Source organism: Flavobacterium tiangeerense (assembly GCF_007830355.1).
GTDB lineage: Bacteria > Bacteroidota > Bacteroidia > Flavobacteriales > Flavobacteriaceae > Flavobacterium > Flavobacterium tiangeerense.
Window position 1 is genome coordinate 1 of the sequence record NZ_VLKO01000005.1, and the last position, 115343, is coordinate 115343.

Consider the following 115343-nt stretch of genomic DNA (forward strand, 5'->3'; position numbering starts at 1 on the left):
TGCATTGAGTGCCATGGTAGGCTTTCAGGTATCAGATTCTTGGTTTATTGGGTATGCATACGATATGGAAACCACACGATTGGCTAATTACAATTCTGGATCACATGAAATATTTCTTCGTTACGAAATATTCAAAACATACAACAAAATTACATCACCTAGATTCTTTTAATTTAATATAACGTTATGAAATTAAGCGCCAAACATTTCGGATGCTGTGTAGTTTTTTTAGTATCAACAGTAATGGGGTATACACAAAAAAAAGGAGTGGCAACCGCAGATAAAAACTTCGAAAATTATTCTTACGTTGATGCTATAGCTACTTATGAGAAAGTAGCAGAGAAAGGCTACAAAGACGAGAAAATGTTTCAAAAGCTAGGAGACTCCTATTTCTTCATAGCCGATTTGATCAAGGCAGAGAAGTGGTACACTGCACTTTTTGAGATGAATCCCACTCAAGAGCCAGAGTACTATTACAGATATTCTCAATCATTAAAAGCCGTAGGGAATTATGCTAAGGCCGATAAAATGTTAGAGCAATTTATAGCAAAATCAGCCACAGACCAGCGAGGGAAACTATTTGCAAGTCAGCGCGATTACTTAAAAGACATCAAGGAAAATTCAGGAAAATATGAAATTTTTGATGCAGGAATCAACTCCCCGTACTCAGATTACGGTAGTGCTTACTACAACAACACCTTACTTTTTGCCTCAGCACGAGATACAGGCGGAGTAGCAAAAAAAGTGTTCAAGTGGAACAATGAATCTTTCACTAACTTGTACAGCTCCCAGATCAGTACAGATGGTAGTGCGGGCAAACCAGAGGTATTCAATAAAAACATCAACAGTAGATTTCATGAGTCAACACCCGTTTTTACCAAAGATGGCCAAACCATGTACTTCACGCGTAATAATTACCTAAACGGGAAAAAGCAAAAAGACAGCAGACGAATTATATTATTAAAACTCTACAAGGCCACAAACGAAAACGGAAAATGGGTCAATGTACAAGAGCTACCTTTTAACAGTAACGAATACAGTGTAGCGCATCCAGCGCTGAGTGTAGACGAGAAAACCTTGTATTTTGCATCAGACATGCCAGGTACCAAGGGATTATCAGATCTTTTTAAAGTAAGCATCAATGCTAATGACACCTACGGGACACCAGAGAATCTAGGATTGCCTATCAACACAGAGGCAAGAGAAACCTTTCCGTATATCTCACCAGATAACAAAATGTACTTTGCCAGTGATGGACACCCAGGACTAGGAGGGTTAGATGTGTTTGTGATGGATTTGTCCTCAAAAACTCCCGGCAGTACCATAAAAAACATAGGAACACCTATAAACAGTACCCAAGACGATTTTTCATTTGTGATAGATGCAGAGAATAAAAAAGGATTTGTAACCTCCAATAGAGAGGGAGGATTAGGATCGGACGACATCTATAGATTCAATAAATTTCCTGTTCCTGTTTGTAATCAAGCACTTCAAGGAGTCATCAAGGATCAAGATACAGGTTTAGTCTTGTCCAATGCTAAGGTAAGTTTGTTTGACGCGAATTTTAATTTGATCCAAGAAATTACCACTCCATTATCAGGAGCCTACAGCTTTGAGGTAGAATGTGGTAAGGCGTATTATTTACGTGGAGAAAAGCCAGAGTATGAAACCAAAGAGAATAAAATTGTAATAGCAAAAGTATCTGGAGTAACGCAAGGCCCATTAGCCTTAGAGCCAAGAAAAAAAGCTGTTAATGTAGGTACAGATTTAGCTAAAACCTTGGATATTCCAATGCTTTATTTTGATTTAGACAAGTCATTTATTCGTAAGGATGCGGCATTTGAGCTAGAAAAAGTATTAGCAGTGATGCAACAATACCCAAAGATGACCATCGACATTAGATCCCATACAGATTGCAGACAAACTGTTGCTTACAACCAGGCGCTATCTGATAGAAGAGCTAAATCAACTAAGGCATGGTTGGTAAAAAACGGTATAGCTGCTAGTAGATTAACCGCTAAAGGATACGGCGAATCACAACTTGTAAACGATTGTGGATGTGAACCTACAAACAAATCAAACTGTACAGAGACACAACATCAAGCCAATAGAAGAAGTGAGTTTATTATTGTATCTATGCAATAAATCTTCTCAAAATAATAAAAATCTAAAAAGGCTATCCAAGTTATATATGGATAGCCTTTTTTGTTACTTGATAAAATTATAAAAAACCATAGGATAATTTTTCCTATGGTTTTAGTTTATACAGTTTTAATTCTTTCTGTTGATTATTATAGGGGTATTATTTGATTTTTGATCTTCAATTTTGTTTTTTGGATTAGTAGATCTGTAATAATAAGAATCCTCATCAGAAGAGTCTTGATTGTTGCCATAGCCTACAGAGTTTGAATTTTGACCATAGTAGTATGCTTTTCCGCCTTTTACAGTACCTATCATGTCTATAATTTGTCCTCTACGGTTGTAGATGATTTCTAATCCGCCCACACGCTCTAGAGCAAATCTATTGTAAGTCATGTAAACAGATCCTATTCGCTTCACTCGGTCGTTAGCATCGTAATTGATAAATACATTACCTACTTGTCTCACGCGACCTAGATTATCATGCTCAATTCTCACTCCATAATTGATAAGACGATTTCTATTAGGTGTTCCATACGTTCTATTGACTCTACTGTTTGAGTTTGCTTTGTAATACATCTCACCGCGAGTTGTTGGCCTGGTATTAAAATCCAGTTGACCATCAGGAAATACATAAAAGGCAATGCCTCTTTCTATGAATTCTACAGGTTCGTCATTGTCATAAAGAGAAGACGATTTTATAATTACAGAGAAATCTTTTTTCTCTGTTGCGTTGGCAACACTACCTCCAAATACGAAGATACTAGCAACTAAAAGGGTAATTTTTTTCATGATACTTCTATTTTGAATTTTGCCTACTCTTGAGCTTTTCGGCTTTCGCTTTAACTGTTTAGTTGAATAGGGGTATTCAAGTAGTGTGCCAAAAAAAAGTAGCTGTGATCTAGAACTAGTATTTAAACTGCTGCTGTTGTAGTTTTTATATCGTTTAAAATGCAGTATATCAATGATGTATAGAATTAATTTTAAACCAAAAATATTTTCAAAAGAGTGGTTATTTTTAATTTTTTAAGCAAATAGAATCAAACTACTTATCAACACTGCTTAAAATTAACTTCTGTTACGAACACGCTTCAACTGATATTGAGTAATTTTGTAGCATGTATGCACTAGTAGATTGTAACAATTTTTATGCCTCATGCGAACGTGTTTTTCAGCCGAAATTCAACGGGAAACCTGTTGCAATTTTGTCTAATAATGACGGTTGTGTCATTTCACGTAGTAATGAGGCGAAAGCGGTAGGAATAGGAATGGGAGCGCCCGCTTTTCAAATAAAAGAAATTGTAAAACAGCATGATGTGCAATTATTTTCTTCAAATTATGCCTTGTATGGTGATTTGAGCAATCGAGTAATGAAGATTTTAGAGCAGTTTACACCAAATGTAGAGATTTATAGTATTGATGAAGCTTTTTTAAACTTTGATGGATTATCAATTGAGGACTATCACCAGTATGGAATTCAAATGAAGAGCCGAGTGCACAAATGGGTTGGTATTCCGGTTTGTATTGGCTTTGCCGAAACCAAAGCATTATCAAAAGTAGCTAATAAGATTGCTAAAAAATTCCAAGATAGAACGCAAGGTGTTTATGTTATAGATAGTGATGAAAAGCGAGTAAAAGCACTTAAATGGACTAAGATTGAAGATGTTTGGGGGATAGGACATCGACTGAATAAGAAAATGAAAACTAGAAATATAGCAACCGCTCTTGACTTTACCGCACCACAACATGAGGCTTGGATAAAAAAAGAAATGGGTGTACTGGGAATGCGTTTAAAGTATGAACTAGAAGGTAAATCTGTCTTAGACCTAGAGCCTATTGCTACCCAAAAAAAGAGTATTGCTACTACCAGAAGTTTTCCTAAACAAATTGCGGAGTTTGATTTATTACGAGAGCGTGTAGCTACTTTTGCTGCGCAATGTGCCGAGAAATTACGCAAGCAAAAATCTTGTTGCCACACCATAATAGTCATGCTAGTTGTAGACAAACACAGCATACAAACATCTAAATATTATTTTAATTGCGCCGTAACATTGCCTTATGGGTCTAATTCTACATTGACTATTGCCAATGCCGCGATTACCTTACTTAAAAAACTTCATGCAGGCAATGACCACTTAAAATTTAAAAAAGCAGGTGTAATTGTTACTGAACTTATTGATGAAAATAAAAAACAGTTTGATCTTTTTGAGGAAGAAAACCCCAAACATTTACAACTAATGAAAGTAATTGATGGGTTGAATGCTAAAATAGGCGACAAAAAAATAAAACTAGCATCGCAGAATTTAAGTTTGACCTGGAATATGAAACAAAACCATTTGTCACCTAGATACACCACCAGTTTTAAAGATATACTTGAAATAAAATGCCAGTAAATAAAACATCCAAACTTACTTTTTACTTTCCTGATTTTGAAAGTGAATTGCGCATTCCTTTTATAAACGAAGGAGTTTCAGCAGGATTTCCATCGCCAGCTGCTGATTTTATGGAAATGAGTATCGATTTGAACAAACAATTGAGTGAAAACCCGCTGGCTACTTTTTATATTAAGGTCAAAGGAAACTCTATGATTGATGCAGGTATTGATGACAAGGATGTTCTTGTTGTTGACCGAAGCCTAGAGCCACAAAATAATAAAATAGCCATTTGTTTTATTGATGGAGAGTTTACCGTAAAGCGAATGAAGGTAGAAAAAGATTGTTTGTATCTCATGCCAGAAAATCCAGATTATCCACCCATAAAAGTCACTGAGGAAAACGAACTCATCATTTGGGGGATTGTAACTTATGTAATTAAAAAGCTGTAAGCCATTTAATTTAAACTTAATTATAAAAAAAAAACGACCTGCATCTATTAAGAGCAGGTCGTTTGTTATGATGTGAGAAGGTGTTAGTGTTTTGGAGTAACTCCGTCCTCATTTAATTCTCTGTGTTCGTAATCAGCAATCATCTCAGCTTCATAATTTACTTTTTGACCTTTAGAGAATTTAGCAATTAGTTTCTCCATGATTTCATAAATCACCGGAACAATAATCAAGGTTAGGAATAATGATGAAATTAAACCACCAATAATTACCCAAGCCAAACCGTTTTTCCATTCGGCACCAGCACCAGATGCTAATGCAATTGGGAACATACCAAATACCATCGCAATGGTTGTCATCAAAATAGGACGAAGACGTGCGTGATTCGCTTGAATTAATGCGGTTCTGATGCTCTCACCCGCAGCTCTTCGCTGATTGGTGTAATCCACAAGCATAATCGCATTTTTACAAACTAGACCAATTAACATAATCACCCCAAGAATAGTAAAAATATTCAACGTATTATTGGTCAAAGCCAAGGCTAATAATGCTCCAATAAACGAAAGCGGAATAGCAAACAATACCACAAATGGGTGTGCAAAACTGTCGTATAACGAAACCATTACTAGGTAAACCAGGATAATAGCAGCCAATAAAGCAATTCCTAAGGTTCCAAAACCTTCTGTTTCATTCTCTTTTTGTCCACCCCAAATATAGTCTACACCAACTGGTTTCTTCAATTTGTCAATTTTCTCTTCCCATTGTGATACAATAGTTCCAGAAGAGATACCAACATTTTGGCCTTTAACAGTTACAGACGCTGTTTTGTCTCTACGCTCTAATTGGCTTGGACCAGAACCTTCCGTAACGGTTGCAAATTGATTTAACTTAATTTGTTGACCCATATCATTGATGAATATCAAGTTGCTTACATCGGCAATACTTTTTCTATCGAAAGCATTATACTTAATATTGATGTCGTATTCGTATTCTCCAGCTCTAAAACGTCCGTCTGTGTTTCCACTAAAAGCAGTTTGCATAGTCATACCTACGGTTTGTAAACTCAAACCAAGTGCGGCCATTTTATCTCTGTCTACTTTTACGCTTACTTCAGGATTTCCGTCCTCTACTGATAATTCAATTTCTGTTGCACCTGGAATAGAACGCAATTCTTTTTCGGCAGCAATAGCAAATTTCATAGCACTTGCTACATCTGGACCTGTTACAATAAGTCCTAAAGTAGCATCTTCAGCTGTTCCTAAAATACCTACGGGAACCGTTTTTACTTTGGCACCCACTAGTAATTTTTCTAATTTACGTTTGGTTTTTGCAGCGTAAACATTTGCAGGTTCATTACGTTGGTCTAATTCAACCATTTTCACGTTAATTTCTGCTTTATAAGCAGTTGATTGTGAAGCCCCCATACCACCACTAGTTTGACCCACAATAGTAAATTGACTGTGAACAAAATCTTCTTTGTCTAAAAAGGCTTCTGCTTTTTGTGTCATAAAGTTGGTTTGTTCTAGCGAGGCATCTTTTGGCATTTCGATTTGAACTAAAAACTCACCACTATCCGATGCTGCAAAGAATTCACCACCAATAAATCCTGCTGGTACTAATGCAATTGAGCTGAAGAATAAAACTAAAACAATGGCAAGTGTTGTTTTATAATGATCCAAAGACCATGTCAGTAATCCTGAGATCCAGTTGATGAAACGGGTTAAATAACTTTCAAAACCAAGAATGATTCGTCCAAAAAGGTTTTTACCTGTAATATGTTCTAATTTTCCGTATCTAGATGATAACCAAGGAATAATAGTAAACGAAGCAACTAATGACAACAAAGTGGATATAATTACCGTGACACAAAATTGCGTAATAATATTAGAAACCAGACCAGAACTCAATGCAATTGGTAAAAACACAACCACAATTACAAGCGTAATCGATACTACAGTTCCACCAATTTCGGCTGTACCATCATAGGCAGCTCGAACTTTGTTTTTGCCCATTTCCATGTGCCTGTAAATATTCTCCAAAACCACAATGGCGTCATCCACAAGAATACCTACAACGAGAGACAATCCTAACAAACTCATTAAGTTCAAGGTGTAGCCCATTAAGTAAATCCCAATAAAAGTGGCAATTAACGAAGCAGGAATAGATACCATTACAATCAAGGAGTTTCGAATACTGTGCAAGAAAAATAGCATTACAAAAGCCACTAAAAGAACGGCAATAAGCAAATCGTGCACAACGGCATCAGCAGCTTCAAGGGTAAAAATTGTACTGTCTTTGGCAATTTCTAGTTTTAAATCGGCAGCTTTATATTCGCCTTCCAGTTTCGCAATGGTTTTCACCAATTCTTCACTTACAGCAACTGCGTTGGCATCAGATTGCTTAATAATTTGTAAAATAATCGCACTTTTCTGATTCACACGAGCTACTTTCTCTGTAATTTTTTGGGTATCCTGGACATCAGCAATATCGCCTAAACGCACTTGGATTCCACCTCTTGAGGAAACAATTAAGTTTCTTAATTCTTCGACATTTTTATATTTTCCGGCTAAACGAATTAATATTTTTTGTTCTCTAGTTTGAATATTTCCTGTTGGAAAATCTAAGTTCGAAGATAAAATATTCTGTTGTACCTGTGGAATAGAAAGTCCGTAGGCTTGCATTTTTACGGCATCAAGGTTTACTTGAATTTCTCTTTCTTGTCCACCGGTAATATTTACTTGAGCTACTCCTGGCACACGAGAAAGTACCGGTGCAAGTTTCTTGTCTATTAAGTCGTAAAAAGCTACTTCGTCCATTTTTCCGTTGGCACCAATGGTCATAATTGGTAAATCGCTTAACGAAAACTTGTTTAATGAAGGCGCCTGAGCGTCATCTGGTAAGTCATTGATGATGGCATTTATTTTACGCTGTGCATCATTCATAGAAATATTTACATCAGCATTAGATGTTAATGTTATCGAAACCGAAGATAAACTTTCAAAAGACTTAGAATCAATTTTTTTGATGTTTTCCAGAGATGAAATTGCGTCTTCAATTTTCTTGGTAACGGTATTTTCGACCTCACTAGGTGATGCTCCGGGATAAACCGTTGCAATCGAAATCACGTTGGTTTCAAATTTCGGGATCAACTCATAGCCTAATTGGCTGTAACTGAACAGTCCTCCTAATGTTAGAATCGTAAATAATACGATAACTAATGAAGGACGTTTTATGGATATTTCTGCTAATTTCATACGTTTTTTTTCTTTATGGCTTTAAGACTTTCGGCTTCAAGACTTATTTAATAACCTCCACTTTGCTTCCGTCTTGCAAATTGATTTGTCCGGTTACAATTACTTGCTCACCATCTTCAAGGCCGTTTAAGATCTCTACTTTATCGCCTAGAATTCTACCAGCAGTTACTTTTTTTAACTTGGCAATTCCATTCTCAATTACAAATATTTGGTTACTACTCACACTACCTACAAAAGCATTTCGTGGAACAATTTTCAAAGCTTGTTTTTGTTGGTTTGATGCAAAAGCAGCGGTACCGTACATTCCTGCTTTTAGGTCTTTATTAGCGTTGTTTGTAATTTCTATTTCAACAGGGAAGTTTAAAGTTTCATCCGCTTTTGCAGCAATGAAAGTTATTTTTCCTGAAAAAGTTTTGTCTGGATATACACTTGCAACTACAGTAGTAGCAGTTCCTACTCTTAATCCAGCTACTTGACTTTCGTTTACGTTAACTTTCAATTTTAACTTCGATACGTTTACAATATCAAATAATTGTGTTGCAGGCATTCCAGTAATGATAGATCCTACTTCAATGTGTTTTTTATTGATAAACCCACTTATTGGCGCTTTAATTCTAGTATCACCCACGTTAATGTTAGCTTGAGTCAATTGTGACTTAGCATTTACCATTTGTAATTTGGCTTGGTCTAGTTGTTGCTTGGTTACACCTCCGGTTTTAAATGCATTTTCAAATCGGTTGTAATCAGCAACAGCGTTTTGATAAATGGCATTTGCGTTTTGAGCATTTACATTCACCACATCACTACGCACAATAGCAAGAGTTTGTCCTACGCTTACGTAGTCACCTTCTTTGGCCAATATTTTGGTTATTTTACCTGACTTTTCTGCTGAAAATTTTAATTCTTGAACTGGTTCAAAATTTCCGTTAGAAACAAAGTCAAGAGAAACTTCTTCTGTTTTTACCACATCAGTTCTTACGGATATCGTTGCATTTTTCTCAGCTACAATCGCAGTTTTAGCTTCGTTCTCTTTTTTGTTATTGGTAAGTACGTAAGCAATAATTCCTAGAGAGGCAGCAATTACAACTACGGTTATGATAATTTTTTTCATTTTGATTATTTATTGGTTAATGTTTTTAGTTCTCCTTTTGCTTTAATTAATTGTATTTCGGCTAATTTATATTCTAATAGCGCTGTAGTGTAATTGTTTTGGGCAACAACAAGTTCACTTTCTGCTTCAAGTAGATCCGTTAAGGATGCTAGGCCTTGAGTATAGTTGTTGTTAGTATTGGTCAAGACTTCTTGCGCTAGTTTCGCGTTTTCTTTTTGATTGTTGATCGATACGATGCTATTCTCGATTTGTGTTCTAGCGTTGGTATATTGTAAATCCAATGCTAGTTTCGTTTCTTCTAAATCAACTTTTATAGAAGCAAGTTTGTTATCAGCTTGGCTTACTCTTGATTTTGTTCCAAATCCCGAAAAGATTGGGATGCGTAAATTTAAGCCTACCGAAGCAAAATCAGACCAGTACACTCCATCTGATGGTTTCTTGAACCAAGGCATCTCTGGACCTTGACCGATGAAGTTATATCCTCCGGTAAGTGATAAACTTGGGTAGTAGGCAGCCTCTATAGATTTTTTTTGGTACTCCAATAATTGTTCGTTCTTTTTAAGCAATAAATATTCGGTTCTTGTTTTTGTATCTGGAGTCAGTGAAAGAACATTTGGAGTAATTTCGAATTCCGTTTCAGGAATAGAAATGCGAGTATCCATTGGTAAACCCATAAAAAATTTCAGTGCATTTTCTTGCAGTGTAACGGCATTTATGGTTTGCTGACGTAGTGTATTGATGTTTGAGATACGAACTAAAGTTCTGTCTAAGTCAATTTTTTTGGCCAATCCGTTATCGTATTGTCCTTTTATGATGTCCTTAACTTTTGTGGTGTTTTTAAGGTTATTGTCTAGTACAGTTAAGTTTTGGCGTGTTACGTAAACTTGGTAGTACGCATTGGCTACACGCTCTATAACTTGCTCTTCAGTTAATTGTGCGTTTATTTGGTAAAACTCACGAGTTGATTTTGCCGCCTTCAAACCTATAAATACAGCTTGGTCGTATAAGGCTTGATTAAGGGAAATTCCTGCGGTTGAGCTCCATTTTTGACCAAAAGCAGCTTGAATTGTAGTTCCAGGTTGACCGAATCCAGCTCCGTCAATTACGGTAGTTTGTAAAATTGGGTTGTAATTTAAGCTACCATTTGCGGCAATTTGCGGCAAAGCCCTTGAACGAACTTCTTGAATTTCGTATTCTCCTTTTTCTACTTGTAATCTTGCCTTTTTTGCATCGGCTTTATTCTCCAATGCGTATACGATTGCGTCTTGTAAAGTAAGGCTTTTTATTTCTTGTGCATTGATGCTTAAAGAAAGCAGCACGGTCATTAGTATAATTGTTTTTCTCATTTTATAAGCTTGATTTGATTAAATTTTTTTCTAATTCTAGTATGCCCTTGTCTGTTGCCATTGCTCTAGTATGGTATTGTAGTGCTTCCATTTCAAGCGCAAAGGCTTCTCGTTCTGACCTAATATTTTCGTTGATCGAAAAAATTAACATGTAATAAAACTTGACATATGCATCTACATTTAGGTCTTTGCGATATAAACCTTGGGCTATCCCTTTTTCGATATTTTTCCTAAAACAGGACTCGCACATTTCTACTTGATCAGATAACACTTTTTGGTACACCTCAGGGTAGTGCTTCTTTAATTGGTACACCGGTGAAGTATCAGTAGACTTAAACATGTTTTCAAACATCCGTCTGATTTCAAAATTCTCTTCAATGGCATTAAAATCTTGAGAGGTTATCGTGTTTATGATCGTGTTTACTTCAGTATGAATCACTTGAACACTTTCTTCTATGAGTAACTCTTTATTAGCAAAATACTTGTAAATTGTTTTTTTTGAAATACACATTTCGCCTGCAATATCATCCATAGTGATACTCTTGAAACCCAGTTTCAAAAACATTTCCTTAGCTTTAGATATGATTTTCTCTTTCATTTTAATTGTGCAATTATAGTTGGTTTTTTTTTTGGAGCTAATAGACGCTCAACGTCTGTTTAAATTCTATGCAAAGATACAGCGGAAACTTTAGAAACTAAATAAGTTTCCGTTTTATTAGTAATTATTTAACGTTAGCTTTTCATTATTGATTATACTGTAAATTCTAGATTGGCAATTAACTTAATATCCTGACCTAGAGCAAGTCCGCTTGCTTGTTGAAAGGAATTTTGCGTCAAGCCAAAATCTTTTCGATTGATATTGGCTGTGATCTCAAAAGCAGCTTTTTTGTTGCCATTGTAAGCGTTAATTCCAATAAATTCTGCGTCAAGTTCTACTGATTTGGTGATATTTTTAATGGTGAGATTTCCTTTTAAGAAATTGATATTAGGAGTAACTTTTTCAAATGAAGTAGATTTAAAACTAATTAATGGATATTCCTTCACATTAAAGAAATCATTCATCTTTAAGTGATTGTCTATTTGTTCTAATGTAGCGTCTCTGCTATTTACATCAAGTGAAAAAGCGATTGATGCATCGGCTATTTCATTATTATCTATGTCAATATGACCGTCAAATTCATTGATGCTGCCCGCTAAATACGCAATGATAGAGTGTCTCATTTTAATAAGAACATCAGATTGATTCGAGTCAATGGTCCAAGTGGTTTTCATAAGGATTTGAATATTTTAAATTAGAAAAGAAAGCAACAATGTTTTCAATTGGGAAAGTAGATAACTGAAGCAGTCAATTTCGAGTGCAAATGTAAGACGGAAACTTTAAATACCAAATAAGTTTCCTGAGTATTTAGATTTATTTAACGTTTGAGTAACTTTAACATTTTAGCTAGTTTGAAGTTTTTTGAGTTTCTTTGCGAATATAAAGTTCAAAAGTTGGGATATTTTGTATTCCTTTTTTAATTTTAAACGCTAAACAAAACAACAATGCACAATATCGTTCAATATCAAGAGTTCCTTTCTGCTTATTTGCAATCTCAATATGAAACCAAAGAACCAAGGAATTTGTATGAGCCTATTCATTATATTTTAGATTTAGGTGGTAAAAGAATGCGCCCAGTATTGACTTTAATGAGTGCTGAGGTTTTTGATGCCGATTATAAAAAAGCACTTCCAGCAGCCTTAGCGGTTGAGGTTTTTCATAATTTCTCTCTGGTGCATGATGATATTATGGATGATGCTCCTTTGCGTAGAGGTCATGAAACGGTGCATGAAAAATGGAATATTAATACTGGTATCTTGTCTGGTGATGCAATGTTAATTCTTGCCTATCAGTATTTTGAGCAATACGAGCCGTTGATTTTTAGAGATTTAGCCAAGTTATTTAGCAAAACAGCTCTTGAAGTTTGCGAAGGGCAACAATGGGATGTTGATTTTGAAGATCGTACAGATGTTACCATTCCTGAATATTTAAAAATGATTCAGTATAAAACAGCTGTTTTAGTGGCAGCAGCCATGAAAATGGGAGCAATTATTGCCGAAACTTCAGTTGAAAATGCAAATTTAATTTATGATTTTGGTCTTAATTTAGGATTGGCTTTCCAATTGCAAGATGACTTTTTAGACGCTTTTGGAAACCCAGAAACTTTTGGAAAACAAGTTGGCGGAGATATCATTGAAAACAAAAAAACCTATTTATACCTTAAAGCAGTTGCTTTTTCAAATGAAAAAGAAGCTGAGGAGCTGAAAAGCTTGTTTTCTATTCAACCGGAAGATAATACCGATAAGATAGAACGCGTTAAGGCACTTTTTAATAGTTCAGGTGCGTCCAAAGCTACTCAGGATGCGATACAAGAATTTACGTTTAAGGCGTTCCAAACTCTTGATAAAATGAACATCAATATTGAGAAAAAGGAAATGCTGAAAGCTTTTGGTGAAAACCTGATGGGTAGAAAGGTTTAAAAAACCAACGACAATAGCGAATCAAAATTTAAAAAATACTTTTGAAAAATTGACTTTAAGTTTGGTTGACTAGGATTAATACTGATTTTAAAATTGACATTGAAATTTTTAAATATATGTTTGTAGCCCCTAAAAACACCGATTTACTACTTTCTGAAGCAGAAGGAGATAACTTGTATTTAAAGTTAATTGAACAAATGAATAAGGATTTCAATTTAGCAAATGAAGCGGTTGATTTTCCTTTGAGTATTTCTCCTAATGAATTAAAGCTGGAATTGCATGAAAAAATCTACCGACTCATTCAATACAAGTTTGCTGAATACCTCAATTTACTTTATATAATTGATGTTTCTGAAGAAGAAATAAAAAAATTAGATGGATCTGATTTGGTAATCCTAGCAGAACAAGTTGCTTTCTTAATTCTAAAAAGAGAATGGCAAAAAGTATGGTTTAAAAACAAATACAAATAAAGCTTTTACAGCAACTGTTTAAGCAAAACTAAAAATACAACCTTACAAAAGGCATAAAACGGCTTCCGTAAATATTGTTTTCATCATCTATCACATTATACCGAACTCCAATAGTTGCAAATCCAGAGCGATAACCCGCTCCCAAGAATAGACCCGTGTTCCAGAAACTTTGAGAATTACTGTTAGATCCGTCTAAATTAACGTTTACTCTGAGTTGTTCTAATTCTGCTGATAATTGAATTTCCGGTAAAGGATTTAAAAGCCCAATAACACTCCCGCCATACAAGTGTGAGGCAAAGCTATTTTGTTGTTTTAAGTATTTATACTGCAAGCCAACTCCTATAGAACCATATTCATTTACATTGTAAATGGCACTTGGAGCTAAAGAGATATCAGTATACCCTGACCCAAAGCCAAGACCTATGCCGCCGCCAAATTGTACTTTATCCCAAAATTGTTGCTCTTTTGGAGTAGATGTATTGTCTTGCTGTGCCTTCACTTCATTAAAAAAAAACAAGACAAACAAGACAAAAAGGGTTCTAAAACGATTGAAAAAACATTTCATAGCTATAAGTTTTTAGTTTTTTAACAATATTCAACGTAAAAGTATCTTAAAATAAATTATAAATTTATTGTATTATCGTACTTTTGCCAAACTATTTTAACAAAAAAGTATATTCACTACATATTATGGATAGGTTTTCATTTTTAAACGCAGCACACACCGAATTTTTTGCACAGTTATACGATCAATATTTAGAGAATCCAGATAGCGTTGAGCCAAGTTGGAGAAGTTTTTTTCAAGGTTTTGACTTTGGGATGACGACTTACAATGAGGAAAATCCAGTAGCACAATTGGCAAATTTTGCCTCTACCAATACTGATGTAAGTCTGGTTTCTGATAAACTCCAAAAAGAATTTAATGTTCTTAAGCTAATCGATGGGTATCGTACACGAGGACATTTGTTTACAAAAACAAATCCTGTTAGAGCAAGACGTACCGTATCTCCTACACTTGATATTGTTAATTTTGGTTTGTCATCATCAGATTTGAATACTGTTTTTGATGCTGCAAAAGCGATAAATATCCAACCGTGTACACTTCAAGAAATTATTACACATTTAGATACAATATATTGTCAGCACATCGGTATTGAGTATATGTATATTCGTAAACCTGAAGTGGTAGAGTGGATCCAGAAAAAACTTGGGGTAAATGACAATCAACCTAAGTTTTCTAACGATGAGAAAAAAGCAATTTTAAATAAACTGAATCAAGCAGTGTCTTTTGAAAACTTTTTGCATACCAAATATGTGGGTCAAAAACGTTTTTCATTAGAAGGTGGTGAGTCAATCATACCAGCACTTGATGCGCTTATTGAGAAAGCAGCAGAGAAAGGTGTAGAGCAATTTGTAATGGGGATGGCCCACCGTGGTCGTCTTAATGTTTTGGCTAATATTTTTGGTAAATCAACCCAAGATATTTTTGGTGAATTTGATGGTAAAGATTATGATCAGGAGTACTTTGATGGAGATGTAAAATACCATTTAGGTTTAACGGCTGATAAAGTAACAAGTACTGGCAAAAAAATAAATATTAATTTGGCGCCAAATCCTTCGCATCTTGAGACGGTAGGAGCAGTTATTGAAGGTATTACACGTGCCAAACAAGATAAATATTTTCCAGACGATTTCTCTAAAGTTTTACCTATTGCAGTTCATGGTGATGCTGCCATTGCAGGACAAGGAATTTTGTATGAAATTGTTCAAATGGCGCAGCTTGATGGGTATAAAACAGGCGGTACCATTCACATTGTGATCAACAATCAAGTAGGTTTTACAACAAACTATCTTGATGCCCGTTCTTCTACGTATTGTACCGATGTTGCAAAGGTTACACTCTCGCCAGTATTGCATGTAAACGCTGATGATGCAGAGTCTGTAGTACACGCTATGCAGTTTGCATTAGATTTCCGTATGCAATTTGGGTGTGATGTATTTATTGATTTATTAGGATATAGAAAATACGGTCATAATGAAGGTGACGAACCTCGTTTTACACAACCCGTTTTATATAAAATTATTGCAAAGCACAAAAACCCAAGAGATTTGTATACTGAAAAGTTACTTTCTGAAGGGGTTATAAACGCTGATTTAGTTAAAACTTTAGAGAAAGAATACAAAGACGATCTGGATCAAAACTTAGAGGCTTCCCGTAAAAAAGATTTAACAATCATCACTCCGTTCATGCAAAACGAATGGGATGGATTCAAGCAAGTGTCAAATGATGTGATGCTTCAAAAAGTAGATACCAAGGTTGATAAAGCAACTTTAGATTCTATTATTTCAACCGTATCAAGTTTACCAACAGACAAGAAATTCCTTAATAAAATCACAAAAATTGTTACCGATAGAAAAACAGTCTATGATAACAATACTATTGACTGGGGAACTGCAGAAACACTTGCTTATGGATCATTATTGACAGAAGGTTATGATGTTCGAATTTCAGGACAAGATGTTGAGCGTGGTACTTTTTCACACCGTCACGCAGTAGTAAAAGTTGAGGACTCAGAGGAAGAAGTAGTATTATTGGATCACATCCAAAACAAAAAAGGAAAATTCCGTATTTTCAATTCATTACTTTCAGAGTACGGCGTACTTGGTTTTGATTACGGGTATGCACTAGCAAATCCAAATGCACTTACCATTTGGGAAGCACAATTTGGGGATTTCTCCAATGGAGCTCAAATCATGATTGACCAATACATTTCATGTGGCGAAGACAAATGGAACAACCAGAACGGTATTGTTTTATTGTTGCCTCATGGGTATGAAGGACAAGGAGCAGAGCACTCATCGGCAAGAATGGAACGATATTTACAACTTTGTGCACGTCACAACATGTACGTTGCCGATTGTACTACGCCAGCCAACTTTTTTCACTTGTTGAGAAGACAAATGAAAACCAATTTCCGTAAGCCGCTAGTTGTGTTTTCACCAAAAAGTTTATTGCGTGATCCAAGATGTGTTTCTACAGTTGAGGAATTAGCCAATGGAGAATTTCAAGAAACTATAGATGACGCTACAGTAAACAAAGCAGAGGTAAAAACCCTAGTATTCTGTACGGGTAAATTTTACTATGATATTGTAGCCGAAAGAACCAACAACGGTCGTAATGACGTTGCAGTAGTTCGTGTGGAGCAATTGTTTCCACTACCGGTTGAACAACTTAAAGCGATAATTGCACAGTATCCAAATGCAGATGATTATGTTTGGGCGCAAGAAGAGCCAAAAAACATGGGAGCTTATAGTTATATGTTGATGAATTTTGATTTGGTAAAATGGAGATTAGCATCTCTAAAAGCCTATGCAGCACCAGCAGCAGGAAGTTACACTAGAGCAAAAAGACGTCACGCTGATGCAATTAGAATGGTATTTGACAAAAATTTATTTAGATAAAAAATAGTTTAAAGTTTAAGGTTTAAAGCTACTTTTGGGTGACTTTGAACTTTAAACAATTCACACCTTAAACAATAACAAAGATGATTTTAGAAATGAAAGTCCCTTCGCCAGGGGAATCTATAAAAGAAGTTGAAATTGCAACTTGGTTAGTAAAAGATGGAGATTATGTAGAAAAAGATCAAGCAATTGCTGAAGTTGATTCAGACAAAGCAACACTTGAATTGCCAGCTGAAGCTAGCGGAATCATTACATTAAAAGCAGAAGAAGGTGATGCTGTAGCAGTAGGAGCAGTAGTTTGTTTGATTGATACAAGTGCTGCAAAACCATCAGGCGATGCACCAGCGGCAGCAGTTGATCCCGAGACTTCGGGACCAAAAGCAGTTGTAGAAACTGTAGCTCCAAAAGCGGCACCAGTGGCACAAACACCACCATCAGCAGCTGAAGGACATGCATCTCCAGCAGCAAGAAAAATATTAGACGAAAAAAATATAGCGCCAACCACTGTCTCTGGTACAGGTAAAGGCGGAAGAATTACAAAAGAAGATGCTGTAAATGCAGTGCCATCAATGGGAACTCCTACTGGAGGATCTAGAGGTACAGAGCGTACAAAGTTGTCTATGTTGCGTCGTAAAGTGGCTGAAAGATTAGTTGCCGCTAAAAACGAAACAGCCATGTTAACTACTTTTAATGAAGTAAACATGACACCGATCAACTTGATTCGTAATGAATATAAAGACGCTTTCAAAGCTAAACATGGTGGGGTAGGATTAGGTTACATGTCATTTTTTACAAAAGCAGTAACAAGAGCATTACAATTATATCCAGACGTTAACTCTATGATGGATGGCGATCATAAAATAGCTTTTGATTTTTGCGATATTTCAATTGCAGTTTCTGGACCAAAAGGATTAATGGTTCCTGTGGTTCGTAATGCAGAGAACTTGACTTTCCGTGGAGTTGAAGCTGATATTAAAAGATTAGCAATCAAAGCGCGTGATGGTCAAATTACAGTAGATGATATGACTGGTGGAACATTTACAATCACTAATGGTGGTGTATTTGGTTCTATGTTGTCAACTCCAATTATCAACCCACCACAATCAGGGATTCTAGGAATGCACAACATTATTGAGCGTCCAATTGCTGTAAATGGTAAAGTTGAAATTCACCCAATGATGTATGTGGCACTTTCTTATGACCACAGAATTATTGATGGTCGTGAGTCTGTTGGTTTCTTAGTAGCAGTAAAAGAAGCTTTAGAAAACCCAATGGAATTATTGATGGATAACAATCCTAAAAAAGCATTGGAATTGTAATTACAAAGAATACAATTTTTCGAAATAAAAGAAAAACCCGACTTGTACTCAAGTCGGGTTTTTTGATGGGGTATATTATTTACTTAGTTTTTATAATTTTTACTGTTTTTTTAACTCCATCTGATGTTACTTTTAAAAAATAAATACCTGCAGATAAATTAGATAAATCAATTTCAGCACTCAGACTATTAGGCTTCTGGGTTAAAATTGTTTCTCCTTTGATAGAAATAAATGTTATTTCATCAATAATGGAATCATTTGAAATTGAAATAACGTTTTTCACGGGATTTGGATAAAAAGAAAAGTTTTTGAATGCCAATTCATCTATACCCAACGTGCTAGATTTTACAGTTACCGCTAGTCTTTGCACGCTTTCAATTCCGTTTATCGTTTGTGATGCATAATAGGTGGTTCCATCCACAATAACAGTGGTTAATGGCAAAGGAACTTGGCTTGTTTTATTTGTTTTTCCAGCCAATGGATTCTGATTTAAATACCATTTAATATTTTGACCTTCAACTACAAGATCGGCCAATGTTTGACCGGCCTTGAATTCTATGGTCAATTTGGGTTGTCCATTTATCAGCGGAGATGGCGTATTTATAACAATTGGATTTTGGGTTGTACAGCCATTATTATCTCTCGTGAGAAATACGTAATTTCCTGGAACTAGATTATTAAAAGTGTTATTAACTTGGAAAACCTGTCCATTATCTAATGAATATGAATAAGGAGATACCCCGCCTGATGCATTTACTATTACAGATTGATTGCTGCTCACAGTTGTGGTTGTTAAAGCAAGAGGTTCGGTTATGGTTGCTGTTGCAGTAGCCATGCAATTACTAGAATCTGTTACGGTGATTACGTGGGTTCCAGCTGATAAGCCTGTAAATACAGTACTGGCCTGGCTAGGTCCGTTATTTAATGAATACTTGTAAGGTAAAGTACCTCCGCTAGTAAATACCGTCATAGAGCCATCTGCATTACCACTACAATTTATGTATGTACTAGCAGCAGTAATTACAATAGGAGTTGGTTGAGCAATTGTTACTACAGTATTAACTATATTTAAGCAACCAATGGCATCTTTTACGTCGAAAGAGTAGCTGCCTGGAATTAAGTTATTAAAAACATTATTTGGTGTAAATACACTTCCATTTTTAGAATACGTGTATGGAGGCGTGCCTCCTGTTGCACTAACGGTCACAGAGCCATTGTTTATGCAATCTATTTGTTTAATGATCGCAGTAGGAATAAGAGCGGTGTTTACTATCAAATTAAAATAATTTGTGGTAATGTTGCCAAGGTTATTAATTCTTGCATAAATAGTTTGTGATGTTATGCCGTTACTAGGAGCAGCTGCAATGGTAAAACTGGTAGGGTTAGAGATTGTATTGGTGCCACTTAATGCATCTGCGGCTGCAAGATGATACGTTACTGTAGTTTGAGTAGGGTTTAAATTCCCAATCAGTAAAGAGTAGTTTTGTGTTAAATTAAAAATTTTAGTGCCTGCACAATTAGTCAAATTAGCAACTTGAGCGTAAAAACTCAACGACGTGAATAAAAAAAAGGAAAGTAAAATTTTCTTCATAATTGAGTAGGTATTAGAAGTATTATAAAAAAGTAGTTATCCAATTTTTTAAACACATTATTTTAACAAATATAAGCAATTGTTAAAGTAGTCAATGATTCCTTTTCCTTTCATCAAGATATCAGCACCTATTATTCCGTGAACGGGTTTGGCTTTGTGGGCCAATAAAGCCGTATTTACGTGTGATAAATCAAAAATTACGAGGTTGAAATGGTTGTCTTTCCATGTACCTAATTGGAGTTTGTTTTTCAAAGCCAATTGGGTTTCCATTCCTGTGGCACCAGCTCCGGAGGCCTTGGTGTCTGAGTTTTTGGGTTGTAATTGAAATACTTCTATACTTTCAAAACCAATGCAGCTGTTTGAGGCGCCAGTATCTAAAATAAAATTCCCTTTTATCCCGTTGATTTTTGCTTTTATCAACAAGTGCTGCGTTTTCATAATCTTGAATGGGATTTTCTTGTAGCTTACTTTCTTGAGAATTTTATCTAAATTTTTCATAGTTTCTGTTGGGATTTTGAATCTCTATTTTGCGATATTAAAGTCATTAAAATTAACATCTTGATTGTTTATAGGTATGGGAAACTACGTCTAATAATCGTAATTTTGCATCTCAAAACTGAAAAGATACACTTGGAAACAAATATAGTCATCACTGACACACATACACACCTTTATGCCGAAGATTTTGATCAAGATAGAGACCAAATGATTCAACGAGCCATTGATGCTGGTGTTTCGCGTTTCTTTATTCCTGCGATAGATTCTACTTGTACGCAATCTATGTATGATTTAGAACAGAATTACCCAGGTCATATCTTTTTAATGATGGGATTGCATCCTACTTATGTTAATGAAAATTATGAGCAAGAGTTACAACATGTTGCAGACGAGCTTTCAAAACGAAAGTTCTATGCTATTGGTGAAATAGGGATTGATTTGTATTGGGATAAAACTCATTTGCCACAGCAACAAATTGCTTTTAGAAAACAAATACAACTTGCAAAAGAGTACAAACTCCCTATTGTGATTCATTGTCGTGAAGCTTTTGACGAAATATTCGAAATTTTAGAACAAGAGAAATCTCCAGAATTATTTGGTATTTTTCATTGTTTTTCAGGAACCTATGAGCAAGCGTTACAGGCTATCTCGTATAACATGAAACTAGGAATTGGCGGTGTAGCTACTTTCAAGAATGGTAAAATAGATCAGTTTTTAAATCAAATAAACCTCAAACATATTGTTCTAGAAACCGATTCCCCTTATTTAGCACCCGTGCCGTATAGAGGAAAAAGGAATGAGAGCAGTTATATTGTAAACGTTGTAGAAAAGTTGTCTCAACTTTATGGCCTTTCGGCAAATGAAATAGCGGCGGTAACTACGGCAAATTCTAAAGCTATTTTTGGGATTTAAACTAGATTTTAACTTATTTTAATATTTTTTTTGTTCATTTGCCCACACAAAAATTGAGAACCAAAATGCAGAAATTTGACGCTATTAGGCCCTTTTATGATTCGGAAATAAATGAAGCACTTCATGATGTGGTAAATCATCCTATGATGAAGGCATTGATGAATTTTACATTTCCAGATGTGGCAGATGAGGTATGGAAAGAGCAACTGAAAAAAACGCATTCTATTCGTGATTTTCAATGTAATTTTATATATCAATCTGTACAAAGAGTATTAGAAAAAAGTTCTGACGGTATTACTACATCAGGATTTGAAAACTTAGAGGCTAATACTTCTTACATGTTCATTTCAAACCATAGGGATATATTATTAGATACTACCTTATTGAATACGGCTTTGTTTGAACATGGTTTAGTAATGACAGCATCAGCAATAGGTGATAATTTAGTTAAAAAATCATTTTTAAAAACATTAGCAAAACTCAACAGGAATTTCTTAGTTCAAAGAGGATTAACACCAAGAGAAATGTTGCAAAGCTCTAAATTATTATCTGAGTTTATGGGTAATTTGCTTTTGCATGAAAATCGTTCGGTGTGGATTGCTCAGCGCGAAGGAAGAACAAAAGATGGTAATGACGAGACAAATCCAGGTGTTTTAAAAATGATTGGAATGGCATCTGATGAGAAAAATGTGATGGACTATTTTAAGAAAATAAAAATAGTTCCTGTTTCTATTTCTTATGAATATGATCCTACTGATGCCTTAAAAATGCCTCAACTAATGGCCGAAGCTAATAATGAAGTGTACGTTAAGGAGAAAAATGAAGATTTCATGACTATTCTAAGCGGAGCTTTAGGCCAAAAGAAACGAATTCATATTCATGTAGGCACTGTTTTGGATGCCGAGATTGATCGGGTAAAAGCGGATAACGACAATTCAAATAAACAAGTCGCAGCACTGGCGCAAGAAATAGACGATACGATTTTGAGTAATTACAAATTGTGGCCTACTAATTTTATAGCGTATGATATTGTTCATAAAACAGAACGATACGCCCATTTGTATAGTGAAAACGAAAAATCATTGTTTGAACGCCGATTAGAAATGCGTATAGATCATGATAATCCTGTGGCACTAGATGGATTTTTAGCCATGTATGCTAATCCTGTTGTCAATAAATTAAAATACCATGACATTGTATAAAGCTAAAATACTTTTAATTTATACCGGCGGAACCATTGGTATGCGCAAAGATTTTGAGACTGGAGCACTCAAGGCCTTTAATTTTAGTAAGTTATTGCAAAATATCCCAGAGCTAAAACAATTAGATTGTGATATTGAAACAGTTTCATTTGAGGTACCCATAGACTCCTCTAATATGAATCCCGCTGAATGGTCAAAAATGGCAACCCTAATGGAGCAAAATTACAGCACCTATGACGGTTTTGTAGTACTTCATGGATCAGATACCATGTCATACTCTGCATCGGCGTTGAGTTTTATGCTCGAAAATTTAGACAAACCAGTGATTTTTACAGGCTCTCAATTGCCAATAGGTGATTTACGAACTGATGCCAAAGAGAATTTAATTACTGCCATACAAATAGCTTCGTTACGAGATCAAAACGGGCCTTTGATACAAGAAGTCTGCCTTTATTTTGAATACAAGTTGTACAGAGGAAACCGCACCACAAAGATAAATGCCGAACATTTTAAAGCATTTACCTCTCCTAATTATCCTGAGCTGGTGGAGTCTGGTGTACATTTGAAAATTAATCCAGAAATGTTTTTGCCTAAAAGCACTACTAAATCATTTCAAGTACATAAGAAGTTAGATAATAATGTTGCCATCATAAAAATGTTTCCGGGTATTAGTGAAGCTGTTTTAGCGGCTATTTTTAATATCCCTAACTTAAAAGGAATTGTTCTAGAAACGTATGGATCTGGAAACGCACCTACAGAAGACTGGTTTCTTCATTTATTACACAATGCTATCAAAGCAGGATTGCATATTGTAAATGTAACACAATGTTCAGGTGGTAGTGTAAGTATGGGGCATTACGAAACCAGTACCGAATTGAAAGAATTAGGATTAATATCTGGAAAAGACATCACCACCGAGGCTGCAATTACAAAACTAATGTATGTATTAGGCCAAGATATTGCTGCCAAGGATTTTAAAGCTTTTTTTGAAAAGCCATTGCGTGGCGAAATGATTTAAAGTTAGATTTTGCTTTTCAAAGTCAGTTTTTTTTAAGTTATTTGCAAACCTAATTAGAGAGGTGTCCGAGTGGTTGAAGGAGCTAGCCTGGAAAGCTAGTATATGGGTAACTGTATCGAGGGTTCGAATCCCTTCCTCTCTGCAAAAAAATAATGCTTTCCGAAAGGGGAGCATTTTTTGTTTTATAGCGTGGCAAGCTTTTTAGTTTGTCTAAGCTATAAAACAAAAAAGGATCAGGCATGAAATGCCGAGCATTAATTTTATTGTGAGACGCCCTTCTTGGGATCAACGGAGTTAATCTCTAGCTTTGGCGTGGCAAACTTTTTAGTTTGTCTAAGCAAAAAAATTAAAAGGAGTAAATTTGTTTTGCAGGCGTCTGTCTAAGTAATCCGCGTTGCAAACGCTTTGCTTTCGTTAATTAAGTAAGTAGGTTGTCATTCCGACAAAGGATGAATGGCAACAAACGCGAGCAACAAACAGAGATTCCTCCTTCGTCGGAAGGACAAATGAACTCTTAACTTAATGACATTCAACGAGCACCAGTGGTTTTTAAGAAAAATCAATAGGATGAAACAAATTATTTCCTAAACCGAAAGGAACTAGTTTCAAATGTTGCAATCTTCCAATTATAATAGCAGGATGTGTTTGGAATTTTTTTGCATAATTAATAATATCACTTTCGGTTAATGATTGATTGCTAATAATTTCTTTTTCTTGTTGTTTATTCAAAAGAAAATCAGCAGAAAAAGCATCCGCTTCATTTTCATAAATTTGATTTTCTCCATCATATTCAATGTTCTCGATTGAAATATATTTTTTACCATGAAGTAAAATGTGTCCTATCTCATGGAAGAAAGTAAACCAAAATATATCATTTCTTCTATAACGTCCACTCAATTGTATCAAAGGAACATCATTTAGCCATCTTGTAGAGCCATGAATTGGTGCTTTAGGCAAACAGGGTGTATGCACAACTTTAACTCCCGCATAACTGCATAAATCTTGTATTTTAGTAAAAAAGTCTGCAGGTTGCGAAACCATTATCGTTTTTAACTTTGGCAAAATTTCGGTCAATTTCGTTTTATTAAATTCAGGGATGTTCAAAGCTGCAGCTTGAATTTCCCCCTGTCTTAACCATGCTGCTATTGCTCCTGCATTTTCATTTTCTTTCAATGAAATTCTGAAATTCACTAGTAGTTTTTGATTGTGGTAAAAATCATAGTACCCTTTAGTGTTAGATACTTCAAAATACTCAAATAAGTGTATTACCTTTTCTTCTTTTTTTATAGTTGGTTTAACCCAGCCTAGTGCAGCCATTTTAGCATAAGGAAATGTTTTAGACCATGCTACACCTTCTTCTATTGTTTTTTGATATGCTACTCTAGCTAAGTATTCATCGTAGGTTCTTTGTCTGTTAATCCAGAAATGGGAGGGAATTTTTAATACTTGTTCAAATAAAATTCCCATTTCGGGAGTGATACTACTTTTTCCATTCAAAACATCTGAGATTGTTTTTTCAGGTTTACCAGTTCTTACCGCAAATTCTTTTGCTCCCATTTCTTTTTCAGCTAAAATTTCAGCTAAAGTAGTTCCCGGATGTGAAACTGATTGAGGGTAATATTGGGTAATTGTTGCCATTTGTGCTTTTGTTAATGATAATCTTCAATTTCAATTATTTCAACTCCTTTTATCGCTATCCAGAGATATTGACCGTTTTCGTTAGTAGGGATAGGGTCTTCGTGAGGTTCAAAAATTAATCGATAGGGATGAACTAAATTACAAGCCCATTGTCCTTTTCTATTTCCAACTAATTCATGGTAATTACCAGGTAAATATCTAACATCTTCTAACGTTTGTGCTGCTGCTAAATCATCAAGGCGCTGTTTGTATAAATCAGCTTCTCGTTTGCCAAGTTTTTTTTCGGCTAATCGATCATCGTTAGCATACTTTCTTAATTTGTTATCATCAAACGTAATTGTCATGCAAAGGTAAATTATTTTATTAACAGTAAGTGTTAATTAAAATTTATTTTTTTAAATCTCAATTTTATCTATTTCCTTCATAATCCTATCGGTCTCACTTAGCGCTACAATAATCTTTTGGTAATGCAGAATGTCTTCAAAGGATAATTCTCGTTCCTTTCGGTCTTTGAGCCATTTTTGAGCGGGTTGGTAGCCGCCTATGTAAAAGTTCCAAGCTACTTCGGGAACGTTGTCAAAATATTGTGTGTCGTTGATGTACACGCGACCTAAGTGCTTCTCGACTGCGCTCGAAGGGACAAATTTTGGTTTACCTACAATATTGTCGCCATCTTCGGGATATTCTGTGATATAATTTTCTACTGTTTCACTTTCTAGTAAATGGATTTGACGTAACTCGCCACCTAATGCTACTAGCTCATAAAACTTTTTAATATCAGTAGGATAAGGAACTCTTGGAAAATCAATTTTTAAAAACTCTTTGTATTTCTCTCTGTACGTTGGACTGTGTAATACCGCATAGATGTAATCAAGTAGGTCAATTGGCGTTAAAAGATCTGATTGTATACTTTCAATCTTTTCAGGTGAAAATTTCATCAACAGATCATTGCATATTTTATAAACAATATCCATGTTAAGATTAGGCGTGCGAACCACTTCATCTAATAAACTTGGCTGATTAGTTTTTTCTGGGTATAAATAGAGAGGGAAGACACTATCAATTCCAACGCTATCTGATCTTATACATCCTGTAGAGAAAATGTTTTTTGTTAAGAAATAATAACTTGTTGGATTGTTTTGAGGTTGTCTATTTACAGATAATATTCCTAGATTGTCTCTATCAATAAAATGTTTCATTATTTCATTTCTCGGATAACAATGAAACCCTTTTGTTTTTCCTGTGTAAAAAGTATATCTATCGTCAAAGAGGCGATATGATATTTTTGTTATTTTTCCTTTATAAGGATAGTTTTCTTGTAAATCTTTCTTTGCAAAATTCACTTGCCAATCTCTTACATCTTTTCCTAATTGATATTTTGTTCTAGCCGTTTCATCATCTAATAATAAAAAATCTTCAATCGTTTTGGTTAAATCGTTTTCAGTCTTATGTATTGTGAAATTATCTCTTGCAGTAACAATTCCAACATTATTTAAAGTAAATAGTTCATTTAATTTAAATCCTTCATCATAATTTTCTTGAATGTCAAAATCTTTACTTACAAAAAAATAATTTGGAGCAACATTTGGCAACTTTTTATAATCAATAGTTTTTATAGAATTATTTGATAGAAAATCATATTTCAATTCCCTTTTACCAAATAAATCATAATGAAAAACATCTGCCAATTCATCAACTTTTTTCTTACCTGTTTTTACAAATAAGTTAATGGAAACACCCTGCATGATGTCAAAGACATTTTGGTCAACAGAACCATCAGGTGAAACTTCTTTTTTCTTACTATTTCCGTGTAAATCTATGGTGTAAATTTTATCGTAGGTTTTCAGTAAATTCCATCGCATTCCTCTGAAAGTAGGATTATCTAAAAAGCCATGAGGATTAATAAATGCTAAAATTCCACTACCGTTTTTGTCAATAAAATGTTGCCCAAAACGCATAAATTTTACGTAATCGTCATTTATCCATTTAGGATTTCTTTCTTTTAATTTTTCTTTACCTCCTGGTTCTTTTTTATAATCTTCCATCAGGTTCATAATCCATTCGCCTTTGTTGGCACTTTCGCCACTATACGGCGGATTCCCTATCACCACCATAACGGGTGCATCACGTTTTATGGCGTTGGCTTGATCGGCTTCGTCACTCAACCAGCTGCTAAATAAGGTTTGAGAGTCGGGGTGGGCTTCTTCTAAACTATTGGTTAGGAAAATTCTAAAACGTTGGTCATCGGTGGGTTTGTAACCTGTTTCGGTTAGTAACATGTCCATCTTCAGGTGTGCCATAGCGTAAGAGGCCATTAGCAACTCAAAACCATTTAAACGTGGTATTAAATCGTTAGTAACGTACTTGCTCCAAATGCCTTGTTGTCCCTTGAATTTCTTGTGAATGTGTTTTACCACCTCGGCAAGAAAGGTTCCCGTTCCAGTGGCGGGATCTAAGATTTGTACTTTGTGAACTTCGACTTCGGTTTCTACTTCTACAATTTTAGATTTAGCACCTACACCAGTTTGCGTAACGGCTTTTTTCTTGATTTTAATTTTGCTGGTATCAGCTAAACCTTGTGGCAAGTTGAACTCAGTTTTTAAAATATCATCTACCGCACGCACTATAAAATTTACTACAGGTTGTGGTGTGTACCAAACTCCGCGAGCTTTACGTAAGGCTGGATTGTATTCACCAAGAAAGGTTTCGTAAAAATGCACCACAGGATCTTCTTGCTTGGTGCTTTTCCCGAAGTTTTTCATAATATCCTCGACATCACTGGCCAAGAAAATAGAAATTAATTCATCTACTATCCAAACCAAGCGCGTATCTAAGTCGTAACCTGCAATGTCTTGAAATAATTTTCGTAAAAAAGGATTGCTTTTAGGTATAAGTGTGGCAGCTTCTTCCCGTGAAAAATTTTCTAATGTTGGGTCGTGATAACGAGCGGCAAACATTCCGTAAGCAATGGTTTGCGCATAAATATCGGCGAAAGCCTTATTGTCGATATCATGAATTAGCATTTGCTGAAACGATAACATTTGCGATTTTAGTTGCGAACGGTTGTTGTGTTCATCATCACTGATTAAAGATTTTTCAATAACATCGGCCATTAATTTTGCTTTACCGGCCATCATTTGCGCCAGCTTTGTGGGGCTTTTAATGGTTTGCGATATGGTTTCGGCAAAGTTTTTAATCAAGTTTTTAAACTGGTCGAAGTTTTCGGGTTTAGCAATGATGCTTCCATTTTCTAGAGAAGCAATTTCAATTTTAGTAACAAATTCACCATCTTTATAAAAATGGAAATCCATATAATCTGTAAATATCAAATTACTTAAACCCGCTTTGTATCGATCAAACTGTTCTTTGAGTTTTTTATCTTTTAGATCTACGCCAATATCTTTAGCTTCTACATACCCAACAGGAATGTCCTTACGTGTCAATACATAATCAGGTGCGCCACAAGCCACTCTAGCGGGCTCATTTGTAACTAAAACGTCTGGCAAAATAGCCATTAAAAGATTCTGCAAATCCCCACGGTAGGAGTGTTCTCGTGCGTTACCTGTTTGAAATAAAGTATTTATTTTAGTAATGTATTGTTCAATGGTCATGTAGCGAATTTTTCTTGTTTGATTTTTTACATGCAGTGATCCCTTTAAAAACAGTTTTAAAATCGTGGTATTTTAAATGCTGTTATCATTTTTTTTAGGTACTGATATGTAATGATGCTTTATTATAGCGTTTGAAGGCTAAATGTAAGAAATTCGGAGTTGAATTTCATAATATCTTATCAACAAAAGAGAAATTGTGGTACAAATACAAAACGGGAGCTGGTTTTAATCCTGTCCTGTTCTCGTTTTCAACTAATCCTACATATCTATAAAAAAGCCATAACGTTTGCAACGCGACTCACTAAATTTGCGATCAGTCATTTACCAATCAACATTTTAGATTTACAATATTTAATTTCACAGTATCAAATGTAAACTTAGGTGTTTATTTACAAGCAGTAGAGTTGCAGCGAGAATGTGTTGCAAATTATTTTAAACAGCAACAATTGTGTCCTTCATACCTAGGAAATACTATCTTTGTTAATAAGGTTCTAGTGCAATCTAAAATGTATAATCCATTAAATTAAGTAGGATAGAATGATAAAAGTTCTAAAAAAATATAGAAACAGCTTTCTTGTGGGATGTATTTTTATTAGTATGTCTGCTTTTGGTCAAGAGAATCAAGCTATTGAGGAAAAGGCAATTGTTAAGGTAGATTCATTATACAGAGAAGATCAGTTTTATTTTGCTTTATCATACAACTCATTGGTAAACAGACCTGCGGGAGTGTCTCAAAATAAATTTTCTTCGGGTGTGTCGTTGGGTTTTTTAAGAGACATGCCTATTAATGCTAATAGAACTTGGGCCGTAGCCACAGGACTTGGATTTACATATAACAATTTCAATCAAAATCTTATAGTGAATGAGCAAAATAGTGTTGTGAATTACCAACTCATTCCAGCCGATGTCCGTGTAGATAAAAACAAGTTTTCTCAACTCTCAGTGGATGTGCCCATAGAATTAAGATGGCGTACATCAACTTATGAGAGTCATAAATTTTGGCGCATTTATACGGGTTTAAAATTTAGTTATTTGTTGTATGATCGTTCCCTTTTTAACGGAAGTCCAGAGCGTATTATAGTTCAAAACAATTCTGATTTTAATGCACTTCAATACGGAGTGTATCTTGCTACGGGCTACAACACTGTAAATTTGTATATGTATTATGGTTTAAATCCTTTGTTTCAAAAAGCAACATTAAATGGAGCTTCTGTAAACATGAGAGCATTTAATTTGGGAATTATTTTTTATATCTTATAACCATAAGAACAATAAAAACAATTGTGGAACGGCACCTAATGCAAAACCAATAACGAGTTCTTTATAAGTGTGCGCGTTCATTACCAGTCGGGACGATGCTATAAGTCCGTTCAATAAAATGAGTAATGCAACGGTAATTGTATTTTCCAATTGCAAATGCATGCTTAAACCTATAATAAAAACGGTCAAAGAGCTTATGCTTAGTAAGTGTAAGCTTGCTTTAATGTTCATAAAAAGCAAGAGTAATGCCATTAAACTACTAAAAAGTCCCCCAATTAAAAAGAAATGCAATTCAGGATAACGATTAATCACGATTGTGTTTTTGACTAGCAAAATAATTAAAAAACAATGCAATAATAACGGAATCTTTCGTTGTGCAATTTTATAAACCATCACAGAATCAATTTGTCCTGAAACCTTTAGGATAAAAAATCCTAAAATAGGAATGCACACGGTTAATAAAACCACTTGAAAGAGCACAAATAATTTTTCTTGAAACTGAAACGTGTTTCCACTATACCACATATATAGTAAAGCTGCTATAGTTGGTATAAAAACAGGGTGAAAGACATAAGAGAAAACAGGAAGGATTTTTTTCAAGACAATTTTTTTTGAAAACAAATATAATGAATCTTATAAGTGTAAAAAACACCCTTTTTCTTTTGCTACTTGTTTTTTGAATTCTAGAAGCTTTATCCTAGAAAGAGCGTGTAATTTTTGTGTATTTTTGATAAAAATTAAAGCTTAATTGCAATTTTAAGTAAGATAATAAGGAGAACTATGAGTCAAAAAATTCTAGCAAGTTTGCAAACAATTCAATCCGTGCGTCATGGCGATTTTGATAATGATGACTTAGATGCAGTTTCTATTGATAGCCGTTCGTTGCAAAACGGAGTTCAAACGCTTTTTTTTGCTTTGGTTGGCGTGCAGCATGACGCGCATGACTATATAGATGATCTTATTGTATCGGGTGTTCAAAACTTTGTAGTCACTTTTATCCCAAAAGAGTGCGAAGGGAAAGCTAATTTTTATGTCGTTTCGAATACGATGACGGCCTTGCAAGAATTTGCAGCATATTACAGAGCGCTTTTTCAAATTCCAGTTATTGGGTTAACCGGTAGCAACGGAAAGACCATTGTTAAGGAGTGGCTCAATTTTTTATTGGCTCCAGATTATAATATTATTCGCAGTCCAAAGAGTTATAATTCTCAGGTAGGTGTTCCATTATCTGTTGTTGGCATAAATGAAAAACACAACTTAGGTATTTTTGAAGCAGGTATTTCAACTCGTGGCGAAATGCAAAACTTAGAAAAAATCATCAAGCCTACCATAGGAGTGCTAACCAATATAGGTACTGCTCATGACGAAGGATTTACCAATACAACTGAAAAAATTAAAGAGAAATTATTATTATTTCAAAATGCTGAAGTACTAATTTATTATAAAAATCAAACCGTTGAAGCATACTTGCCGTCGGACATACAAAAATTCTCTTGGAGTTTTTTAAATCCCTTAGCAACTGTACTTGTTACTAAAGAAGTGAAGGATTCCAATACTATTTTGCACATTCATTGCGGAGAAGTGGTTTTTGATGTTAAAATTCCTTTTTTTGATGAAGCTTCAATAGAAAATGCCATTTCTTGTATTTTAGTTTTGTTGTTTTTACATGTTGAGGTCAGTACTATTCAGGAGCGTATATCGCAATTGTATCCGGTTGAAATGCGCCTGAAATTAAAAAATGGCATCAACAATTGCAATATTATTGATGATAGTTATAGTAGTGATTTCCAGTCGTTAAAAATTGCATTGGACTTTCTTGAAAATCAAAAACAGTCTAAGAAAAAGACATTAATTTTATCAGATATTTTTCAAAGCGGATTATCCCTTGAGGAGTTGTATGATAAAGTTTCGCATCTCATCAAGGTCAATAATATTGATCGAGTAATCGCTATTGGTGAAACTATTAGTAAATTTCAAGATAAGTTTACCAATGCTCTTTTTTTCAAAACGACAGCCGAGTTTATTGCCGATATAGCACAACTAGATTTTTTTAATGAAACCATTTTAATAAAAGGAGCAAGAGCATTTCAATTTGAAGAAATAGTGTATTTACTCGAAGAGAAAACACATGAAACTGTTTTAGAAATCAATTTGAATGCCATATCGCACAACCTAAATTTTTTCAAAGCTAAACTTAAGCCAAATGTAAAAATTATGGTAATGGTCAAGGCTTTTGGATATGGTAATGGCGGTCTTGAAATTGCAAAATTGTTAGAGTTTAATAAGGTGAATTATCTAGGTGTGGCCTTTGCAGATGAGGGAATAGCATTAAAAAAAGGTGGGATTAAAGTTCCTATTATGGTTCTCAATCCAGAAAGTACCAGTTTTTCAGCAATTATCAAACATAAATTAGAACCAGAGATTTACAGTTTAAAAGGACTTTACGCCTTTTTAAAAATTGCCAGCCAAAAAGGATTAGAGAATTTTCCCATTCATATTAAGATGGATACTGGAATGCATCGATTGGGTTTTGAAGCGGCTACAATAGACGAATTGATTTTGGCTTTGCAAGGAAACAAAACAGTGCAAGTCAAAAGTATTTTATCACATTTAGCAACTAGTGATGATCCTTCTCAACATGATTTTGCTCGATCACAAATAGCGCTTTTTGAGCAACTATCCTCAAAACTGATGGCTCAATTACCGAATGTTCCATTGCGACACATCTTGAACACATCTGGAATTAGTAATTTTATGGATTCTCAATATGACATGGTTCGGTTGGGGATTGGTTTGTATGGAGTTTCAAATGATAGTGACGAACAACATAAACTTGAAAATGTTGGGACACTTAAATCCATAATTTCACAATTACGCACTATTAAAGCGGGAGAAAGTGTAGGATATGGCAGGCGATTTGTTGCTTCAAAAGACACGGTAATTGCCACTATACCTATTGGTTATGCTGATGGAATTTCACGAGGTTTGGGCAATGGTGTAGGTCATGTGCTAGTGCGAAATACTAAAGCGGCCATTGTGGGTAGTGTCTGTATGGACATGTTGATGGTTGATGTGACTGGAATTGATTGTAAAGAAGGAGATGTAGTGGTGCTTTTTGGAGAGCAGCTCCGAGTGAATGAAATTGCTGAGAAATTAAATACAATTCCTTATGAAATATTAACGAATGTATCTCAACGGGTAAAACGTGTCTTTTATAGAGAATAGTTATAATTTTGTTAATTTTTTGCTTATTCGCATTAAAAATTTATTTAAGTTCGTACTCACAAACAAATATTAACTTAAATTTAAATTATTATGGGATTTTTTAGTGATTTCAAAGCTTCTTTGATGAAGGGCGATGTGATAAGTTTAGCTACTGCTGTTGTAATGGGTGGTGCTTTTGGTAAAATTATTGGTTCAGCAGTAGATGATGTCATTATGCCAATAGTTGGTTTAGTAACAGGCGGAATAGATTTTACTCAGAAATTTGTAGCTTTAAACGGGAATTCATATCCGGATTTAGCTGCTGCAAAAGCTGCTGGTGCTGCCGTAATTACGTATGGTAATTTAGTACAAGCAATCATCAATTTTGTAATTATTGCTTTCTTTATTTTTGTAGTGTTAAGAGCTGCTGAAAAAGCTAAAAAGAAAGAAGAAGTTGCAGCTGCTCCTGCTGGTCCTACTCAAGAAGAGTTGTTAACTCAAATTAGAGATTTATTAAAAAAGTAATTTCCGCTACATTATATATTCTAACTAAACCGCTACGTAATTGTGGCGGTTTTTCTTTGTGTATATTTCATTCTGTATCTAAGTTTTGGCATAAACCAAATGGAGCTCGTTTAATAAAAAGTTTGTTTTGTAACATTTTGTTATTTTTTGTGAACGCTATTGAAATGTTTTTAATATTAATTACTTTTGTTCTTCAAATGTAAACCTAGAAAAAACACATACGATGAAAATAGCAGTTGTAGGAGCCACAGGAATGGTAGGCGAGATCATGTTGAAAGTTTTAGCCGAAAGAAACTTCCCAGTAACAGAATTAATTCCAGTAGCATCAGAACGTTCTGTAGGGAAAGAGATTGATTTTAAAGGTCAAAAATATACTGTTGTGGGCTTGCAAACTGCTGTTGATATGAAAGCGGATATTGCTTTATTTTCAGCTGGTGGTGAAACTTCTCTGGAGTGGGCTCCAAAATTTGCTGCTGCGGGAACTACGGTTATTGATAACTCATCGGCTTGGAGAATGGATCCTACCAAAAAACTTATTGTTCCAGAGATTAATGCTGATGCGCTAACTGCTGCTGATAAAATTATCGCCAATCCAAACTGTTCGACTATTCAAATGGTCTTGGTATTAGCGCCATTGCACCGTAAATACAATATCAAACGTGTGATTGTTTCTACTTACCAATCCATCACCGGAACGGGAGTTAAGGCAGTGCAACAATTAGAAAACGAATATGCAGGCGTACAAGGTGAAATGGCCTATAAGTATCCTATTCACCGCAATGCGATTCCACAATGTGACTCTTTTGAAGAAAATGGATATACCAAAGAAGAGATGAAATTGGTTCGTGAAACACAAAAAATATTAGATGACAGAACCATTGCTGTAACGGCTACTGCAGTGCGTGTTCCTGTTGTAGGAGGACACAGTGAGGCTGTGAATGTGGAGTTCACAAACGACTTTGATGTGAGTGAGGTAAGAGCCATTTTACACCACACTGATGGAGTTGTTCTTCAAGATAACATTGATGCTTTTACTTATCCAATGCCACTTTATGCCGAAGGGAAAGACGCTGTTTTTGTAGGTAGAATTCGTCGTGATGAAAGTCAAGAAAATACTTTGAATATGTGGATTGTTGCTGATAACTTGCGTAAAGGAGCTGCTACAAATACAGTTCAAATTGCTGAATATTTGGTAGCTAACAAATTGGTGTAAACCAGTTTTTTGTACTTTAACAAAACCATTTGCTTCACGAAAAAATATTTTTGTGAAACAAATGGTTTTCTTTTTTCTTGTTTTTGCTATCTTTGGCGCTAATGAAAATAAACAAACTCATAGTTAGTTTTTCTCTGGTTGTTACGGTATTGTGCTCAATGCTGTTTCAGTCCTTGCATACCTATGAGCACTGGTCTAAACAGCTTTCCCAAAAGCAGTGCCACCATAAATACAATGTCACCGGTAAGGAGATAACACACCAACACAAAAAAGTTGATCACTGTTATGTATGCGAATTTGCACTAGGAAGTTACATACCTCCAGCAAATTTGTCGTATCAATTGTATGCAACTTTTGATAAAATCCCATATTTTTTTACTGCGTCGCAAACGGTTATTTCGTTTTCTGGCAGTTTGTATTCCCTTCGAGGTCCCCCAGTAACTAGTTTAAGCTAAATTTATTTCAGCTTCTGTAATTTTTATTCCAGGCAAGTTCATTCATTTGATTTTTCTGGATGCAGTACTATTTACTAAATAATTCCGCTAGCACAAGCCTCCTTGTTTTAAAAGGCTTACTGACTAGACGGATACTACACTAATTTTCAATGAAAAAAATGATCATATCCCTATTATTGGGATTTACGGCAATGCTTCAAGCGCAAAATACCCTTTCGGGAACAGTAACAGATTTAAAAAACCAACCCATAAAAGGCGTTTCAGTCTATGCATCAGAATTGCATAAAGGGACTACAACAGATGAAAACGGAAAATACACTCTTTCCAACCTGCCCAATAAAAACTTAAAAATCAGTTTTACATTCATAGGATTTGCAACCCAAAACAAAACCATAAACAGTCTTCAAAAAGAAAATACACTTGATGTTATGCTCGAAGAAGCAATTTTCGAAATGGATGAAGTGATTGTTTCAACGGCTTTCAATAAAATGCAATCGCAAAATGTCATGAAAGTGGAGCACGAAAGCATCAAAAATTTACAACGAAAAGGAACAGCCACTTTGATCGAAGGATTGGCAACCATTCCTGGAGTTTCTCAAGTTTCTACAGGAACTTCTATTGGGAAACCGGTAATTCGTGGTTTAAGCGGCAACCGTGTTTTGGTGTACTCGCAAGGCGTTCGAATTGAAAATCAACAATTTGGCGACGAACATGGTTTGGGATTGAACGATTCTGGAGTTGAAAGTGTTGAGGTTATAAAAGGGCCAGCTTCATTGTTATATGGTTCCGATGCTTTGGGTGGTGTTTTGTATTTTAACCCAGAAAAATTTGCTGATGCAAATACCTTTAAAACAAACTTCAGTCAAAGATATTTCTCGAATACCGCTGGTAGCAGTTCTTCATTAGGTTTGAAAACGTCGACTGATAACTGGAAATTTATGGCTCGTGGAAGTTACAATACTCATTCTGATTATAAAGTTGCCGATGGTGACCGAGTGACAAATACCCGTTACAATGAAACCGATTTCAAAACTGGAATAGGATACAGCAATGCTAAGTTTTCAAGTGTGTTGCGTTACAATTACAATGAATTGGATTTGGGAATTCCAGAAGATGGGATTGGAGAACAAACAACAAGCAAGAAAACTGGATTTCCAAAACAAGGAGTTTTCAATCATTTATGGAGTTTAAACAATGTTTTCTTTTTTGAACAATCAAAACTGGATGTTGATTTAGGCTATGTTGCCAATGATCGAAGTGAGTTTGAAGACAGCAATGTGGCGGTTTTACAAATGAAACTAAAGACATTTAATTACAACGCAAAATACCATTTGCCAAAAATGGGAAGAATAGAAACCATTGTAGGTGTACAAGGAATGCATCAAACCAATGTGAATTCTGGAGAAGAATATTTGATTCCCGATGCCGTTACAAATGATTTTGGTGTTTTTGGAACCGCAAATTATGAGTGGAAATCTAATGTGTTGCAAGCCGGGTTGCGTTTTGATAATAGAAATGTTACTACAGAGACACAAGGAATTGCAGGCGAAGAAGGTTCCTTTGAAGCGATCGATAAATCATACGACAGTTTCAATGCCTCGTTGGGTTATAAAACCAATCTGGCCGATGATGTAACGTTGCGTTTGAATGTGGCATCGGGATTTAGAGCGCCAAATCTGGCTGAATTAACTTCAAATGGTGTGCATGAAGGAACGAATCGCTATGAAATAGGAAACAGCAATTTAAAAACAGAGCAAAACGTACAAACAGATTTAAATTTAGAATACAAAGTGGATCATGTTGAGTTTTTTGTCAACGGATTTTACAATCACATCAACAATTACATTTACACCTCTCCAACTGGAGAGATAATTGATGAAAATGCCGTGTTCGATTATATTCAAGATAATGCAAAGTTGTACGGAGGCGAAATAGGATTGCATTTTCATCCGCATCCATTGGATTGGTTGCATTTTGAAACGAGTTTTGAAACCGTAACAGGCAAAAAACAAAATGGAGACTACTTGCCGTTAATTCCAGCTAACAATTGGAACAACACTATTAGAACCGAATTCAAAATCAAAAATTGGTTGGAAGATGGTTTTGCAACTTTAAATGTTGCTAGTACATTCAGCCAAAAAAATGTAAGTGGATTTGAAACCGAATCGAAAGGGTATAACCTAGTAAATTTAGGCTTTGGCGGCACAGTAAAACTGGGCAAAACTGTATTTGATGTCAACATCAACGGGAATAATTTATTCGATAAAGGATACATTGCGCATCTTTCTCGCTTAAAAACGGATGGCATTCCAAACATTGGAAGAAACATCGTTTTTGGGCTGAATTTTAACTTGTAAATCAATTGCTTCATCCACATATCAAAAAAACGCTATTCGAAAGAGTAGCGTTTTTTTTGGGTTTAAGTGCAAAAAGTACGGGTTACTATTTCAGTTCTTTTTTTCGTATTATTGTATGTGTAATCGAGTTAAATTTTTATAATCCAAAATAACGATGCTACAAAACCAATCTGTAATTCCTGATATTAAAGCCATTATAGCAGCTTCAAAAGACAAAGCAATTAGAGCGGTAGACAATGAAAGAACCTTGATGTACTGGCATATTGGGCAACGTATTTTCGAGGAAGAACAAAACGGAAAGGACCGTGCTGATTATGGGACTTATTTAATTAAATTTCTTTCTCAACAATTACAGCCAGAATATGGGAGTGGTTTTTCAGTTAGGCAATTAGAGAGATACCGACAGTTTTACCGAATGTTTCCAATTGCGTCCGCACTGCGGACGCAATTGAGTTGGACACAATATAAATTCCTTTTGGTAATTGACAATCAGTATAAAAGAGAATTTTACATTGCAGAAAGCGTAAAAAATAATTGGAACACAAGACAATTAGAGCGTCAGATTTATAGTAGTCTTTGGGAACGTCTTTTAATGAGCAATGATAAAGAAAGCGTACTCGCTGTTGCCAAAAATGAAAAACTGCCTTCGGATGCTAAAGAGATTATAAAAGACCCGATGTATCTTGAATTTCTGGGCTTAAAACGAGAAGCGGCTTACTATGAAAAAGATTTAGAAAGTGCTATAATTACTCATTTGCAAGATTTTTTATTGGAACTAGGAAATGGTTTTTCATTTGTAGCAAGACAAAAAAGAATACACATTGATGGCGATGAATTTTTTACAGACTTAGTTTTTTATAATCGGATATTACAATGCTTTGTTATTATCGAAATCAAAACAGATAAACTTACGCATCAGGATATAGGACAACTACAGATGTATGTCAATTATTACGATCGGGTAGAAAAACTGCCCCGTGAAAATCCAACTATTGGTATTTTGCTTTGTGCAAATAAAAATGACGGCGTTGTAAAATTTATGTTGCCGGAAAACGAGAAAAATATTGTAGCTAGTCAATATAAACTATACCTACCTACTGAGCAACAGTTGCTGGAAGCTGTGAATATAGAATTGCAAAATTTTGAGGAAGCCAAAGAAAATAATTAAGGAAACGATAGAACTGTAGAAAATACTTTACCCCAAATAGCAGCGTTTTTTTTAACTTTATTTAAGACTTGGTCAAGTCTAGAACACTAACTATTTCCTTATTTTTGTAACAACCTAAAAAAATAACTAATGAAGAAATCCTTTTTAATAATGGCTGTAACCTCTGCAATGGCAACTTTTGGCCAAAATAAAAACGAAAAAATAACATACCCAACGACCAACAAAGGAACTACGGTAGATGCTTATTTTGATGCAAAAGTCCCAGATCCCTACCGTTGGCTAGAAGATGATAAATCAGCTGAGACCGGTGCTTGGGTCAAAGCTCAAAACGAAGTAACCTACGGGTATCTCAATCAAATTCCGTTTCGTGATGCGTTAAAAGCAAGAATGGAAAAGCTTTGGAATTACGAAAAAATAGGAGCGCCTTTCAAAGAAGGGAATTTCACATATTACTATAAAAACAACGGTTTGCAAAACCAGTCGGTGTTGTATAGAAAAGATGCCAAAGGAACCGAAACGGTTTTCTTAGATCCCAACACCTTCTCTAAAGACGGAACCACGTCACTTGGCGGATTAGATTTTTCCAAAGACGGTTCAAAAGTAGCCTATGCCATTTCAGAAGGTGGAAGCGACTGGCGCAAAGTAATCATCATGGATGCCATTACCAATACAATTATTGAAGACACCATTGTCGATGTGAAATTCAGCGGCGTGTCCTGGAGAGGGAATGAAGGTTTCTACTATTCCAGTTATGACAAACCAAAAGGAAGTGAATTATCAGCAAAAACAGATGAGCACAAACTCTATTTTCATAAATTAGGCACAGCTCAAAAAGACGATCAAATCATTTTTGGTGCCGATCAAAAACGCCGTTATGTAGGCGGTGGCGTGACTGAGGACGACCGCTACCTTGTGATATCAGCCGCAAACTCCACCTATGGGAACGAGTTGTACATCAAAGATTTAACAAAACCCAACAGTCCTATTGTGACTATTGTAGATAATTTCAAGAGTGACAACAGTATTATTGAAAATGAAGGCGGAAAATTATTCATAGAAACTGATTTGAATGCGCCCAACAAACGCATCGTTACTGTGGATATCAAGAATCCAAAACCAGAAAACTGGAAAGACTTCATTCCAGAAACAGAGAATGTTTTATCACCATCAACAGGTGGCGGTTATTTCTTTGCAAATTACATGAAAGATGCCGTTTCATTGGTAAAACAATATGATTACACAGGAAAATTGATACGCGAAATCAAACTTCCTGGAGTAGGAACAGCGGGCGGTTTTGGCGGAAAGAAAAAAGAGAAAAACCTTTATTTCTCCTTTACAAATTATATCACACCCGGTTCTATTTTTAGTTTAGATACGCAAACAGGAACCTCTGTTGTGTATGAAAAACCAAAAGTAGATTTCAATACGGATCTGTATGAGTCTAAACAAGTGTTTTATACCTCAAAAGACGGTACCAAAATCCCAATGATCATCACCCACAAAAAAGGATTAAAACTTGATGGGACAAATCCAACCATGCTTTACGGATATGGCGGATTCAACGTGAGTTTAACACCAAGTTTTAGCATAGCCAATGCCATCTGGATGGAAAACGGAGGCGTGTATGCCGTACCCAACTTGCGTGGTGGAGGTGAATACGGAAAAAAATGGCATGATGCAGGAACCAAAATGCAAAAACAAAACGTATTTGATGATTTCATTGCAGCAGCCGAATATTTAATTGCACAAAAATACACCTCTTCACAATACCTAGCCATTCGTGGTGGGTCAAACGGAGGTTTGTTAGTAGGCGCTACCATGACACAACGCCCAGAATTAATGAAGGTAGCCTTGCCAGCAGTAGGTGTGATGGACATGTTGCGCTACCATACCTTTACCGCAGGAGCAGGTTGGGCGTATGATTACGGAACAGCTCAGGACAGCAAAGAAATGTTCAGCTACATTCAACGATATTCACCGGTACACAACGTAAAAACAGGAACCCAGTACCCAGCCACTATGGTCACAACAGGAGATCATGATGATAGAGTAGTGCCGGCACACAGCTTTAAATTTGCTGCTGAGTTGCAAGAAAAACAAGCAGGAACAAACCCAACCCTTATTCGCATAGACATCAATGCAGGACACGGCGCCGGAAAATCAGTAGCAGCAACCATACAAGAAAACGTAGACATACAAGCCTTTACACTCTACAACATGGGGATTATGACCATCCCTGCCAGTAAATAAAAGCAACAGAGGTACGGTGTGGTTACTCTTTTTTTTTAGGAGCTTAATCCTGCTATCCGTTTCAATCTTTATATCCGCCGAAAAGGCGGAAATAAAGGATTTTCACTTCAAATGGAATTCACTGAACTCCTATGGAAATAAAAGTATAGTGAAGTAATCAGGGCTAGGGCATTCAACTCCTCAGATGATTGTCTTCACGAGGAAAAAAGCCATCACCACACAAATTTCAAAAAACGCTATTCGAAAGAGTAGCGTTTTTTTTGTTTAAGATTATTTCTGTTTTAAAAAATCAAGTTGAAAACTAAAAATTAATGAGGTCAATTGTAGGCGGGTCAATTGTAGGCGTAAAAGTAATTTTATCAAATATGGATATTAAAGAAAAATTCGGTCATAAAGTAAAAGAATTAAGAGAGAATAAAGGTTTCTCTATTGAGCAACTAGCTAACATATCGAATGTTGACAGAAATTATATCTCAGACATCGAAAAGGGAAAAAGAAATGTTTCTATTGAAATTATTGAGAAAATCATCCTAGCTCTCGATACTGAATTTATGGAGTTCTTCAACGATAAAAATTTTAAGAAATGAAAATGAAAGAGAGTATATCAATTGAAGAGTTTGATAAGAAAAAATTTAAAATTCGCTTCGTCGATGAAGAAGATAATAGAAAAGCGGTTATAACTCATTATTTGCATAATTATGATAATGGTGTAAAAGATCACTTTCATGAAGAAGCATCAGAGTACATTGATCAAATTGTTGAGTATAAAAATGAAGAAGAAAATTTAAATCTTGTTTCAGAAGAAGCATTACAACAATTACTATTTGAAGTCGAAACCGTCCCATTTCCAACACCTAAAAATTATACTTTTAAATTTATAGACCTTTTTGCAGGGATTGGTGGATTCAGAATGGCCATGCAAAATCTGGGCGGAAAATGTGTTTTCACCTCTGAATGGGATGAAAATGCTAAGAAAACGTATAGAGCAAATTATGGAGAAACACCATTTGGAGATATAACAAAAGAAAGAACTAAGAATTATATACCAGATGATTTTGATGTATTGTGTGCTGGGTTTCCTTGTCAAGCTTTTTCAATAGCAGGTAAAAGAGGAGGTTTTGAAGATACAAGAGGAACGCTTTTTTTTGATGTAGCAGAAATAATAAAGAATAAAAAACCAAAAGCAATTTTCTTAGAAAATGTAAAAGGTTTAAGAAATCATAATGGTGGAAAAACTTTAGCGACAATTTTAAATGTTTTGCGCAATGACTTAGGATATTTTATTCCAGAGCCGCAAATAATAAACGCTAAGAATTTTGGAGTACCACAAAATCGGGAGCGTATTTATATAGTTGGTTTTAGAAATGATCTCAATATTAATTCATTTTCGTATCCTGAGCCTTATGAAGAAAAAGTCTTTTTCGGAGAAATAAAAGAGGAAAATGTAGTTCCTACGAAATATTATTTATCAACTCAGTATTTGCAAACTCTAGTAAGTCACAAAGAGAGGCATGCAAATAAAGGTAATGGTTTTGGATATGAGATTATACAAGACAATGAAGTTTCAAATGCTATTGTAGTCGGTGGAATGGGTCGAGAGAGAAATTTAGTTATTGATAATCGAATAACAGATTACACCCCAACTACTCATATTAAAGGCGAAGTGAATCGTAAAGGAATACGAAAAATGACTCCAAGAGAGTGGGCAAGATTGCAAGGTTTTCCAGATAATTTTATAATTCCTGTTGCTGATGCATCTGCTTATAAACAATTTGGGAATTCCGTTGCGGTTCCAGCTATTCAAGCAACAGCACAAAAAATTATTGATTTGATAAAAGCTAAATTATGATTAAAGGAAATAAAGGTGATTGGAGTGAGTTATATGTTCTTGTAAAGTTAATAGCTGACGGAAAATTATATCAGTCGGATATTAATTTGAATAAGGATTTGAATAATATATATGACGTTATAAAGGCTTTTAAAAATGAAAAAGATTATGTTTTAGAATTTGATAGAAATGAACAAATAAATATTATAAAAGTTGTTAATGAAGAAAAACTTCTATTACAATCACACACTTTAATAGAATTTGAAGAGATTGCAAATAAAATATTCAACGGTATAAAAAGTAATAGCGGTTTATCTTTTAATATCTCAGAAGCTAATAGTTTTATCGATAACTCCTTAATCAAAAAACTTAAAGCTGAATCTAATGTAAAATCAGATCTTAAATTAAAAATTTATGATCATAGATTAGCAAAAGAAACGGATTTAGGTTTTAGTATCAAATCTTTAATTGGTTCTGATTCGACATTGTTTAATACTGGACCGAAAAATAATTTTATATACAAAATTGAAGGCGATCTTGGAATGAGTGTAAGTGATTTTAATTCATACACTTTAAAACCGCCAGAAAGAAAATCTAAAATCACCTTTAGATTGAAAGAATTGTTAGAAAAAGAATGTTCTATCTCTTTTGACAAGATTCAATCGTTTCAGTTATGGAAAAATTTAAAAATGATAGATGGAGATCTTCCAGAAATTATTGCTTTTGCTTTGTACTATAGATGGATTTACGGAAAATCTTCTGTAAAAGAAGTCGCTGAAATCTTAGAAAAAGAAGACCCTTTAAATTTTTACAATAATGAAGTTTCTGAACAAAAAATGTATGAATATAAAATTAAGAAATTTTTAGCAGAATGTGCAATGGGAATGACCTCTGAAAAAGTATGGTTAGGAGAATATGATTCTTTTGGAGGAGTTATAATCGCTAAAAATGATGGGGAAATTGTTTGTTTCCACATATATGATTTTAATCTATTTAGAAATTATTTGATTAATAATACTGTATTTGAACAAGCCTCAACAGGTGAGGATGAAAACAATCCTGGGAATCCAAGAACCAAAAAAGGTACTAAAAAGTATTATTATGGTTGGTTATATCAGGCTGAAAATGATTTAAATTTTAAAATTAATATACAAATACGATTTAAAAAATAATGGATCTTGCTAAACCAAATCGACGTTAAATACGCCTGCGAATTATTAGCATTACCAATACTAAAGCTGAAATACGCTTTGCAAAATTGTTATAGAATCTCTGTAATCGCTACCGTAAAAAAGTACAGAACCTTTTTTATTACATCGGCTTTAATCCTCAAAAAACTCAAATTTGAAATCTTAAACTAGAATCCAGTCCTTTACTCAATACCACAAATTCTCTCTTTTATTTTCCCAATATTTTATTAAGGTGTTCGGTTTTTCATACAGCAATCGGTAAATTTGAGAATAGAACATTAAATAATAAAAATTATGACAGTACAAATCAACACAGACAATAACGTAGAGGGACATGCACGCTTAAAATCATATATCCAAGATGAGGTAGCCACTACTTTGGCTCGTTTTGAGGAAAAGGTAACTCGCCTTGAGGTGCATTTAGGAGATGAAAATAGTGACAAAGGCGGAGTAAATGACAAGCGTTGTACCATTGAGGCTAGACCTATAAACATGCAGCCTGTAGCAGTAACAAACCACGCCGATACTACTGAGAAAGCTTTTCACGGCGCACTTGATAAAATAAAAAAAGTACTAGAAACCTCTTTCGAGAAAAAGAGGGCGTTTTAAACCATAGCCTTTTGGCACACTAAAAAAAATGACACTGTCTTATGGAGATAGTGTCATTTTTTTTGGTTAAGAATCTTTAGAATTGCAATAGTAGTTTTTATTATTTTAATAGTAAATTAGTATTCTCGCTGTGATTCCAAAAAGCATTGAAAAGTAGCCATTTGAGAAAACGAAATTTATTAGAACAAAATAATGGAAAACATAAAATTATTCGAAAGCCAAAAAATACGTTCCTTGTGGGATAATGAACAAGAGAAATGGTTTTTCTCCATTGTAGATATCATTGCTGCTTTAACTGATAGTAATAATCCACAAGTGTATTGGCGTGTTTTAAAAAAACGACTTTTGGCTGAGGGAAATGAAACCGTTACAAATTGTAACGGTTTGAAAATGGTAGCTCCTGATGGTAAAATGCGTTTAACAGATGTTGCTGATACAGAGCAACTATTCCGTTTGATTCAATCTATTCCTTCGCCAAAAGCAGAGCCTTTTAAACAATGGTTAGCTAAAATAGGCTACGAACGAATAGAAGAGAGTCAAGATCCAGAAAAGGCGATTGATCGTGCTATGGAAAATTATTTGAAATTAGGATACTCTACAGCATGGATTAATCAGCGCTTGAAAAGCATCGAAGTTAGAAAAGAACTCACCGATGAATGGGAAAATAGAGGTGTTAAAAAAGGGCAGGAATTTGCTTCACTTACTGATATAATTACCCAAGCTTGGAGCGGAAACACAGTAAAGCAGTACAAGAATTTAAAAGGCTTAAAAAAAGAAAACCTAAGAGATAATATGACCAACTTAGAGTTGGTTTTAAATATGTTGGCGTAAGCAACCACAACAGAGATTAGTAAAGAAAACAATCCTAAAACCTTTGCAGATAATAAAAGAATTGCCCGAAAAGGCGGTGAAATTGCTGGAAATACCCGAAAGCAAATTGAAGAACAAACGGGTAAAAAAATTGTTAGCCCACAAAATGCTAAAGTTTTAAAAGAAGATAATAATATATTAAAAGAATAGTTGAAACAACAAATTAGATGATGAACTAGTTTTAGAACGTTTTAAACCATAGCCTTTTGGCACACTAAAAAAAAATGACACTGTCTTATGGAGATAGTGTCATTTTTTTCGGGTGTATACGTAAAAGCATTGCTGGAACTGATTATTTATCAAACAGTAAGTTGGCTAGCGCCTCATCACGCTCATACACGTCTTCGTAAAAATGAATCACACCATCTGGATCTACCCAAGCGGTAAAATAACCTATGTAAACCGGAATTTTATTTTTTAGGGTGTACCATTTTTCATCGCCGGTATCCATGGCGGCATTAATTTTTTCAGGATTCCATTTTGGGTCGTCTTTCATGATGGCTGCCGCTAGTTGTCTTGGTTTTGCAACCCGAATGCATCCATGGCTAAAAGCGCGGTCTTCTCTGCCAAACAAACCTTTGGAGGGCGTATCATGCAAGTAAATTGAATTTGAATTGGGAAATAAAAATTTCACAAGACCTAGAGAATTATGATTTCCGGGTTTTTGTCGCACCAGATTGTCTTTCCACTCCATATTGTGTTGCTCCAAGTAATTGGGGTTTTTGGTAATAGCGGGTAAGATTTCTTTTTTAATGATGCTTTGCGGCACATTCCAGTACGGTCTAAAAACAATATACTTCATGGGCGCGCTAAAAATCACTGTTTTATTCAGGGTCTTGCCCACCACAACTTTCGACTGGAGTTCGGGTTTTCCGTCTCTAAAAAAAGTAAGTTCGTAGGCAGGAATGTTAACTACAATCAGTTCTTTGGATTTTGTGATGTCTTTTGATATCCATCTGCAGCGTTCCATATTGATCATTAAAGTCCTAATTCTACTTTCGACAGGCACATTCATGTACCGAATGTGTTTTGGCAAAATCTTTTTGTTCAAGAGATTGCCGCTTCTTTTCTTAAAGTGCAGTATTCCCTCGGCTAGTTCATCGTCATAAACAGCACTTTTAGAATCGGTAGAAATATCTTTAGTGATAAACAAGCGGGTGCGAATGGCTGCAATGGTGGCTGCGCTGTCTCCGGGTTTGTAGGACGCAACAGTAGAGTCAATAGGAATGGGTTTCCAGCCGCCTTTTTTTTCTATTTTTCTATATTCTTCAAGAACGTTTTTTAATAAATAATACTGCTTGATGGCACCTTTTTCATTTTTATGAATCAACTTAGGATCAACTAATAAGGAATCCAAATAGTCCACGTAGGATTGTTTTTGTCTTGGTAGAAACCATCCTAATTCTTTAGATTTCTCTGGATCAATTCCATGAAATACTTTGTCTACATAAAAGAAATATATCGCAGAGCACAGCAACTCCGTGTTGATATTGGGTTTTTTAGTTTCGGCAGGACTTGTGAACAAAGCATCCAGTTTTTCCTTGTAGGGTATTTTGGTTCGCACGCCTTCTTCACTGATGTTGTTGACTTTATTGTACATAACGCCAGCAAACTCATTGATGCCGTTTTTATCATACCAAATATACTTGAACTGATGTTTGCGGTACAATTGCGCCACTTCGGTTTGATACTGTTGCAAGGCGGGATGCTGGGTAAAAAAAGTTTGGATTTGAGTGCTATCAAAAGTGGCTTCAAATATAGGAGTGCTTTTTGTAGCGTTTGTGGCGAGTTCCTTTTTCTTGCAAGAAACAAAGGTCAGGAACAAGATAAAAACAAGGCAAAATACGGTAACGTACAGTTTTTTCATAAGACCAAATAATATTTTAAAAACAGCGGTTTTGTGATGCAAAATTAAGGCAAATAGGAACCTCGCCGACCACAATGGAATAGCGTCAAGCTTGTGGCAAGACTACTACTGTTTGTTTTATTTTAAATTTTTTCAAAAAGTAAAAATAGTAAATTACTGTAAATAAACGTTTTGCAAAGTAATTTTTGTTTTGTTTAACTGTATTAGGCTTACATAACAAGAGGCTTAATCCAATAATTATACAACAAATGCGCAAATACTTGTAACTAATATCTAGTTTTTATGGCGCTATTTTGTTGTTTGATACTGTTGTGAGTATAGACTAGCTTTTTGGTGCCAAATAGTTTTGTATTTCAGGCTGTGGCCAAAGATATAAAGCTGATAATCCTGTATCTTTATTTTGACGGAATGCACCCTGTAGTATGAAAAAAAGAATCTTGAATATAATAAACCATCTCAAAGCCATGCCTTACAAGAAAATCTTAAAGGGTCTTGGTATTTTTATAGTGGTACTTGTGGCTGTATTGGGTCTAGTTACCGGACTATTTTCATGGTATTTTACAAGCCATAAAAAAGAAATTGTAGCACTTGTAAATGCTAAAATCAATGAAAAAAGCACTGCATCAGTAGTCATAGGTGACATAGATTATAAGTTGTTTAAGGGTTTTCCTAGCATGACATTGGCTTTAAGCCAAGTTGTAGTAAAAGATAGCATGTGGCAAGCGCACAAAAGGACGCTGCTTCGTGCCGAAAAAATCGAGTTGCGATTGAACGTCGTAGCACTTTTGGGTAACCAAATCGAAATGGATAAAATTGAAATTCAGCAGGCCAAAATCCATCTTTTTAAAGGGAAAAACGGTTTAGACAATACGCTTTTGTTTCGGGTTAAACCCAAAAATAAAGAGGACAAGAAGAACTCGCCACCATCTATTGATCAAATAATTTTAAGCCAAGTTCGGTTTATATCTGAGCATCAAGAAAACCACAAACTGTTTGATTTTGATTTCATTTCTTTGCAAAGTAAAGTACAATATGATGGAGATAATTGGCATGCCTTTGCTGATTTGAGTACGCACGCAAGAAGCATGGCATTTAACACACAAAGAGGTAGTTTTATAGAAAATAAAAAAGTGGAAGGCCTTTTGGGTTTAGATTTTAATGCCGAAAGTAATTCCATTGCTGTGGTGTCTAAGGAACTGGCCATAGGAAATACGTTTTTTGAGGTTGATGCCCGTTTTAATTTAGACCCTAATACATCACCTTTTAAAATTGCGTTAAACGCGACCTTGCTTTGGCGTGAAGCCTCAAGTTTATTGAGCAATAATATTAGTGAAAAGGTAAATCAATTTGATTTTAAAAAACCCATTCAGGTGGGCTGTACTATAAACGGAGACATGAGTAAAACAGGGGATCCAGAAATTATAGTACAAGCCAAAATAAAAAACAATGATTTAAAACTTCCTGATGGGCTAATTACAGCCTGTACTTTTGATGCTACGTTTACTAATAATTATAAAAAAGGAGCGGGTTTCAATGATGCTAATTCAGCCATTACGATTACCGATATGAAAGGAAAGTTTAAAACCATCCCTTTTGAAATTCCTATCGGAATCATTTTGAATTTGGAGAAAACAGAAGCAGCTGGAAGTTTTCGATCTAATTTCCCGATTACACAATTGAATCAAGTGATCAATAAAGAATTGATGCATTTTTCTGGCGGTCAAGCCAAAGTGAACTTAGATTTTAAATTTGATGTTCAAAAGTTACGCATTAAAAAACCCAAGTTTACTGGGAATGTTTATGTTAAAGATGCTATCGTAAATTATGGCCCACGAAATCTCACGTTTCTTAAAACCGATATACAACTTGACTTTACAGAAAAAGCGTTGCTCATTAAAAAAATTAACTTCAAGGACAATCGCAACTCGGTTTTCATGGAGGGACGAATAGACAATTTCATGACTCTGTACTATGAAAATCCAGAAAAAATGGTTGTAAATTGGGATATATACGCTCCTTTTTTAGATGTGAAACAATGTATAGGAGCCCTAACGAGTAGTAGTGGTAAACCAGTCATTAAAGAAAAATCACAGGACTCATTCTCGGAAGAGTTATATGAAGTCATAGATAAATGCCAAGTTGTACTAAAGCTAAAAGCAGATAAAATGACGTACAGCAAACTTGTGGCTACCCAAACCAAAGCAACAATTGTATTGGCAAATAATACTTTACGCGTAAATAATGGCAGCGTGCAATGTGCAGGCGGAACTGTAGATTTTGAAGGGCAATTGACTCCAGAAAAAGATCATTTTAAATGGCAGTCGGAAACAAAAATACAGAAAGTAAACCTGACTCAGTTTTTAGAAGGATTGAACAATTTTGGCATCACATCTTTTGAACCTCGCAATGTCAAAGGGAAGCTTACTGCTACTGCTACAGTGCAAGGACAGCTGCAACCTGGCGGACAGCTTAAAACCAACTCCATGACAGGTGTAGCCAAATTTGAAGTGGTAAAAGGAGCGTTGATAGATTTTAAACCTATTACTAACATTGCTAAGTTTGCCTTTCCTTTTCGGGATGTAAATAATATTTCCTTCAGTGATTTATCAGGTGATTTTAAAATAAATGGTGAAAAAATTCAGGTAAACGCTTTAAAAGTGAGTTCGAATATGCTGAATTTAGATGCAAAAGGAGTATATTCGTATGGTCGAGGAACTCGATTGGCTATGACTATTCCATTGCGAAATCCTAAAAAAGATCACTTACTCGCAACGGATAAAGAGCGAGATGAAAAACGTACCAAAGGCATCGTCTTGCACTTACTAGCCGCAGATGTCGATGGGAAAATTAAAATTAAATGGAACAAAAATCATGAATAAAGCAATGTTTTTCAGTAAGTCTGTGTGTTTATTTGCAGTAGTATTTTTTGTGTGGGGAACACCTTTTGCAACAGCACAACAGCAAAAAGATAAAGACGCCATTCATACCGTACTTAATAATTGGCATAAAGCCGCAGCAGAAGCAAACTATAAAGACTATTTTAGTTTAATGACCGATGATGCTGTTTTTATTGGCACCGATGCAACAGAGAATTGGGATAAAAAAGCCTTTCAAGCCTACGCAAAACCTCATTTTGATAAAGGTAAAGCTTGGAGTTTTACACCGCTGGAACGACATTTGTTTTTTGATAAAACTGGAACTACAGCTTGGTTTGATGAATTGCTTGACACTCAAATGAAAATTTGCAGAGGATCTGGTGTTTTGGTAAAAGTGGGTAACCAATGGCAAATACAGCATTATGTTTTATCGATGACCATTCCTAATGAAAATTTCAGTAAAGTGATCGAATTGAAAGCAGCAAGCGAGTCGATTATTATCGATAAGCTCAAGGCTAAAGGAATGAAAAACTAAGAGGTGGTACTTTTTTAAGCAACAAATAGGTTTCGTTTTCGAGAGTTTGTCTCTTGATTTTTCATTTTTTTGCTACTTTGACATTCTATCTTATATAATTCCTTAATTTTGCCCAAATATTCAAAAAAAGTGGGAAGCAAAAATAAATTAAAGAGGTTCAAAGAAAACGAGACATTCAATAACGTTTTTCAACCAACGAGAGAAGAAGTAGTAGGCGATTTATTTCCGTTGAAAGGAAAGTGGAATACTGATTTTTTTAAAAATGACAATCCATTAGTTCTGGAGCTAGGTTGCGGAAAAGGCGAATATTCTGTGGGACTTGCAGAACGATATCCAAACAAAAATTTTGTAGGTATCGATATCAAAGGCGCTCGTTTTTGGCGTGGAGCCAAAACAGCGGTTGAAACCAGATTGTATAATGTGGCTTTTATTCGAACTCAAATTGAACTCATCAACCATATTTTTGCTGAAAACGAAGTAGATGAAATCTGGATCACTTTTCCAGATCCACAAATAAAATACAAGCGAACAAAACACCGAATGACAAATTCAGAGTTTTTGCAATTGTATAAAAAAATCCTCAAAAAAGACGGTGTTGTAAACTTAAAAACCGATAGTGAATTCATGCATGGCTACACGCTAGGCTTGCTACATGGTGAAGGTCATGAGGTTTTGTATGCCAATCACAATGTGTATGTTAATGAAGGAAGTCCAGAGGAAGTAACTGCTTTTCAAACTTTTTACGAAAAACAATACTTAGAAATTAACAAAGCAATAACATATATTCGATTCAAAATCAAAGAATAGTTTTATATTTGATGCAGATATTTCTGTACTAGCACTTTGACTATGAATTTAATCACTTCCTTGTTTTTGGGTTTTATTACCGCTTTTGTAGGCATTACACCTCCGGGTTTAATCAATATGACTGCCGCCAAAGTGAATATCAAGGAAGGCAAAAGTAGTGCCTACTGGTTTGTACTAGGAGCTGTAATTGTGATCTTTTTTCAGGCGGCCTTAGCACTTTTTTTTGCCCAATTCATCAAAGAACGTCCAGATGTTATTGTGCTCTTGCGTGAAATAGGTTTTGGAATTTTTGCTTTACTCACCATTTATTTTTTGTTTTTAGCCAAAAAACCGGTTAAGAAAAAAGACAAAATCAAGAAACGAAGTACGTCTACACGTTTTTTCTTAGGCATGCTGCTCTCTGCACTTAATTTTTTCCCTATTCCGTATTATGTGTTTGTGGGGGTTACACTTGCTTCCTACAATTTATTTTATTTTGATACTACTCATGTCTTTATTTTTGTTTCTGGGGTTGTGTTAGGGTCTTTTTTAGTCTTTTATTGTTACATTACTTTTTTTCAAAAAATTCAAGACAAGACAGATTATCTCATGCGCAACATGAATACTATAATTGGCAGTATTACAGGTTTGATATCTCTTGTCACCTTAGTGAATATTGTTCGATACTATTGGGGATAATTCTTGTAACTCATTGTAGAACTCCACAATCATGACTGATACTAATTTCTTTGAACGTGTTTATGATATCGTAAGGCAAATACCGTACGGCAAAGTAACTTCATACGGCGCTATTGCAAAAGCGCTAGGAGCAGCGCGATCAGCCAGAATGGTGGGTTGGGCCATGAATGCATCACACACTCTTGAGGATGTACCTGCACACAGAGTTGTCAACCGAAACGGACTATTAACGGGCAAAATGCACTTTGATGGCACCAATTTAATGCAGCAACTTCTAGAAAACGAGGGGATTGTGGTAGTAGACAACCAGATTGTTGATTTTAAGAAACATTTTTGGCAGCCCAAAACAGCTGTTGAGTAACAATTTTAAACTGAAAATCAGTTATAATTCCTACTGATTGATAAATCAATAAATGCAATACAAATACTTTAAAATATTAACTTTTCATCCTATCTTTGTAATCTGAAATCAGTTTAAATAAAGATAATATTCTGGTGTGCAAATACCAAGTGAAAACAGTTAACGAGAAATGAAATTAGATAGAAAAGACATTCTTAAAGCTTTAGAAACAATTACTATAGCTGGCGAAGGGAAAAATATGGTAGAGAGTGGTGCAATTACAAACGTAATCACTTTTGGAGATGAGGTAGTTGTTGATTTAGTCTTGCATACACCAGCGATGCACATCAAGAAACGCGCTGAAGATGATATCAAAAAAACGATCCTTGAATTGGTTTCGGCTGATGCCAAAATTAAAATTAATACTAAAGTTGAAGTAGCTGATAAGCCAGAAATTAAAGGAAAATCAATACCAGGAATAAAAAATATTATAGCCGTAGCCTCTGGAAAAGGAGGAGTAGGTAAATCAACAGTTACAGCAAACCTAGCTGTAACATTAGCAAAAATGGGTTTTTCAGTAGGGATTTTAGATGCCGATATTTACGGACCATCTATGCCTATCATGTTTGATGTTGAAAATGAAAAACCAATATCAGTTACCGTTGATGGAAGGTCTAAAATGAAACCAGTAGAAAGCTATGAGGTAAAAATTCTATCTATTGGGTTTTTTACTGCGCCAAGCCAAGCTGTAATCTGGAGAGGACCCATGGCTTCTAAAGCTTTGAACCAAATGATCTTTGATGCTGATTGGGGAGAACTTGATTTTATGCTTATTGATTTGCCTCCAGGAACAGGAGATATTCACTTATCTATTGTACAATCATTGCCTATTACCGGCGCCGTTGTAGTAAGTACACCACAAGCGGTTGCTTTGGCTGATGCCAAAAAAGGAGTATCCATGTTCTTGTCTGAAGCTATCAATGTTCCTGTTTTAGGAATTATTGAAAACATGGCGTATTTCACACCCGAAGAGTTACCAGAAAACAAATATTACATCTTTGGTCAAGAAGGAGCTAAGAATCTTTCAGAGGATTTAGGCGTACCTTTCTTGGGGGAAATTCCAATTGTACAATCTATTCGCGAAGCTGGAGATTATGGTCGTCCTGCAGCCATGCAAATGGCCTCAGTAGTAGAACATATTTTTGATGAGGTAACCCGCAATGTAGTGCGAGAGGTAGTAGCTCGAAACGAGAGTTTACCAGCCACCGAAGCAGTAAAAATAACAACAATGGCCGGTTGCTCAGCTGTAAAAAAATAATATTAGAATCTTTTGAAAATGATTTATAATCTTTCAATTTTCTAATCTTTCAATCTTTAAATAAAGAAAATGACAACAGAAGAATTAACAATAGAAGTTCAAAAAGCACTCGAAGAAATAAGACCTTTCTTGAATTCAGATGGCGGCGATATTACACTTATCTCCATTGAAGATGACAAACATGTAAAGGTTCGTCTTGAAGGAGCTTGCACCAGTTGTAGCGTAAACCAAATGACGCTGCGAGCAGGTGTTGAAACAACCATCAAAAAATTTGCTCCTCAAATAGAGACTGTTGTCAATATTTTATAACATCAGTATGGCGTGACCCTTTTATTAAAATAGGCTACCAGTAGTACAACTGAGTGGCCTATTTCAATAAAACGGTCAGGCTATCCGCTCCGCTTTGGCGGATTGCTTCTATCCTTCACGCGGGCGCAACTAACAACATAATCGTAACACACACACACTAGAATAGCATGGATGTATTAATCAAAATAAAAGATAGAGAAGGAGTAGTGCATGAATTACAAGCTCCTACAGATATGGCAATGAATATTATGGAGCTTTGTAAAGCTTATGAACTTCCTGTAGAAGGAACTTGTGGCGGTATGGCTATGTGTGCTTCTTGCCAATGCTATGTTTTAAATGATGTTGCCCTGCCAGAAATGGGTGATGATGAAGAGGCTATGCTGTCTGAAGCTTTTTATGTTAAATCAAACAGCCGTTTGGGATGCCAAATCCCAATTACCGAAGAGTTAGAAGGATTAGAGTTAGAACTAGCTCCTGAAAATTAAGCAAAAGTTACCACCAACATACAACCTCAAATAATGAAAATTATTTGAGGTTTTTTTTTATTCAAAATAAAAGAGATATATTCGTACAGTACAAAATCACATTTCAATTTTTCATTACGAATACATGAACCTTACGACCTATTCTCCTGGATTGCATAAACTAGTTACCTTGCAAGTTCAGGACTCTCAAAAATTAACGGATAGTGCCGGTTTCACTAAGGTTACAGAAGAAATTTTGACTCAATTTTCGCTAGAAAAAGTAGGTGTCGTAGTTCATGATTTCGAAAATAGGAGTTTCACTATTTCATTTTGCCTCAAAGAATCCCACATTTGTATTCACACTTGGCCAGAGTACAACCAGCTCACTTTAGATGTCTATTTGTGCAATTATTTACAAGACAATTCACAAAAAGTAAAAGATGTAATGGCTGCCTATGTGGCTTATTTTGATGGGGTGCTTATAAAAGATTTCGAAATTAACAGATAATACGTATGGAAGTTACCTGTACAAATTGCAATCATACCACACAATTAGATCTAAACTTTGATGTAAAAATCTATGCGTGTACCAATTGCGTTTATGTTTATCAAGAACGAGATGGTTTACGATTTAAAGATCAATTAAGACCATTTACATTTTCAGATCAATTACAAGTGGGTCAAGTAGGTATTTTTAACAATACCGATTACACCATTACGGGGATTTTGGTCAAAGAAAATGAAGGATTTGAATGGACGGAATACATCCTGCAAGGCAAAGAAAATTTTTTATATCTATCCGAAGCCGATGGGCACTGGATCATTCTTGAAGAAATAGAATTTGCTTCAAAAGTAGGGAATCATCCATTAACGGTTGATTATGAAGAACTAACTTTTGACAGATACGATTATTTTTATCCCAAATTAATAGCGGCTCGCGGTTTTTTTGACTTTGATATTTTTGAGAAAGCAGAGCTCATTGAATATATAAATCCGCCTCAAGTACTTTCTTTTGAACGAAATGGAAGTGAACAAAATGCTTTTTTGGGGAAACACATTTCTAAAGCAGCAATTAAAAAAGCTTTCAAAGCTTCTTATTTACCCACTAAAGTTGGTGTAGGAATGGTGCAGCCTTTTCTGTTTAACTTGCGTAATTTAGCCATTACTCTATGCTGTGTTTTAGCATTAATTTTAGTGTCTAATTGGTATTTGAACAAAGAGCGTGTTCGAACAGAAGTCCTGGATACCCAATTAGCATTGGCAAACTTTAATTCTAAAGATTTTGTAAGTCCTAGTTTTACCCTTACCGGTAGCGCTGCACCATTAAAGGTACAATTGTATGCACCCGTGAGCAATTCGTGGGTCAATGTTCAAGTAGCACTTATCAATGAAAAAACAGGTGAAGAAGTCTACGCTAGTAAAGATATTGAGCATTATTCAGGCTACACAGATGGTGAGTCATGGTCCGAAGGTTCAAATTCGGAGGAGTTTAATTTGTGTGGTATTCCTGCGGGAACCTATCATTTGAACATCACCCCAATGAAAGCTCCTGAAGATGTGAATAGTGATTTTATAAATGTAAAAGTGGTTTGGAGCGAGCCTTCATCCAGAAATATTTGGCTCATTTTAATAATTATGGTTGTTTTTGTACTGATCTTGTATTATATAGAGAAAAATTTCGAAGCTAAAAGATGGGGAGAAACTAACGAGTCTTTTTTTAATTCTTAAGTATGGATAAGATTTTAGATTTTATGCGCAGTAATGCTCTTTCACTTGTGATAGGAGCTATTTTTTACGCTTTGTTTTTATATTACAACACCTCTGGCAGTCAGCTATGTGATTGCGAATCTACCGAAAATTATAAACCGTCATCTGTACACTCACGTGGTGCAGTAAACCGTTTTTATCATAAATAAATTAATTTTAAACTATCAAATATGGATTTTATCGCTTCAAAACCTATTTTAAACTCGCTTGTTTTTTCACTTTTAGGAATTATCATTTTGCTGATAGCGTACTTTATTATTGAAAAACTAACTCCCGAGAATACTTGGAAACAAATTACAGAAAAAAATAATACCGCTGTAGCTATTGTCTTTGGTGCACTTATTATTGGTTTTTCAATGATTATTAGTGCCGCAATACATGGGTAAAAAATTTTTAAAGTTTGAATACCTGCTGCTTTTTGCTGTTTTTACAATTGCAACTTGTGGTTTGGTATATGAATTGGTTGCAGGAACATTGGCCAGTTACTTATTAGGCGATTCGGTAAAACAGTTTTCGTTTATCATAGGGGTTTATCTTTTCGCTATGGGAGTGGGTTCTTATTTTGCTAAATTCCTAACAAAGAACATGCTCAACACTTTTGTAGAAATTGAAATCTTGGTTGGGCTTATCGGTGGTTTAAGTTCTGTTGTACTGTTCTTGCTGTTTGAGAGCGTATACTCTTTTCAATTTATTTTATACCTGTTAGTGTTTATAACGGGCTGTCTTGTGGGACTTGAAATCCCATTGTTGATGAACATTTTAAAAGACAAAGTACAGTTTAGAGACTTGGTTTCTAATGTGTTTACTTTTGATTATATCGGAGCATTATTGGCATCCATATTATTTCCGTTAGTGTTGGTTCCTAAACTCGGAATCATGGGAACTTCCTTGTTTTTTGGGATGATCAACGTGAGTATTGCCATTGCCTTGTGCTTTCTTTTAAAAGCCGAATTGAAGAGCGTGTATCTATTAAGGACGAAAGCCATTGGAGCTTTCTTAATCTTGTTTATAGTGTACTTGTTTTCAAATTCTATTTTGTCGTATTCTGAAGGGAAACTGTACGGTGAAAACATTATTTACTCAAATGCAACTCCCTACCAGCGCATTGTGCTTACTCATAACAAGAGCGATTACCGCTTATACTTGAATAATAATTTGCAATTCAGTTCAACAGATGAATACCGATATCATGAAGCACTGGTGCATCCTGCTATGTCTATGGCCAAAAAAGTAGATAATGTGTTGGTTTTAGGCGGTGGAGACGGATTAGCCGTTCGAGAAATTTTGAAATACAAAGATGTAAAGCATGTCACTCTTGTAGATCTTGATGAAGGAATGACCAAGTTGTTTCAAACCAATTCTGTTTTGACTAAATTCAATCAAAATTCCTTGAATAATGCCAAAGTAGAAGTACTCAACAAAGATGCTTTTGTATGGGCTAAGAATACCAAAAAACAATATGATGTAGTGGTGGTGGACTTTCCAGATCCTTCAAATTACAGTTTAGGGAAGTTGTATTCTTGGAGTTTTTACAGTACCCTCAAACAAATTTTAACTCCTGATGCCGTGGTGGTAGTGCAAACAACCTCGCCGTATTTTGCTCCAAAATCGTTTTGGTGTATCAATAAAACCATGATGGAAGTTTTTCCTCAGGTGGATGCGTATCACGCCTATGTTCCTTCTTTTGGAGAATGGGGATTTTCAATTGCTATGAATGGGTTTCAAACTAATTTTAACACCGTAAACAGGCAAGTAGAAGGGTTGCGTTTTTACAATTATCAGTTTGATAAATTCAATTATTTTGCCAAAGATATGATTTCAAAAGACATTGAAATCAATCGATTAGATAACCAAATTTTAGTGCGCTACTTTGATGAAGAATGGGGAAAATTATAATACCTCGAGACGCTTTTTTGTAAAGACGGTTGCATTAGCTTTATTAGCAGTTCCATTTTTACAGGCATGTCAAGAAAAGGTAATTCAGGTTCTTATTCGTTTGTCTGGCACCAATCATATTTTGGGGCACCGATTGCGCACCAAAAACTTTCCAAAACCAACCAAACAAATTCATATTCCCTATTTAATTGTAGGAGGTGGAATATCTGCACTAAGTGCTGCTAGGCAATTTTCAAAAAAAGGAATTCATGATTTTTTAGTGGTGGAATTAGAAAATCATTTGGGAGGAAATTCATCAAGTGGAGAAAATAAGTATTCTAAATATCCGCTAGGAGCGCACTACTTACCATTACCTAATAAATCCGATCAAGAACTGCTTGATTTTCTAGAGGAAGAAGCCATTATTCAAGGTTATGATCATAAGGGTTTTCCAATATTTGATGTGCAACAACTCACATTTGCACCAGATGAAAGATTGTTTTATAGAAACAATTGGCAGGAAGGTTTGGTACCAAAAACAGGAAACACGCCAAATGAGGATGCACAAATTCAAGATTTTTTCTTGAAGATGAGCACTTTTAGAGCGGGTAAAGATAAGAACGGAGTGTATTATTTTGATATTCCGTTATCCAAATCTTCTCAGGAACCATCCATACGAGCTTTAGATAAATTGACAATGCAACAATGGATCACGCAAGAAGGATACACAGCGCAACCACTCTTGAATTATATTGATTATTGCTGTAGAGATGATTTTGGTTTGGGGATCAAAGAAGTTTCGGCTTGGGCCGGTATTCACTACTTTGCAGCTCGTAAGCAGGACACGGCTCCAGATGGAAATGATACCGTACTTACTTGGCCAGAAGGCAATGCACGTTTGGCTTCACATTTAAAGAAATATACTCATTCTAAAACACTAACCAATCACATTGTATTTGATGTAAAAATTGAAAACAATAAAGTAATTGCTGCCACATTTGATGCGCAAAATCAATCTTCACTTGAGATAATTGCCGATAAGGTTATTATGGCTACACCTCAGTTTGTCAATCAATACTTTTTTAAGGATCGAAAAAAAATCACCAAAGATTTTCACTACGCGCCTTGGTTTTTGGCAACTCTCGTAGTTTCAGAACTTCCAGATAATGGTAGTTTTCCCTTGTGCTGGGACAATGTAATTTATGGTTCAAAAGGGTTGGGGTATATCTACGACCAACACCAAACGGTACAGCAAATCCAACCGAAGAAAGTGATTACGTATTATTATAGTTTTTCAACACTTGAGATTAAGAAAAACCGCCGACTGTTGTACTCCCAAAAAGAAAACTATTGGAAACAAATAGTTCTTGACGATTTAAAAATGGCGCATCCCACCATTGAAAGTTTTATAGAGGACATACACATTCATCGTTTGGGACATGGAATGATTAGTCCTGTTCCGGATTTTATTTTTGGTCAAGCCAAAAAAGAAGCTTCAGCTAGCATTGATAATCGGATTTTCTTTGCTCATTCTGATTTGGCTGGAATTTCAATTTTTGAAGAAGCATTTCATCAAGGTATTAACATTGTAAACACAATTCTAGATGGAGCAGCCGTGGATTGATAAGCCCAAAACAGATGTTGTTTTTATTCTAGCGCCTGCTTTTTTTGTGGTTACTGTCGTTTTTTTATTTCAAGATACGTTACAGTATGTGGAGGAGCATTTTTCCTTTTATACCTGGTTGTTTCTGATTGTTTTTATAGATGTGGCGCATGTGTATGCTACCTTGTTTAAAACGTATTTTGTTCCAGAGGTATTTCGAAAAAGATGGTCTTTATTGATTTTTCTTCCGATTTTATGTTTTGTAATTGGTATGATTCTCTTTAGTTTTGGAAGCCTTGTCTTTTGGTCAGTCTTGGCGTATGTAGCTGTTTTTCATTTTATAAGGCAGCAATATGGATTCATGCGCTTGTATTCACGCAAAGAAGTTAAAACCAAGTGGAGTACTTTTTACGATGCTTTAGTTATTTATACCGCTACAGGATATCCTATGTTGTATTGGTTTTTTTCAACACCTAGAGCCTTCAACTGGTTCACGCCCCACGATTTTGTAAAACTCGAACATCAAGGAATTTTAAGTGTTTTGGGTTGGGTTTACGCACTAATTCTAGTAAGTTATCTAGTTTTTACGGGGTATAAATATGTAAAAGATCAGTATTTTAATATTCCAAAAAACGCCATTATTGCAGGAACTTTTTTATCATGGTATTTCGGAATCGTATATTTTAATAATGATTTGGTTTTTACGTTACTCAATGTGGTGTCTCATGGTATTCCGTATATGGCTTTGATTTATCTTAATGATATTCAAAAAAAAACTACCAATACATATCGTTTTTTAGGTTCTCTGCGCGGTGCTAAAGGAGTACTTCTTTTTATTAGTTTTGTGGTTTTTATCGCTTTTTGCGAAGAATATTTTTGGGAAATATTGGTTTGGAACGATCAGTTTGCTGTTGCTAATTATGATTTTTCCAGCTGGCAATTTATCTTGGTTCCCTTACTCACAGTACCTCAATTCACTCATTATTTACTAGATGGTTTTATTTGGAAATCCAAGAAGTAACTTTTCAATTTGAAAAGAATAATTGTTGCTACTGCAAAAAAAAATCCTGATGATGAATCAGGATTTGCAATATGTTAAGGCAGACTTTTTACTAATCAGCTAGCATTTTTTCAGGAATTAATTGTTCTTCTATAGCATCCCAAAGACCAATTCTTTTTTCTAATGCCATTTTCGAAACTTCCTCCACATCTGACCATTTTTGTTCGTCAGTACCACAAAGCTCTGTAATCATTTTCATGGCCATTGGTCCGTGTTCGTCAGCGTCAAGTTCAATATGTCTTTCAAAATAATAGATAAGTTTACTCAAGTCTGTTTCAGGGAAATTAGCTTGAAAGTTTTTTAAGATTTCAGTAAACATACTAGGAATCAAATCTTCTCTGCCAAAAGTGAAAGCAGCGGCAATTTCATGAGATTTACCTTCTTCAATAACTCGGAAAGTAAAGTCTAAAAAAGCTTTAATGTTGGGATGTAAATTACTTGTTTTAATCGCTACAAAAATATTTTTCAAAGAGTCTACCTCCTGTAAAAAGCCTTTGATTCCATTGGTATCTGCTTGACACGCTTCCATGGCTTCAATATACATTTCATAATGACTGGAGCGTTTACCATCAAGAGTCAAATCAGACTCTTCGGCTAATACAATTTCATTGATTAAATATCTCGTTTCAGGATTTGGAGTAGCAAACCATGGCGTTGCTGTGCAGGTAAGTTTAGACTGAAGCGCTTTTAAAAGTGACATAAAGTCCCAAACAGCGTAGACGTGATTCTCTAGAAAACATTGTAAATCTTCAATTGTTCTCACTTTATTGTACAATGTGTGCTGCAGTAATTGTTCTTTTTGTGATTGAATACTATTGTTTATAGTGGCAATATTCATAGGTGGTATTTTTGTGTAAAGATAAAAAAGCTTCTTGTTTCCAAGAAGCCTTTGTTATCATTTTTAAGTATACTTTAATAAACGTTTACTACTACTTAAAAGCTGGAATTCCAGTAATATCCATACCTGTGATTAGCAAGTGAATGTCGTGTGTCCCTTCGTATGTAATTACAGATTCTAAGTTCATCATGTGGCGCATAATTGAGTATTCTCCAGTAATCCCCATTCCACCTAAAATTTGTCTGGCTTCACGAGCTATATTGATAGCCATGTCAACATTGTTTCTTTTGGCCATTGAGATTTGAGCCGTTGTTGCTTTTCCTTCGTTTCTTAAAACGCCTAATCTCCAAGTTAGCAATTGTGCTTTGGTGATTTCAGTAATCATTTCGGCCAATTTCTTTTGTTGCAATTGTGTTCCTGCAATTGGTTTGTCAAACTGAATTCTTTCCTTGGCATAACGCAAAGCGGTATCGTAGCAATCCATAGCGGCACCAATAGCGCCCCAAGCAATTCCATAACGAGCCGAGTCTAAGCAACCAAGTGGTGCTCCTAATCCAGATTTATTTGGTAAAAGGTTTTCTTTTGGAACCTTTACGTTGTCAAAAATTAATTCTCCTGTAGATGATGCACGAAGCGACCATTTGTTGTGTGTTTCTGGAGTAGTGAAACCTTCCATACCGCGCTCTACAATCAAACCGTGAATTCTACCTTCTTCATTTTTAGCCCAAACTACGGCAATATCAGCAAACGGTGCATTAGAAATCCACATTTTGGCACCATTTAAAAGGTAATGGTCACCCATGTCTTTAAAGTTGGTAGTCATTCCACCCGGATTAGATCCATGATCAGGTTCGGTCAAGCCAAAACAACCCATGAATTCTCCAGTAGCTAATTTTGGTAAATATTTCATGCGTTGCTCTTCGTTTCCATATTTCCAAATAGGATACATCACTAAAGAGGATTGAACAGATGAAGTAGAACGAACACCAGAATCTCCGCGCTCAATTTCTTGCATGATTAAACCGTATGATATTTGGTCTAAACCAGCACCGCCGTACTCAACAGGGATGTATGGACCAAAGCCACCAATTTCACCCAAACCTTTTATAATTTGTTTCGGGAATTCAGCACGTTGTGCAAAGTCTTCAATAATAGGCGATACTTCTTTTTTTACCCAAGCACGTGCAGAATCACGCACTAGTTTGTGTTCTTCCGTTAGTAAATCGTCTAAGTTATAATAATCTGGTGATTGAAATAAGTCTGGTTTCATGGTTTAGTACTTTTTATAGCTACAAATTTACATAAAGAAATATAACAAAAGCATTAACAATTGTTATATTTTTATATTTTCATAATTTATTTGTCAAATGAAATCCTTCAGTAAAACTTAAGTTGCAATATTTTTATGTTGTAATTTAATTTGCTTTAAATAAGCAACTTCTTCTTCTAATTTTGCGGTGTACTTAAGCATAATATTTAATGTATCTTTTGGTATTGAAATAATTTGTAGACCGATAGCATTATCATTAATAACACAATTATCATTAGTTACAATATTTGGAACTTCTTTTTTAATTTCCTCGATAGAAGTTTCAAGTACATTAGATAGTTTTTCGAATTCTTTCTCAGTTATTGGTGATTTTCCATTTTCTTTACGAGAATAAGTAGTTTGCTCCATTGCCATTTTAATAGCCATTTGTTTTTGCGTCAAGCCTTTTTTTATTCTAATTTCTTTTAAGTTCATTTTAGTGGTTGATTTGGTTCTTACAAATATATGCGCATATTTTTTTCCTATGAAATTTATTTTATAATTATTTTCTTCTAAATTAACAAAGTATATTTGGATTAGATAATCAATACGGACGTTGTAAAGTAGTCAGTGCACGGGCAAAATATAAAATTCTGTATTTCTTTTAATCTTTAAATATTAACAAAATTAAACTAAGAAAAATTTTAAAAAACTGTCGAGAGAAGAATTGAAAAATGTGCTTGGTGGGCAAGGTTGTAGTATAGCTATTCAAAGTGCTGATGGATCATGGACAACAAGACAAGGTACATGTCAAAGAGAACTTAGAATAACATCAATTGAGCCTAGTCTGTTCGATCTTGCTATGGAAGTTTTAGGTCCAAAAATGTATTGTGAAACCGGATTAGGTAACATAAAACTTACTTCAAATGGGGGACATTCCAGATGTTAAAAAATGATTAAATTGAACAAAGACTGTTTGAATGCAGTCTTTGTTTCAATATTAAAAATAATATTTCTAAGTGTTTCTAATGAAATATTTTAAATCTTAAAATTGATAAATGAAAATCAAAATATTTTTTTGGCTATTTTTAATAATACATTTTTCTTGCTCGGATAAGAGTTCTAGTACTAGAATCAAAGGTAATATTCCAAATTTACCTGATGGCATTTTGTATTTATATAAAGATGTTTACAATAATCGAATTGATAGCGTACAAACAAAAAATGGTCAATTCACAATTGAACATAACTGGAGTGCAAACGAAACTTATCCTTTTGTCTATTTAGGGATCGACCATGTAGATTCAAAGGGTATTTTGAGAGCTTTTTCTTTCAAAACAAACGCTAGATTTAAAGGTTCAGCTTACAACTCACAATTTTTTTTATCGGATTCTTTAATTTCACTTGATGGAGAATTTACTGAATTTAAACAAGATGGTGTTGAACTGCCTGAGAAGGTAAAAATAGTAACAATGCCAAAAATAAAAGCGGGTTATCAAACAAACGCATTATTTAATTCTGATGGTGATATGTTTACTAACATATCAAAAAACACATATGAAAAAATTGAAGCGAAAATAAAACAGTATCCAAATTCATATCACTTATTATATCAAATAAACAACAATAGAAATAGTTTTACAGCAACGCAAAACCAAGATTTTTTAAGCTTATTTAAAGGAAGAATTGTTGCGAGTGAAATTTTTGAAAAATTAAAAACGTATAACAAAAAAAGATTTGACAGAAAACAAATCAAACTTCCGTTACTGTTGAATAACAAAGACGAAAAAACAGAAATTTTAAATACAAAATATAAAAAGCACGTTGTTGTTTTCTGGGCAAGCTGGTGTGGACCTTGCAGGCAAGAGATTCCAGAATTGAAAAAAATGCACCTTCAACATAAAAAAAATATTGAGTTTGTTTCTATTTCAATAGATGCTAAAGAAAAGGCTTGGAAAAAAGCTTTAGAACAAGAAAACATGTCATGGAAACAACTTTTTGTAAATGAAGAGTCAGTAAATTACGAGCAAATTGAAATATTTTTTCAACTTAGTAGCTCGATACCGTACATGGTTTTGTTAGATGATAATATGAATGTTATACGGTCAAGTGTCGGTTTAATGACAGGAATAGAGTTGGATAAATTTATTTCAGAATAATTCTCTTATCAACTAAAAATATGGATATTTTTTATAAAAAACTCAAAGTCTCACAAGATGAGTTTTTGTTTCAATTTCAGTCACATCCAAATTACCCTTCTGTATTGTCATTCAGCGATACTTTAACATTTTTAGGTTTTAAGAATGAAGTTTATGAGATTGAGAAAGAATTTTGGCTTGAGCTACCTCAAAAATTTATTACTATTTATGAAAATAAATATACTATTGTAGAAGGATTAGATGATAACTATTTGGTATCAAATGATAAAGTTGAGAAAATTTCAACTGATAAATTGTATAATGATTCTGAAAATATTGTTTTACTTTTTGATGATAATGAAGAAAATGAATATAGTACAGACAGATTGACGATAAATAATAAATGGTTCATTAGATTTTTGATGAGTTTAATCATTGGATACTCTTTCTTTACTCATAGTCATGTCTTATTTGTATTTAATATTTTTAGCATTTTTGGCTTATATGTTTCATTGGAATTGTTTAAAACAAAATTTGGACGAAAATCTGCTGTTATAAATTCAATTTGTACTGGTTCTGGAAAAGTATCTGAGACAAATAATAGTTGCACAAAAATTTTTAAATCTGATAAAATTAATTTTATAGGATTAAAACTCTCAGATTTTAGTTTAGTCTATTTTTTTGGTTTACTATTTGTTGGATTATTTATTAGAGAAAACTATTTTATCTTAAAATATCTCTCTTTTTTGTCCGGAATAGTAATTTGTTATTCATTATATATTCAACTTTTTATCGAAAAAACTTTTTGTAAAATTTGTTTATTAATAATCGTTACTCTTTTGTGTCAAATGATTGTTAGTATATTTTTCATTAATATAATTGTTAGTGTTGATGTGTTATTTATTTCTGTCTTTAGTTTTTTAGTCATATTCTCTCTTGTCGCATATATTAATAGTATTTTAGATGAAAAGGAAAAAAATCATATATTGAACGTAAAGAATATTAGATTTAAAAAAAATTATTCTATTTTTAAACGAGAGCTCCAGGAAAAAAAATATAATTTTCATATTAAAAACGATGAGTTTAGGTTTGGCAGTAAGGACTCTAGACTAAATATTTCTTTAATTACTAATCCATATTGTGGATATTGTGCGGAGATCTATAAAATCATAAGAAAAATTATTAAAAGATATCCAGATATTTCTTTGCAATTAAGATTTAGTTATTTACCAATTAATGCAGATCATAATTTAACATTATTAATTACAATTTTCAGAAATATATATACAAAGAAAGGAGCAGATTTTTTCTTAGAAGCAATAGAATTTTGGCATGATAGAAACGATATAGAAATTTTTCTAAATGAATATAGCCAATTTACACTTGAAACTGAAATGGATGGAATAATCGATTTAGCCGAAGAGAATATTTCTTTTGGATTAACATACACGCCACAAATTTTAATTAACAATTACTTATTTCCTGTTTTATATGAAAGAAATGATATTTTTTATTTTTTGGATAATTTAATTGAAGATGAAGATATTTTAAATGAATGCAATTAACAATTTTCCAAATTATAAACAAACTGAATCAAAGGATTGTGGTCCAACTTGCATAAAAATCATTGCTAAGTATTTTGGTCGTTTACTTAGTATTAAAATTTTACGTGAGATATCGGAAACTACACGAGTAGGTACTAATTTGTTAACACTTAGCGATGCAGCTGAAAATATAGGTTTTAGAACGTTAGGTGTCAAAATATGTGTTGATGATTTGTTAGATGCTCCTTTGCCTTGTATTTTGCATTGGAATAAAAACCATTACGTAGTTTTATATAAAATTAGAAGAGGTAAATTCTATATTTCTGATCCAGCTCTTGGGTTATCAATTTATGAGCAAAACGATTTTATAAAATTTTGGATTGGGAACAATGCCGATGAAACTACTCAAGAAGGCATTGCTTTATTATTAGAAGCTTCACCGAAATTTTTTCAATCTGAATTTGACAAGGAAGAGAATAAGGGGTTTGGTTTTGGTTTATTATCCCAATATGTATGGAGATACAAGTCTTTTTTAGTTCAGTTAAGTCTAGGTTTATTGGCTAGTAGTTTGTTGCAACTTATTTTTCCTTTTTTGACACAAAGCATTGTTGATGTTGGGATTCAAAATCAGAATATTCATTTTATTTATTTAGTCCTCTTTGCGCAATTGTTTCTTTTTGCTGGAAAGACAGGATTAGAACTCATTAGGAGCTGGATACTCTTGCATCTTTCGACTAGAATAAATATTTCCTTAATCTCAGATTTCTTTATAAAGTTAATGAACTTGCCCATTTCATTCTTTGATGTTCGAATGACTGGAGATATAATGCAACGCATTAACGATCATCATCGTATAGAAAAAATTCTGACTACCTCATCTCTAAATGTATTGTTTTCTGTTATCAATATGTTTATTATGGGAGGGGTTTTGGCGTATTATAATCTTCAAATTTTCTTTGTTTTCTTCGCAGGAAGTATACTGTATTTTGGTTGGATTACTCTGTTTCTTAAAAGAAGAAAAGAACTAGATTATAAACGATTTTCGGAGGTGAGCCAGGAGCAAAGCAAAGTGATGGAGCTCATTAATGGTATGCAGGAAATTAAACTACACAATGCCGAAAAACAAAAACGCTGGGGATGGGAATATGTGCAAGCCCGATTGTTTCGAGTATCTATAAAAGGATTAGTGCTGGAACAAACACAAACTATTGGTTCTTCAGTTATAAATGAATTAAAGAATATTTTCATCATTTTTCTTTCGGCAAAACTGGTCATTGATGGATCAATTACCTTGGGAATGATGATGGCAATAAGTTCTATTGTAGGGAGTTTGAATGGTCCTATTACCCAACTTATTGAGTTTGTGCGAGAACTGCAAGACGCCAAAATTTCATTGTCGCGCTTGTCTGAAATTCACGAAAAAGAAGACGAGTCACAACAAGAAATGAATCAAACTCATGATATTCCGCAAAACAGTGATATTGTTATAAAGGATTTATGTTACCGCTATCTAGGCTCGGACATTCCAGTATTAGATAATCTGAATTTAAAGATTCCAGCTCACAAAGTAACGGCTATCGTCGGTGTTAGCGGAAGCGGGAAAACTACTTTAATGAAATTATTACTTAAGTTCTATGCCCCAGATAAAGGCGAAATCAATTTAGGGAATACCCAACTCAAAAACATTGCGCAGAAATCTTGGAGAGCTAATATAGGTGCTGTTATGCAAGAAGGATTTATTTTTAATGATACGATTGCTAATAATATTGCCATAGGGGTTGATTTAATTGATAAAGAGCGGCTGGTATATGCCGCAGATGTTGCTAATATTACTGAATATATTTTAGGGTTACCTTTGGGATACAATACTAAAATAGGTTCAGAAGGAATGGGAATGAGTACAGGGCAAAAGCAGCGATTGCTCATTGCTAGAGCAGTTTATAAAAACCCTGAAATGTTGTTTTTTGATGAAGCTACTTCAGCTTTAGATGCTAATAATGAAAAAGTAATTATGGGTAAATTGGATCTCTTTTTCAAAAACAAAACAGTAGTGGTTATAGCGCACCGCTTGAGTACCGTAATGAATGCAGATCAAATTGTAGTCCTTGACAAAGGGAAAATCATTGAAATTGGAACTCATTCGGAATTGGTAGAACAAAAAGGGAATTATTTTGAATTGGTTAGAAATCAATTACAATTAGGAAATTAACAGCTATGGAAGAAAATAGTACTACTTTCGAACTAAGAAGTGAAGAAGTTCAAGATATTCTTACTCGTGTTCCGCACTGGATGATTCTCTGGGGGACCGTTTTAATTTTTGCTATCATTGTGATGCTCTTTTTTGTGTCTTGGTTTTTGAAATATCCAGATATCGTTAGTACAGAGGTGGTAATTACCACTAATATTCCCCCTGAGAAGATAGTGGCTAAAACTACGGGAAGAATCGAGGCTATTTTAGTAAGAGATAAAGAAGTAACTACAGGGAACACAACACTTGCTATAATTGAGAATAATGCCAATTATAAAGATGTATTTGTTTTGAAGAACTATATGGAACATTTTGATTTAAACGGAACTACAAAATTTCCTTTTCATTTACTTGATAATGCACAATTAGGAGATGTAGAAAACGCGTATGCTATTTTTCAAAAAGAGTATATTGCCGAGGAGTTAAATTCGCAATTGCAACCTTTCCAATTGGAAAATAATTCGCAACGTTCCGAGAATGCTCAGTTAAAAGAACGTTTACGCTTATTAGAACAACAAAAAACAATTAATGAAAGTGAATTGCAACTTCAAAAAAATGATGTCAATCGTTTTGAAATTTTATACAATAAGGGAGTTGTTTCTGCGCAGGATTTTGAAAATAAAAAATTAGGATATCTTCAGGCTGACAAGAATTATAGAAGTTTATTGTCTTCAATTTCTCAATTAAAATCATCCTTGATTGATAACACAAGGTCAAGTCAAAGCTCACAAATAAATGGAACAAGAGAAAATGTAAACTTAGATCGTAATGTTACCCAGGCTTTTTACCAATTAAAAAAAGCAATAAAAGATTGGGAATTGATTTATACATTAAAATCCTCTGTTGAAGGAACTGTTTCTTTTTTGCAAGTTTGGAGCAAAAATCAAACTATTGTTTCAGGAGACAATGTTTTTTCCATTATACCAACCGTAAAAGAAGGTTACGTTGGTAAAGTGAAAGCTCCTGTATTGAATTCCGGTAAAATAAAAGTGGGACAAAAAGTAAATATTCGCTTGTTTAATTTTCCAGATAGGGAATTTGGTGTTTTGAGTGGCAAAGTAAGTAATATTTCTTTGGTGCCAGACAAAGATGGTAATTTACTAATAGATGTGTCTTTGTCAAAAGGATTAGAGTCTTCTTATAAAAAGCAAATCCCCTTTCAGCAAGAGATGAAGGGGTCTGCAGATATCGTGACCGAAGATTTAAGATTAATAGAACGTTTGTTGTATCAATTTAGAGATGTGTTTAATGTACAAAGTCAAACCACTACATCTTAAAATAAAATTCCCTAGTTAGATCAATGTATTTTGGAGTGTAAACGTGTCTTGCGGTTTCGATAATTAATTCTTCAATTGGAAAATGTATTGTTTCTTTTCGGCTAAAAGCAAATAATGTACGTTTGATTTCCGTGGTTGGTGTTCCTTTGACGCGAGTGATTTTTAAGGGATATAATTCTTATTCATTGGCTATAGCCAAAAGTTTTCTTCTTCTTTGTAAGGAATGATTACGGAGAACATTCCGTTTTCAGAAAGCAATAAATCTGCGGCTTCGATTAATTCTTCAAAAGGCATTGCATCAGCAAAACGGGCGATATCACGTTGGTCATTTTCTGTTCTGTAATCTTCTGTATAAAAGGGAGGGTTGGATACAATTACATCGTATTGCTGCGCCAGTTCGCTATCGCTCGGTTCGTCTTCCGTTGCTTCAATAAGTTCATCAAAACCTGTAGTCAATCTTTAATAGTACATATCGAGATAACAAACGATATTCAGTAGAAGATACAGAGATATCACTCACATAGTATTCGGTGAATTTTTTAGTATTGAAAAGATTTTTGCCAGAGAGAACAAACGATAATTTATTATCTTTAACAGTGTACTTTGATTCTAAATCTAAAAAGTAATATCGGTTGTTGTTTTTATTTAGGTTGCCAAAAAAGTACCTTTCACTTTGAATATCGACATTGAATTTTTTAGAAAAATTAAAATTCAAATCTAAAAAACTCATATTGTTTGTATTTGTATTTACAATCGATGTCTCCACTTCGCTTGTTGTCCATTTACTACCGATATGATAGTTGAAAATCCCTTTAAAACCTGATCTCAGTTCAAAGCCATAATTGTAATTGTTTGCGATTACTTCCCTTAAGTTGGTGCTATTCACAATGTTTTTATAATTGGATTTCGAATAACTCGAAGTCAGTTTTAGATTGGAACTAATATATTTAATGAAATAATCAGCATTAGTACTCAAACTAAACATATCACGGTTATTGATAATGATTTTTTCTGTTTGCGAATAATTAGGAGCTAAAGTAGTGTTAGTGGAATAAAAATCATGGTCTTTGTTATAAACCGCCGAGAAATTTGCAAAAAACTTATTGCCCCAATTGCCTATGCCATAATTAAAAAAGAATGTGCTCGCGTTAAGCTGGTTTAAGCTAGAAACTCCTTTATCAAAGTTGCGATAACTTGTAAGTACATAATTAGAATAGATATCAAGAATTTTAGCATTGGTCGTGTTATAAGAATAAGAGGTAACTACTTTGTTATTTTTGTTGATTTCCCAGTTTATGCCAATTTTTGGATTCACAAAAAAAGGTTGTTGCTTTTGCTCCACATTAAAAGAAGAAAAATGATTAATAAGTTGATGCGCATCTATTTGAGCAACAAGGCCATACTTCCCTTTTTTGTATAAATATTTCGATTTAAAATAAAAATCGCTACTGTTGTATTGTACTTGGTTCTGGTAATCTTGCGAAGCTAATGAGCTTGTATTGTTGGTTTCAAAAAACAAGGATGTATTTACAATATCATGACGGAATTTAAAACCCGCTTGTATTTCAAGTAAATTATCGTTCTTTTTTCGGTCTAATAAATGACCATCGATGGCGGCAAATTGCATTTTGTTTTCACTCATTTGCGACAAAGCTTCAGTATTGCTTTGCTTAGGAAATAAATTAGGAAACAAAAACGAATTAATATTATATTGTTGTGGTGATTTCTCATTGATATATCGTCCAGATATAATAAACACTTTTTTGTCGGATATTTTATTGGTAAAAACCAATTTTTGATCAATCAATTGGTTGTCTTCCTTAAGTTTTTCAATGGTAGGATCATTGTTGAATACCAAACTAGACTGACTATCATGTCGACCATTGTTGTACTTACTAGTAAATTCCAACATTTTGGTTTTGGACACATCATAAGTCAAATCTATTTTCCCAAAACCAATCACCTTTTTTTTCTTCAAAGCATAATCTTCGGTATTGGTAAAAGAGGTATTGTTGATTTTGTATGATTGGAATCCATTTCTAAAAAAATCATTTTCATCCCAATTGAAAAAGCCTAAGGTTTTCATTTTAACTTTTGGAGATAACGTAAATATCGTATTAAGCGATGTCATTTCGGCATTATTAAAATTGGTGATTTCTTTTTTCAAAGATGGACTTGCACTATTTAAACTTAGCAAACTATTTGACTGTTCATCATCACCCAAAGTACCTATGTCATCCATTCGAAACGGTCGAATGAGTTGGTCAATATCACCAGTTCCATCAATTCCTGTATTGTTGAGGTTCCCAATGAGGTAGTATTTAGCTTTTTTACCAAAAGACATTAAGTTGGTTCTTAGCTCATATCTATTTTCACTTACCACGCCATAACCCATACTCATGTTGCCAAACCACTGTAATTTTAAATCTTTTTTAAGTTTTAAATTGATCGCTACTTTGTCGCTGTTTTCAATTCCTTTGAGTAATCTATTGTTAGAGTATTTTTGGTAAATTTCTACTTTATCGATTGTGTTTGCATTCAAGTTTTTCGTCAGTAATTTGTAGCCCCGTTCAAAGAAATCGTCACCTTCTACCATTACTTTTTCAATTTCTTTATTTCCTATTTTAATCGTGCCATCGTCACCTACATTCACACCAGGTAAATTTCTTAGTAGATCTTCAACTACAGTTTCATTACCTTTTAAAAATGTTTTCACATTAATCGTAATTGTATCTTTTTTGATAGTTACGGGTCTTTCCGACTGTACAATTACTTCTTTGAGGACTAGTTGCTCGTTACTTAACACTGCGTTTTGTACAGATGCTTTATTGGGCTCTATTTCTACTGAAAAAGTAGCCGTTTTGTAGGACATGGCACTAAAACTAAGCTCAAAGGTTCCTGTTTTTTTTGTTGTCAGACTGTAATTCCCGTCTTTATCAGAAGTGGTATAAGCAGCAATTGCATTGCTCCCGGTTGGCTTTATATATACATTCACAAACGGAATGGGATTTTTTGCAATGTCATGTATGTGACCTGTCAGAGTCGATTGTGCTTGTATGGTAAAACTTAGTAAAAGGAGAAAGAGAAATTTGTTCATTTTCGTATCGTCGTATTAGAATGTAATACGTTATTTTTATTTTATGTCATCGAAACTTTTTTCAATAAAATCATTTTCATCAACTCCTTTTGTTTCAGTTTTTGTACTAGTTATTTTTACATCTCTAGGTGAAGAAGTTCTTAATTTCATTGAAATATCTTCTTCTGTTTTTTTTACATAGCAATAGTCTTGTCTTTAGCATTGATAGGTGTAGTGTATTTTTTAACAATAAATTTATCTTGATTTATTTAGTGTTACATTTTTAGTAAAAAACATAAATGTTTTTGTTTAGCTTGGGCTTCCAATTATTATACAAGGCAATCCGTTTAATTTCCATGGACCAAAACTTACTGGAATTTCATTGGTAAACCATACCGTATGAACTCTATCACGAAATTTCCCCATGGCTTTTTGACATAGAAACTAACTTATCTTTTTTGTTTCTTCACTTACTTCCCAATCAATAATTCTCGTTTTATCTTTTACATAGAGCGTGTCATTCATATTTCATAATCCTACATAAAGATAAAAATTTTCAATAATTAAACCTTCTTTTAAATTGGTAAGCATCCCTAATGCATCTGGGATTGTAGAATCTAGTTGAAACTTAAATCGACTTCATTCTTTTTATCATTGGACTTAACAGCAACCCTTTTTATAGTTTTCTTAAATAAATTTTCAGTTTGAAAAATTGAAAGGGGTTGATTTGTAATAACCTCCATTATTTACATTACATGAATATACAATTTCACTTGTCGAATTTTGACTAAGTAGATAAAAGGGTAATAACAGAAAAGTGAGTAATAATTTCATAGTTTTTTAACGTCAGTTCTTGTATTATTTGTACGAAATGTTCTAATTTTTTAAATCTTTACATCTTAATCTAATTCAATTCCTTTTTTTAAAATAGGCGTAGATACATTTATTTTCAAACGCTCTCCTTTAGAAACTTTACTTTCCAAAATTTTAGCTCTCTCTTCCATTTTAGCTTTTTGCTTGATCAATTGTGCACTAGTAATTATTTTGGCTTCTTCCCTTGATATTAAATTGTATTTAGGATCTATACCATTTACTTCACTTTGAAAAGGGATTTCTATTTTTTTAACAGAAAAAATCACTTCATTTTTGGAATCCGAAAGTTCAATAATTAATCCAGGTAGTCCTTTAAATTTCCATGGACCCAACGGAATTGGAATAGAAATAGCGTACCATGCAGTGTATGAGCGTCCTCTAAAGTCGCAAGTCGCTTTGAAACAAACTAAATTACCTATTTTTTTTTCTTCGTTTACTAGCTCCCATTCTTGTTTTGTTTCATTTTCAAAAATAACTTCATTACCACCTACAGCATACAAGACCGCTTTTTTTAAATCATTAAAAATAGCATAATTAGTAGTGTCTGATTTTTTGATATTAATAGAGGTGTTATTATCGCTCACTTTGTTTTCAGTAACTCTATCTCCAATATCTTTACTATTAGTATTAAATCTCGAAAAAGAGTCATTAAACAATAATGAAGCAGTATAGTTATCATATGAAGTTCCTGAATAAATCATCATTTCATAGTCTATTTTTCCAGCAGAAATAAAGTTTTGAGAGAAACTATTTATACCACAAAAAAGTAAAAAAAGAATTTTGTTTATTTTCATAACTATTTTTTAAGTTAGCCCTAACTGTAAAGTTAGGGCTTTTATATTATTTAACCTTGTGCCATCTCTACAAGACTAGCACGTAGTTTTTTGCCAGCAGCAACAGCTCCTGCACATGAAGCTGTAACTGAGCCTGAAACAGTAGTTGACACTTCTCCGCCCACTACACCAGGTATACCACCACTTACAGTAACAGTAACTGACATTGTAATAGTTACGGTACAAGCTTCATCAAGTGATTGATTGTTTACGTCTTCTATGATTTCATCGGTATAATTTTTAAAATCATTGATGGAATTAAAATTGTAAACTGTTTTTGCATCGGCAGTTTGAATAGATATAGTTGCTTTTTCTGTTCTGTAATCTTCGGTATAAAATGGTGGGTTGGAAACAATTATATCGTATTCGTCTTCGGGTTCTTCAACAAATTCATCTAAACCGGCATGATAACAAAATAACCGATCGCTCCATGGCGAATTTTCAAAATTATCGGTTGCTTGTTCATAGGCATCCTCGTCAATTTCTAAAGCATCAATTTGTTCAGCGTTGATTCTTTGTGCAAGCATCAGGGCAATGATTCCAGTTCCGGCACCAATATCTAAAATACTAAAAGGATTATTACTTATAGGAGCCCAAGCACCAAGAAGAACCCCATCGGTGCCAATTTTTATAGCGCAATTGATAACTTAATTGAGGATTGTCATATACTTCAAAACCTATATTCCATTTTTAAAAGTCCGTATCTGGGTTGTAAGCGATATTCTGTTTTTGAAATACTGATATCATTTATATTGAAACTTCGAAAAGTTTTAGTGTTGAAAAGATTGTTCCCTGAAAGCGAGAATGTTAGTTTGTTTTCTTTTACAGTGTAGCGAGCTTCTAAATCCATAAAATAATATTTGTTATTATTTTTATCAAGATTTCCAAAAAAATAACGTTCTGATTGTATTTGAAAATTTAATTTATCATTCATTATGAAAAACAAATCTAAAAATGTTAAATTATTTATAAACGAATTTGTAAAAGAAGTTTTCACTTCACTATAATCCCATTTTGTTCCTAAGTGGTAATTAAAAATACCCCGAAATCCGGACCTTAATTCAACACCATAATTTAATGACTTTATATTTATCTCTCGAGGGTCTGAGTTATTAACAATATTCTTAAAGTTTGATTTTGAACCACCAAATGTTAATTTTAAATTTGATGACATTGACTTAAGGTATCTATCAATGTTTGATGAAAAGGTTAGTAGCTCTCTATTTTTGATAAGGATTTTTTCGGATTGTGCATAGTTTTGTTCTATAATAGTATTTGTACTAAAAAAATCGTAATCCTTAGCAAATACTATAGAACTATTTGCAAAAAATTTATCACCCCAATTACCATAAATGTAATTTAGTAAAACAGATGAGGTATTCAATTGATTAAAGTTGCCCGTTCCTTTTGAAAAAGAACGAAAACCAGTTTGAATATAGTTATTATACACATCTTGTATCGTGGCATTTGTTTTATTCAAGGAATATGAAGTTAGAACTTTATTTTTTGCATTTATCTCCCATTCTAATCCTAACTTTGGGTTAATAAAAAATGGCGTTTGTGTTTGAGAGTATATTAAAGATTTAAATTTATTGAATAGTTGATGAAAACTGGCTTGTGATAGCACGCTGATTTTTTTTAACTTAAAACGATATTTGGTGTTTAAATATAAATCATTAGTGTTGTAGTTTATATTATTCTGATATTCTAAAGGTTCTGAAACTATGTTATCGTCGTTTTTTAGCTGAAAATTTGATATTAAAATATCTGTTCTAAATTGATTTCCAAATTGAATTTCTAGTAAATCACCATTTTTTTTTCGGTCTAACAAATGAACATCAAAACCTGCAAACTGCATTTTGTTTTCGCTATTTTGCGCAATATTATTTGCATTTTGTAAAAATAAATCTTGATATAAAAACTGATTTACTGAATAATTTTGAGGAGTTTTCTCTGCGATATATCTTCCAATAAATAATAAAACTTGATTGTTTTTGTATTTATTAGTAAAAACTATTTTTTGGTCAAAGAGCTGGTTGTTACTTTTTAACTTTTCATTAAGCAAGTCACCATTAAAGTTTAAATTACTTCTATTTTTTTCGTTTGTTGAGTTAAACTTTCCTGAATATTCTAATGTTTTTGTTTTAGTGACATCATAAATTAAATCTATTTTTCCAAAACCTGTTATTTGTATTTTTCTGCCAATAAAATTTTCGGTATTTACAAATGAAGTATTTCCAACTGAATAAGATTGAAAACTATTTTTAAGAAAATAGTTTTCATCCGTATTTAAAAAACTTAAAGTCTTAAGTTTAGTTTTTGGAGAAATTGTAAAAATCGAGTTAAGTGAAAGCATTTCGGCATTATTAAAATTGACTCTGCTTTGTTTTAAATTCGGTAATTCGCTTTCTAAACTTATTATCGTATTTACATTTTGGTCATCTCCAATAGTTTCTATATCATCAAAGCGAAATGGTCTAATCAAATTATCAATGTCACCAGTTGCGTTATTACCAGTATTATTGAGATTAGTAATGAAATAATGTTTGTTTTTTTTACCAAAATTCATCAAATTACTTCGTATTTCATAGCGATTTTCAGAAGCGAGTCCATATCCTGATATGAAATTACCAAACCATTGTCTTTTAAAATTATCTTTTAGTTTTAGATTTAAAGCAACTTTGTCACTTTTTTCAATACCTTTTAATAATTTATTATTTGAATAATGCTGGTACAATTCTACCTTTTCAATTGTATTCACCGGCATATTTTTGGTAATCAATTTGTATCCTTTTTCAAAAAAATCATCACCATCAATCATAACTTTTTCTATTTCTTGATTACCTACTTTTATAGTTCCGTTTTGGTCTATAGATAATCCTGGAATTTTTTTAAGTAAATCCTCAACTACTTGCTCGTTTCCTTGTAAAAAAGATTTTGCATTAAAGACAATAGTGTCTTTTTTAATTGTAATTGGTTTTTCTTTTTTGATTATGATTTCCCGTAATTCAACTGGTTTAAAAGCTAAAAAAATATTTTTTTCGATTATTTTGGTTTCGGATGTAATTTCAATTTCTATAGTTTGCGTATCATAATTAAGTGTTGAAAATGTTAATGTAAATTTCCCCGTTTTGTTAGTTTTTAGTTCATAATATCCTTTTTCATTCGTATTGCTAAAAACTAGAATTTCTTTAGAATTTATATTTTTCAGTATTACACTTGAATTTAAAGCTATTTTGCTTTCAGAATTTCTTGAATAACCAAATATTGTAGTTTGGCAATATATACTGTTACTTGTGATAAAAAGTACTAGACAAAATAATATATTTTTACTCTCTTTCAATTTGCTGTTGGCTATTAACTTTTACTTTAATTGAAAATCCGCGTTCTTGTTTCGATTCCATTTTTTTAATTAATTCGTCTGTTTTTTCCTTTTGAATGAGTCTTACTCTATCATAAGGAATTGTATTATTTGGATTAATTGCAACTGAGCAATCAAATGGAATGCTGATTCTTTTTACTAAAAAGTGGACCTCATTCTCAGAATCATAAATTTCTAAAATCAATCCTGGTAAACCGCTGAATTTCCATGGTCCATAATCGTTCTTTATTTCAGGACAATACCATGCGGTATAATTTCTTCCTCTAAAAGTACAAGTTGCTTTATTGCATAATAAATTATTGATTGTTTTTGTATCATTTATTTTTATCCAATTAAAATCAGGTTTACTTTCTTCAACCCAGTCATGTTTTTTTGGAGAGAATATGCAAGTATAGTTATAAAGCTTTTTTTCTATGATGTTGGTAAATACTAAATGTGAAATAGTGTCAGCTACTGTTATATTTATGTTTCCCTCATCATCAGTTTTTTCGTCATCGTTCGCTAAATCAGAATATGTAAAAACTGATTTTTCAGTATTATATAATAGTACGGCATTATAATTTTTTAACAAAAAATTCATCTCGTATTCAATCTTGCTATTAAATTCAACTTTTTGCGAAAATAATAATGAACTATAAAAAAATATTAAAGTGAAATGTCTTGCTTTCATATTTGTATGTTTTAAATAATCCTACAAATTTTATTTGAAGGATTATTATTAAAATAAATGTTTACAGGGATGCCAGTAACTCTCTTTTTAATTTTTTAACTTGGGCGGCAATTTCTGAACAAGGCCCAGAAACAGTTACCTCAATATAATTGTTTGCAGTCCCAACGTGAACTGTAGCGCTACAAGTTAGTTCTTCAGCATTACTTAATGAGTTTAATACAGATTCCATTTTATCAAGTTCGGAATTGATATAAGTCTGCATTTCCAAACCTTGAGAAGTAAAGGTCTTATTAGTAGAAACTTTCTTGTTACCGTAAGAATATTGTATTTGAACTTCTTGTGGTAATTCTTTATTAATACTAGTTTCAAAAGATTTTAATGGCGAAACATTAGCAAATCCACTTAGTGAAATCATAACTGTAGCCACTAGGCCAAATAATAATTTTTTCATATTTTTGTTTTTTAATTATTTGCAGTCATACTTTATGTCGTCGAAAACATTTTTGAAGTATGGCTGTTTTTTTTGTGGTTGATTTTTTTATAAGAAATGTTACCAAACCAACTCTTTAAAAAGTAACATTAATTTTTGCTTGCAAGCGGTTTATTTAGACGGCTCTATTTTGTGTATAATTTTACAATCTAGAATCGAGAAAATCTTTTTGATTAACACGATAGTTTTAAAAACTAATGTGTTTTTTGGCACTTTTGTATTGATGCCTTTTGTTGTATGAAAATCTATTGATGACTTGTTTAAAAAGCTGATGTAAAGCAAAATTCAAACTTTTTGGTTTCTTATTATTTTTCAATTACCTATAGACTGATAAAAGATAGAATTTTTTGTCTGATCTATTAAATCTTATTGTTTCGCTACTACACGAGATTTTGGAAAAAGAATGCCTGAACTTGCGGTTAAAGACTGAATTTTAATACGTAAAACTAACTTTATATTGACAAATAAAACCCAAAGCTTGTATAACTGCTGTAAGCAGAAGATTTATTTTTTGGACATTTTAAGCAGTACATTTATTGATAAAGGCAGTTTTTAGAAATTCTAAAAACTGCCTTTTATTTTAATTCTTGTTTGTAAGGAAAAAATATATCCCTAGTATCATTGCTATAACCATCATTCTCGAAAATGAAGTCTTAATTTTTTCTACTCGAGATAACTTATTAGGTTCTGAGTAAATACTAAATACCGTAAATAGTATCATTGACACTAAAAATATAATAGAGATGTAAAGTTTGTATTCTCTATGAATGAAATGATGAACTAAACCATATAAAATAACTAATGACAATGCTATAAGATTATTATTTTTCATTTTCAAGTTTTTTAATTTTTACACGAATTGTAATCCTCCATAGCATCCGACTTGCAATTATGATTTGCTATCATTACTAAAACTGCCGCACCGAGTCCAGGTAATATACCTGCTCCAGCAGTAATTATTGCAGCAGTTGACCCAATTAATGCATCACGATTACACCTTCCGATGTCTGTATTGTATTCTGATGCACAACTTAACAGACGATTACTATTATTATTTAAAGTTTGTTTATCAATAAATTCGTTGATAACCGTATCCAATAGATTCTGCCTTTCGGTTATTGTTTTTTCATAAAAGATATTATTATTCTTTTTAAATAAATTTTGGTAATGTACTTTTTGTTTTAGTAAACTCAAAATATATTTTTCGTTTGAAATACTCGAAATTAAAAAAAGGTTGAGTATTTCTGTTTCTGTCTTACAATTTTGTAATTGAACCATTATATTATTATCAAACTTTAAATTCTTGTTTAGTTTTAAACCTTTCTCGATTTCATTGTTTAGATTAGCATCAATTGTTACAAACTCCAAAATATTTTTAGTCAAATCAGGACTGTTAAAGTTTTCTGCAGCTTTTGGCTCATCAATGGCTTCTTTTTCACAGGAGATAAATAATATTGAAAACAATAACATTCCAAATGTGATTTTTAATAAATTTTGCATAATATTTTTTTTCTTCCCATTTATTTTAATTCGGACTACTGAAAGGACGATAACTTTAGGTACTATTCTTATTGTTTAATGCACCGCCCCGCTGATTTACTAATTTTGCTACTTTCGGGTCGCTTTATTTATGTTACATAATCTTTTTGATTATGTTTTTAGTCATTTTTCAGCGCAAAAATAGGTCAAAAATTTTCTGCCAACTTTTAAAAATCTTTAAAAGAAATTTATAAGACAAAGATATTGCTGAAGTAGAGTTTGGCTTTACACTTAAAGTGTAAATAAAGTTAAACAATAGACAAGTCAGAAATAATTAAGTTTTTGTGCTTTTTTTATTAATTTGTATCTGGTTTTGTTTGTGCTTTATTCCAATTTAATTGATTGTGAGTTAAAAAAAGGTTGTTTTGTATTTATTTAAAATAGAATTTTTATTTTTTAAGATTTAGTTACACTGGAGACATTCTTCAAAGGGTCATTTTTTTGGATTTTAGTCCTGCATAGTTAAAACATAAACTACCTTTCCCTTTTAATCTTGCTATATATTTATTGATCGGTTAACTCAATTAATATCCATCATTTTCTATTTTTTTTTAAAAAAATCGTGCAATTTACACTGAGCTTTACTCCTGATGGAAGAATTTTTTAATTAGCTTTTTAATTTCTTAAGATTAGAGCATTTATTTAGGATTCATTTCTCACTTGTTATTTATATTTTTGGGGGCTATATAAGTTGATAATATACATGAAATAAAATACAATTGCATTTTATTTTATGAATATTATGTAAGAAGGGAACTAAGTCATTTTAGAAAAGGACTTTACTGTTCTTTTTTTATAAATAGTTTTACCCTTTCTATCAAGAGTCGTATTTGTTAGTTGAGTGTAGTTAAAGTGTCTACATCTTCAAATAAAAATCCTTAGTCAAGGCAATATATTCTGGGGTGTATACGTGTCTTGCCGTTTCGATAATTAATTCGTCAACTGCAAAATTAGTAGTTTCTTTTCGAGTAAATGCGAGTAAACTACGTTTGATTTCAGTGGTTGGTGTTCCTTTTACGCGAGTGATTTTTAAGGGATACAACTCGTATGCTACGGCTAAAGCCAAGAAATTTTCTTCTTCTTTGTAAGGAATGATTACGGAGAATATTCCGTTTTCAGAAAGTAATAAATCGGCGGCTTCAATCAATTCTTCAAAAGGCATCGCATCAGCAAAACGTGCTATATCGCGCTGCTCGTTATCTGTTTTGTAATCTTCGGTATAAAAAGGAGGGTTGGAAACAATTACATCGTATTCGTATTCGGGTTCTTCAACAAATTCATCTAAACCGGCATGATAACAAAATAACCGATCGCTCCATAGAGAATTTTCAAAATTATCTGTTGCTTGTTCGTAGGCATCTTCGTCAATTTCTAAAGCATCAATTTGCTCTGCGTTGCTTCTTTGTGCCAGCATCAGGGCAATGATTCCAGTTCCAGCACCAATATCTAAAATACTAAAAGGATTATTGCTTATAGGAGTCCAAGCGCCAAGAAGAACTCCATCGGTGCCAATTTTCATAGCACAACGGTCTTGTTCAACCGCAAATTGTTTGAATTGGAATTTAGACATAAGTAGTATTAGATTGTAGTGTAATGAATGCTGTCCTTTGTGATATTCAACTAGAGATAATTGCAGATTTCGAGAGATTGACCACTGTGACTGAGTACTGATTACTGCCTACTAAATTATAGGTACATCTCGATCAGACCCTCTGGTAAATCCATGATTACTTTTTTGTTTTCACGATCTATTTTAACTAAGAAATGGTCAATCATAGGGATTAAGATTTCTACACTGCCATTTAAAACCTCAAATAAAGGTTGTGCAGTGGTGTCATTGATAGATTCTATTTTACCAACGATTCCTAGGCGTTTGTCTTCAACTTCAAACCCAATTACTTCGTGGAAATAAAACTTGTTACCGGTAAGTTTTGGCAACATTTTTAAGGGTAAATACAAATCATTGCCTATAAGTGCATCGGCTTCTTCTTCGGTATTTGTATCTTCAAAACGGATTCGTAAAAAATCGTTTTTGTGCAGCGAACTGCTTTCAATAAAAAAAGGAACCAAGTGTTTGTTGCATTCAACAAACACTGATTCCAAGTTTTCGTATAACTCAGGTTCGTCCGTGTCTAAATAGGCAAGAACTTCCCCTTTGAAACTAAATTTTTTAGCGATTTTACCTAAGTAGAAACAATCTTCTTTATGCATCGTCGCCTTCTAAATTATGCTTCAGTAGTTTCGTTGTTTTCTTCAGCAGCAGGAGCCTCTTCAGCAACTTCTTCTTCAACAGCAGGAGTTGCAGCAGCAATAGCATCTGCCTCTGCTTGTGCAGCAGCAGCTAAACGTTTTGCATTTACTTCTTGTTCTGCTTTGAAAGCTTTAGCTTTATCAGCAGCTTGAGCTTTAGTCAAACCTTCTTTTTTAGCGTCAACTTTACCAGCTTTAGCTTCTAACCAAGCCGCTAATTTTGCATCAGCTTGCTCTTGTGTTAAAGCACCTTTACGAATACCTCCATCAAGGTGGTGTTTCAATAAAGCACCTTTGTAAGAAAGAATTGCTTTTGCAGTATCTGTAGGTTGTGCACCGTTGTGTAACCATTTTACTGCGCTTTCAAGGTTTAACTCGATAGTCGCTGGGTTAGTGTTAGGATTGTAAGTACCAATTTTTTCTAGGTATTTACCATCTCTTTTTGAGCGTGCATCTGCAGCTACAACCCAGTAAAAAGGTTTTTGTTTTTTACCGTGTCTTTGTAATCTAATTTTTACTGACATAATCTTGTGATTAAATTTTGAGGTACTCGACCTCGATTAATTAAGGGTGTAAAGATACATTTTTTATTCCAAATTACTAATGCGAATTTTAAAATAATGTAAAGGAATAGGTTAGGTGATTTTATTGTTATTTTCTGGTAAATGGATTTTTAGTTTTGTCAGGAGCTAAGATCTATTAAATAATTTTTTCAATCTGTTCTTTTTGAAATAAAACAGGGTAGTTTTAGAAAAACAAAGATCAGTTTGTTGTATTTATTTCTTAGTTTTAAAAACGCAAATTCAAAATAAAATCATAAATAAGCTAATATATAGTAGATTAGAGAAAAATAGCAGTACATTTGTTGTATTATTTAAATAAGTACATATGAATATTTTTGTTGGAAGCCTTCCATTCAGTATTGAGGAAGCAGATTTAAGAGAGTCTTTCGAGGCTTACGGAGCAGTTGATTCAGTTAAAATTATCTCAGATAAATTTACAGGAAGAAGTAAAGGATTCGGTTTTGTTGAGATGCCAAATGATGATGAAGCTCAAAAAGCAATTGACGAGTTGAATGGTGCTACTGTTCAAGGACGTGCAATTGTAGTAAACAAATCTGAGCCTAAACCTGAAGGTGAAAGAAGAAGTTTTAATAACAACCGTGGAGGTGACTCTCGTGGTGGTTATGGTGGAAACAGCCGTGGTGGAGACAACCGTGGTGGTGGAAACAGAGGAGGATATTAATATTTTTTTCTAGCTATAAAAAAAGGTGTCAATGAAAATTGACACCTTTTTTGTTTTTACAGGTTTGCAACAAGCCAGTCACCTACTTCGCTTGTTTTGTAAGCTTTGTTTCCTTTGCTAACTAAATCCTCGGTTACTATTCCTTGTTCTAGTGAACTATTTACAACTGCTCTTATAGCTTCTGCTTCTTCTTTTAATCCAAAAGCGTCTTCAAACATCATGGCTGCAGATAAAATTGTTGCCAGCGGATTTGCAATATTGAGTCCCGTTGCTTGAGGATATGATCCGTGGATGGGTTCGTATAACGAAGTATGTTCGCCCACAGATGCCGAAGGCATTAATCCCATAGATCCTGATATTACCGAAGCTTCATCCGTTAATATATCACCAAATAGATTTTCAGTAATCAACACATCATAAGAATTGGGCCATTGCACTAGTCGCATGGCTACGGCATCAACAAATTCATAGGAAACTGTAACTTCTGGATAGTCTTTTTCCATGGCTTGAACGGTTTCTCTCCATAGCCTGGAAGTTTCCATAACGTTAGCTTTGTCCACACAACATAGTTTTTTAGAACGGCTCATGGCCAATTCAAAGCCTTTTTTTGCCAGTCGTTTCACTTCTGCTCTTGTATAAGTACAAGTGTCGTATGCGGTTTCGCCATCGTCTAATCTTCCTTTTTCACCAAAATAGATCCCACCGGTTAATTCTCTTAGGAAAATCAAGTCGGTTCCCTCTATGCGTTCTCGTTTTAATGGGGAATTATCAATCAAAGATGGGAAAGTAAAAGTAGGTCTCACATTAGCAAATAAGCCTAGTTTTTTTCGCATAAGCAACAATCCTTGTTCTGGTCGTACAGTTGCGGTTGGGTCATTATCGTATTTTGGATGACCAATAGCTCCAAACAGTACTGCATCTGCAGCAAGACAAATTTCATGGGTTTCATCTGGATAAGGAACGCCCACCGCATCAATAGCACATGCGCCTGTTAATGCTGGTGTCCAAGTGATTTCGTGCTTGAATTTTTTTGCTATCGCGTCAGAAACTTTTACGGCTTCGTTGATTACTTCGGGTCCAATTCCGTCTCCGGCTAAAAGGGCTATGTTTAATTTCATTTTTAAAGTATTTTTTATTTTAAGGTTCAAAGTGGTAAAGGGATAAAGGTTAAAAGGTTCAGAGTCAAAGAAATAAAAAACTTTGAACCTTTGTCACTCTGAGCCTTTGTGCCTTTTTTTTAAGGAATAACATTCAACATTTTTTGTGTTGCAATGATAGCTGCAACGGTCTGGTCAGAATCTAATCCTCGTGTTTTGAATTCTTTACCATTGTTTAGCCATGTTATTATAGTTTCGCATAATGCATCAGAACTACTTCCTGGTGGGATTCGTACTGCATAATCTATCAAATGAGGCAATTCTAAATTTTTGCTTTTGTATATTTTTGTCAATGCATTCATAAAAGCATCAAATTGTCCATCACCTTGTGCGTGTTCTTCAATCACTTCTCCATCAATTTTTAGTGATAAGGTGGTTGATGGACGCATGCCTTTTGCATGAGATAATATATAGGACTCAACAATAATTTTTTCTTGATAAGTTTGACTGTCTAAAACATCAGAGATTATATAAGGTAAATCTTCTTTGGTAACGGTTTCTTTTTTATCACCTAATTCAATGATACGTTGCGTAACTAATTTTAAATCTTCAGGGTTTAATTGAAGGCCTAATTCCTGAAGATTTTTTTCAATATTAGCTTTGCCAGATGTTTTGCCTAAAGCATACTTTCTTTTTCGACCAAAACGTTCTGGTAATAGATCGTTAAAATAAAGGTTATTTTTATTGTCTCCGTCAGCATGAATACCGGCTGTTTGTGTAAATACATTATCACCTACTATAGGTTTGTTTGCCGGAATTCTATATCCTGTAAAAGTTTCGACCAACTTACTCACTGAATATAAGGATGATTCTTTTACGCCAATTGCTATTTCCGGAAAAAAGTCATTGATAACGGCAACGGCACTTTCAAGTGGAGCATTTCCTGCACGCTCTCCCATGCCATTTACAGTAACGTGTAGGCCATGAATACCAGCTTTTATAGCTTCCATGACATTTGCAATGCTTAAATCATAATCATTGTGGGCATGAAAATCAAAATGGATGCTAGGATATCGCGTTGTGATTTTCGAAATGAACTCAAGTGTTTCTGATGGGATCAATACTCCCAATGTATCTGGAAGTAAGATTCTTTTCACGGGCTGTTGTGTTAGGAAATCTAAATATTGAAATACATATTCAGGAGAATTACGCATGCCGTTGCTCCAATCTTCTAGATATACATTTGTAGAAATGTTATTTTCTTGGGCTAATGCAATGGCTGCAGCAATTTCATCAAAGTGTTCTTGGGGAGTTTTTTTTAACTGATGCGTTAGATGATTCAAAGATCCTTTGGTTAATAAATTTTGAACTTTAGCACCTGTTTTTTTCATCCATTCAATAGATAATCCGCCATCTACAAAAGTGAGTACTTCTATTCTATCTGTATAATTTTGTTTATTGGCCCAAGCCATAATGCCTTTTACTCCCTGAAATTCTCCGTCGCTCACTCGTGCAGAGGCAATTTCTATACGGTCAATATTTAATTCTTCGATCAATAATTGTGCAATGGTCAATTTTTCTGCAGCAGAAAAGGATACTCCTGAGGTTTGTTCACCATCACGGAGCGTTGTGTCCATTATTTCAATTTTTCTTTTCATCATTATAAATTTGGAACTCAAAAAACCAACTTTTTACGAGCTGTATTTTTAGGTTTTACGATAGTGCTTCGTATTTGATTTTGTACTTAAAAGGGACGTGTGTTTGCAAATTCTTTAATATCTTCTTTCATGTTTTGTAGGTAATCAATATCATCAAAACCGTTGATCATATTGTTCTTTTTGTAGCCGTTAATGGCAAAAGATTCTTGCTGACCTGTGGTTAACAAGGTGATGGTTTGATTTGGTAAGTTGATTTCTAGTTGCGTAGAAGGATCTTCGGCAATGGCTTTAAAAATAGAATCGGCAAATTCGGGGCTCACCTGTACAGGCAAAACACCAATATTGAGACAGTTTCCTTTAAAAATATCTGCAAAAAAACTAGATACAACTGCTCTAAAGCCGTAATCATATACCGCCCATGCGGCGTGTTCACGAGAAGAACCAGAGCCAAAATTTTTCCCGCCCACTAAAATTTTACCGCTGTAGGTACTGTCATTTAAAACGAAATCTTTTTTGGGAGATTCGTCCGAGTTGTATCGCCAATCTCTAAATAAGTTGTCGCCAAAACCTACACGCTCAGTTGCTTTTAAGAAACGAGCTGGAATGATTTGGTCCGTATCTACATTTTCTATCGGCAGTGGTACTGCGCTACTAGTTAGTATATTGAATTTATCGTATGCCATTTTTATTTTTTATTAGCCCCTCAACCCCCGAAGGGGAGTTGTTGGAGGCGAAAGTTGTTTTTTTTTAATTGTACTATTTATTTTGTTGAAAATTCTCCCTTTGGGAGTTAGGAGGCTACATTAATTTTCTTGGGTCTGTTAAAACTCCGGTAACAGCAGCAGCGGCAGCCATAATAGGACTTGCAAGCAAAGTCCTTGAACCAGGGCCTTGTCTTCCTTCAAAATTTCTATTGGATGTACTTACTGCATATTTTCCTGCAGGAACTTTATCATCATTCATGGCCAAACAGGCAGAACAACCGGGCTGACGCAATACAAAACCAGCTTCGGTAAGAATGTCTAGAAGACCCTCTTCTTTGATTTGTGCTTCCACAACGTGAGAACCTGGAACCAACCATGCTGTTACGTTATCGGCCTTTTTTCGTCCTTTTACAATTTCGGCGAAAGCCCTAAAATCTTCAATACGACCGTTAGTGCAGCTCCCTAAGAAAACATAATCAATTGGTTTGCCTATCATCACATCATCTTCTTGAAAACCCATGTAGGCCAATGATTTTTTATAGGTTTCGGCGCCACCTTCTACTCGGTTGGCGTTTGGAATATTTTTTGAGATACCAATTCCCATCCCTGGATTAGTTCCGTAAGTAATCATTGGCTCGATATCTGTTGCATCGATATTTAATTCAGCATCAAAAATAGCATCAGCATCGGTTTTTAAGGTTTTCCAATATGCAACGGCTTTTGTCCAAGCTTCGCCTTTTGGAGCATATAATCTTCCTTCAAGGAAATCGAATGTTTTTTGATCTGGAGCAATCATGCCACCACGAGCACCCATTTCTATGCTTAAATTGCACACGGTCATTCGGCCTTCCATCGACATTTCTTCAAAAACATTTCCTGCGTACTCAACAAAATAGCCTGTTCCGCCAGAAGTGGTCAGTTGAGAAATGATATAAAGGGCTACATCTTTTGGACCTACGCCTTTGCTTAAAGTTCCGTTTACATTGATGCGCATTTTTTTTGGTTTGGGTTGCATGATGCATTGGGTAGCCAAAACCATTTCGACCTCAGAAGTTCCTATTCCAAAAGCGATTGCTCCAAAAGCACCGTGCGTAGAGGTGTGCGAATCTCCACAAACTATTGTGGCTCCTGGCAAAGTAATTCCGTTTTCTGGCCCTACAACATGCACGATTCCGTTTTTGTGATGTCCTAATCCCCAGTGTGAAATGCCGTACGTGGCTGCATTATCCTCCAAGGCTTGCAATTGATTTGCTGATAGAGGATCAACAACAGGTAGGTGTTGGTTTATAGTTGGGGTATTGTGATCTGCAGAGGCAAAAGTACGCTCTGGGTATAAAACCGTTACATTTCTAGCTTTTAATCCTAAAAAAGCTACTGGACTTGTAACCTCATGAATGAAATGGCGGTCAATAAAAAACACATCTGGTCCATCTTCTATTTTGCGCACCACGTGTGCATCCCATACTTTGTCAAATAATGTAGTACTCATTGTATAAATTTTAGTTTTGTGGCCAAGTAAGCCTTAGGATAATCAAGAACGCAAAACTAAAAAAAGGAGTTAATGTGTATTTTTGATTTTTTCAATTTATACGATGCCCAAAAGCTCAACCAAATATTTCATAACTGAATTTTGTATTTTTGACTTCTTTTTTAAAAGTGTGATTTTTAATTTTGACAAAATGTGTTGTCGTTTTTTTAATTTTTGATATTTATCGAATAGTTAGTATTTATGCTTTTGAAGTAGTTTGAGTTGTGAATATTTAACGGAATTAGATTAAAATTGATTTTTTTTCAATTTTAAATTCGTTGTTTGACTATTGATATAACTATTTTAAACCTAATTTTAGGAATAAGTTGGTTGTTTTTTAATTGTCTTACGTTATTTTTTTTGTTGAAATACTACGACATCCAAAAATTAATATGTGGTCTTTTTATCTTTATAACACAGTATGATTTAGACGATTTGTTCCAAGTCATTCTGGTTTTAGTAGGAGAATAGTCTTGGAAAATAAATTTGTTTTTGTTAGTAACTTAGCTTTAGTTCTACTCAAAAAAAACTAAATTTGAAATTCATTTTTTGCTACTTTCATTAATTTTAAAGTGTTTAAAGCCAGTTAAATACACTGTCTAAATCTATGAGTTTAGACACCCTTTCCTTTGGGGAGGGCTGGTGAGGGGATTTATGTACTTAATATTCGATACCGAAACCACAGGATTACCAAAGCGTTGGGGCGCTCCCATTTCTGACACAGACAATTGGCCGAGATGTATTCAAATTGCTTGGCAGTTGCATGATGATATGGGAAAACTCATCGAGCATCAAGATTATTTGGTCAAGCCCGAAGGTTTTAATATACCGTATGATGCGGAACGAATTCACGGTATCTCTACGGAATTGGCAGATGCCAATGGCGTTTCATTGTCTGAAGTTTTAGAGAAATTCAATATTGCTTTAGGTAAAGCGAAGTTTATTGTGGGTCAAAATTTAGGTTTTGACATCAATATTATGGGTTGCGAATTCTATCGAATGGGAGTGGAAAGCCAAATGAGCTCGATGCCTATTCTGGATACGTGTACTGAAATTACTGCTTCCTTATTGAAATTACCAGGAGGTCGTGGAGGCAAATTCAAATTGCCTACGTTGACAGAGTTGCACTCGTATCTTTTTAATAAACCTTTCGGCGAAGCACACAACGCTACTGCCGATGTGGAGGCAACAACACGCTGTTTTTTAGAATTAATACGTCGTGAAATTTTTACGAAAGAAGAACTGGATGTTCCGGTTTCTTATTTCAAAGATTTCCAAAGTAAAAACCCAACCGAAATCAAACTCATTGGGTTAAAACATATCAATTTAAAGAAGGCTTCAGATAAAATCCGACAACAATTTGGCGAAAAGCAAGCGCCTACTGTTTCTAAAGAGGACCTTTCGGAGAATAAGAAAGTTTTAGTTGAAGCGCCCTTTGTTCATTTGCACAATCATACCCAGTTTTCGGTATTGCAATCTACCATTAGCATTGCTGCATTAGTCAAAGCGGCAGCGCAACAAAAAATGCCTGCGGTTGCCATGACCGATCATGCGAATTTGATGGGAGCGTTTCATTTTGTGCGTGATATTTTAAATCACAACAAAGCAGCGGTGGCTAAAAATAATGCGGCAATAGAAAACGGTGAGGAACCTACCGAAGTTCCTATGAAACCTATTGTAGGTTGCGAATTTTTTGTTTGCGAAGACCATAAAAACAAGTCGGTTAAGGATAATGGATACCAAATAGTCCTTTTGGCGAAGACCAAAAAAGGATATCATAATTTGGCTAAAATGTCTTCTATTGCATATACTGAAGGATTTTATTATGTACCCAGAATCGACAGGAAAGTTATTCAGGAATTCAAAGAAGATATTATTGTTTTGTCTGGAAACTTGTATGGTGAAATACCAAATAAGATTCTAAACATTGGTGAAAACCAAGCCGAAGATGCTTTGATCTGGTGGAAAAATGAATTCAAGGACGATTTTTATATTGAGGTCATGCGCCACAATCAAGAAGATGAAAATAGGGTGAATACTTCTTTGATTTCATTGGCAAGAAAGCACGATGTTAAGATCGTTGCCACAAACAATACCTTTTATATAGACAAGGAAAATTCGAATGCACATGATATTTTGCTTTGTGTGCGCGATGGTGAAAAACAAACTACACCTATTGGTCGTGGCCGCGGCTATCGTTATGGGTTGCCAAATCAAGAGTACTATTTCAAGTCTGGGGACGAAATGAAGCAACTCTTTGCTAATTTACCAGAGGCGATTTCAAATATTTCGGAGATTGTAGATAAAATTGAAATTTATGATTTGGCTCGCGAAGTATTGCTTCCAAAGTTTGAAATTCCAGTTGAATTTAATAATCCCGAAGACGCCGTTGATGGTGGAGTGAGAGGTGAAAATGCGTATTTGAGGCATCTTACTTTTGAGGGAGCTAAAAAAAGATATCCTGTAATTACTGAAGAAATTCAAGAACGATTGGATTTCGAATTATTAACGATTTCTAATTCTGGTTATCCTGGATATTTCTTGATTGTACAGGATTTAATCGCCGAAGCCAGAAGTATGGGCGTTTCGGTAGGTCCAGGAAGGGGTTCTGCGGCGGGATCGGTAGTGGCGTATTGTTTGAAAATTACCAATATAGATCCTTTAAAGTACAACTTGCTTTTTGAGCGTTTCCTGAATCCGGATCGTGTGTCATTACCCGATATTGATATCGATTTTGATGATGAAGGCCGAAGCAGTGTGATGGATTATGTGATCCGAAAATACGGTTCCAAGCAAGTGGCGCAAATTATCACCTATGGTAAAATGGCTACCAAATCAGCAATTCGTGATACTGCTCGTGTACTAGATTTACCACTTTTTGAAGCAGATAAAATTGCGAAATTGATTCCGGGAATGATGCCGTCTAAGTGGAATTTAGCTCGGTTTTTAAATGAAAAAGAAGATATCATAAAAAAAGCGGTTCGACCGGAAGAGTATGATAAAATAAAAGAATTAATAGGACTTGCCAATGAAGATGACCTTGGAGGTGAAACCATTCAGCAAGCCAAAGTTTTAGAGGGGAATCTAAGAAATACGGGGATTCACGCTTGTGGAGTGATTATTACACCAAGTGATATTACTAATTTTGTTCCTGTGGCTACGGCCAAAGATTCGGATTTGTATGTGACTCAATTTGATAACTCGGTGGTAGAGAGCGCTGGTTTATTAAAGATGGACTTCTTGGGTTTGAAGACCCTAACGTTGATAAAAGATACCGTTAAGCTAGTAAAATACCGAAGCGGAATTGAGCTCAATCCAGATGAGTTTCCTATTGATGATCTAAAAACATACGAGCTTTTTCAGCGCGGTGAAACGGTTGGTATTTTTCAGTATGAAAGTCCTGGAATGCAAAAATACATGAAGGAGTTAAAGCCTACGGTTTTCCCCGATTTAATTGCCATGAATGCCTTATACCGTCCGGGTCCGATAGCTTATATTCCGAGTTTCGTCAAGCGAAAAAATGGTGAGGAAGAGATTATTTACGATCTTGAAGCTTGCGAAGAATTACTTAAGGATACCTACGGAATTACCGTTTATCAAGAGCAAGTAATGCTTTTATCCCAAAAACTGGCTGATTTCTCTAAGGGTGATGCCGATGTTTTGCGTAAAGCAATGGGAAAAAAGCAAAAGGACGTTTTGGACAAAATGAAACCTAAATTTATCAGTCAGGCTGCCGCCAAAGGGCATGCCGAAGATAAACTGGAGAAAATTTGGAAAGACTGGGAAGCCTTTGCGGAATATGCCTTTAATAAATCCCACTCTACTTGTTATGCTTGGATTGCTTATCAAACGGCCTACTTAAAAGCAAATTACCCTGCAGAGTATATGGCAGCGGTACTGTCTAATAATATGAGTGATATCAAACAAGTTTCTTTCTTTATGGAAGAGTGTAAGCGAATGGGCTTGCAAGTTTTGGGTCCTGATGTAAATGAATCATTCTATAAATTTACTGTAAATGATGATTATGCGGTACGTTTTGGGATGGGAGCTATAAAGGGTGTCGGTTCTGGTGCAGTTGCAACCATAGTGGAGAGAAGAAAAGACGGGAAATACAAATCCATTTTTGATTTGACCAAACGAATTGATTTGCGTGCTGCCAATAAAAAAGCGTTAGAAAACTTAGCGCTGGCTGGAGGTTTTGACTCTTTTGGCGATACAACTAGAGCGCAATACTTTCATGATGATGGAGACGGAATAACGTTTTACGAAAAAGCGATTCGGTATGGAGCTAAGTTTCAAGAAAACGAAAATTCCTCTCAAGTAAGTTTGTTTGGCGATGCTAGCGAGGTGCAAATTGCTGAACCTGTAGTGCCTCCATGTGAAGATTGGAGCACGATGGAAAAATTATCAAGAGAAAAGGAGGTTGTAGGTATTTACATCTCTGGGCATCCGCTGGATGATTTTAGATTTGAAATAAAATATTTTTGCAATGCTCGTTTAGATGCGCTCAGAAACATGGAGCAGTATGTAGGTAAGAATTTAACCTTTGCCGGTATTGTAAGTAATTTTCAACGCCGAACCGCTAAGAATGGTAAGGATTGGGCAATATTTACACTCGAAGGATTTGAAGAGAGTTTTGAGTTTAAAATTTTTGGTGAAGAGTATCTCAAGTTTTATCATTTTTTATACAATAATCAATTTGTGTTTATAAAAGTACTCATTAAAGAAGGTTGGGTCAATCAGGATACAGGCAAAAAAAGTGAGCCAAGAATGCAATTTGTAGAGGTTAAGCAATTGCAGGATGTGTTGGCTACTTTTGCCAAAAAACTTATTTTGTATCTTAACATAAATGATTTACATGCTGAATTTATTCACAATTTAAGTCGGCTTTTTCAAGAGTATAAAGGAGATAACACCGTTTCATTTGAAGTAATGGAACTCGAAAAAATAAAAAAACTTATTCCAGTTGCAACACCAGATATAGATCCAGAAGAGATGAGTTTTGCAGATGATTTAGAAGATGTTGAGGCTGGCAATGGGGAACTGGGTGAAGCAACGGCAGTAGTAAAAGTAGAAGAGGTTGAGGAGATAAAAGTAGTTACAAAGCTAGCAATGGCTAGTAGAAAATTGAAAGTTAAAATTTCAAATGAATTACTATTTGAGTTAGAGAAAATGCAAATTAATTTTAAACTAAATTAATGTTTGGGATGTGATTTGTAATTCGTACAAATTTATTTGTAAGCTTTAAAATTGTAGGAATGACTTTTGTAATTTTTTTTCAACACTTTTTATAAAGTATTGATTCTTAATGAATAGTTAAATTTAACATCCATCTTCATGCAATTTTTGAGAAATTATTAGTGTAATTGAAGTACTTTTGCATAAAATATAAAAAACAATAGCATGAAAAAACAGTTATTCTTATTGGGATTCGCACTATGCACAATGACGATGGTAGCCCAAACAGAAAAAAATGAAAGTTGGTATTTTAAATTAGGTGGTTCTTATTTTATGCAAACTGCAGCTACAGAATTTCCAACCGTTGGAGGGAACTTACCCTTAAATAGAACTTACGTTGGAGGTAAATTAGTTTCTGAAGAAAGTGTAACAGGATCTTTTGGAGAAGGTTTTAGAACTGGATTAACTGCAGGATACAGATTTAATACAAGAGTTGGATTTGAAATGGGTGTAAATTATTACTCAAGTGCTGATAAAACAATGGCTCAAACAACTACTGATGCTAATACTCCTAGTATTTATAATTTTAAATCTGTAGGTAAAATTACCGCTTTTGACTTAGCTCCTTCCTTAGTATTATTTTTAGGTGAATCTAATGGTTTTGAGCCATACAGTAAGGTTGGTGTAATTGTTCCTGTACATGGAGATTTAGAAATTACTACAGATGCAACTCCTGCGATTGGATTTAATCCAGCAACTAGCTCATATGTTTACGGGAATGTTCATAGTGTTGATAAAGTGAAACCAAATCCTACTGTAGGTTTTATGGCGGCATTGGGTACTTCATATAAATTAGGGAAAAATATTTCAGCATTTGCTGAATTAGAATACCGTAACTTTACAGTTCATGGAAAAAGTAAAGAGACGACTAGTTTCACAGTTAATGGTAATGATGCTTTAGCAACCAGAACAAATTCTCAAATCAACACCAATTATGTTGATCGTTTGGATGTGAATTCTAATAACCCATTGTTTAATCCAAATACAGCAACGCCGGATACTAAGGATACTACTAGACCAAATGACAAAATGGATGAGTTGAGTTCTTACGTAGGTATAAGCGGTTTAGGATTAACTCTTGGATTGAAGTACAGTTTGTAATTTAATAAAAAGTTTTAAGAAGAAGGGGTGTTCGAAAGAGCATCCCTTTTTTTGTTTGAAAAAATAAGTTTCGGAGATTGTTTTCATAGCCCTGATGGAAGCGGCATCTCCCGATTTAGAAAAACAAGGCTTTTTAGCCGTAGTTTTTATTTATCGGGAATACAGCGTACAGCGGGAAAAAGCTCCAAAAGAAAATAAATTTCTAGTATAAAGTAAGTATATAGGAATTGATAATAGATTAATAGTCAAAACTAATTTAGGAATAGTGATTGATTTGTTTTTAATTTATAAATTTGTACTCTAGTTTGAATATTTAAAAATTCAAATCATAAACTTAAAATATATATTATGGCATTAGCAATAACGGATGCTACTTTTGAAGAAGTAGTTTTGAAATCAGACAAACCAGTAATGGTAGATTTTTGGGCAGCATGGTGTGGACCATGTAGAATGGTAGGTCCAATCATTGATGAATTAAGCAACGAATACGAAGGGAAAGTTGTTGTTGGTAAGGTTGATGTTGATGCCAATCAAGAATTTGCTGCAAAATACGGTGTTAGAAATATTCCAACGGTATTGGTTTTCCATAATGGAGAAGTAGTAGGAAAGCAAGTAGGAGTAGCTCCTAAGCAAACGTATGCAGATAGTCTTGACGCTTTGTTGTAATTAACATTGAAGTTTTAGAATCAATTTTAGATATCAAAAAGGTTTGGCGCAAGTCAAACCTTTTTTTGTTTAAGAACAGTTTTGTGTTTTATTTTGGGCTAATCTTGTTATGTAGCGCTTTAATTTTTAAATCATTTAATCTTTTAATATATTTGGATTATGAAGATTGAATCGCAAATAGAAAAGATTACTAGTTTCCAGCACCTTGAATTGCTCGCTAATCAAGTTGTAGAAGGATTTATTTCAGGGATGCACAAGAGTCCGTTTCATGGCTTTTCGGCAGAGTTTGCTGAGCATAAAGTATACAATGCAGGCGAGAGCACAAAGCATATTGATTGGAAGCTGTATGCCAAAACCGATAGGTTGTATACCAAACGTTATGAAGAAGAGACTAATTTAAGATGTCATATTATAATTGATAATTCGTCTTCTATGCATTATCCTCAATTGTTAGCGAACCAAAACTTTTTTGATAACAAGATAGGATTTTCAGTATTGGCCTCGGCGGTATTGATGAATTTATTAAAGAAACAGAGAGATGCTGTTGGATTAAGTGTTTTTTCGGATACGTATGAGTACTATGCACCTGAGAAAGGAAGCGACCGACACCACAGAATGATTTTAAATGCTCTTGAAGGCTTGTTGCAAAAGCCTATGGTTGCAAAAAATACAGATACCATAACATATTTACATCAAATAGCCGAAAAGATGCATCGTAGGTCTATGGTCATCTTGTTTACGGATATGTTTCAGAGTTTTGACGAGTCTGTTGATTCTAAAAAAGAACAAGCCTTATTTAGTGCCCTACAGCACTTAAAGCACAATAAGCATAAAGTAGTCTTGTTTCATGTAATTGACGGCAAAACGGAGCTTGATTTTGAATTTGACAATACACCTAGAAAGTTTGTTGATGTGGAAACAGGAGAAGAAGTTGCTGTTTTCTCAGATACGGTTCAAGAAGAATACCAAAATCAGATGCAATTATACTTAAAAAAGCTGTCTATGACTTGCTCACAAAACAGAATTAAGTACGTTCCAGTTCATGTTGATGAAAATTTTGAAAAAATAATGATGACATATTTAGCTGAAAAACAAAACTTTGGATAATAAGCGATAATTTTTTTGAAATTATTTTTAAAAAAGGCTTGCGCAAACGGAAATCTATTGTATCTTTGCCACCGCAATAACGCAGAGGTTTGGTAGTTCAGTTGGTTAGAATACATGCCTGTCACGCATGGGGTCGCGGGTTCGAGTCCCGTCCAGACCGCAATATTGGGGAAAGCCTTTCGTAACAGAAAGGCTTTTTTGCCCCTTTACGGTTTTTAACGTTAGTTGTGTTGTTTGCTACGAATTTGTAACTCGTAGCGGGTTTAGTAGTTAGACCAATGAAAAGCTTTTCGCCTCGGCGAATAGCTTTTTTGATTTAATTTGAAGGAAGGGTTTTAATTTTTAGATTGAAAAGTGGTTAGTTTTTAATTGTTTGAACTTCAATTGCTTTCTTTAATCAATTAAATTTTAGAATCAAAAGGTTTATAAAATAATGCTGGTTTGGTAGTTCAGTTGGTTAGAATACATGCCTGTCACGCATGGGGTCGCGGGTTCGAGTCCCGTCCAGACCGCCAGTATTTAAAAAAGTCTTTCGAAAGAAAGACTTTTTTGTTTTTTGGAAAAAATAAATAGTTGCTATTATGTATTTAGTTTACATGTCGTAGATTAAAACAAAACTGTTTTATATTGCCAAACAATCCAAATATAGAGTCCTAAAAAAACCATACAAAGTACAAACTTCATGAAGCTAGAGACGAGGAAGCCAATGAAAGACCCAGTAGCGGCTTTTAGAGCTCTATTTTGATCTTTAAAATCATAAATAAGTTCACCGATTAAAGCACCCAAGAAAGGGCCAATAAGAAATCCAAAAGGGATTGGTGCAAATATCCCAATCACAAGTCCAATATTTGTTCCCCAAATACCATAACTACTGCCGCCAAATTTTTTAGTTCCTTTGGCAGGAATAATGTAATCTAAAATTGAAATTACGATAGTAATGAGTAAGGTACTCCAAAGAATCCAGTGGTTCATGGGTACAGCATGTGTAAAATACAATATTGCTATACCAACCCAACTGATAGTAGGGCCTGGTAATACGGGTAAAAAACTCCCTATTATACCGGCAATGACACAACAAAAACCAAGGAGTAAAAGAAATAAATCCATAATTTATTTTTAGTATTTTTGTACAACATAAATATAACTCGAATTTTTCAAATGAAAGCAATAAATAGTTTTTCACTTTTAGTGTTCTTAATACTAATTATGAGTAGTTGTAATTCTATTTATGCTCAGGGTGGTTTTGATAATCAAAAAGATGCTCTAGTAAAAGATAGCATATACAATAAGAATAAAATGAAAGTTTTAAATTTTTCGATGAAAGATTTTGATGCGATTTTTTTTGAATTTTTTGATAAAAAAGCAAGCCCAACTGTTTTAAATAAAGTGGAGTTTTATTCTTATACGATTCGAATTGCAATATTCTCTGAACGTCTTGCTGCTTTATACCCAGACCAAAAAGCAGTAGCCATGGAGAGTAGGAATAAATGGTTTGCTGAAAGTTATGAGGATTATTTGAAAATCAAAAATTCGCAAAAAAATTAGTTGTAGTTTTATCCTTTAAAAAAAAATAGCAAATACACATATCTTGAAGCCATATTATCTTTTAATAGTTTTTCTTATCTTTAACTCCTGTCAGTATTTTGAGACTCCTGTTCCTTCAGAGCAAGAGCTTTTACAAAAGGAACTGAAATCCATCAATTGGAAAGAGGTTGATGAGTATCCATCTGTGGTAGATTGTGAAAAAATAGAAGATAAAAAGCAACGCCAAAAGTGCTTTTTTGAGGTTTTAACTCAATTGATTCAAGAGAAATTGAGTGTAGATACGCTTTCAATTCTTTATCCTGAACTAGACACAATTGAAGTTAAAGTTACTATTTTTCCAAATGCAACGATGCAGTTTGAACCTCAATTTCCAAAAGATTCTATAGCGTATGACAAAATCAAAATTGACAGCATACTTAAAGTTCGTCTAGTTGATTTTCCAAAAATTAATCCAGCCATAAAACGAGGTGTACCCGTGAAAACACAATTTATTCTTCCGGTGATTTTAAAAGTAGAGTAGGTAATGCCATTTACATTTTCTCACCCAGCCATACTTTTGCCTTTTTTTAAAAATAAAAAATTGTCAGCTACCGCTTTGATAGTTGGCTCTATGTCTCCTGATTTTGAATATTTTTTCAGAATGAAAATACAAAGCGAAATTAGTCATACTTTTTTAGGAATTTTTCTAATTGATTTTCCTCTTGGGTTTATAGTTATGTTTGTTTTTCATGAAATTATAAAACGTCCTTTCATTGAAAATTTGCCTCATTTTCTTCAAAATAGGGTAGAGAAATTAAGAAAATTCAATTGGTTGTTTTATTTCAAAAGTGATGTTTTTGTAGTTTTGACATCCTTTTTTTTAGGAGTGGTTACTCATATAGTATGGGATTCAATGACGCATTGGGATGGTTTTTTAGTACAACAATTTTATTTTTTTAATCTAGAGTTTTTTTCAATTCCGTTTTATAAAATAGCTCAGCATTTAAGTTCTGTTATTGGCCTGTTGTGGATCTTGTTTTATATTTATAAACTTCCAGAAAAAAATGAAAACGGTAAAAAAGTTAATTTTAATTATTGGTATTGGTCTATTTTTTTTACTGTAGTTTTTATTACTCTTAGATTTTATTTTGGAACACAATTGAATCAAATAGGTAATGTTATAGTGACTATTATTTCTTCAACAATATTGGCAATTACTATAACAGGTTTGATTTTTAGAAATAAAAAAATTATTTAGTAAATTTTCTACCCTTCCATTCGTATTTGCCAAACAGAGAATACAACGCCACGCTGGTACTGAAAAAAGGATAAAATATACTACTTAAAAGTAAGTATTGCTTTTTCTTTTTGGATAAAAAATGATTGGTTTTATAAATCAAAATGGTATCAACTGTGAATTTGAAAGTACAGACTAAAATTGTATTTTGAAAAGTAGATAAACCTAAGAACCAAGAGCCAAGAATTAACACCCAACTCAAATTCCCAGCAAAAACGATCAATCCCAATCCTTTTCCGAAACTACTTTGATAGGAACTTGTTTTAGATGCCCAACGAACACGTTGGTAAAACAAAGATTCCCAATTACTTTGGGGTTTTGTAGTAACAATATTGTTTTCAGATTTTAGATAATGCACTTTTTTAGGGGATTTTGCAATTGCTTTTTGGAGTAAAAATACATCGTCACCACTAGCGATTTTATCATTTCCTTCAAAACCATTGAGCTCTTGAAAAAAGGACCTGGTATACGCAAAGTTGGCGCCATTACAGATAAATCCTTTGTTGATGCCAAAACTTCCAATAGTTGCGCCTTGTAAACTTGCCAAATCCAATTGCTGAAACTGATGTAGAAATGAATTATTACACGCATATGTGACCGCACCAGCAATCATAGCTACATCATGAAGCTGAATGTAATTATCCAACGTTAATAACCAGTTTCCTGGAACTATACAATCGGCATCGGTGGTAATAACCCAATTGGAGTTCACAATTTGCATTGCAGTTACTATAGCATCTTTTTTAGGCGAATTAGAAACCCTAATATTTTTTATAACCGAAACTTGAAACTTGAAACTTGAAACTTGAAATTCTTCTTCTGATTCATCGTCTACTAAGATCACCTCAAGCAGCTCTATGGGATATTTCAATTTCGATAAGCTTTCTAATAAAATGGGTAAATTTTCAGCTTCATTCCGGAAAGGAACAACAATCGAGAATTTTGTTTTTGGCTTTAAGCCCAAGTAATTTATTGTAGTTACCTTTTTAAAACCATAAATTAACGCCAGTATTGCTAAGCAATACAAAAGTATGATGAGGGAAACAATAATTGAAAATAGCATCTTTTTATTGTGTTTTAGTTCCTTTTATTATGGATTTACTATTAAAATTCAAAACATAGTACGTTCCAATAATAACTGGTAAAACTACATTTAAAAACCACATTAAAGTCGAAATAAAAATTACAATCCATTCGTTTACGCCAAGAATTCCAAAGAAATAAACCGCTACACTTCCTTTAACGGCAAAGTCCAAAAATTGAAAAGTAGGTAAGGAAGATGCTAAAAAATAAACGGATGAAATTGTTGCAATCAAGGTGAAGTAAGGTAAATCAACATCAAAAGCTAAAAAAAAAAAGTAATATTGATGCGAGAAAACGAGATAGCGACAAATACCCAAAAAGATATTTTTTTGATGAATGGGTTTTGGAATTTCATTAATTTTATGAATCAGTTTTTCAATAGAATAGCCTTTGATAGTGATTTTTTTGATTGAAAATAAAATGATAAAAAGGAGCAAAAGCATTCCAAAAAGGAGAGCTACCGTTTTTATCGTAATTACATGATATTGTGCATTAAAATATAGCAATCCGAAAATCCCAAAAATAACGGTCAGAATCATTTGGATCCCGTTGCAAATCAGGTTTAAGAATATGACTTTTTTTGTTTCTTTTTTTTCAAAAAAGAGTGCTTTTCCGGCATATTCTCCCACTCCGTTTGGCGTAAATAGACCAGCAGTTAGTGCGCCGAGAACTTGTTTTGAAGCTTCGCCTAAAGTTGTTTTATGGATAAATGCTACTAGGTTTTGCCATTTCAATATTTCAAAAAACCGATTCAAAACACTTAGCAATAAAAGAAACGAAATTCCAGTGATAGATTGGTTTTTTTGGAATAGAAAAATGAATTTTTGCCAATCTAATTTATCATTATTGGCAAGTTGATTGTAAATAAAATAAAACGCACCAGCCACAATCAAAACTTTGATTAGAAGTACGAGGAATTGCTTAGTTTTGTGTGGAATTGAAATCATTAGTGCAAAGTAAAGGAAAACTATTGTGAAAAAGCTATTTCACAGAGATTCACAAAGAATTCGCGAAGATTTACAAAAAATAATAGGAGGATGGCAAGCTTAGTGAACCTCTGTGGATCCTTAGAGCCTCTTCGTGTAATAACAAAGAAGTATAAATAAGAAAGAATTGGCAAACGAACGCATCATATTAGGAATTGATCCTGGAACCACGATTATGGGTTTTGGATTGATTAAAATTGTCAATAAAAAAATGCATTTTTTGCAGTTGAATGAATTGCAATTGTCAAAATACGACAATCATTATCAGAAACTGAAAATCATTTTTGAACGAACTATTGAGTTAATTGATACGCACCATCCAGATGAAATAGCCATTGAAGCGCCTTTCTTTGGTAAAAACGTACAATCAATGCTCAAGTTGGGTCGTGCGCAAGGTGTAGCCATGGCTGCGGGACTTTCTAGAGATATCCCCATAACGGAATACGAACCCAAGAAAATTAAAATGGCTATTACCGGAAACGGAAATGCCACAAAAGAACAAGTTGCCAAAATGCTGCAACAGCTTTTAGGATTGAAAGAATTGCCTAAAAATCTCGATAGTACGGATGGTTTGGCAGCAGCAGTTTGTCATTTTTTCAATTCAGGAAAAGTGGTTGGTGCTAAAAGTTATACCGGTTGGGACGCTTTTGTGAAACAAAATGAGGAACGAGTTAAAAAATAGTTTTCAGTCGCAGCAAATGTAAACTGCGACTGTGACTGAATACTATAGAAATGAGCGGAATCTACATACACATACCCTTTTGCAAGCAGGCATGTCATTACTGTGATTTTCATTTTTCGACTTCGATGAGGAAGAAAGAAGAGATGGTTTTGGCTATTGCCAAAGAATTGCAAATGCGCAAAAGCGAGTTTGAAAAGGAACAAGTTGAGACCATTTATTTTGGAGGAGGGACGCCAAGCGTATTGGATTCTGACGAAATTAATTTTTTGATAAATGAGGTATACGCTAATTTTAAAGTAGTTGAGAATCCCGAAATTACGCTCGAAGCCAATCCAGACGATTTATCTAGCGAGCGAATACTTGAACTTTCAAAAAGCAAAATAAATCGTTTAAGCATTGGGATTCAGTCATTTTTTGAAGAGGATTTACTTCTGATGAATCGGGCTCATAATTCGGCGGAAGCCAAAAAATGTTTGGCAGAAGCTACCCAATATTTCGACAACATTTCTCTTGATTTGATATATGGAATTCCTGATATGAGTAACGAAAAATGGAAACAAAATATCGAGACTGCTTTGTCTTTTGGAATACCGCATATTTCTAGTTATGCTTTAACCGTTGAACCCAAAACGGCATTAAACAAACTCATTCAAACGGGAAAAATAGCCAAACCCAACGATGAATCTGCTCAGGAACACTTTGCTATTTTAGTTGAAACATTGGATGCGAATGATTTTATACACTATGAATTATCTAATTTTGGCAAAGCCAATTATTTTTCAAAGAACAATTCGGCTTATTGGTTGGGGAAAAAATATTTAGGAATTGGCCCATCAGCGCACAGTTATGATGGTGTTTCTAGGAGTTGGAACATAGCAAATAATGCCTTGTATTTAAAAGGTATTCAGCAAGACAAATTGTCTAATGAAGTTGAATTTTTATCTGTTGCTGATCGTTATAACGAATATGTAATGACGGGTTTGCGGACTATTTGGGGCGTTTCATTAACCAGAATTGAAAGTGAATTCGGAAACGAATATTTGGAATATTTGAATAAACAGATGCAGAAATTCCTTAATGATGATTTGGTTTTTATTGAAAACAACATCTTGAAAACAACATCAAAAGGAAAGTTTTTGACGGATGGAATTGCATCAGACTTATTTTACTTAAATTTGGAATAGCAAATTAACCACAAAGAAACAAAGAAGGCACAAAGTTCACTAAGCTTTTGTGTGATTGGTGCGTTCTTTGTGAACTTAGTGTTTAAAGAAATATGATAGCAACCATCAACAAAGAATTTAATATCGACCTATCAAAACCCATTGATATTTCTATTCCGTTAACCAATACCGATGAAAATCCTATTGCTTGGTATATCGATAAACCAGTCATAGAACCCGTTATTTTTGGGGATTGGATCGGGAAAGTTTCGGAAGGGAAATCGTCAACCAATTTCAATAATATTTTCTTCAATCCGCACGGACACGGTACGCATACGGAGTGCTTGGGTCATATCACACGGGAATTTTACAGCATCAATCAATGTTTGAAACAGTTTTTTTTTATGGCCGAATTAATTTCGGTACAACCTGAATTACAAGGCGAAGACTTGGTGATTACTAAAAGCCAAATTGAAAATGCTTTAATAGGAAAAAATCCTGAAGCAATTGTTATTAGAACATTACCCAATTTAGAGGATAAAAAGCATTTGAAATATTCGAATACCAATCCGCCATATCTAATAGAAGATGCCGCGCGCTTCATTCGCGAAAGCAGAATTCAGCACTTATTGATTGATTTGCCTAGTGTGGATAAAGAAAAAGATGAAGGAAAATTGTTGTCACACAAAGCCTTTTGGAATGTAACCGATGTCAATAATCTGAATGCTGATGCACGACTGCATTGTACCATTACCGAAATGATTTATGTGGCTGATGAAGTTAAAGATGGTAGTTATTTGCTGAATTTACAAATCGCTTCTTTTGAGAATGATGCCAGTCCGAGTAAACCTGTTTTATACCTTTTTCAATAGCCATGAATTTAGAAACCTACTACGAATATTGCCTTTCGAAAAAAGGTGTGACAGAACATTTTCCTTTTGATGAAGACACTTTGGTTTTTAAAGTAGGAGGTAAAATGTTTGCGTTATCATCTTTAATCCGGTGGGAGAAAGGTCAACCATCTGTTAACTTAAAATGTGATCCAGAGCGCGCTCTTGAATTGCGTGCAGAATATGATGACATTCAACCTGGTTTTCATATGAGCAAAATCCATTGGAACACAATAACTATAAATCAATCGGTTTCAGATGATTTGATTAAAGAATTGATTCAACATTCTTATGAATTAATTTGTATTAGTTTGCCTAAAAAAGTTCGAATAGAACTTAATTTACCATGACCACTTATCGACACTTAGTGGGTTTTCGTCTATATTAAATTCAGTATTATCGATAGAGCCCAATTGCTAGGTATAACTTTAGTACTTTTAGTTTTTTAAAATAACAACTAAATACCATGACAAAGGCACTAAATATTTTGCTAATAGAGGACGATGAAATTGAAGTAATGAAGTTCAATAGAGTTTTGAGCAATTTAAAAACAACCCATAAAATTGTTGAAGCAAATAATGGTGAGGAAGCTATTACAATTCTAAAGGAAAAAGAAATGATTCCTGATATCATTGTTTTAGATTTAAATATGCCAAAGATTAATGGAATAGAGTTTTTAGGAATATTAAAGTCAGATGAATATTTAAAATACATTCCAGCCATTATATTGACCACATCAAGTAATAGGTCTGATTTATTAGAGTGTTATAAAATAGGTATCGCAGGGTATTTACTAAAGCCCTTAAAATACGATGAGTATGTGGATAGGGTTACTAAGCTTGTTGAATATTGGAGCACAAATGAGTTAATCACAAATTAGGGGTTATGTACGGTATTGTTAATAAATCAATAGAGGATCTAGTAGTTGCTAATTTTGGCAGAGAAAAATGGGAGTTTGTACATGAAAAAAGCGGTATAGATGTAGATTTTTTTCTTAGCAATGAAGTCTATGATGATGCTATAACCTATCAAATTGCTACCACACTTTCAGAAGAAATGAACATGACTTTAAGTCAAGTGTTAATTGCTTTTGGCGAATGGTGGGTTGTGCATACCACATCTGAGAAATATCCCGGTTTAATGGAGTCTGGAGGGAAAAGTTTAAGCGATTTTTTAATCAATTTACCTAATTTTCACAATAGAGTTATGCTTGTTTACCCTAAGCTCACACCTCCTGAGTTCAAGGTAAGTGATATTACCGCTGATGGTCTTCATTTGCACTATCACTCAAAAAGAGTAGGACTTCAAGATTTTGTAAGGGGCATTATACAAGGTTTAAGTATTGTATACAAGACACCAGTTACCATAACTTTACTACAATCAAGAAACGAAGGCAGTACGCACGAGATATTCAAAATAAACTGGTAAAATAATGAAGGATCTAGCACTTTGTTTTAATGAAAACAGTTTGAATAGATTGTTTCCATTTTACATACTGGTTTCACCAAATTTTGAAATTATAAATTTTGGTTCTAGCTTAGGGAAAGTGTGCCAAGATTTAAATAACACTAAATTATTTTCGGATTTATTTAAAATTACTAGACCATATTTAGAAACTTTTTCGTTCCAGGAAATAGTGTCACATTGCAACAGTCATCTTGTTTTACAACATAGTTCATCTGGTCTAAATTTAAGAGGACAGTTTGAATTAATGGGAGATAATGTTTTGTTTGTAGGTTCCCCTTGGTTTACATCAATGGTTGAATTGATGAATAAAGGCTTAACTTTTGAAGATTTTGCTCCTAATGATCCTTCAATTGATTTACTTCATGTGCTTAATAATGCTGACAACACTTCTAAGGAATTAAAGGAATTATTGACAACCATTAACGAACAAAAAAACAAGTTAAAACAAGCCAATAAAGAAATTCAAGATATTGCACTTTTTCCTACTCAAAATCCGGATCCTTTAATCCGAATTGACACGCAGGGAAATCTTTTGAAACGTAATCCAGCAGCAGAAAAATTAACAACATTTGTTCATGACGAAATAGAATATGCAACCGAGGCATTTTTTAAACACATTGCTTCTAAAATTGATTTTGATACAGATCGATGGATTTTTGAAGCGCAAACTAATAGTAGAGATTATTCCTTTGTGTGCAAGACACTCAAGGATTTGGGTTATGTAAACATTTACGGCCGTGATGTAACTGAACAGAAAAAAAGTCAGGAAGAGATAAATAGATTGTCTCTTGTAGCTAGTACTAACATTAATGCGGTAATTTTTACAGCACTTGATGGAACTATCAATTGGGCCAATGAAGGATTTGTGAAACTTACAGGTTTCTCCTTGAAGGAAGCAATAGGTCGTACCACTGAGGATTTGTTTCAAGGAGCACTAGTGGATCAATCCACCTTTGAGGCTATAAAAATCGCTAAAGCAAAAGGGGAGCATTTTAGTCAGGAATTAATACATTATAAAAAAGATAGTACGTGGTTTTGGGCAAAAGCTGAAGGGCAACCTTTATTTGACAGTGAGGGAAATGTAAAAGAATATTTTGCGTTAATAGAGGATGTTACAGCAAAAAAGGAAGATGAAGAAGAGCTAAAAAGATTGTCACTCGTGGCAAGTTTAAATAATAATGGTATTGTGTTTACCAAGCCTAATGGTAAAATATTTTGGTGTAATGATGCTTATACCACCTATACGGGATATTCTAAAGATGAAATTATAGGGAAAACTCCAGTGCAAATAGGTCGAACCTCGGATATTGATGATGAGCAGTTGGATATTATGGTTAGTTCTTTTTATAATGGATTTCCATTTGATGTTGAACTGAAGCACGGAAGAAAAGATGGTAGTTCTTTTTGGGTCAAGGCCAAAGGGCAGCCCATACTTGATGCAAATGGTGAGGTTACCCAATTTTTTGCCATGATTGAGGATATTTCTCTTAAAAAAAGGTACGATGAAAGTTTACAAATAGAAAAAGAAAAGTACAGAGGAATAATTGCAAATATGAATCTAGGATTGCTTGAAGTTGATCTAGATAATAACATTACCATGGCCAATCATGGTTTTACAACTATGAGTGGCTATTCACAGCAAGAGCTCATAGGGAATAATGCTATAGAAATCTTTGTTAATGAAAGTGGTAAGAATGTATTGAAGACAAAAGATAAATTAAGATCTGATGGATTAACAGATTCCTATGAGTTGCAAGTCTATGATAAAAATAAAAAAGAAAGAATATGGCTTATTAGTGGTGCTCCAAATTATGATTTACAAGGTAATTTAATAGGATCCATAGGTATTCATCTTGATATTACTGATCAAAAAAATCAAGAGCAGCAATTGTATTTGTTATCGTTGATTGCTGAGAAAAATTTAAATTCGGTTATAATTGCAGATCGAATGGGTCGAATTGAATGGGCCAATGCTAGTTTTTTAAGAATGTCAGGGTATTCTAAGGACGAAATTATAGGTCAAAGGCCAGGAGCTTTGTTACAAGGTCCAGAATCCAATCCTGAAGTGATTCTTTATTTGAGAAATCAAATTAAAAAGGGTCTCCCTTTTAATTGTGAGATTATTAATTATTCAAAAAACAAAGAGAAATATTGGGTACGTATTCAAGGACAGGCACTTTATGATAAAGCCGGGAAATTAATAAAATATTTTGCCATTGAGGAAGATGTTACCGCTCAAAAAGAGCTGGAATCCCAAAAAGAGAATTTATTATCAGATTTAGCAAAAACCAATAAAGAGCTTGAGGATTATGCGCAAATAGTATCACATGATTTAAAATCTCCTTTACGCAGTATTAATTCATTGATTACCTGGATTAAAGAGGAGAATGTAGATAGCTTTGACGCACCAACTCAAAAATATTTTTCATTAATTGAGCATAAAGTCGAAAAAATGGATCATCTTATTGAAGGAATTTTGACGTATTCTAAAATTGATAAAGAAGCTGTAAAATCAGAGAAAATAAATATCCATGAAATTGTTCAAGGTATTATAGGTATTATTCATCTGCCAGATCACATTAGCGTATCTATTTTAGGTACATTGCCTAGCATTAATGCAGATAAATTTAGGATACAGCAATTGTTTCAAAACCTCATTGGTAATGCTGTAAATTATATTGATAAAACTCAAGGATTAGTTGAAATTAGCGCTGTTGAAGATGGTGATAGTTATATTTTTTCTATAAAAGATAATGGTGTAGGAATGCCAAAAGCAATCCATTCAAAAATATTTGAAACCTTTAAATCTTTTACAACTAGTAAACATTCAACAGGTTTAGGTCTATCAATAGTGAAAAAAATTATTACTTTTTATCGAGGAGAAATTTGGTTAGATAGCAAAGAGGGTGTGGGTACCACATTTTTTGTGAAATTAAAAAAAGAATCATGAAAATTATTCAAGCAAGTAAATTAGCCCATCAGGGTTGGAAATACATACAAGAAAAATCAGAATTGTCAAATCCATTAGTTATTGTTTTTGGGAATCGTCTATTATTACAAAACAGTCAAGTGTTAAAGGATATTCGTAATGAGTTTCCGTATGAGCATCTTGTTTTTGGGTCAACGTCTGGTGAAATTTCAGGTTCTAATGTAAATGACGATTCCATTTCGGTGGTAGCGATCGAGTTTGAAAAATCAAGTTTTATAGTTAAAAGAGATAATATTTTACACCATAATAAAGATGCTAAACATCTTGGTGAGCACTTGTATGAGCAAATGCCGAAGGAAAATCTTAAACATTTATTTGTACTCTCAGAGGGGAGTTTTGTAAATGGAAGTTCTTTAATTTCAGGTCTTGAGACCAATATGGAGGACTCTGGATTATCCATAACAGGCGGTATGTGTGGTGATGATGCACGTTTTGAAAAAACACTTGCCTCATACAAAGAAGATCCAAAAGAAGGAGAAGTGGTTCTTATTGGTTTTTATGGATCAACATTCGAGGTTTCGTATGCTAGTTTTGGTGGTTGGATTCCCTTTGGCCCAGAGCGTGTCATCACAAAGTCAGTAGCAAATGTATTGTATGAAATTGATGGTCAACCAGCTTTAGACTTATATAAAAAATATTTAGGAGATAAATCTAGTGAACTTCCACAAGCCTCTTTATTATATCCTTTAAATGTAACACCAGATGGTAAGAAAGAACCAGTGGTACGTACTATTTTAAATATTGATAATGATACACAGTCTATGATCCTTGCAGGCGATGTACCTGTAAATTCAAGAGTTCAACTCATGATGGCATCAGTTGATGGGATTGCACAAGGTGCTAATACTGCTGCAAATTACGGTATGAAAAATAGAACTACAGCCCCTGAATTAGCTCTTTTGGTAAGCTGTATTGGTAGGAAATTGGTAATGAGTCAGCGTGTTGAAGAAGAAATAGAGCATGTAAGAGAGGTTATTGGTCAACAAGTACCTATTTCAGGATTTTATTCTTATGGTGAAATGGCTCCTTTTAATGGGGAGACCGCTTGTGAATTACACAATCAAACGATGACATTAACCTTAATAAGCGAATAATGCATTCATTACTAAAACGTCAGATAGATAAAAAACTTGCGGGAGGTCTTAATGACTTGGATATTTTTTTGGATGCAGTGAATGAATCGTACCAAAATTATGAAAGCCAAATAGAGATGTTGCAAAGGGCTATGAAAATTAGCTCTGATGAATTATTTGAGGCGAATCAAAAATTGAGAGATGAAGCTAAAAGCTTAAAAGAATTAAATAAAAACTTGCAATCTATTCTTGATTCCATGAGTGTTGGTCAAGATTTTATGACAAATACTGAGGTTTTTGATTCTTCTGAATACATTAAACAACAATCTATTGAAATTGTAAAAATTAATAAACAAAGAGAAGAATTGTTATTTAATCTTGAAAAACAAAACAAGGCATTGAATGAATATGCACACATGGTTTCACATGATTTAAAGGCACCTTTGCGTAGTATTGATACTTTGATTAACTGGTTTATTCAGGATAATGATTCTCTATTGAATGAAGCCAATCTAAAATCTTTGAATAGGATTTTGTTAAATGTGGAGAAAATGGATTCTCTTATTAAGGGGATTTTAAACTATTCCTCTATTGAAAATCACACGCATGAAGAACGTATTATTGATGTTAATCATGTTGTGCAAGATTTCTTGAAAACTATTGAAATTCCAAATAATGCAGACATTAGCATAACTAATGATCTTCCTGTTTTAATGGGAAATGATTTTAGATTGAAACAACTTTTTCAAAATCTAATACAAAATGCGCTTAAATACAATGATAAAGAACATATAGAAATTGAGATCTCAAGTACCGAAAAGGAGCAAGAATATTTATTTCAAATAAAAGACAATGGTATAGGTATTCCTCAAGCATACCAGCACAAAATATTTGATATTTTTTCTAAATTACAAAATGACGATAACTCTTCAGGGATTGGTCTTTCTATCGTTAAAAGAATTATAGAATTTTATAAAGGAAGAATTTGGCTTGAAAGCCAAGAAAAAGTAGGAACTACTTTTTTCTTCACAATACCAAAGGATCATGGAAACACCTAATTTAAACTATGTAAATGAATTGTCTGGTGACAATGTGCAATTTAAGACAAAAATTTTATCCATCCTAAAAAAAGAGTTGCCAGTAGAGGTTGAAAATTATGAAAAATACATGCAAGGATTAGATTTTTTTAATGCTGCACAGTCTGTTCATAAACTGAAACATAAAATTTCTATACTAGGTCTCGAAAAAAGTTATTATATTGCTGTTGATTATGAGCATAATTTAAATAATGACTCTGTAGCCTTAAAAAATGATTTTGAAACAATTTTAAAAGCTATGCAGGAGTTTGTTATTAAACTCTAAATAAATAGCTATATGAATTGCATTATTGTTGATGATGAAGAAATGGCAAGAGCCATAATAGCTCAATTTGTAACTAAATCAACAGATATTGAATGTATTGGAGAGTTTTGTAGCGCCATAGATGCAATAAAATTTTTGAATTTAAATCATGTTGATCTTATTTTCTTAGACATTCACATGCCAAATTTTACAGGTTTTGATTTTATTCAAACCATAAAAAATCCTCCTCATATTATCTTAGTAACTTCTGATAGAGATTTTGCTATTGAAGCCTTTGAATATGAATGTATTATAGATTATCTTGTAAAGCCCATTACCGAGCCACGTTTTTTAAAAGCTGTACACAAAGTCTTAGCAATAAAAACTGATGAGCAACAAGTAAATACAGCGATACAGTCTGAAGAAAAGCCTGATCATTTTTATGTAAACATAGATCGAAGATTGATTAAAATAGACAATAACTCAGTGAATGTTATTGAAGCTAAAGGAGATTATATTCATATAAAAACGGACACCAAAAATTACATTGTACACTCTGCAATGAAAAAAATAGAGGATATACTTCCAAAAGATTTATTTTTAAAAATTCACCGTTCCTTTATAATCAATGTTACAAAAATTATCGATATTGAGGATAATAGTGTTCTCATTGCAAAGGATGTTATCCCAATAAGTAGGTCATACAAAACAGAACTTTTAAAACGAATCAATGTATTGTAAGTAATATATTTACTACAATTATTTTAAAAAAATGCATTTCATCGATTATTTTTGCATTTAGTCTATAATGTTGTTATTTTAGATCTGTATTTAAAATGACAATTATGAAAGTAAATCTACCCAATGCAGTAACTTTAGCTCTTGATTCTTCAAACAATGAGTTATCTGGTTATTTTTTAGTATCCACAAAATGGACTGTAATGAATGATGTTAATATTACTTTCGTAAGGAAAAATGCGTTAGGATACTGTTACAATTTAGATTGGGCAGGTCCATTAACTAAGCATGAAGTTATAAAGTTAAGTATTAACAACCCTTCTATTTCTATTGTAAGTATTGCCACAATACGACCTTTTTTACAAATACTGAATGATGTGGTATACCTTCCTAACACTGCCGAAGCGCGCAAAGCAATTAATATTGATAATGACGATTTACAATTAGCAAACTAAAATAAAACTTCGACCAGAAATTATTCTTATAAAATTCCATTTACCTACAGTCTTAAACCGTTTACCGAAGGTTATCAATCGTTTATCGAAAACATCTCTTTCTATCTTTAGTTTGAATGTATCTTTGTTAAGCAATCAGGAAGCAAACCCTTTTTGACCCCAAATCAAATTTTTTAAATGCTGTTTTATTGGATTGTGAAAATAGTCCTTGCTAGAATAAATAGTTTTTTAAAAGCAAGTTTAATTTTTTAGTTTCATTGTTGAGTTAGTAAAAAAAGACTGCTGCCACGAGCAGTCTTTTTTGTTTATACTATAAACTCACTTTGATACTCAAGTAAGATTTTTATTATTTCAAGTTGTATTTTACATCAAATTCAAATCAATTTTAACATTTATAATGAGGTTAAGCAAAACAAAGAAAGACTGCCCACAAGCAGTCTTTCTTTGTTAATAAGATGTATCAAGTGGTATTACTTGAGGGTAAATAATGGTTCCTTACTTAAATTCCATTTTATTCGTAAGCCAAATTCATTAAAAGTAAATCCAGAGGCAGTAGTAGAGGCAATATTACTTCGGGTTACATAAATATTACTCAACAGCCTATCCGAAAATTTGTATCCTAGTTTTGCTTGAATACGGTATGTCCACTGTTTTGAATTGTCTTCAATAAACTGGTATCCTGTAGCCAAGTTAGCATTGTAAAACCATGATTTAGACTCAATAATTTTTTCATCTTTTAATACCTCCAAAAATAGTTCTACGGCGTTGAATTTCTTTGGACTAAAATAATCAGTAGGAACACGATCTTTAAAAGCTATATATTGATAGTTTAATCCACCTTTTAGAACAGGTTTAGAGAGGAAATTATAGTAAAAAGAGGTAAATAATAAATTTCGATTGTTGTTGTCTGTTTGCGATGTGAAAAAATATTGAGTAAACCAACCAAAATTAAAGTTGGTACTCAAATTATAATTTAAATAATAGTTGTTGGTAGCGATTTGCTTGTCAATAAGATCAGTATTAAAGTTTTGCATTTCACGCTTGTAACCCGCTTCAAGATCTTGAAGTTTCATAGGCTTCATCTTGAAATAAGTATGCAATAAAAGTTGGTTGTAATTGGAAGTCAATGAACTGGCAGTATTTATTCCAGTCTCAAAGGAGAAACTTATTTTAGGATGAAATTGATAACTTGCTCCAATCAAGTAATCATTACTTTCTGCATTTTTTAATGTAACTGTATTTTCAGTTTTGCGGTATTGATAGGTTGCATTTACGGTCCATCTTGTAGATAAGGGCAATGTTATGGCAGTTCTTGTAGCTATAGCTGTATTATTACCGTTATCAAATGAGTAGCTTAATTTTTCTTCGATAAAAGGAGTAAAATCCTCTTTCATTTTTTTTATAAATTGAAGTGCATCTCCTTGATTATTAAAAATAGATAAAGTAGTCATAGCTGCCTGATACGCCATACTCGTTTCGCCAGAAGCTTTGTAAGCATTGGCGATACCTAAGTTACCATCAAATGATTTTGTGTCGTTTTCTAAAATGTTTTTATAATAAGTGATGC

Annotated in this window: 97 protein-coding genes, 3 tRNA genes and 4 pseudogenes (1 of these 104 running past the window's edge); 67 read left to right on the top strand and 37 right to left on the bottom strand. The window is 34.0% G+C overall.

The window, feature by feature from the left end; genetic code table 11:
- Together IQ05_RS06260 and IQ05_RS06265 are read left to right on the top strand one after the other, a co-directional pair.
- A partial coding sequence (locus IQ05_RS06260) for a type IX secretion system membrane protein PorP/SprF (protein ID WP_144891139.1) occupies nt 1-172 on the top strand: 172 nt, incomplete at its 5' end.
- 14 nt (nt 173-186) lie between these two features.
- Entirely contained in the window at nt 187-2145 is a 1959-nt protein-coding gene (locus IQ05_RS06265; protein WP_167496931.1) for an OmpA family protein, read from the top strand.
- 126 nt (nt 2146-2271) lie between these two features.
- Here IQ05_RS06265 and IQ05_RS06270 read toward each other — a convergent pair whose 3' ends face one another.
- Nucleotides 2272-2931: a hypothetical protein gene (locus IQ05_RS06270; protein WP_144891143.1), complete on the bottom strand. Its 660-nt coding sequence runs from the start codon at nt 2929-2931 to the stop codon at nt 2272-2274.
- A 326-nt stretch (nt 2932-3257) separates the two neighbouring features.
- On the opposite strand from IQ05_RS06270, the gene IQ05_RS06275 reads away from it, so the two are divergent.
- Nucleotides 3258-4532, top strand: coding sequence for a Y-family DNA polymerase (locus tag IQ05_RS06275; protein ID WP_144891145.1), 1275 nt, complete (start codon nt 3258-3260; stop codon nt 4530-4532).
- The gene (locus IQ05_RS06280; protein WP_144891147.1) at nt 4523-4963 is read left to right on the top strand and encodes a LexA family protein; all 441 of its coding nucleotides are present in this window, start codon (nt 4523-4525) and stop codon (nt 4961-4963) included. Before IQ05_RS06275 ends, IQ05_RS06280 begins: the two co-directional genes overlap by 10 nt.
- Before the next feature lie 83 nt (nt 4964-5046).
- On the opposite strand, the gene IQ05_RS06285 is transcribed toward IQ05_RS06280, so the two are convergent.
- The 5 genes from IQ05_RS06285 to IQ05_RS06305 form a co-directional block, all read right to left on the bottom strand.
- Nucleotides 5047-8214 carry an efflux RND transporter permease subunit gene (locus IQ05_RS06285; RefSeq protein WP_144891149.1) on the bottom strand — a complete coding sequence of 1056 codons (3168 nt, stop codon included), beginning with the start codon at nt 8212-8214 and terminating at the stop codon, nt 5047-5049.
- A gap of 43 nt (nt 8215-8257) precedes the next feature.
- Nucleotides 8258-9325, bottom strand: a complete 1068-nt coding sequence (locus tag IQ05_RS06290) for an efflux RND transporter periplasmic adaptor subunit (RefSeq protein WP_144891151.1) — start codon at nt 9323-9325, stop codon at nt 8258-8260.
- 5 nt (nt 9326-9330) lie between these two features.
- Nucleotides 9331-10671: a TolC family protein gene (locus tag IQ05_RS06295; protein ID WP_144891153.1), complete on the bottom strand. Its 1341-nt coding sequence runs from the start codon at nt 10669-10671 to the stop codon at nt 9331-9333.
- A gap of 1 nt (nt 10672) precedes the next feature.
- Nucleotides 10673-11269: a TetR/AcrR family transcriptional regulator gene (locus IQ05_RS06300; RefSeq protein ID WP_144891155.1), complete on the bottom strand. Its 597-nt coding sequence runs from the start codon at nt 11267-11269 to the stop codon at nt 10673-10675.
- A gap of 152 nt (nt 11270-11421) precedes the next feature.
- Complete coding sequence (locus tag IQ05_RS06305) at nt 11422-11943, bottom strand: YceI family protein (protein WP_144891157.1); 522 nt, start codon at nt 11941-11943, stop codon at nt 11422-11424.
- 270 nt (nt 11944-12213) lie between these two features.
- Here IQ05_RS06305 and IQ05_RS06310 point away from each other — a divergent pair, with 270 nt between their 5' ends.
- Together IQ05_RS06310 and IQ05_RS06315 are read left to right on the top strand one after the other, a co-directional pair.
- Entirely contained in the window at nt 12214-13188 is a 975-nt protein-coding gene (locus IQ05_RS06310) for a polyprenyl synthetase family protein (protein ID WP_144891159.1), read from the top strand.
- Between the two features lie 116 nt (nt 13189-13304).
- A complete protein-coding gene (locus IQ05_RS06315) occupies nt 13305-13658 on the top strand; it encodes a hypothetical protein (protein ID WP_144891161.1) in 354 nt (117 codons plus the stop codon).
- 28 nt (nt 13659-13686) lie between these two features.
- Here the strand turns inward: IQ05_RS06315 and IQ05_RS06320 are convergent, their stop codons facing one another.
- Nucleotides 13687-14223 (bottom strand): porin family protein, encoded by a 537-nt coding sequence (locus tag IQ05_RS06320; protein ID WP_144891163.1) that lies wholly within the window; start codon nt 14221-14223, stop codon nt 13687-13689.
- Nucleotides 14224-14348: 125 nt separating this feature from the next.
- Between IQ05_RS06320 and IQ05_RS06325 the strand changes: the two genes are divergently transcribed.
- The gene (locus IQ05_RS06325) at nt 14349-17120 is read left to right on the top strand and encodes a 2-oxoglutarate dehydrogenase E1 component (RefSeq protein ID WP_144891165.1); all 2772 of its coding nucleotides are present in this window, start codon (nt 14349-14351) and stop codon (nt 17118-17120) included.
- Between the two features lie 83 nt (nt 17121-17203).
- Nucleotides 17204-18439, top strand: a complete 1236-nt coding sequence (gene odhB / locus IQ05_RS06330; RefSeq protein ID WP_144891167.1) for a 2-oxoglutarate dehydrogenase complex dihydrolipoyllysine-residue succinyltransferase — start codon at nt 17204-17206, stop codon at nt 18437-18439.
- 79 nt (nt 18440-18518) lie between these two features.
- Here odhB and IQ05_RS06335 read toward each other — a convergent pair whose 3' ends face one another.
- Nucleotides 18519-20030, bottom strand: coding sequence for a T9SS type A sorting domain-containing protein (locus tag IQ05_RS06335; RefSeq protein WP_144891170.1), 1512 nt, complete (start codon nt 20028-20030; stop codon nt 18519-18521).
- A gap of 57 nt (nt 20031-20087) precedes the next feature.
- The gene (locus tag IQ05_RS06340; protein WP_144891172.1) at nt 20088-20528 is read right to left on the bottom strand and encodes a retropepsin-like aspartic protease; all 441 of its coding nucleotides are present in this window, start codon (nt 20526-20528) and stop codon (nt 20088-20090) included.
- A gap of 144 nt (nt 20529-20672) precedes the next feature.
- On the opposite strand from IQ05_RS06340, the gene IQ05_RS06345 reads away from it, so the two are divergent.
- From IQ05_RS06345 to IQ05_RS06360, 4 genes are all read left to right on the top strand, one after another.
- Entirely contained in the window at nt 20673-21440 is a 768-nt protein-coding gene (locus tag IQ05_RS06345) for a TatD family hydrolase (RefSeq protein WP_144891665.1), read from the top strand.
- 65 nt (nt 21441-21505) lie between these two features.
- Complete coding sequence (locus IQ05_RS06350) at nt 21506-22642, top strand: 1-acyl-sn-glycerol-3-phosphate acyltransferase (protein ID WP_144891174.1); 1137 nt, start codon at nt 21506-21508, stop codon at nt 22640-22642.
- Nucleotides 22629-23660: an asparaginase gene (locus tag IQ05_RS06355; RefSeq protein ID WP_144891176.1), complete on the top strand. Its 1032-nt coding sequence runs from the start codon at nt 22629-22631 to the stop codon at nt 23658-23660. Before IQ05_RS06350 ends, IQ05_RS06355 begins: the two co-directional genes overlap by 14 nt.
- 55 nt (nt 23661-23715) lie before the next feature.
- A tRNA-Ser gene (locus IQ05_RS06360) sits at nt 23716-23802 on the top strand.
- A gap of 407 nt (nt 23803-24209) precedes the next feature.
- Here the strand turns inward: IQ05_RS06360 and IQ05_RS06365 are convergent.
- From IQ05_RS06365 to IQ05_RS06375, 3 genes are read right to left on the bottom strand one after another with little or no spacing between them, the layout of a single operon-like run.
- Nucleotides 24210-25298 carry an ImmA/IrrE family metallo-endopeptidase gene (locus IQ05_RS06365; protein WP_144891178.1) on the bottom strand — a complete coding sequence of 363 codons (1089 nt, stop codon included), beginning with the start codon at nt 25296-25298 and terminating at the stop codon, nt 24210-24212.
- 11 nt (nt 25299-25309) lie between these two features.
- Nucleotides 25310-25642, bottom strand: coding sequence for a type II toxin-antitoxin system RelE/ParE family toxin (locus IQ05_RS06370; protein ID WP_144891180.1), 333 nt, complete (start codon nt 25640-25642; stop codon nt 25310-25312).
- A 51-nt stretch (nt 25643-25693) separates the two neighbouring features.
- Nucleotides 25694-28909 carry a type ISP restriction/modification enzyme gene (locus tag IQ05_RS06375; RefSeq protein ID WP_144891182.1) on the bottom strand — a complete coding sequence of 1072 codons (3216 nt, stop codon included), beginning with the start codon at nt 28907-28909 and terminating at the stop codon, nt 25694-25696.
- Between the two features lie 537 nt (nt 28910-29446).
- On the opposite strand from IQ05_RS06375, the gene IQ05_RS06380 reads away from it, so the two are divergent.
- On the top strand, nt 29447-30169 hold the full coding sequence (locus IQ05_RS06380; RefSeq protein WP_144891184.1) for a porin family protein: 723 nt from the start codon (nt 29447-29449) through the stop codon (nt 30167-30169).
- Here IQ05_RS06380 and IQ05_RS06385 read toward each other — a convergent pair.
- Nucleotides 30164-30769: a hypothetical protein gene (locus IQ05_RS06385; protein ID WP_144891186.1), complete on the bottom strand. Its 606-nt coding sequence runs from the start codon at nt 30767-30769 to the stop codon at nt 30164-30166. The genes IQ05_RS06380 and IQ05_RS06385 overlap by 6 nt on opposite strands.
- 180 nt (nt 30770-30949) lie before the next feature.
- Between IQ05_RS06385 and IQ05_RS06390 the strand changes: the two genes are divergently transcribed.
- The 12 genes from IQ05_RS06390 (at nt 30950) to IQ05_RS06445 (ending at nt 45799) form a co-directional block, all read left to right on the top strand.
- Entirely contained in the window at nt 30950-33394 is a 2445-nt protein-coding gene (locus tag IQ05_RS06390) for a bifunctional UDP-N-acetylmuramoyl-tripeptide:D-alanyl-D-alanine ligase/alanine racemase (protein ID WP_144891188.1), read from the top strand.
- A gap of 90 nt (nt 33395-33484) precedes the next feature.
- Nucleotides 33485-33898, top strand: a complete 414-nt coding sequence (mscL, locus tag IQ05_RS06395) for a large conductance mechanosensitive channel protein MscL (protein ID WP_144891190.1) — start codon at nt 33485-33487, stop codon at nt 33896-33898.
- 223 nt (nt 33899-34121) lie between these two features.
- The gene (locus IQ05_RS06400) at nt 34122-35111 is read left to right on the top strand and encodes an aspartate-semialdehyde dehydrogenase (RefSeq protein WP_144891192.1); all 990 of its coding nucleotides are present in this window, start codon (nt 34122-34124) and stop codon (nt 35109-35111) included.
- Nucleotides 35112-35212: 101 nt separating this feature from the next.
- Nucleotides 35213-35566: a hypothetical protein gene (locus IQ05_RS06405; RefSeq protein WP_144891194.1), complete on the top strand. Its 354-nt coding sequence runs from the start codon at nt 35213-35215 to the stop codon at nt 35564-35566.
- A gap of 149 nt (nt 35567-35715) precedes the next feature.
- A complete protein-coding gene (locus IQ05_RS06410) occupies nt 35716-37923 on the top strand; it encodes a TonB-dependent receptor (protein ID WP_144891196.1) in 2208 nt (735 codons plus the stop codon).
- A gap of 154 nt (nt 37924-38077) precedes the next feature.
- Nucleotides 38078-39091, top strand: coding sequence for a PDDEXK nuclease domain-containing protein (locus IQ05_RS06415; RefSeq protein ID WP_144891198.1), 1014 nt, complete (start codon nt 38078-38080; stop codon nt 39089-39091).
- A 150-nt stretch (nt 39092-39241) separates the two neighbouring features.
- Complete coding sequence (locus IQ05_RS06420; RefSeq protein WP_394345198.1) at nt 39242-41341, top strand: prolyl oligopeptidase family serine peptidase; 2100 nt, start codon at nt 39242-39244, stop codon at nt 41339-41341.
- A 311-nt stretch (nt 41342-41652) separates the two neighbouring features.
- Nucleotides 41653-41928: a helix-turn-helix domain-containing protein gene (locus IQ05_RS06425; RefSeq protein WP_244289535.1), complete on the top strand. Its 276-nt coding sequence runs from the start codon at nt 41653-41655 to the stop codon at nt 41926-41928.
- Nucleotides 41925-43190, top strand: a complete 1266-nt coding sequence (locus IQ05_RS06430) for a DNA cytosine methyltransferase (protein WP_144891202.1) — start codon at nt 41925-41927, stop codon at nt 43188-43190. Before IQ05_RS06425 ends, IQ05_RS06430 begins: the two co-directional genes overlap by 4 nt.
- A complete protein-coding gene (locus IQ05_RS06435; protein WP_144891204.1) occupies nt 43187-44341 on the top strand; it encodes an HpaII family restriction endonuclease in 1155 nt (384 codons plus the stop codon). The genes IQ05_RS06430 and IQ05_RS06435 overlap by 4 nt, the downstream gene beginning before the upstream one ends.
- Nucleotides 44342-44653: 312 nt before the next feature.
- Nucleotides 44654-44968, top strand: a complete 315-nt coding sequence (locus IQ05_RS06440; protein ID WP_086453357.1) for an HPF/RaiA family ribosome-associated protein — start codon at nt 44654-44656, stop codon at nt 44966-44968.
- 192 nt (nt 44969-45160) lie between these two features.
- Entirely contained in the window at nt 45161-45799 is a 639-nt protein-coding gene (locus IQ05_RS06445; RefSeq protein WP_244289536.1) for a BRO-N domain-containing protein, read from the top strand.
- A gap of 331 nt (nt 45800-46130) precedes the next feature.
- Here the strand turns inward: IQ05_RS06445 and IQ05_RS06450 are convergent, their stop codons facing one another.
- A complete protein-coding gene (locus tag IQ05_RS06450; RefSeq protein WP_144891206.1) occupies nt 46131-47705 on the bottom strand; it encodes a L,D-transpeptidase family protein in 1575 nt (524 codons plus the stop codon).
- Nucleotides 47706-48127: 422 nt separating this feature from the next.
- Between IQ05_RS06450 and IQ05_RS06455 the strand changes: the two genes are divergently transcribed.
- The 15 genes from IQ05_RS06455 to IQ05_RS06525 all read left to right on the top strand — a co-directional run bounded on the left by IQ05_RS06455 (nt 48128) and on the right by IQ05_RS06525 (nt 61298).
- The gene (locus tag IQ05_RS06455; protein WP_144891208.1) at nt 48128-50584 is read left to right on the top strand and encodes an AsmA family protein; all 2457 of its coding nucleotides are present in this window, start codon (nt 48128-48130) and stop codon (nt 50582-50584) included.
- Complete coding sequence (locus IQ05_RS06460; RefSeq protein WP_244289537.1) at nt 50577-51116, top strand: nuclear transport factor 2 family protein; 540 nt, start codon at nt 50577-50579, stop codon at nt 51114-51116. The genes IQ05_RS06455 and IQ05_RS06460 overlap by 8 nt, the downstream gene beginning before the upstream one ends.
- Before the next feature lie 129 nt (nt 51117-51245).
- Nucleotides 51246-51923, top strand: a complete 678-nt coding sequence (gene trmB, locus IQ05_RS06465; protein ID WP_144891210.1) for a tRNA (guanosine(46)-N7)-methyltransferase TrmB — start codon at nt 51246-51248, stop codon at nt 51921-51923.
- A gap of 42 nt (nt 51924-51965) precedes the next feature.
- A complete protein-coding gene (locus IQ05_RS06470) occupies nt 51966-52601 on the top strand; it encodes a LysE family transporter (protein ID WP_086453353.1) in 636 nt (211 codons plus the stop codon).
- Nucleotides 52602-52632: 31 nt separating this feature from the next.
- Nucleotides 52633-52962, top strand: coding sequence for an MGMT family protein (locus IQ05_RS06475; RefSeq protein ID WP_144891212.1), 330 nt, complete (start codon nt 52633-52635; stop codon nt 52960-52962).
- A 169-nt stretch (nt 52963-53131) separates the two neighbouring features.
- The gene (locus IQ05_RS06480; protein WP_144891214.1) at nt 53132-54259 is read left to right on the top strand and encodes an Mrp/NBP35 family ATP-binding protein; all 1128 of its coding nucleotides are present in this window, start codon (nt 53132-53134) and stop codon (nt 54257-54259) included.
- 69 nt (nt 54260-54328) lie between these two features.
- Nucleotides 54329-54568, top strand: a complete 240-nt coding sequence (locus IQ05_RS06485) for a NifU family protein (RefSeq protein ID WP_073205171.1) — start codon at nt 54329-54331, stop codon at nt 54566-54568.
- A 167-nt stretch (nt 54569-54735) separates the two neighbouring features.
- Nucleotides 54736-55053, top strand: coding sequence for a 2Fe-2S iron-sulfur cluster-binding family protein (locus IQ05_RS06490; RefSeq protein ID WP_086453350.1), 318 nt, complete (start codon nt 54736-54738; stop codon nt 55051-55053).
- 124 nt (nt 55054-55177) lie between these two features.
- The gene (locus IQ05_RS06495) at nt 55178-55540 is read left to right on the top strand and encodes an S-adenosylmethionine decarboxylase family protein (protein WP_144891216.1); all 363 of its coding nucleotides are present in this window, start codon (nt 55178-55180) and stop codon (nt 55538-55540) included.
- A gap of 5 nt (nt 55541-55545) precedes the next feature.
- A complete protein-coding gene (locus IQ05_RS06500; protein WP_144891218.1) occupies nt 55546-56760 on the top strand; it encodes a DUF4178 domain-containing protein in 1215 nt (404 codons plus the stop codon).
- A 2-nt stretch (nt 56761-56762) separates the two neighbouring features.
- Nucleotides 56763-56948, top strand: coding sequence for a hypothetical protein (locus IQ05_RS06505; protein ID WP_144891221.1), 186 nt, complete (start codon nt 56763-56765; stop codon nt 56946-56948).
- A gap of 21 nt (nt 56949-56969) precedes the next feature.
- Nucleotides 56970-57185 (top strand): DUF350 domain-containing protein, encoded by a 216-nt coding sequence (locus tag IQ05_RS06510; protein ID WP_144891223.1) that lies wholly within the window; start codon nt 56970-56972, stop codon nt 57183-57185.
- Nucleotides 57178-58695, top strand: coding sequence for a polyamine aminopropyltransferase (locus IQ05_RS06515; protein WP_144891226.1), 1518 nt, complete (start codon nt 57178-57180; stop codon nt 58693-58695). The genes IQ05_RS06510 and IQ05_RS06515 overlap by 8 nt, the downstream gene beginning before the upstream one ends.
- A complete protein-coding gene (locus IQ05_RS06520; RefSeq protein WP_144891228.1) occupies nt 58673-60298 on the top strand; it encodes a flavin monoamine oxidase family protein in 1626 nt (541 codons plus the stop codon). Before IQ05_RS06515 ends, IQ05_RS06520 begins: the two co-directional genes overlap by 23 nt.
- Complete coding sequence (locus IQ05_RS06525; RefSeq protein ID WP_144891230.1) at nt 60279-61298, top strand: hypothetical protein; 1020 nt, start codon at nt 60279-60281, stop codon at nt 61296-61298. Before IQ05_RS06520 ends, IQ05_RS06525 begins: the two co-directional genes overlap by 20 nt.
- Before the next feature lie 91 nt (nt 61299-61389).
- Here IQ05_RS06525 and IQ05_RS06530 read toward each other — a convergent pair whose 3' ends face one another.
- The 3 genes from IQ05_RS06530 to IQ05_RS06540 all read right to left on the bottom strand — a co-directional run bounded on the left by IQ05_RS06530 (nt 61390) and on the right by IQ05_RS06540 (nt 63919).
- Nucleotides 61390-62175 (bottom strand): DUF3050 domain-containing protein, encoded by a 786-nt coding sequence (locus tag IQ05_RS06530; RefSeq protein ID WP_144891232.1) that lies wholly within the window; start codon nt 62173-62175, stop codon nt 61390-61392.
- A 91-nt stretch (nt 62176-62266) separates the two neighbouring features.
- Complete coding sequence (locus IQ05_RS06535) at nt 62267-63445, bottom strand: acyl-CoA dehydrogenase family protein (RefSeq protein ID WP_144891234.1); 1179 nt, start codon at nt 63443-63445, stop codon at nt 62267-62269.
- A gap of 117 nt (nt 63446-63562) precedes the next feature.
- Nucleotides 63563-63919 carry a helix-turn-helix domain-containing protein gene (locus tag IQ05_RS06540; protein WP_144891236.1) on the bottom strand — a complete coding sequence of 119 codons (357 nt, stop codon included), beginning with the start codon at nt 63917-63919 and terminating at the stop codon, nt 63563-63565.
- 202 nt (nt 63920-64121) lie between these two features.
- Here IQ05_RS06540 and IQ05_RS15625 point away from each other — a divergent pair.
- From IQ05_RS15625 to IQ05_RS06565, 5 genes and pseudogenes are all read left to right on the top strand, one after another.
- A pseudogene (locus IQ05_RS15625) lies at nt 64122-64373 on the top strand (bacteriocin-like protein); the annotation flags it as partial.
- 109 nt (nt 64374-64482) lie between these two features.
- Complete coding sequence (locus tag IQ05_RS06550) at nt 64483-65583, top strand: AhpC/TSA family protein (protein WP_144891238.1); 1101 nt, start codon at nt 64483-64485, stop codon at nt 65581-65583.
- Nucleotides 65584-65603: 20 nt separating this feature from the next.
- Nucleotides 65604-67127: a vitamin K epoxide reductase family protein gene (locus tag IQ05_RS06555; protein WP_144891240.1), complete on the top strand. Its 1524-nt coding sequence runs from the start codon at nt 65604-65606 to the stop codon at nt 67125-67127.
- A complete protein-coding gene (locus IQ05_RS06560; protein WP_394345195.1) occupies nt 67114-69315 on the top strand; it encodes a peptidase domain-containing ABC transporter in 2202 nt (733 codons plus the stop codon). The genes IQ05_RS06555 and IQ05_RS06560 overlap by 14 nt, the downstream gene beginning before the upstream one ends.
- Before the next feature lie 5 nt (nt 69316-69320).
- Nucleotides 69321-70631, top strand: a complete 1311-nt coding sequence (locus tag IQ05_RS06565; protein ID WP_144891242.1) for an HlyD family secretion protein — start codon at nt 69321-69323, stop codon at nt 70629-70631.
- On the opposite strand, the pseudogene IQ05_RS06570 reads toward IQ05_RS06565, so the two are convergent.
- From IQ05_RS06570 to IQ05_RS06625, 12 genes and pseudogenes are all read right to left on the bottom strand, one after another.
- A pseudogene (locus IQ05_RS06570) lies at nt 70621-71078 on the bottom strand (tRNA (adenine-N(6)-)-methyltransferase); the annotation flags it as partial. The gene IQ05_RS06565 and the pseudogene IQ05_RS06570 overlap by 11 nt on opposite strands.
- Nucleotides 71071-73728: a carboxypeptidase-like regulatory domain-containing protein gene (locus IQ05_RS06575; protein ID WP_144891244.1), complete on the bottom strand. Its 2658-nt coding sequence runs from the start codon at nt 73726-73728 to the stop codon at nt 71071-71073. The gene IQ05_RS06575 and the pseudogene IQ05_RS06570, both read right to left, overlap by 8 nt.
- A gap of 288 nt (nt 73729-74016) precedes the next feature.
- A pseudogene (locus IQ05_RS06580) lies at nt 74017-74139 on the bottom strand (GLPGLI family protein); the annotation flags it as partial.
- Nucleotides 74140-74606: 467 nt separating this feature from the next.
- Nucleotides 74607-75374 (bottom strand): GLPGLI family protein, encoded by a 768-nt coding sequence (locus IQ05_RS06585; protein WP_144891248.1) that lies wholly within the window; start codon nt 75372-75374, stop codon nt 74607-74609.
- A 353-nt stretch (nt 75375-75727) separates the two neighbouring features.
- Nucleotides 75728-76045: pseudogene (locus IQ05_RS06590) on the bottom strand (tRNA1(Val) (adenine(37)-N6)-methyltransferase); the annotation flags it as partial.
- A gap of 38 nt (nt 76046-76083) precedes the next feature.
- A complete protein-coding gene (locus tag IQ05_RS06595; RefSeq protein WP_244289538.1) occupies nt 76084-78756 on the bottom strand; it encodes a carboxypeptidase-like regulatory domain-containing protein in 2673 nt (890 codons plus the stop codon).
- Nucleotides 78743-79465 (bottom strand): GLPGLI family protein, encoded by a 723-nt coding sequence (locus IQ05_RS06600; RefSeq protein ID WP_144891250.1) that lies wholly within the window; start codon nt 79463-79465, stop codon nt 78743-78745. Before IQ05_RS06600 ends, IQ05_RS06595 begins: the two co-directional genes overlap by 14 nt.
- A gap of 61 nt (nt 79466-79526) precedes the next feature.
- A complete protein-coding gene (locus tag IQ05_RS06605) occupies nt 79527-79916 on the bottom strand; it encodes a hypothetical protein (RefSeq protein ID WP_144891252.1) in 390 nt (129 codons plus the stop codon).
- An 882-nt stretch (nt 79917-80798) separates the two neighbouring features.
- A complete protein-coding gene (locus IQ05_RS06610) occupies nt 80799-81455 on the bottom strand; it encodes a hypothetical protein (RefSeq protein ID WP_144891254.1) in 657 nt (218 codons plus the stop codon).
- Between the two features lie 895 nt (nt 81456-82350).
- Nucleotides 82351-83064, bottom strand: coding sequence for a tRNA1(Val) (adenine(37)-N6)-methyltransferase (locus IQ05_RS06615; RefSeq protein WP_144891256.1), 714 nt, complete (start codon nt 83062-83064; stop codon nt 82351-82353).
- 116 nt (nt 83065-83180) lie between these two features.
- Nucleotides 83181-83705, bottom strand: a complete 525-nt coding sequence (rimM, locus tag IQ05_RS06620; RefSeq protein ID WP_144891258.1) for a ribosome maturation factor RimM — start codon at nt 83703-83705, stop codon at nt 83181-83183.
- 14 nt (nt 83706-83719) lie between these two features.
- Nucleotides 83720-84268, bottom strand: coding sequence for a 30S ribosomal protein S16 (locus tag IQ05_RS06625; protein ID WP_086454734.1), 549 nt, complete (start codon nt 84266-84268; stop codon nt 83720-83722).
- A gap of 364 nt (nt 84269-84632) precedes the next feature.
- Here IQ05_RS06625 and IQ05_RS06630 point away from each other — a divergent pair, with 364 nt between their 5' ends.
- Nucleotides 84633-84989, top strand: a complete 357-nt coding sequence (locus tag IQ05_RS06630) for an RNA recognition motif domain-containing protein (protein ID WP_086454735.1) — start codon at nt 84633-84635, stop codon at nt 84987-84989.
- A gap of 56 nt (nt 84990-85045) precedes the next feature.
- Here IQ05_RS06630 and leuB read toward each other — a convergent pair whose 3' ends face one another.
- The 4 genes from leuB to leuC all read right to left on the bottom strand — a co-directional run bounded on the left by leuB (nt 85046) and on the right by leuC (nt 89937).
- Entirely contained in the window at nt 85046-86107 is a 1062-nt protein-coding gene (leuB, locus tag IQ05_RS06635) for a 3-isopropylmalate dehydrogenase (RefSeq protein ID WP_144891260.1), read from the bottom strand.
- Nucleotides 86108-86226: 119 nt separating this feature from the next.
- On the bottom strand, nt 86227-87747 hold the full coding sequence (locus IQ05_RS06640) for an alpha-isopropylmalate synthase regulatory domain-containing protein (RefSeq protein ID WP_144891677.1): 1521 nt from the start codon (nt 87745-87747) through the stop codon (nt 86227-86229).
- Nucleotides 87748-87830: 83 nt separating this feature from the next.
- Entirely contained in the window at nt 87831-88427 is a 597-nt protein-coding gene (leuD, locus tag IQ05_RS06645; protein WP_144891262.1) for a 3-isopropylmalate dehydratase small subunit, read from the bottom strand.
- Between the two features lie 115 nt (nt 88428-88542).
- Entirely contained in the window at nt 88543-89937 is a 1395-nt protein-coding gene (gene leuC / locus IQ05_RS06650) for a 3-isopropylmalate dehydratase large subunit (RefSeq protein WP_144891263.1), read from the bottom strand.
- Nucleotides 89938-90630: 693 nt separating this feature from the next.
- Here leuC and dnaE point away from each other — a divergent pair.
- The 6 genes from dnaE (at nt 90631) to IQ05_RS06680 (ending at nt 98603) form a co-directional block, all read left to right on the top strand.
- Nucleotides 90631-95175 carry a DNA polymerase III subunit alpha gene (gene dnaE / locus IQ05_RS06655; protein ID WP_144891265.1) on the top strand — a complete coding sequence of 1515 codons (4545 nt, stop codon included), beginning with the start codon at nt 90631-90633 and terminating at the stop codon, nt 95173-95175.
- Between the two features lie 204 nt (nt 95176-95379).
- Entirely contained in the window at nt 95380-96315 is a 936-nt protein-coding gene (locus IQ05_RS06660) for an outer membrane beta-barrel protein (RefSeq protein ID WP_144891267.1), read from the top strand.
- A 348-nt stretch (nt 96316-96663) separates the two neighbouring features.
- Nucleotides 96664-96981, top strand: coding sequence for a thioredoxin (gene trxA / locus IQ05_RS06665; RefSeq protein ID WP_024980008.1), 318 nt, complete (start codon nt 96664-96666; stop codon nt 96979-96981).
- A 159-nt stretch (nt 96982-97140) separates the two neighbouring features.
- On the top strand, nt 97141-98088 hold the full coding sequence (locus tag IQ05_RS06670; protein ID WP_144891269.1) for a DUF58 domain-containing protein: 948 nt from the start codon (nt 97141-97143) through the stop codon (nt 98086-98088).
- 86 nt (nt 98089-98174) lie between these two features.
- Nucleotides 98175-98248 (top strand) — tRNA-Asp (locus tag IQ05_RS06675).
- Between the two features lie 278 nt (nt 98249-98526).
- Nucleotides 98527-98603, top strand: a tRNA-Asp gene (locus IQ05_RS06680).
- 91 nt (nt 98604-98694) lie between these two features.
- On the opposite strand, the gene IQ05_RS06685 is transcribed toward IQ05_RS06680, so the two are convergent.
- On the bottom strand, nt 98695-99195 hold the full coding sequence (locus tag IQ05_RS06685) for a DUF456 domain-containing protein (protein ID WP_144891271.1): 501 nt from the start codon (nt 99193-99195) through the stop codon (nt 98695-98697).
- Between the two features lie 51 nt (nt 99196-99246).
- Between IQ05_RS06685 and IQ05_RS06690 the strand changes: the two genes are divergently transcribed.
- Genes IQ05_RS06690 through IQ05_RS06700 form a run of 3 tightly spaced genes read left to right on the top strand, consistent with a single transcriptional unit; the run spans nt 99247 to nt 100870 of the window.
- A complete protein-coding gene (locus IQ05_RS06690) occupies nt 99247-99633 on the top strand; it encodes a hypothetical protein (protein ID WP_144891273.1) in 387 nt (128 codons plus the stop codon).
- A gap of 43 nt (nt 99634-99676) precedes the next feature.
- The gene (locus tag IQ05_RS06695; protein ID WP_144891275.1) at nt 99677-100153 is read left to right on the top strand and encodes a hypothetical protein; all 477 of its coding nucleotides are present in this window, start codon (nt 99677-99679) and stop codon (nt 100151-100153) included.
- 3 nt (nt 100154-100156) lie between these two features.
- Nucleotides 100157-100870 (top strand): DUF4184 family protein, encoded by a 714-nt coding sequence (locus IQ05_RS06700; protein WP_144891277.1) that lies wholly within the window; start codon nt 100157-100159, stop codon nt 100868-100870.
- Here the strand turns inward: IQ05_RS06700 and IQ05_RS06705 are convergent.
- Together IQ05_RS06705 and IQ05_RS06710 are read right to left on the bottom strand one after the other, a co-directional pair.
- The gene (locus IQ05_RS06705) at nt 100863-101972 is read right to left on the bottom strand and encodes a glycosyltransferase family 2 protein (RefSeq protein ID WP_144891279.1); all 1110 of its coding nucleotides are present in this window, start codon (nt 101970-101972) and stop codon (nt 100863-100865) included. The genes IQ05_RS06700 and IQ05_RS06705 overlap by 8 nt on opposite strands.
- Before the next feature lie 4 nt (nt 101973-101976).
- Nucleotides 101977-102939, bottom strand: coding sequence for a lysylphosphatidylglycerol synthase domain-containing protein (locus tag IQ05_RS06710; protein WP_144891281.1), 963 nt, complete (start codon nt 102937-102939; stop codon nt 101977-101979).
- 166 nt (nt 102940-103105) lie between these two features.
- Here IQ05_RS06710 and ruvC point away from each other — a divergent pair, with 166 nt between their 5' ends.
- The 12 genes from ruvC (at nt 103106) to IQ05_RS06770 (ending at nt 113776) form a co-directional block, all read left to right on the top strand.
- The gene (gene ruvC, locus IQ05_RS06715) at nt 103106-103660 is read left to right on the top strand and encodes a crossover junction endodeoxyribonuclease RuvC (RefSeq protein ID WP_144891283.1); all 555 of its coding nucleotides are present in this window, start codon (nt 103106-103108) and stop codon (nt 103658-103660) included.
- Nucleotides 103661-103710: 50 nt separating this feature from the next.
- Nucleotides 103711-104844 carry a radical SAM family heme chaperone HemW gene (gene hemW, locus IQ05_RS06720; protein WP_144891285.1) on the top strand — a complete coding sequence of 378 codons (1134 nt, stop codon included), beginning with the start codon at nt 103711-103713 and terminating at the stop codon, nt 104842-104844.
- A gap of 92 nt (nt 104845-104936) precedes the next feature.
- A complete protein-coding gene (locus IQ05_RS06725; RefSeq protein ID WP_144891287.1) occupies nt 104937-105695 on the top strand; it encodes a cyclase family protein in 759 nt (252 codons plus the stop codon).
- 2 nt (nt 105696-105697) lie between these two features.
- The gene (locus IQ05_RS06730; RefSeq protein WP_144891289.1) at nt 105698-106063 is read left to right on the top strand and encodes an MmcQ/YjbR family DNA-binding protein; all 366 of its coding nucleotides are present in this window, start codon (nt 105698-105700) and stop codon (nt 106061-106063) included.
- A gap of 116 nt (nt 106064-106179) precedes the next feature.
- On the top strand, nt 106180-106593 hold the full coding sequence (locus IQ05_RS06735) for a response regulator (RefSeq protein ID WP_144891291.1): 414 nt from the start codon (nt 106180-106182) through the stop codon (nt 106591-106593).
- A gap of 5 nt (nt 106594-106598) precedes the next feature.
- The gene (locus IQ05_RS06740; RefSeq protein ID WP_144891293.1) at nt 106599-107141 is read left to right on the top strand and encodes a heme NO-binding domain-containing protein; all 543 of its coding nucleotides are present in this window, start codon (nt 106599-106601) and stop codon (nt 107139-107141) included.
- Between the two features lie 4 nt (nt 107142-107145).
- Nucleotides 107146-110130 (top strand): PAS domain S-box protein, encoded by a 2985-nt coding sequence (locus IQ05_RS06745; RefSeq protein WP_144891295.1) that lies wholly within the window; start codon nt 107146-107148, stop codon nt 110128-110130.
- Nucleotides 110127-111263, top strand: a complete 1137-nt coding sequence (locus IQ05_RS06750; protein ID WP_144891297.1) for an FIST signal transduction protein — start codon at nt 110127-110129, stop codon at nt 111261-111263. The genes IQ05_RS06745 and IQ05_RS06750 overlap by 4 nt, the downstream gene beginning before the upstream one ends.
- Entirely contained in the window at nt 111263-112300 is a 1038-nt protein-coding gene (locus tag IQ05_RS06755) for a sensor histidine kinase (RefSeq protein WP_144891299.1), read from the top strand. Before IQ05_RS06750 ends, IQ05_RS06755 begins: the two co-directional genes overlap by 1 nt.
- Nucleotides 112287-112604, top strand: coding sequence for an Hpt domain-containing protein (locus IQ05_RS06760; RefSeq protein WP_144891301.1), 318 nt, complete (start codon nt 112287-112289; stop codon nt 112602-112604). The genes IQ05_RS06755 and IQ05_RS06760 overlap by 14 nt, the downstream gene beginning before the upstream one ends.
- Before the next feature lie 12 nt (nt 112605-112616).
- On the top strand, nt 112617-113324 hold the full coding sequence (locus IQ05_RS06765; RefSeq protein ID WP_144891303.1) for a LytR/AlgR family response regulator transcription factor: 708 nt from the start codon (nt 112617-112619) through the stop codon (nt 113322-113324).
- A 104-nt stretch (nt 113325-113428) separates the two neighbouring features.
- Nucleotides 113429-113776 carry a hypothetical protein gene (locus IQ05_RS06770; RefSeq protein WP_144891305.1) on the top strand — a complete coding sequence of 116 codons (348 nt, stop codon included), beginning with the start codon at nt 113429-113431 and terminating at the stop codon, nt 113774-113776.
- Nucleotides 113777-114246: 470 nt separating this feature from the next.
- On the opposite strand, the gene IQ05_RS06775 is transcribed toward IQ05_RS06770, so the two are convergent.
- Nucleotides 114247-115343, bottom strand: partial view of a tetratricopeptide repeat protein gene (locus tag IQ05_RS06775; protein WP_144891307.1) — the 3' portion only. The gene runs 964 nt beyond the window's last position; 1097 of the gene's 2061 nt are visible here — the last part of the coding sequence; its start codon lies beyond the right edge, outside the window — the gene reads right to left on this strand; the stop codon is at nt 114247-114249.

Bases quoted from the DNA above. Each gene is read 5' to 3' on its own strand.
- IQ05_RS06420 (WP_394345198.1), top strand. From the start codon at position 39,242: ATGGCTGTAACCTCTGCAATGGCAACTTTTGGCCAAAATAAAAACGAA.
- IQ05_RS06370 (WP_144891180.1), bottom strand. From the start codon at position 25,642: ATGACAATTACGTTTGATGATAACAAATTAAGAAAGTATGCTAACGAT.
- IQ05_RS06480 (WP_144891214.1), top strand. From the start codon at position 53,132: ATGAAATTAGATAGAAAAGACATTCTTAAAGCTTTAGAAACAATTACT.
- IQ05_RS06430 (WP_144891202.1), top strand. From the start codon at position 41,925: ATGAAAATGAAAGAGAGTATATCAATTGAAGAGTTTGATAAGAAAAAA.
- IQ05_RS06760 (WP_144891301.1), top strand. From the start codon at position 112,287: ATGGAAACACCTAATTTAAACTATGTAAATGAATTGTCTGGTGACAAT.
- IQ05_RS06550 (WP_144891238.1), top strand. From the start codon at position 64,483: ATGAAAATCAAAATATTTTTTTGGCTATTTTTAATAATACATTTTTCT.
- IQ05_RS06750 (WP_144891297.1), top strand. From the start codon at position 110,127: ATGAAAATTATTCAAGCAAGTAAATTAGCCCATCAGGGTTGGAAATAC.
- IQ05_RS06380 (WP_144891184.1), top strand. From the start codon at position 29,447: ATGATAAAAGTTCTAAAAAAATATAGAAACAGCTTTCTTGTGGGATGT.
- IQ05_RS06295 (WP_144891153.1), bottom strand. From the start codon at position 10,671: ATGAGAAAAACAATTATACTAATGACCGTGCTGCTTTCTTTAAGCATC.
- IQ05_RS06725 (WP_144891287.1), top strand. From the start codon at position 104,937: ATGATAGCAACCATCAACAAAGAATTTAATATCGACCTATCAAAACCC.
- IQ05_RS06435 (WP_144891204.1), top strand. From the start codon at position 43,187: ATGATTAAAGGAAATAAAGGTGATTGGAGTGAGTTATATGTTCTTGTA.
- IQ05_RS06450 (WP_144891206.1), bottom strand. From the start codon at position 47,705: ATGAAAAAACTGTACGTTACCGTATTTTGCCTTGTTTTTATCTTGTTC.
- IQ05_RS06630 (WP_086454735.1), top strand. From the start codon at position 84,633: ATGAATATTTTTGTTGGAAGCCTTCCATTCAGTATTGAGGAAGCAGAT.
- IQ05_RS06670 (WP_144891269.1), top strand. From the start codon at position 97,141: ATGAAGATTGAATCGCAAATAGAAAAGATTACTAGTTTCCAGCACCTT.
- IQ05_RS06770 (WP_144891305.1), top strand. From the start codon at position 113,429: ATGAAAGTAAATCTACCCAATGCAGTAACTTTAGCTCTTGATTCTTCA.
- IQ05_RS06660 (WP_144891267.1), top strand. From the start codon at position 95,380: ATGAAAAAACAGTTATTCTTATTGGGATTCGCACTATGCACAATGACG.
- IQ05_RS06685 (WP_144891271.1), bottom strand. From the start codon at position 99,195: ATGGATTTATTTCTTTTACTCCTTGGTTTTTGTTGTGTCATTGCCGGT.
- IQ05_RS06390 (WP_144891188.1), top strand. From the start codon at position 30,950: ATGAGTCAAAAAATTCTAGCAAGTTTGCAAACAATTCAATCCGTGCGT.
- IQ05_RS06305 (WP_144891157.1), bottom strand. From the start codon at position 11,943: ATGAAAACCACTTGGACCATTGACTCGAATCAATCTGATGTTCTTATT.
- leuD (WP_144891262.1), bottom strand. From the start codon at position 88,427: ATGGCATACGATAAATTCAATATACTAACTAGTAGCGCAGTACCACTG.
- IQ05_RS06495 (WP_144891216.1), top strand. From the start codon at position 55,178: ATGAACCTTACGACCTATTCTCCTGGATTGCATAAACTAGTTACCTTG.
- leuB (WP_144891260.1), bottom strand. From the start codon at position 86,107: ATGAAATTAAACATAGCCCTTTTAGCCGGAGACGGAATTGGACCCGAA.
- IQ05_RS06440 (WP_086453357.1), top strand. From the start codon at position 44,654: ATGACAGTACAAATCAACACAGACAATAACGTAGAGGGACATGCACGC.
- IQ05_RS06410 (WP_144891196.1), top strand. From the start codon at position 35,716: ATGAAAAAAATGATCATATCCCTATTATTGGGATTTACGGCAATGCTT.
- IQ05_RS06700 (WP_144891277.1), top strand. From the start codon at position 100,157: ATGCCATTTACATTTTCTCACCCAGCCATACTTTTGCCTTTTTTTAAA.
- IQ05_RS06415 (WP_144891198.1), top strand. From the start codon at position 38,078: ATGCTACAAAACCAATCTGTAATTCCTGATATTAAAGCCATTATAGCA.
- IQ05_RS06475 (WP_144891212.1), top strand. From the start codon at position 52,633: ATGACTGATACTAATTTCTTTGAACGTGTTTATGATATCGTAAGGCAA.
- IQ05_RS06565 (WP_144891242.1), top strand. From the start codon at position 69,321: ATGGAAGAAAATAGTACTACTTTCGAACTAAGAAGTGAAGAAGTTCAA.
- odhB (WP_144891167.1), top strand. From the start codon at position 17,204: ATGATTTTAGAAATGAAAGTCCCTTCGCCAGGGGAATCTATAAAAGAA.
- IQ05_RS06690 (WP_144891273.1), top strand. From the start codon at position 99,247: ATGAAAGCAATAAATAGTTTTTCACTTTTAGTGTTCTTAATACTAATT.
- IQ05_RS06560 (WP_394345195.1), top strand. From the start codon at position 67,114: ATGAATGCAATTAACAATTTTCCAAATTATAAACAAACTGAATCAAAG.
- IQ05_RS06535 (WP_144891234.1), bottom strand. From the start codon at position 63,445: ATGAAACCAGACTTATTTCAATCACCAGATTATTATAACTTAGACGAT.
- IQ05_RS06765 (WP_144891303.1), top strand. From the start codon at position 112,617: ATGAATTGCATTATTGTTGATGATGAAGAAATGGCAAGAGCCATAATA.
- IQ05_RS06575 (WP_144891244.1), bottom strand. From the start codon at position 73,728: ATGAACAAATTTCTCTTTCTCCTTTTACTAAGTTTTACCATACAAGCA.
- IQ05_RS06375 (WP_144891182.1), bottom strand. From the start codon at position 28,909: ATGACCATTGAACAATACATTACTAAAATAAATACTTTATTTCAAACA.
- IQ05_RS06300 (WP_144891155.1), bottom strand. From the start codon at position 11,269: ATGAAAGAGAAAATCATATCTAAAGCTAAGGAAATGTTTTTGAAACTG.
- IQ05_RS06640 (WP_144891677.1), bottom strand. From the start codon at position 87,747: ATGATGAAAAGAAAAATTGAAATAATGGACACAACGCTCCGTGATGGT.
- IQ05_RS06520 (WP_144891228.1), top strand. From the start codon at position 58,673: ATGAAGAATGGGGAAAATTATAATACCTCGAGACGCTTTTTTGTAAAG.
- IQ05_RS06730 (WP_144891289.1), top strand. From the start codon at position 105,698: ATGAATTTAGAAACCTACTACGAATATTGCCTTTCGAAAAAAGGTGTG.
- IQ05_RS06405 (WP_144891194.1), top strand. From the start codon at position 35,213: ATGAAAATAAACAAACTCATAGTTAGTTTTTCTCTGGTTGTTACGGTA.
- IQ05_RS06460 (WP_244289537.1), top strand. From the start codon at position 50,577: ATGAATAAAGCAATGTTTTTCAGTAAGTCTGTGTGTTTATTTGCAGTA.
- IQ05_RS06445 (WP_244289536.1), top strand. From the start codon at position 45,161: ATGGAAAACATAAAATTATTCGAAAGCCAAAAAATACGTTCCTTGTGG.
- IQ05_RS06735 (WP_144891291.1), top strand. From the start codon at position 106,180: ATGACAAAGGCACTAAATATTTTGCTAATAGAGGACGATGAAATTGAA.
- IQ05_RS06470 (WP_086453353.1), top strand. From the start codon at position 51,966: ATGAATTTAATCACTTCCTTGTTTTTGGGTTTTATTACCGCTTTTGTA.
- IQ05_RS06285 (WP_144891149.1), bottom strand. From the start codon at position 8,214: ATGAAATTAGCAGAAATATCCATAAAACGTCCTTCATTAGTTATCGTA.
- IQ05_RS06525 (WP_144891230.1), top strand. From the start codon at position 60,279: ATGGAGCAGCCGTGGATTGATAAGCCCAAAACAGATGTTGTTTTTATT.
- IQ05_RS06530 (WP_144891232.1), bottom strand. From the start codon at position 62,175: ATGAATATTGCCACTATAAACAATAGTATTCAATCACAAAAAGAACAA.
- IQ05_RS06290 (WP_144891151.1), bottom strand. From the start codon at position 9,325: ATGAAAAAAATTATCATAACCGTAGTTGTAATTGCTGCCTCTCTAGGA.
- IQ05_RS06515 (WP_144891226.1), top strand. From the start codon at position 57,178: ATGGGTAAAAAATTTTTAAAGTTTGAATACCTGCTGCTTTTTGCTGTT.
- IQ05_RS06400 (WP_144891192.1), top strand. From the start codon at position 34,122: ATGAAAATAGCAGTTGTAGGAGCCACAGGAATGGTAGGCGAGATCATG.
- IQ05_RS06310 (WP_144891159.1), top strand. From the start codon at position 12,214: ATGCACAATATCGTTCAATATCAAGAGTTCCTTTCTGCTTATTTGCAA.
- IQ05_RS06745 (WP_144891295.1), top strand. From the start codon at position 107,146: ATGAAGGATCTAGCACTTTGTTTTAATGAAAACAGTTTGAATAGATTG.
- trxA (WP_024980008.1), top strand. From the start codon at position 96,664: ATGGCATTAGCAATAACGGATGCTACTTTTGAAGAAGTAGTTTTGAAA.
- IQ05_RS06275 (WP_144891145.1), top strand. From the start codon at position 3,258: ATGTATGCACTAGTAGATTGTAACAATTTTTATGCCTCATGCGAACGT.
- IQ05_RS06615 (WP_144891256.1), bottom strand. From the start codon at position 83,064: ATGTCTAAATTCCAATTCAAACAATTTGCGGTTGAACAAGACCGTTGT.
- IQ05_RS06490 (WP_086453350.1), top strand. From the start codon at position 54,736: ATGGATGTATTAATCAAAATAAAAGATAGAGAAGGAGTAGTGCATGAA.
- IQ05_RS06325 (WP_144891165.1), top strand. From the start codon at position 14,349: ATGGATAGGTTTTCATTTTTAAACGCAGCACACACCGAATTTTTTGCA.
- IQ05_RS06710 (WP_144891281.1), bottom strand. From the start codon at position 102,939: ATGATTTCAATTCCACACAAAACTAAGCAATTCCTCGTACTTCTAATC.
- IQ05_RS06315 (WP_144891161.1), top strand. From the start codon at position 13,305: ATGTTTGTAGCCCCTAAAAACACCGATTTACTACTTTCTGAAGCAGAA.
- IQ05_RS06505 (WP_144891221.1), top strand. From the start codon at position 56,763: ATGGATAAGATTTTAGATTTTATGCGCAGTAATGCTCTTTCACTTGTG.
- dnaE (WP_144891265.1), top strand. From the start codon at position 90,631: ATGTACTTAATATTCGATACCGAAACCACAGGATTACCAAAGCGTTGG.
- rimM (WP_144891258.1), bottom strand. From the start codon at position 83,705: ATGCATAAAGAAGATTGTTTCTACTTAGGTAAAATCGCTAAAAAATTT.
- leuC (WP_144891263.1), bottom strand. From the start codon at position 89,937: ATGAGTACTACATTATTTGACAAAGTATGGGATGCACACGTGGTGCGC.
- IQ05_RS06705 (WP_144891279.1), bottom strand. From the start codon at position 101,972: ATGCTATTTTCAATTATTGTTTCCCTCATCATACTTTTGTATTGCTTA.
- IQ05_RS06350 (WP_144891174.1), top strand. From the start codon at position 21,506: ATGCAGAAATTTGACGCTATTAGGCCCTTTTATGATTCGGAAATAAAT.
- IQ05_RS06340 (WP_144891172.1), bottom strand. From the start codon at position 20,528: ATGAAAAATTTAGATAAAATTCTCAAGAAAGTAAGCTACAAGAAAATC.
- IQ05_RS06335 (WP_144891170.1), bottom strand. From the start codon at position 20,030: ATGAAGAAAATTTTACTTTCCTTTTTTTTATTCACGTCGTTGAGTTTT.
- mscL (WP_144891190.1), top strand. From the start codon at position 33,485: ATGGGATTTTTTAGTGATTTCAAAGCTTCTTTGATGAAGGGCGATGTG.
- IQ05_RS06425 (WP_244289535.1), top strand. From the start codon at position 41,653: ATGAGGTCAATTGTAGGCGGGTCAATTGTAGGCGTAAAAGTAATTTTA.
- IQ05_RS06625 (WP_086454734.1), bottom strand. From the start codon at position 84,268: ATGTCAGTAAAAATTAGATTACAAAGACACGGTAAAAAACAAAAACCT.
- IQ05_RS06740 (WP_144891293.1), top strand. From the start codon at position 106,599: ATGTACGGTATTGTTAATAAATCAATAGAGGATCTAGTAGTTGCTAAT.
- IQ05_RS06755 (WP_144891299.1), top strand. From the start codon at position 111,263: ATGCATTCATTACTAAAACGTCAGATAGATAAAAAACTTGCGGGAGGT.
- IQ05_RS06605 (WP_144891252.1), bottom strand. From the start codon at position 79,916: ATGAAAAAATTATTATTTGGCCTAGTGGCTACAGTTATGATTTCACTA.
- IQ05_RS06320 (WP_144891163.1), bottom strand. From the start codon at position 14,223: ATGAAATGTTTTTTCAATCGTTTTAGAACCCTTTTTGTCTTGTTTGTC.
- IQ05_RS06610 (WP_144891254.1), bottom strand. From the start codon at position 81,455: ATGCAAAATTTATTAAAAATCACATTTGGAATGTTATTGTTTTCAATA.
- hemW (WP_144891285.1), top strand. From the start codon at position 103,711: ATGAGCGGAATCTACATACACATACCCTTTTGCAAGCAGGCATGTCAT.
- IQ05_RS06355 (WP_144891176.1), top strand. From the start codon at position 22,629: ATGACATTGTATAAAGCTAAAATACTTTTAATTTATACCGGCGGAACC.
- IQ05_RS06500 (WP_144891218.1), top strand. From the start codon at position 55,546: ATGGAAGTTACCTGTACAAATTGCAATCATACCACACAATTAGATCTA.
- IQ05_RS06270 (WP_144891143.1), bottom strand. From the start codon at position 2,931: ATGAAAAAAATTACCCTTTTAGTTGCTAGTATCTTCGTATTTGGAGGT.
- IQ05_RS06485 (WP_073205171.1), top strand. From the start codon at position 54,329: ATGACAACAGAAGAATTAACAATAGAAGTTCAAAAAGCACTCGAAGAA.
- IQ05_RS06280 (WP_144891147.1), top strand. From the start codon at position 4,523: ATGCCAGTAAATAAAACATCCAAACTTACTTTTTACTTTCCTGATTTT.
- IQ05_RS06265 (WP_167496931.1), top strand. From the start codon at position 187: ATGAAATTAAGCGCCAAACATTTCGGATGCTGTGTAGTTTTTTTAGTA.
- IQ05_RS06555 (WP_144891240.1), top strand. From the start codon at position 65,604: ATGGATATTTTTTATAAAAAACTCAAAGTCTCACAAGATGAGTTTTTG.
- IQ05_RS06585 (WP_144891248.1), bottom strand. From the start codon at position 75,374: ATGAAAATAAACAAAATTCTTTTTTTACTTTTTTGTGGTATAAATAGT.
- IQ05_RS06365 (WP_144891178.1), bottom strand. From the start codon at position 25,298: ATGGCAACAATTACCCAATATTACCCTCAATCAGTTTCACATCCGGGA.
- IQ05_RS06540 (WP_144891236.1), bottom strand. From the start codon at position 63,919: ATGAACTTAAAAGAAATTAGAATAAAAAAAGGCTTGACGCAAAAACAA.
- IQ05_RS06600 (WP_144891250.1), bottom strand. From the start codon at position 79,465: ATGAAAGCAAGACATTTCACTTTAATATTTTTTTATAGTTCATTATTA.
- IQ05_RS06455 (WP_144891208.1), top strand. From the start codon at position 48,128: ATGAAAAAAAGAATCTTGAATATAATAAACCATCTCAAAGCCATGCCT.
- IQ05_RS06510 (WP_144891223.1), top strand. From the start codon at position 56,970: ATGGATTTTATCGCTTCAAAACCTATTTTAAACTCGCTTGTTTTTTCA.